This is a genomic window from Prevotella sp. Rep29 (assembly GCF_019551475.1).
Lineage (GTDB): Bacteria > Bacteroidota > Bacteroidia > Bacteroidales > Bacteroidaceae > Prevotella.
This window is the reverse complement of record NZ_CP047159.1, coordinates 57,672-173,014: the sequence shown is the minus strand read 5'-3', so window position 1 is coordinate 173,014 and position 115,343 is coordinate 57,672. Positions and strand designations below refer to the sequence as shown.

The following is a 115,343-nucleotide window of genomic DNA, read 5'->3' as shown; positions in this document are numbered from 1 at the left end:
GAATTGGATTTCTTTGCCAAGGAACATCCGTTGGCCAAAGAATTAATCAACCGTTCCTTCCTGTCAGACCCATTGAAACGCAGCTACTGGCTTTCGTACAACTATCGACGTGTGACGTTGGGATTTAAATGATGCAATTACACTTTTCCAAGGTGTTTTTGCCTCTTTTTATACATTTTTCCAAGATTTACATAAGAATGTCCGAATGACTACTTGTTATCAGTAATTCATTTGGGCATTTATGCTTTGTACTTATGGGAAAAGCTAATTTGTCAATAATCATTAGCGAAAAATAATCATTTTTTTGTAACTTTTTCTTGTTACGCAGAAAGGCTGCAGAGTGGCATTGTACCTTTGCACCCGAAATGACGGAACAGCGAGAACAGAGCGGAGTTTACTCATGCTATGTCGAGTCGTGACGGAATTGAACGGAGTTAAATCCAATGGAAGTATGGGTTAGCGGTCGAAACCAGCACACTGCTAACGTGCCGAGCCGCAAGGCTCCGAAGGTTTGAATCCTTCTGCTTCCGCATAAGTTGGAGGTTTGGCAGAGTTGGTCTATTGCACTGGTCTTGAAAACCAGAGGGCGGTAAAACGCTCCAAGGGTTCGAATCCCTTAGCCTCCTCTGATGGAACTTTGGCAGACTTGGTGTATGCGCAGGACTGAAAATCCTGAGAACGTGGTTCGACTCCACGAGGTTCCACAAATATATTGAGGTGTTCTCCAGCGGCAACGAGAGCAGACTGTAAATCTGCCGCCATTCGGCTTCGTGGGTTCGAGTCCCTCCACCTCAACGATGGGAGCATAGTTCAGTTGGTAGAATGTCGGTCTCCAAAACCGAAGGTCGGAGGTTCGAACCCTTCTGCTTCTGCAAAATCGCGGGATAGAGTAGTGGCCCAACTCACCAGTCTCATAAGCTGGGCCGGCCAAAAACCGGACGCAGGTTCGAATCCTGCTCCCGCAACTACATGGAGTTTGTAGCTCAGTAGGTAGAGCGCCAGGTTGTGGCTCTGGTGGTCGCAGGTTCGAAACCTGTCAAACTCCCTATTACGTGAGGATGCCCGAGCGGTTTAAGGGGGCGGTCTGCAAAACCGTCATTCATCGGTTCGAATCCGATTCCTCACTCAACAAATAAAGACTCCAGTTGCCGATAAAAGGAACTGGAGTCTTTCCATTATCCATAGTTAAGAATTGCCGTCAGCCTTTTCTTAACCCGTGTGAGTATTCTACCCATTTGCTGAAACTCTGGTTTGTCCCCTGTCGTTTCCAACATTTTCACAGCTTTAGTAATAAGATTGAAGTCCTCAGCTGTCAGGGGCAACTCTGTAATAGAGTAGTTCGGATCAGCGTACCTGTAGTACTTCTGATCATATACCTCAATGGGCGCATTGTATCCGAGCTTGTCAGAACGCATGATCTGTATATCGTTCTGAACAGTTCTTAAAGAGATGCCTTTGCGGATACCTTCCATGTCGTACAGCGCTTCAGAAACTTCATCAACCAGGTCCTCTATCGTCCATCTTCTGTATCTGTTGCGTAGGCATCTGTCTATTATCTTGTAACGCAATAATGCGTTTTTGTTTACTGGCATGAATGTATTTATAATTTAAAGAGTCCATAATTTGTTTATATTGCTATTAAATGGTTCATAATGAAAACTGTGCAGAAAACAATCTACATCTTTCTGCGTATACCAAAACTTATCGCCTTCTCTTGAAAAACCAAGATATCCATTATCTCTTAGTTTCTTGAGATATTTATCCTTCACTCCCAGCAATTCCATAACCTCTTTGTTTTTGTAAACCTTCATAGAGGGCTGGACAACTACAGGAGATGCTTTCAGATTTCTTAGAATCATAAGTATTTCTTCTAAGATTTCTCTGTCACTTTGTTTGTTATTTCTATTCATCTTTATTTGTTTTAATAATTCATTTACTCATCTGACATTTCACGAAAGCCACCGTAGTCAGCATCATATCGAACGCTTTTCTTCTTAAACGTGAACTTTCCACTAGGATACTTCATTTTAAGCTCATGCAGTTCTTTGTCTAAGCGTCTAACGAGATCATCTTCACCGTCATCACCAGACAACATCCAGTCTATTCTCTGTGCATATATGTATGCCATTCTAAGGATATAAACAGCTCGTTTCATGATGTCCATTGTCTTACGATTATATGAAGGATAGTATTGTTCCTCCAATGGCATCTCTCGTGAGTAACGATGTTGCTGTTCTTCCAATAATACATCAGGAATCTTTCTCCCTGCTTCCAAGATGGTTTGTTCGATATCATCAGCTATAAGTTCTATAGTCCGTTGTGAATAATCAAAAGTGCCTCCACTCATAATTGTATACTTTTTCTTTGTATGTTTGTCATTCATTAAATCTCTATCATTTTGCCGAAGTCAAATCCGTTTGTCAGATGCTCATTCGCAAACACATATCCCATCTGGTTACACACAATTTTAGTATGTCCTATCGTTGTGTCGATGTTCGTGTGTGAATGACCGTAAATCCAGACATCGATTGGGCTGTCTGCAATGAAGTCGCCAAGTTCAGTCGAGAAGCCCGGATTGAGGTCAGAACCCAAATGCCTGTCAGCCACCACCTTTAGTGTCGGGAGGTGATGGGTGACAACAACAATATGCTTAGCCACACTCTCTGCTATACTTTTTTTGATGAAGCTGAGACAATACTGATGTATCATGTTAAAGTCTTCGACCGTCAGGCGATGTCCATCATATTGAGTCTGATAGAAGTCATTCAGCCCATGGGACACCACATACTCATGCGTTGGTGGTATGTGAGACCAGAGAGTGCTGAGGATGAAATCCGTATCGTCAATACGAACCACCTGATTCTGGTAATAGCCCACATTGTCTTTCAGCATCCAAGTCCAATGCATACCACGAACCATCACATCATAATGTCCGTAGTAGTCATGGTTGCCAGGGACTATCAGGGCTTGCCTGTAGTTCTCGGATGCCCATTTCCAGAACCTGCCCAGTGGGGCCACATCGTTTCTCAGATAGAAGATGTCACCGGCCAGAACCAGCACATCACCCGTAACAGGAAACTCATTATGTTTCAGATACCTGCTGTTCTCTGCGAACTCCATATGCAGGTCACTCATGTATTGTATCTTCATTGTTACTTTTCTTTACTTTGTTCAACTTGCTTGTCAATGATTCTCTTTACTTGCCCAAATGATACTGGAGCAAAGCCATTGTTGTCCACTCCCACATCATACTGGGTCGGATAGAGAAACTGGAGCCTCTCCGCGTCATTTCCTGTGTTATTCTTTCGGGTATGGACATGACCGAATAGCTGCCATACGTCCTTGTATCCACCCTCAAAGCACAGAAAAGGAAAGTGACACAGATAGATTCGTTGCTTGCCGACTTCGATGTGCATTTGCATGGCTACATGCTCAAAGCGACTGATGAATCCTTGTCGAATATTCTTCAAATCGTGGTTACCCATGATTAGATAAATTTTGCCATTCAGACGGTCGAGTATCTTTGTCCATTCTGCTGCGCCGCCCAGGCAGAAATCGCCCAAGTGGAAAACTGTATCATCTTTACCTATCACGCTGTTCCAGTTTGCTATCATCACCTCGTTCATCTGCTCTACGTCCTTGAATGGACGATTGCAAAACTTGATAATGTTCGCATGATTGAAATGCGTATCTGATGTAAAGAACGTATGTTCTACATTAAACTTGAAATTCATTTTCTTCTTTGTTTTATTCTCTCCATGCCCCATTTGGAGCACGGAGAGAGTCTGTTAATTAATCGAGTATGTAAGCCTGGCCCATATAGACCTTCTTCACCATCTCAGTGGAAAGTTTGTTTAGTTCCTTGTTGAGCAACTTCTGTTCGCTCTTTTCAAGGCAACCATACTCACCGCCATGTTCCTTCAAGAAATCTTCGAGCACGTCCTTAGAGAACAGACCCATGATTTTTCCGAAGTCTTTAGGCACGTGTACCTCACCTATGTGGCTCACCACATTTGACAGGCGCTGTTCGGTAACGTATGCCTCTACCTCTGGAACGAGTGCCTTCAAGGCTTCGCTGTAAGGAACAGGTTCGGCAAAGAGCTTGTTGCGTTTCTTCACGCTCTTCTTTTCGGCAAAACGCTCGTTCTTGCTCTTGATGAGCACCCTGCTTCCATTCCTCAGGTACATGGGAACGACAGGTCTTATCACGATACCCTCGCAGATGTTGTCTTCAATGGCAGGGAAGCCAAGCCATTCGGCAATCTTGCTCTGGAAAGCGTTAGGGTATTTGAGACATTCACCGAGAGTGCCCTTGAACAGAGTCCTGGCATAGAAGAATCCGTGCTTGTCGAAAAACTCGTTTACTTCATCTACAGGCAGATACCTACTGCCATCCTCGTTGATGACATAGATGTCAAAGCCATAGAACTCATGCTCAGGAGTGTAGCATACACCCTTTTGGATGAGAGACAACTTGCGGTTTGGCTGAACATCCTTGTGGGGATAGGTCCCACCAAACATCTCACCGAAGACATTGACGCTCCTCACGTCCTCATATCTGCTGAGGACATCCTTGACAAGGGCCAAGACTTTGTCTTTGTACCTTTCAAGCAACTCGGGATAGTCGTAGAACATCTCCTCCGCTTCCAGCAAGGAGGTACGCTTTGCAAACCTTACTTTCTCTCCGTCGCAGAGGAAACTGGTATTGGCACCATGTACCTTTTCCTGTACCACATATTCCAAATCGGTAGGCATCTCTGCCATGATGCGCTCCATGAACTCTCTGTTGAAGGAATTCTCGATGGAGCTGTACTTTTTGAATTCTAACATTTCTTTGTTCCTTCTTGTTTTTGCGCATCGCTGCGCGGTTAATAATTGATTGACTACATATTGTGCCGTAGGCCAGGCCGATGAGGAGAAGTCTTGTCGGTGGTAAGTCGACAGTGTTCATGGTTGTGATAGGCACAAACGAAAAATGGTTGGAAAGCATTGCTGACTTTCCAACCACTTCGTTAATCTCGTGTTTGCACGTACAATTATGTCAGGAGTAATCCACTCCCTCCTCGTGCAATATGGAAAGCCTTCCTATCTGAATAGCGTGGTGCAGCAATGCTTGACGTATGCATATAGGAATCGCATTCAAGGCACCATGTGCTCTGAATGTTCAGTCCGCCTAATATGTTAAATTTCTGTCTCTGCATTACTGCTATTTTTATGGATTTTCGTAAAATTGACTGCAAAGGTACACTTTTTCGTATAACTGACCAAAATTTCGGAGAACTATTTTAAGAGGTCTTATTGCTTATACACTTGTGTATAAAAAAGTTTGCGTGCCCGAATGATTCCCACAACAAGAGATTTATTCGGGCGTAACTTTTTATCTTCCTACTCCTGCAGACTGTTTTTTCCCTCTTGGTTTAACCATTGCGGCAGCCGTAGCGATACAACGCACCCACCATTGAACATCATCTTCATCCTTCTTCTGTCCCCACCCAGACAAGTTAGACACACCACCGCCACCGCATGATTCTGCGTAATCCGTGGCTTGTTTGACATAGTTGATAGCCAGTAACATGGCACAGTTGGCTATATTTTGAACGTTTTCGGCAAGGTCATAATAACCCTTCTCTCGTAAGATGTCACGTTGCTTATCGTTTAGGGTTGGGATAATTTCCTGCATAGTCGTAGCCAACATCATATTGTAGGTACTGTTGATTCCCATACGGACGTGTGTCGCCTCCCTGTCAATATCATCTCCTTCTCTTTCCAAGGCTCTTTGGTGCTCTCGTTTCATATCAAATAGTTCTTCTCGAATATTCTTAAGGCTGGCACTCGTTTCTTCTAGCATTTTGGAGCGTTCAGCAATTTTGCTGTCAATGTCTTCCATCTCTTGGCGAAGGTTCTTAATACGGGCTGTCAGAAGAATGTTGTCCGTACCTTCCTCACCTAAGCTACGGGCAATTTCGTCTATCTCTCGCTGGATAGATGCACGACGCTCCCGAAGATTGGCTATCATTGTTGTCAGACTTTTCAGTTTGCGTTCTTCTTGTCGGATGTCGGCAGCCAAACCAACCTTCCGACTTTCAAGCTGGTTCACGTCATTAACAAGTTCCCGCTTGTATTCATAAGTGGATCGGTGACGGGCACCAGTTTCTCTGATGCTGTCGCCTCGTTCCAGTCCCCACTTCATACTAACCTCTTTTGAGAACTCATCGTGCAGTTGGGAAAACAGCTGCCCCATCTCATACCTGTTTTGACCAAATACAGAACGCCACGAAATACGGTTCTTCTTCTGATCAAGTGGAATAAGTGTACAATGTGCATGAACATTGGTCTCGTCAAGATGGACGTAGAAGCTGACGATGTTCTCCTCGCCGAAACGATGGGCAACAAAAGCATATACATCTTTAGCCCATTCCTCGATGTCATTGTTCCGTGTCAGGTGGGAGTTGTCAGCCCCTTTGCCAAGGTTCAATGTCTGGTTGCCAAAGGCGAGTTCGTTCATACGTTCTCGGCTTCCGCCAAAGATAAATTGGGCCAGCGTGTTCTGCCGACGACGGACATCCTCTCGGGCATTAGGGTCTTTGATTCCACGTGCTGCAAGATTGTCAGCCATCATCTTCATGATGGACTTCGACTTGTCGATAGGCTGGACTATGCTACCACGAACCACCTCAAAATTCAGGTGTGTTCGTGTCGGGTCATAGTTCGCCATCGGGTCATTGGATTTCTTCTGAAGGAAGTCTTTGCTCCAGTTTCGCTGTTGTTCGTTACTCTCTGCCTGGCTGATGCCATCAGAGTTTGGACGTATGTCCATTACCTGTTTCTTGTTCATAATGCTTTGTTTTTTGATTGATGTTGTTTGTAATTGATGTTCTTTTTCTGAGCTTGCTCCCCGAACGGGATAACAATAACAGCCTCACCCACTCGCGTTAATGGAAGTTAACGCATATTAGGCTATGCGATTCGTAGAATCACTCTCTTCCCTCTATTCGATTTTGGCTCCTTTGATGAACAAGTTCATCTGCCGCAATTGCCTTTTCCATATTCGACATATTGATGGAGTTCATCACAATATGTCCCATTGATTCCCTCATGGGAACGAGAGCATTTGTGGCATTCTAGATTCCTGCCGTGCCATCGTTTTTCCTGTACCATCAGGAATGATTTCATGGCGTCGTCATCCTCTATTTGTGGAGGTGGTTCTGTTTTTACCTCAGATTTGGATATTGGTTTCATCGCATCTTCGTCGATGGAAGAAACACCCACCACCTCCAGATTAAGTGCCTTGACGAGCAGTGCGATGTTGGGATTGGCATCCTCCATTCTCATCAAAGCAGCTTCTTCTTCGGTTGGGTGTAGGGGTTGCTGGCTGAGAACCATCTGGGCAATGTTGTGGCAATCGCCTTGTACTTTCTCCATCACATCTGAGAGATGAAACTGGAGATTGGGAACTGCTTGCAGCATTTCCTGCCATTTGCAGTACTCACCTTTGTCAGGAAACACAACCACAGATTTACCTACGAGTGGAAGCAAATCGGAGGGAGTCGCTTGTTCTTTTCCAGTTGCAAGCCAAACGTATGGCGTTGGAAAGCAACTCATAACGGCAGCAGTCAGTTCATCCGTCACCAGTGCAACCGTCTGGGTGGGGAATGCATTGAGCAAGTGCTCACCAAACAAGCAAGTCGGTCGCCCGTCTTGATAATACCAACTGTCGTCATAGACCTTACCTGTTTCGCTGTCCATTGTAAGGATATGACCATTGGTAATCTTACGTTCTGCATTAATGTGCCAGAATATTGGTTCGCCTTGCTCTGTCGCACCAATTGGATAGCGTTTCATCAGAGCCTCTAACTTATCTTGGTCAAACCAGATGAAACCACAAAGGTATTCAAAGAATGTGCTATTGAAACTTGTTATCTCCGTGTTCATAATCAGCCCTCCTTCCAGTTGATTCCATGCTGTGAACAGATATGGAAGAACGTACCGATCTTGATATTGCTGACATTGCGCAGAAGATTGTCGAACTTCTTGTCTGTCTCAGATGCTTTGTACTTCGCATTTTGCGAACTGACCATATGGAACAGACTACGTCCACATTCACCAAGTGATGCCAAGGCTGCACCCACATGGAACCATTCATCGTAGGTGGCGGTAATGTCGATGCTACGGTCTTCAATTATATGGCAGCACTTCTCGACCTGTTCAATGTCGTCACCACTATATGCACTGGAACTCTGGTATGCCGGTTTGGGTTCCACCCACACCTTAGTATATAATGTAGCATCTTCATTCACATACGGCTCTGGGTCGTAGGAGATGAAGCGCATCCTGTTCACGTTCTTGCATGCTTTGTCAATGATTAGTCCGCTGTTGGCGAAGTCACGTTTCAGGGCTTCGAACTGATCCTCGTGCTTATCAGGATAGGCAATGCGGAAGATGGCAAACCAGCCTTTGCCACGGATGCTGCGGCCCGCATAGAGTATCTGGGGGATGTTATGCCACTCATGCTTCAGGTCATCGAACCAGTCAACGTCCATGTTGTCTTTCTTGTCGATGTCAATACAGAGAAGGTTCGAGTGGGCCACGAGGTTTTCCGCCTTACATGTAGGGGCAAATGTGCCTGAGATGGTTGCCACGGGCAGTTGCAACTTCAAGCGCTTTTGTTTATCTTCATCCGATATGGAACGGATATACTCAATCTGTTCCTTGTGTTGGTCGTTGAAGAGGAAGTCACGCAGGGAAATTTCCGAGCCGACATTGTCTTCCACGTTTCTATAATAGCTAATCTTCGTATCAAATAAACTTTTCATCGTTATTCAAAATTTAAGTTAGTTGTTGTAGTTGTAGCTTGGCTTAAAGTCTTGTAAATACGGGGCTTAATGCTACAACAAGGGTACAACCATATAGATGAGATTCCATGATGGAGATAAGAGCACCTTGGTTGTAGGGTAGTTGTTGGCTTGCGCCCTTTATCCATAGGCTATTACTGACATCTACAACTACAACCATCATTGCTCCTTTAGTATTTTATTGACATACTGCTGTGACACACCGAGGACTTCGGCAAGAGAGTTCTGCGACTTGATTTTGAACTGCCGACTGACAGCCCGAAGCAGGTCGCCGTTGGTCATCGGACGCTGTGTGGCTGCCGAGCCTCGCAACAAAGGATAGATGCGTTCAACATGAATCTGGGTAAAGTAATCAGCAATGCGAATGGCATATTCCATGCCCTCACCTGTGATAACAGGCTCGTTCCAATGGTCAGACAGCAGATGTGCCATGATAGCCAGCCACAGCACATGGATGTTCATCTTCTGTCTCATACCACCGATGTAGTCATCCTCTTCAGCATCAGCCTTCATGTCATTGGCATCAGCGTAGTCAGCGTAGAGTCTTTCTGCCTCATGGGATAGCTGGAGTACCAATGTTTCCATGCCGAACAGTTTTCCGATGATGTCACCCCAACTGTCACGCATTTCCTGTGTCATCCGTCTACGGTCCTGTCTCTTGATAAACTCTGCCTTATCAGGATAGACGAAAAGAAAACGTTGGGTAAAGCCCGAATCCATCAAGGCATCGGTGCCAAAAGTCTTACCGAGTGGTCCTGGTTGAATGCCACCAATGATACTCATGGCTGGGTCATCGACAAGCTTGGTGTCTTCTGACTTTCGATTGATGGTGAAGCTGACATTCGACCAAGTTGACAGCAGTTGAGACACCTCGGCTCCCGAACCATTACCACCTTTAGAGTAACGACCGAAAGAATCAATGAAAGATTTCAGCTCGTCAGCGACAATGATAAGCATATCACCTTGTGCCAATAATGCGTTACGTGACTCTGGTGAACTGTCCCCAGCCACTCGTTGGTGAAATATCGGTTGTTCACCGCTATAGTTTCTGTCCTCCCGTTTGCTTTGGTCATAGACCGCTTTTGCTTTTGAATACTTGGCAAAGTTTGCTTTGTCGTGTTCCCGAAGAGGATTGGTGACTTCCTTCAATGGTCCTGTTTTGTTACGACTCGGCTTACCTACCATACAGATAAAGTCACAAGGATAATTGGCATATGGGTTGGTGACGAGCTGCACTTTCTTCCCTGCAGCGATGCCTGCTGTAGTCAAACAGATGGCAACAACAAAGTCCTGTGGGCATCCGTACGATTCTGCAACAGTTCGGATATAGTCTTGTACAGATTGTGATAGCCAATCAACAGGAAGAGTCGGCTCGGTGAAATCCGAGGCTTTCAAGTGCTGCCCCCCTTTCGGTTTGCCAGAAGGAGTAGGCAATGTCTCAGGAGGTACAAGGAATGGCAGTTGTTCTTCCGGAGAAGTAAGCGAAGCCTTGATAACAGGCTCCACCTTCTCCACCTCGGCATTAACCATAGAGAGGAAGTCGGGCTGTCCTCCCACAAATGGCATGACTTGCTCACTCATTTTTGGACACATCTTTTGTTTCACCATTAAGCAATGCCAGGACATCACTATATTTGTACATCACCCGACGGCCTCCAATCTTTCTGGAATGGAGGTGGCCCTGCTTGTCCCATCGCCATAGGGTGGTGAAGTTCACATGCAGTATTCGAGCGGCTTCTTCACGAGTGATGAATCGTTCTCCTTCCGGGACATTCATCCATGTCTCCAAGTCATTCTGTGCGTTCTTAGTTTGAGCTGCTACGATGTTTTGGGCCATCTCGTTTACCAAAGCGTCAAGGTCTTCCCTCGACATTACAACCAGTTGGTTACCTAAGATCCTATTTTCAGATTGCATAATCACGTTTTTTTTGAAGTGAAAGTTTTGTTTGTTATCTCTCATCCGCTTGGCACCTTATGCACGGATCCTTTTGCATTTCAGATTTAATGAAGTGTCGCGTCCGACAATCCTGTAATCTGAGGCACCGCCACGAAATCGAATGCAAAATTAGAGTGCTGCAAGCTCCAAGAAGAAAATCGCATCAAAAACCAGCCGTTTTTGCCCTTACTTTTCAAAATTGGTTCTAACGAGGAGGGCAATTAGAACCAACATTTTGAATCTGGGAGATTCGTGAGTCATAACAAGACAAGTAAGACACAATATGACTCTTTGTCGTTTACATCCGTATTATCTACGATTTTGTTGGAAAGAATTATAAGTATTCTCTTGTCCAAAGGGTTGACACCTTCATCTATCGTGAGGAAAAGAAGTTCATGACATCCAAGAGTTCAAAGTGGCAACGAGGTAGAAGAATCGTGTCATATCTGACAGAAGTGTTTAGGGCAACACCAAATACAATAAACACTCCCTAGTATAAGAATAGCCAGGGAAAATCATGGTTTTGTGATAAAAAAGGTGAAAATATTGCAAAAAATCAGGGTTTATTAATTCTGTTTTATAGAAAATGCTTAACTTTGTAAGCCAAACTTAACAAAATTGCCCAATTCTTATTAAATATAATTTATATGAGTATAAGTAAAGATGTCATCAAACAATGCTTGATTAGTAAGCAACGCGAGGTGGATGAGGCGGTGATTGTGAACCGTCCCGTAGAATTCGAGGAGAACGGGAACTATGTGATAGTTGGCGTGAGACATGCGGGTAAGTCGTACTTGCTGTATCAGCGTGTGCGTCAGTTGCAGGCTACCGGAAAGGGATGGGACGAGATATTGTTTGTGGACTTTGAGGATGAGCGTCTAGCTGAATTTCAGACGGATGACTTCAACAGTCTGCTGGAGGCACATATGGAACTGTATGGCAAGAAGCCTGTGGTGTTTCTGGATGAGGTGCAGAACATTCCACACTGGGATAAGTTTGTGCGGAGGTTGGCTGATGCGAAATACAGGGTGTATGTGACGGGTAGCAATGCGAAGATGCTGAGTAAAGAGGTGGCAACTACGTTGGGCGGCCGGTTCTTTATCTATGATGCGTACCCATATTCATTCAGAGAGTATCTAGCAGCGCAGCAGGTAGAACTGAAAGACCATTGGGAGTATGACACGATTCAGAGAAGCGAAGTAAAACGACATCTTAATGAGTACTTCTATTACGGCGGTCTGCCAGAGATCCTGTCGTTTAAGAACAAGCGGGCTATGCTGTCGAGCCTGTACCAGAAGATTTACCTTGGTGACATCTGTGCTCGAAACAACATTAAGAACGACAGGGTGTTGAACATCCTGATTAAGAAAATGGCAGAGAGCGTGAAGCAGCCTCTGTCATATAATAGGCTGAAGAATGTGATTATGTCGACGGGGTCGTCCATCAGTGTGCCTACTACGATAGACTATGCGGGGTATGCCGCTGACAGTTGGCTGATACTGCCCATGGAGAACGAGGTGGGTAAGCTGACTGAAAAGGAGATGCAAAAGAAGTATTATTTTATAGACAACGGATTGCTGAATCTGTTCTTGATGAACTCAGAGACGTCGCTACTGGAAAACATGGTGGCGGTGGAACTATTCAGACGATACGGCAAGGAGAATGTGTATTATCTGAATGCTGACAAAGAGATAGATTTTATAGTGCCTGATAAGAAGTTAGCCATCCAGGTGTCGTACAGCATCAAGGAGGAGACCACTTACAACAGGGAGGTGCCGCCACTAGTGAAATATACTAAGGCACATGAGGATTGGAAGTGTCTGCTGATTACGTATGATGAGGAGGGCACAGAAGGGGGGATACCCGTGGTGCCGGTGTGGAAGTGGTTGATGGAGGTGTGAGGGCATCTAAAGGATGCCGGGACTACGGAATATAGAAGAATATATGGATTTGATAAAGGATTTAGGTGTAGAAGTATATAAGGATGCAGCGAGACCTGCTGTATCTGAAGTAGGGGCTGTTGCTGGAAGGACTGTAAAAGCATTACTGGCGCCAATACGTGGTTTCCTTTGGTGTTGGGAAAAGATAGAGGACTACGTTGAGAAAGAGGTGCAAAAGCGATTGGAGAAAGTACCTGAGGAGCGGCTGAAGAGTCCTGACCCAGAAATAGCTGTGCCCTTGCTACAGTCATTGACTTATACAGCACAGAATGAGACACTGAGGGAAATGTACATCGCCTTGCTTGCTAATTCGATGGATATTAGTAAGGAGAATGTAGTGCATCCATCCTATGTCGACATTATCAAGAAAATGAACAGGTTAGATGCATTGCTCTTTGAGAAGTTATCAAAAACCCGTGGATATGTAATGGCGATTAATCCGAGAATTGCGATTAACGGTACCAACAAGATTTATACAAATGCATTGCCCGAGTGGTATTTGGGATGGACAATTGATGGCTATGACGAGTTTGCCGTATCTGCATCTCTTATTCGTATGAGCAAATTTGGCATTTTAGAATTAATGTATGATAGAACTATCACTGAGGCCAATTATTCAGCTTTGCGACAAACTACTTTTTTAGAGCAGGTGCTTGATGGATATAAAAATGCGTATCCTCAACAGCAACTCAAAATAGAGACCACAGATAGTGTGGTTTATGTGAATGAATATGGCAAGCAGTTTAGAGAAGCTTGTAGGTAGTCTCTAATTCCAATAATAAGACATCGGAGGAGAGGTTGGTAGATAACTGATTAAGTAGAAAAATGAAGCATTTAACTGGAGTATATTTGACAGACGGCATATCCAAATCGGGTGTAAGGTTCTCTATAGGGGCATTGGAAGATGCACTATGGCAAGGCTATGGTCGTTGTGTGCCATCAAATATTGAGCATGATATACATCGTCCTTTAGGAGTAACTCGTATTTCAGCATTATTTTTGTCTCATGAAAGCACCTATTTGTTGGGTAACACTTCATTGCCTGAAACGACAGAAGAGAATCGCTGGATGATGGCAGCCAGAACTGACTATCTTAATGAAAAAATGATAGAACGAGTCCTGCGGTATTCACAGGAATTCAACAAAGAGGTGAGTAACTTGGGATTAATGAAGGATGAATGTCGTATGATGTCAAATGGGATTGTGTTGTACGGCTATGATAGCATCGTACTTGATGCATTTCCATTCCTAAGAGGTGAGATTGACAGTGATGGACTTATATATTTAAGCAATCTGCTTCAGAATTTTGAATATAAGGGAGACGGTGTTTTTGCCTCGAAGAAGAACAATCTTTCGGTGTTAGTACATCCTTTTCTAAGACGTTCACTATCCCGTTATAATTGCTTTAATAAGGATTTTCTTAAAGAACTATTTGATTCAAACACCGAAGAGACCCCAGTGAGAATACGGGTTGATTTGGACTATGTGGGATATACGCCATCGTTTAAAGAAACTCAAGAGTTTGACTATTGGTATGGTCCAGAGTATACAGATGACATCAGTAAGATAAAGGAAGGCGTTGCGGCATACGATACAAATAAAACAGAATATCTCTTTAATCAAATAAAGAAAACTGAATTTGTATGGCAAGATAAAGATGGGAAACGTCAGTTTGAGATGGAGGAGGTTACGGACGTTGAGGCACCGACACTGTCAGAAGGGACGTATGCATGCCGATATCTGCATTCATTCTATGACACAACAACTGGCATGTTTGACCATTTTGATGGGGCTATACGAAGTTATGACCTTGAGGCAATATGCAGACGGTTAGAAAACCCGATAACAGCGATGGGGCATACTGCAGTATATACCAAGGTTTTCAGAATAGATGGGCCGCTGCCAATCAGGAAATGGAAAAGTCTAATAACTCATTATCTTAGGGGGAATCAGGATATATATAGATATTTTGGCGAAAATGTGCCCTTCGTGGCACAGAAACAGCAGCCTGTAAATCCCCTTTCAAAATATGTGCCGTTTGTACCTAAGAAAGGAGATGGCGTTAGATTGCTATATAGCTATCATACAAAAGGTGAAGAAGGAGTAAAACGACTCTATAGAGATTTTGATACATGTCAACTGATGGAGGGGATAGTAGAAACAACAGATTTGATGGCCGTTGATTTGGCGAAGTGTATACGACGTTGTGGAGGAGAAATGGACTATCCAAACTGCCGATTCATTAGCTATAGAGACAATTTCCATGATTTACCTGAGATATTTCACGGTGGCAATAATCCTGCAAGTGCGATTGAGAAGACGCTTGAAGGGATAAAGATGCTCTTGAAGGGGCTTGATAGTAATGGTATAGAGGATAGTATTTCTTTCTGCTTATCATGGAATTTAGATGATAGAAAGGTTAAAGTCAGCTTTATGGGAGCAGTCCCCGACATGCTGGCGTGGGTATCTTCACTAGGTGAAATTCAGACAGGTAGGGAGGAATTAAAGAAGTGGCTTGAAACGCAAGCACAATATTATAAGAAAAATGGTCAAGATACTCCCTCGCCGATTAATGCATCCTATATTCACGATAATGGTATTTTTTACCATCGAAGGCGTTTGGTGCAGAAGGATGCTGAATTGAAGGAACTTTATTACAATGATAGAAAGGAACTTTGCGCCAATATTGATTTTAATGATAGCCAGAAAGAGTTATTGGAATTGATGGATAAAGGCGTCATAAGTCCTTCTATGTTTGTGGTTGTAGATAAACTATTGTGTAATGGGAATGAGGACTATCTTACTCATGATGAGATAGCCTGCCTGAATGAAATAGAGTGTCAACCTACGATTCATTTCATGAGTTTAGTATGGACATCGAATAAGAATGGATTGAGAGAATTGTTAATAGCGTAAGAAATATATAACATGAGTAAAACTATATATTATCTAGGTGCTGGAGCCAGCTATGGCAGAAGGGATGATGGTAAAAAGATTTTAGAAGGTATCCCCGTCGTATCGGAGATACCGGAGCAGTTCGCTTTATTCAGAACTTATATAGAGACGGCTGTGATACCTTCTGATAGCGAGATGGTATTTCAAAACACTTACAGGCAGTCTGCATCCAATATAGAATCAGAGAGGCGTGACATGCTCTATGATATTGATCAACTCATTAAAGGAATTCAAGAGCACGCCACTATTGATACATACGCACGTAAGTTGTATCTGACAGGAAGAGAAAAGGAGTTCAATAAACTAAAAGCCGTTTTGTGCGCTTTCTTCGTATGGGCGCAACTGGTTTATAAACCTGATGGCAGATACGATACTTTTCTGGCAAATGTGCTGGAAGAGGGGAGCCTGATGCTACCCAAAGATATCAGTATTGTATCCTGGAACTATGACTCTCAGATAGAGAATGCATACAAGGCTTATAATCATGACGGCAAATTGCCACTATTTGAGAAGAACATCCAAGGAGAATGGCCGAAACTAACGAACAGTGGAAGGATTGTTAAGATTAACGGTTCAGCAACGTTCGAGGATAAGTCTACCATCCAATATATTAAGGAAGATGAGGAGAATATGCCGGCTGCTCTACAGGTAATAGAATTCTATCACGATTCACAAGTTGATACGTCAGGCATAGGCTTGTATTTCAAAACGCATCTGTCGTTTGCTTGGGAAGAATCGCCAAACAATGAGAAAATCAAGACAACCCTGACTCAAACTACAAATGATACGGAAATAGTAGTCGTAATTGGTTACTCTTTCCCCTTCTTTAACAGGGTGACAGATAGAGCTATCTTTAGCGGAATGCCAAATTTGAAGAAAGTGTATGTGCAGGATATCAATCCTGATGCAGTTATACAAGCTATTTACGCAGTGCTGCCGTCGGATAGAAAAGTGAATGTTGAACCTATTAGAAACTGTGGGCAGTTTTACTTGCCCGTTGAATTATAGAGTATAATGACTGGTTTAGATATATTTGTTAGTTTTGTTATTTCATATATAACAGGTAACATCCCTACCTTGAAGCAAATGCTTTCGGGTGGGGATGATTTGTCTTTACAGGAAAAGATAGACAAATGCTACCAGTTGGCCTTGGAGAAATGGTGCGCAAAAGATGCTTTGAGGCAAAAGATAGCGAAACAAAGGTATTCAAACCTACAAGAATTGACCAGAGTGGCGGAAAAGAATAACGAAGAGGATGCTGCTGCTATTAGGAGTCTTGTAAACCTGTTGGCGGAAGAGCTACGCAAGGAAGAGGAATGCGCACACTTCATACAAGAACTGGCCATCAAGGAGGTGGGAGAGAAAGTTGACCATCTGAGCGCACTGATTAAATCAAATATTGTTGCAAATGGAAATAGTCAGTGGCGGGGGCTGCAAGTACACAAGGCTGTAGAAGGATATATTAGGAGATATTGTTCGTTGGAGAATACACAAGACAGTTTTATCTATTATGCCCTAAAATTGAGAGAAAGGCATTGTCTGGCAGAATTCGTTACCGGCCTTGTAGAAGCACCGACCAATAAATACATTATATACAGCAGTGCTCAGACAGGAAAGACTACTGAATTGAAACAACTCTGCTGGGAATTGCAGGACAGCGGACTTTACCAGCCCATTATGTTGGAGGTGCGAAACAACACCAAACTGAAACGGGCAGAACTACCATCTGCTCGGTTCGAAGGAGGTAAAGAAATAGTCGTGGTTATTGATGCTCTGGATGAGGTGAACGGGCAGAAATATGATGACCTTATTGAAGAAATCAATGGTTATGCTTACGATCATCCTGAGACTAAGATGGTGCTCTCCTGTCGTAGCAATTACAGGAGGGAGAAGGAACTGGAACAGTTTACCGATTTGTTCTTGGAAGAGTTGAGCTATGGAGATGCCAACGATCATATCAACCGTGAACTAGGGGAAGGTAACGGCCTGGTCGCCTTGATCAATGAGAATGAGTTGACAGATTTTGTCAGAAACCCGTTCTTCCTGAATGTATTGATAGCAGCCTACAAAGAAAATAATAAGCAGCTGCCTAAGAACAAGGCTGAGATATATCGTCTTTTTATAGAAAAAAGTCATAGAGAGGAGAAAGAATACAAAAGGGTTAAACTTGCTGTAAGGCATAACTTTGATGATTCTGTAAAGTTGCTTGAAAAGGTTGCTTTAGGCCTGTCACTTCTGAATGTTCAAACATTAAGCAATGAAGAACTGCTGAAGTGCTTAGGTGATAATCAAGACAACGTTATAGAGTGTCTGAGATATGACTTGATACGCTGCGAAAATGGTAGATACTCCTTCAAACATAATGCTTTCCGTGAATGGCTTGTTGCGAATTACCTTAAAAGAGAAGGAATAGAGCGAGCCAAGCAGCTCGCTGCACAACCCACGGGCAGAATAAAGGCTGAGTGGTATAATATCATTATGCTGTGGGTCTCTATGTATGGTAAAGGAGAGGAGAATGATGTACAAGATATTATTAAATGGCTACGCACGGCCAGTTTGGAGCTTATAATCTACATAGACCGTGATATGTTGAGTCCAGCGGTCAGATGCGAAGTGTTTAAGGGGTTGATGCTCGAATACAAATCTTTGGGTATCCGAATGGCCAGTATTCTTACTCAGGATTACAAGAATTTAATAGAATTCGCTAAAAGTAAAGAATCGATAGGTTTTATCATTGATGAGCTGCAGGATGCACCCATAGAAACGGCCTATTTTGCAGACCTTACGTGTCTCTGCTATTTCCTGAACTGGACATGGTTGCAATACGAAAGCAAGGAACTAACCGAGACTCTGTTTGTAATGCTGGAAAATAAGACGAGAGATGCCCTTACGTATGAGAAAAAGCACAACCTCTCTTTCTTGTATATGGACAATGAGTTCTTTGCACAAAAGGAATATCTGGAGCGTTTTCTCGCTATAGTCAACGATTCTGATCATTATGAGGCTATTCGCTCGATGGTGAGACTGATAGACTTGTCAGACAACGTCGACGAATATGTGGATTATATATTGGATAAAGAAAAATATGTTCACAACCAGCAGGAAGGGATAACTACTCATATTGTATCGAGAACGGTTGTTTATAATGCTTTAAGTAAAGTAAAAACTGAAGATAGTGTAAAGAAGATAATAACACATCAATTCTACAACCCCCATAGTTTTTATCGTGACGAGTGGGAAGAGTATAATCAGATGATGAGTAATGTGCTATCATTATTGGCGACCTTTATTAAGAAAGGACAAGAAGATTGTATTCCCTTATTAGAAGAATTCTATGTTAGGCTGTTTAAAGAGTACCACTACCATTTTGACAGAGATGAACATGCCAAAGGACTTTTATCCCTTATAAGAAAGGCATATTGTGACGCAGGATTAAGGGATAGTGGCCGAGAACAATTTTATAAGAAATGTCAGCTGATATTTGAGCAACAAGATCCGAAAGAGACTGAGCATGACAATATACGCAAAACCTTCTTTATGGCAGCCTTGTGGATGACGGTTGATGATGTGAAAGAAGATTTCGGTCATTTTGATAAGACGAATGAATGCCATAGGGCGCAGGCCTCGTGGTATGGAGAAATGCCTTGTGAAGAAGTTGCAGAATATGCAAATGCTCTTTATAAAGAGTTGTTCCCAGCAAATCCCCGTTTTAATAAAAGGAAGGAGCGGCAGCGTGCTTGCTTTAAAGATTTTACAGATTATTCTGTCTTCAAGCAGGAAGTGTTGGAAATGGTGGGAGAGCTTGGCAAATTTGAAACACGCAAGGAGCATTGGAATTATTTGAGACAGCAAGAGGATGGTTATAACCAATATGCCTACAGGTTTATCATGCATTATACTAATGATAACAACCAATATGATTTGGAGGGAATCATAAAAGGCATCAAGAACAAAGAAGTGTATGAAGCCTTCTTTATGAAAGAGATAGAGGAGTTGATTTCAAGACCCAATGACGACTTGGCTGTTACCGATGAAATAATAAAACGCTGTTTGGATACGGCAAAAAGGACAGTAGAAAAAGTAAGCAGAGGGGAACAGCCCTATTATTTCTCGAAAGTGGCCATCTCACTGCTTTTACATGAATATTTTGAGGTGTCCCAAGAAACACTTATGGGGCTTTTGGATTATTCAGACTTTAGTATATCGAAGAAAGACAAAGACAATTATTTCAATACTGAATATTCGCTGTTCAAATACATTTCTGAGAGAGTTCCTGTCAATACTTTGGCACCAGAGGTTGTCAAAAAACTAAAGAACTTGCCATGCAATTTAAGAAGCAATAGACTTTATAATTTTGCTAATTATATTGTAGAAAATCATATAACCGAAGGCTACAAAGAAGCCCTTCGATTTGCATTATCCTCACAAAATCTCTCTGCCAATATTCTTGAGGCGCTTATCAAGGGAAGACTGATGATTGATGAGATAAAAGCAGCAAGTCGCAGTATGAGTATTTCGGATAAGTTGTTTTGCTATACATCCATCCACAGAAACATAGGAGATGATGGCTGGGTAAGACAAGAACTGGAGCCGGAGTTTAAAAACTATACTGGCTATGACTTGAGCAGGGCGGTAAGGTTGTTGATAAGTATGGGAAGTCTGGACGGACTTGACTATCTGGTACGGCATCCGGATATGATGAATCATGGTGAGGATTTCATCTTTAACTATGCGACACCGAACGCCATACCGTCGTTGTGCTATTTTGTAAAGTACTGTCAAGAACATAAGATTGACGGTATTCATACATCAAATAGCATTATGACATCCCTGGAGCGAATAGCTTTATTGAGCGAGGAAGCACTGAAGGAAGTCAAGCAATATCTGAAAGACCTTACAAAGAGAGGTGAAGAATTCAAGTATTTGAACCGCTATATCATCGCTTTTGAAGACAAGTTTTATGAGTCCTATCCGGGAGTCTGTGATATACAGTCTGTTATGGAGCTATTAGGGACAGATGTAAGTGACATTTATCGCGGGGGTGAAGAAAAACGAGATGCGGCTGATGGTAATGATGCCGTTGAGGATATACTTTATATTTCTTACAATTGGGAGAGTAGTTCTCAGCATACGGTAGATTACCTGTGCTATGTTCTAGATACGCATAACATTCCTTACAAGCGAGACAAGAAAGACTGCCCTTATAACGAGAATATCAAGGACTTCATGAATGCCATCAGAGCAGGGAAGCAGGTAATCGTCGTTTTAAGTAGGGCATACTTGTATTCCCAGAATTGCATGTATGAATTGACTGGCATTCTGGAAGATGAGCATTATAAGGAACGGATATTGCCCGTTGTGATGGACGATACTATTCGTAGTTCGTTGTTCTACGCTGATTTGGTAGGGTACTGGAAAGGAAAGAAAGATGAGCAGGAAGAAATGGTGAGGCGGCTGAATGAGATTGACCCTAACAAAACCAAGCCCCAAGCTGACAAACTGAAGGTGATAGAGACCATCTATGACAAGATAGATGCTATCAAAGAGTATATAGACTAGACGAATGCGGAGAATCTGGATTCGTTGTGCGCGACACAGTTCAGGTCGATTGTTGAGATAATAAAGGAGCGGGTATGACTCAGGAATAAAGATGGTTAAGAGGTATAATGAGGCGATGGTGTTTATGGAGCGCGAGCACCGTAAACTTTCAAAACACTCTCTGTTAGGGAATTGAACAAATCCTGCTTTTGACTGGAAAAAACGATACAAACCGCGCTATAAAGTGAACAAATTTCACTAAAATTACTCGTTTTAGTAACTTTTAAGAGCAATCAGACCTGTGGTCTGAGATAAAATGAGTAACTTTGTGGGCGAATAATAAACATATTGTAATGGCAAGTAACAAAGACCTAAATCGCCTGAAGGTGATACTGGCAGAGAAAAAGAAGTCCAACCTCTGGCTGTCAAAACAGTTGGGATGTGCGCCAACGACTGTTTCTAAGTGGTGTACCAACTCGTCACAACCGCCGTTGGAGTCGTTGATGAAGATAACAAGACTGCTTAATGTGGAACTTAATGACCTTGTCAGGTATGAAGAACTTGATAAAGATGAAGAGAAAGGAAGTAGTTAGGCTGAAGCAGAGTCGGACTGTAAACATCCTAAATGCTGACATTCGTATTTTAATACATTCTAATTTGTAGAAAATATGCTGATTCCCCAGTCGGACATATTGTCAACCAATGCCATGAATCGCGTGTTTGACACGACGACGGCAACATACAAATTTTATTGGCTCTTGGCTTTGCTCGACATGCACGTCAAGGAGCAGAAGGATGAAATTCTGGCTCTCGATGTAGCTGCACGGATGGTTGCCTATGCGTGGTACCCGACCCAGTATTTCCGATTGTCGTTTGGCAAAGGCGATTCCATGTCGAAGATTATTCCTGATGTGGCTCTGTTGACAGGAATTACGGTAGATGACAGACTCGAAGATAAGAGTGATGCCATCTCTAATGCCATCTCGGAGAATCGGGAGGTAAAGAAGAGGGTTAGGATTCTGTTGAATAATGTCCCTTTCCGCTTTCAGAAACCATGGATTGACACGACCGACGATTACGATATGCAACATCGCAGCCAATCGTTTGAGAATGATTGTCTGTATTCCCTGACGGGTAGTGGTGAAGGGCTTACAGTTACCATCAATCCCCATTGGAGCAACTATCTGATGACCAATTATGAGGTGCTTCGTGATTTTGCTTTGTGGAATCTCGCGTTGTTCTTGCAGTCGAAGAATCCCAACGTCCCGAACATATCCGGCAAACTGCTTCGTCCGGAAGAGCGGGAGCCGCTGACCAGACAGAAGAAGTTCTGGAACAAGGTCATCGAGATAGGCGGTCCTATCCGGTGTATATACAAGAACACGCCGCTTGGGAGGAATGAGTATGACCTCGACCACTTCATTCCGTGGAGCTTCGTGTCGCACAATCAGAACTGGAACTTGATTCCAGCCGACGGCTCTTTCAACTCCTCCAAGAGCAACCGCATTCCCGACCTTAACTACTATCTCCCTAAGATGGCGAAGGTACAGCACAGGGCTTTGCGTTTGTACATTCCACAAAGCGGGAAAAGGGATAATACTTTGGACGAGTACTATGCCTTGGGGTGTTCCCCGCAGGACTTGATACAAATGTCAGACGAGCAGTTTCTGAATGTCTGCCGCAAAACCTTCTCCCCTCTAAGCCAAATGGCTGTCAACATGGGATTCCGAACCCTAAGCTCCCAATAACTATGGAACCAGAGAAAATAAACCATCCCTACCTCACAGCGATCAAGCGCACGGATTTTTCTGTGCCGACGCGATACCTCATGCAGCACAAACTGCTGAAGGGCAAGATTCTCGATTTCGGATGCGGTTTCGGTTTCGATACAGACGAGCTTAGGAAGCAGGGCTTCGACATCATCGGCTACGATTACTACTACCGCCCGGACTTCCCCGAGGGCAAATTCGACACCATCTTCTGCAACTATGTGCTGAACGTCTTGGAACCCTACGCCCAAGCCGAGGTGCTGATGAATGTCACTAACTTGCTTTCACCTAAAGGAACGGCCTATTTTGCCGTACGCCGCGACCTTGAAGAAGAGGGCTTCCGGCTCCATGCCATCCACAAGCAATACACATACCAATGTAATGTGAAATTGCCGTACAAGAGCCTCGTTGCCAACAAGAGCTACGAACTCTACCAATATAACCATTTCAACAAGCTGCCGCGCGTGGAAGGCGAGAAATGCCCATTTTGCCGTCTTTCCCGTCGGGTGGAAATCATCTGCGAGACGGCCACTTGTGTTGCATTCTATGACGGCTATCCTGTCTCTCCTGGGCATGCTTTGATTATACCAAAACGCCACGTTGCATCTTATCGCGATTTAACAAACCACGAAAAAGAGGCAATGAATGTGGTACAAGAATATGTCATGAAGAAGATTGACGAGCGTTTCCATCCAGATGGATATAATGTTGGCATCAATATCAATGAAGCTGCTGGCCAGTCTGTTTTTCATTGCCACATGCACGTTATCCCCCGATACAAGGGCGATGTGCCCAATCCAAAAGGCGGGGTTAGGGGCGTTATACCAAGTAAACAGAAATATTAGAATAAGCGTGGTTTTGGGATTTGCGACGAAGATGGAGCATAACAATGGAGCTATACGTACGAAGATAAAAATAATAGAGTTATAAGTGTTTATGGAGATTCTTTCACATTTTAGAACCATAGAGGAGCTGACTAAGACACTCTCGCGAGAACAAGGATTACTGAGTGAGATGTTTGAGAAGCGGAAACTAATGAAGTTTCCACAAGGGTTGGCTTTGGAACTGGTGGGAGGAAATGAAGCACGACTAAAGAAACTGCTGGATTATGGCGTACTGGTGGAGGCGGGCAATACGGTAGAGATAGAAAGCGACTACCTCAATTTCTTTGAGGAAGTACTGAATGTGAACGAGGAAATAAGTGTGCTAAGTGTTCAGGAATGTATCAACACGCTGAAGGAACATATCGGATATTTCTTGCAGGAGACGAATGCCAACCGTAGGGCTGGCTATCAGGATAGTGTGCGACAACTGCTAAAAAAGACGGGATTCAGAACGCTGAAGAATGTGGTTGACTTGAAGCGCAATATGGATAATGCGTATAAGCAAGAACCCAACTATATTATCAAGAAAAAGAAGCTGCAAAACCTAGATGAGAAGAGCCATAGCATCCGCTCGATGATACGCGAATGCGAGAAACTAATGGATACGGAGCACGCATTCTTCCTGATGGCCAACGACCCACACATGGCAAAGACATGTAGCGACGTGAAACACGACTTTGTGGAGGCGTACCATGCTCTGATGGAAATAGACAGACAGATTATCGTCTATATCAACCAGATTGAACAACAAAACCAGCTTTATAAGAAGATACGCAAGCTGAAATATCTGCAAGACCAGTTACTCATCAAGACTGATACCAATCTGGTTCAGGTGTTGGAAGATAGCAATCCACTATGGATGGAATCCAGACAATACAGCAAAATAAGACTCTCTTTGGAAATGCTGAGGGAGAACGACCAGATAGTGAGCATCCTGAGACGGATAGCCGAGCGAAATGGTTTGAAAAAAAACGCAAGGACAGAGGCCGAACCGCTGACAGACGAAGACTTGCAGGAACACGTTCAGCGGTTGAAGGATGTCGATCCTAATGAAGTATGGAATGCTTTTTCTGCGTCAAGCTATAACCTGTTCGACTTTATTCTGAGATACGATTATAAGGCTAAACGTGAAATAGAAGACCACGCAGCCCTCTTTTGCCAACTGGTCATCCTGCATCCTGACGAATGTAAGATGACAGGGAAATATGCCACTTATCAAGACATCGAATATCCTATTATCTATGCGAAATAATACTCAACGAATTTACGAGAGACTGAGCCGTGGAGAATTCCTTTCGGTAGACAGCTCTGATACCTCTATCCGTCATCTGTATGAGGATATTGAGGAAAACTTCGACGATTATGCTGATTTCTTCAAGGAGATAGGTCTGCAATTGGAGGCAGGCAACGGCTACTTCTACTTCTCACGTATTGGTGAGGGAAAGCAGTCCATAGAACAGAAGTTGGAGAGTTTTTCCAAATGGCTAGACTATCTGGACTTCCTGAAGACCTACAACCAATCGTTTACGGCTGGCTATCAGTTTCGTAAGAGCCATCTGATAGAGCAAATCAGTTTGGACATTGAACTGAAGGAGAAGGCTGGTCACCTTTATAAGAAATATGGTGTGGGGTCTTATTTGGAAATAGTGAACAAACTGCTTCAAGAGATGCAGGGTATGGGATTTGCCGAATGCATTAGTGAACAGGATGAGACCTACAAGATTACATCGGCCTTCCACTATGCCGAGGAACTGGTAAACATGATTCAAATAGCCAACGAAGATGAAATACCTGAATAAAATCATATTTGTCAATAGCGCTAATATACCATACGCTGAGATTTCAGTTGATGGCAATGTGCATTTTACTGGTACTCAGGGTGTGGGCAAGAGTACGGTTTTACGAGCACTGTTGTTCTTCTACAACGCAGACAAGCATCGTCTGGGCATACAGCAGGCTCAGAAGTCATTTGACGAGTTCTATTTCCGTCAGTCAAACTCGTACATCCTTTATGAGGTGATGCGCGACAATGGGGCCTATACCATACTGGTGAGTCGTTATCAGGGACGAGCTTCATGGCGGTTTATCGATGCTCCTTATCAGCGCGATTGGATAGTTGACCAAGATAAGCAGGTATTGAGTGACTGGGTGAAGATACGTGAGCGTATTGATAAAAATGTGTCAGTATCTGCAAGGATAGACTCTGGCGTGGTGTTTAAGGATATTATCTTTGGCAATACCCACGATCACAAATACGTTCGCTATGCCTTAGTGCAGAGTGCCCACTATCAGAACATTCCGCGAAGCATTCAGAACGTCTTTCTGAATACCAAACTGGATGCTGACTTCGTGAAGAACACCATCATACAATCAATGGCAGACGAGGACTTACCCATCGACCTGCAGACCTACAGACGACTGGTGACCGACTTTGAACGGGAATATGACGAAATAGACTGTTGGTTCAGGCAGACGCGTGATGGTAACTACCCTGTACGTCAGCAAGCATTGAAGATTGCTGAACAAGGCAGACGAATTGTGGCACTCGACCAGCAATTATTAGATGTGTGGCGCATGCTGAATCATGCTGTAGCAGAGAGTGAACAGAAGATTCCGCTATTGGAGGCAGAGGCTACAGAGTTGAAAATGAATATCGAAAAGGAGCGAAATCGTGAGAAAGAACTGACGGCAGACTATGACGGAGAAAAAGACAAACTCAATCAAACGTTGGGCGGCAAGAAAGAAAAACTGAAGGAGATAGCGCAGGCACGGAAAGATTTCGAGACCTTGCATATCGAGGAAAAACTGGCTTTGGCCGCCCGTGAGGATGCCATTAAGAGCGAAGCTGCTGACAAGCAGATACTGCTGGATGACCTGTTGAAAACACATGCATCGATAGAAGAAAAGTATAATATCGCCAGGGGCAAACTTGAGAATGCCCGTATGGCATTTGAAAATGCTCAAAAGGAGGCATACTATCAAAAGCAGGATGCCCTGCAGAAAAAGCGGAAACGTTTGGAGGATGAGCGCACAAAGAACAGAAATGCCGTGATGGATGCGTTCAACAGTAGGCGTCATGAGTCGGACGAGCGCTTGCAGATGCTGCTGGCAGAGCAAAATAGGGCAGACAATGCCGTGAAAGAACTGCGACAGTGGCATCCTAAGGCTGAAAAAACGAAGCAGGTACTGGAGCAGCTACGGCAGTTGGAGGTAGCAGAAAAGGAGAACACCGCTCAACAGACAGCTATCAAGAGCCAGATTTCCCAACTGACTGCTGAGTTTGAGATGAAAGAGGCTGAGCTTAAACAAGCCTCTCAGCGTGAACAGGAACGGCTCGAAGCCAGCCGCGTTCAACACGAAGAACAGATAGCCAAGATTTATGAACTGTTATCCCATCTGGACGGCTCGTTGTATCAGTGGCTTACCGAGAATGCCGATGGATGGGAAGAGACAATCGGCAAGGTGGTGGACGAAGAACGGATTCTATATGCAGGGGGACTGGAGCCTCAACTCGGAGCGGCATCCGACAGTCTGTTTGGCATCAAGCTCAACTTGGATAATATTGATGCCGTACATCGTACGCCCGATGATTTTCGTGCTGAGAAAGAAACACTGGAAGAGAAGGTACAGCAGTTGAACAGACAACTCACACAATTGCCTATCACCTTGCAGGAAGATATATCAAAACTTGGTAAGAAATATGGTGATCTGCTTAAACCGCTTCGTCAGGAATACTCTCGCCTAAAAGTGGAAGAAGAGCAGATTCCCACAAAACGACAGAACCTGCAGAACCAGCAGCATCAGTTGGAGATGGAAGAGCAGGAAATGGTTGCAAAGGAAAAAGAGGTTCGCGAACGTGCCTTTAACGATGCCTTGTTGAAAGTACAGGCAGAGAAGGATGTCCGTGAAAAGAAAGAGGCCCAAAATAAAAAGGAACTCAACAGTTTGGATAATGCCTTTAACAAATCTTCAAAAATGCTCGATGAGGAATTGCGGGTGTTCAAGGAGTCTCAAAAGGCGGAGGCCTCTCTTCGCAATCAGGAGTTTGTCAGTCAGAAAGCTCAGCTTGACGAACAACAGAAAGCAGAACTGTCCGGAAAAGGCGTTGACGTTAACCTGTTGGAGCAATACCGCAAAGCATTGGAGATGCTTAAGAAACTGCTGGCGCAGATAGACGATGAGCGCCCCACGGTCATCAGATACCGCGATGCAGAGCAGAACCTGTTTGCGAAGGAACCTGAGATAAAAAAGTGCATCAACGACATTAATCAGCAACTCGCCATGATGCGTCAGCGATATGAGGACAAACGTACACGCATCGAAAAGAAACGGCAAGAACAGGAGGAGTGTCAGAAACAAGTCATCAAAGATTTGAATCATCGTCGCGAGGGATTGAACCTGTATCATCAGGTAGTAGAAAACGAACATTTGGTGCCCGATGCTTTCCTCTCTGATGACAAGCCGATGGAGTCCCAACAGGATTGTCAGCAGCTGATCAGTCAGCTTCGTGGAACGGTGAACCAGAAGCGGGAGACATTGGACCGATTAAAAGACATCGTCATCAACTTCAATCGCAACTTCAAGCCTCAGAATGCCTTCCACTTCAATACCATGCCTGTGACGGACAAAGACTATCTCGAGATAGCCGCCAACCTACAAGACTTCATGGATAATAATAAGATTGAAGAGTTCCGTCGTCGTACCAGCGAGCATTACAAGGATATCCTGGGGCGCATCTCTACGGAGATTGGCACACTGATGAAACGCAGGTCGGATGTGGACAGCGTGATACTGGATATCAACAGGGATTTTGTGGAAAAGAACTTCGCAGGAGTTATCAAGAGCATTGAACTTCGGGCGAATGAGTCGTCAGACCGACTCATGCAGTTGCTCATGTCCATTCATAACTATACCGTGGAAAATGCCCTGTCGATAGGCGAACTTAACCTTTTCTCCAGCGACAATCGCGACGAGGTGAATCGCAAGGTCGTAGATTATCTGAAGAGCCTCTCTCATCAATTGCAAGATGAGCAAAGCCGACCAACGGTATCACTTGGCGATGCCTTCCGATTGCAGTTCCGTGTGAAAGAAAACGACAACGACACCAATTGGGTGGAGCGTATCAATAATGTGGGGTCTGATGGTACGGATATCCTGGTAAAAGCAATGGTGAACATCATGCTCATCAATGTGTTTAAGAAGAAAGCGGAAAGGAAAAGTGGTAATTTCATCGTACATTGCATGATGGACGAGATAGGACGACTGCATCCCAACAATATCAAGGGTATCCTACAGTTTGCCAATTCTCGAAATATCTATCTCATCAACAGTTCACCCACATCTTATAATCCATACGATTACAAATACACCTATTTACTCAGTAAACATGGCGTGAAGACAAGAGTGGACAAACTTTTGAAACGGACAAAATAATTATGGCAATAAGTGCATCCATACAGGCATTGATTTCTGGCGAGCAGATTGCAAGTTCAAAGTTAAGCAGCAAGTTGCTTGATGAACTGATGGCAGAAGGGTTGCTGTTGGTGACGACTCGTGGCTCTCGGAAGTCATATCGTGCCCGTGATATTGAGGCACTTAAAAGATACCTCATTGACAAAGATGAGAATTATCGAATGCTTGATGTTACCGTTTCGGATTCTCGTTCTTCAATAGCTGCAGAAACAGGGAATTCTAAACTTTTGACGATTCGCTCTTGTCTAGGATTCCCTATCAATAGTTATAAGTCTATTGAGTGTTCGCTAAATGGCGAACCGTTTGTGGTTAATCCTCCTGAAGGAAGTTTTGTGTTTATCGACAATTGGAAACATTTTGTTATTCCAGAGGATATTGTCGTGGTGGGAATTGAGAATATGGAGAACTTCCGTATGATTCGTCAGCAAAGGAAGATGTTTGAGTCTTTGTTAGGAGATAAACAACTTCTTTTTGCATCCCGCTATCCCCAATCAACTGATTTGCGTAATTGGCTTCTAACTATTCCAAACAAATACGTTCACTTTGGTGACTTTGATTTGGCAGGAATCCACATCTTCTTAACGGAATTCCATAAACATCTTGATGATCGCTCCATATATCTTATCCCATCAGATATTGAACAACGGTTATCCAAAGGATCATTAACTCGGTACAACGAACAATATGACAAGTATCATACACTTCAGTGTGATATTCCCTATTTGCAGTCTCTCATAGATATGATCAACAAACACCACCGTGGATATGACCAAGAGGGATATATTAATAATGAAAAATAAAGAACAATTGGTGGCGGTTGATAACATCACCCAAAAGGCTATTTTGCAGAGTTAATCACGGGCCGTCTAAAGGGTCAATCAAGAATAGTTAGCCTTGTATTATGGTGTGGGAAGGTATATATCCGAGAACACCCGTAACCCAAAATGGGAAATCTGGCGCTTTGAAGAGTATTAGCTAACGGTTAAGGCAGGAGTTCTCTGGGTAAGGGGCTTCGGCGAGTCTAGCCCCAAAAACATGCGCTTGTTCTATGGGGCATGGAATGTCATAGAACCTAAATCGCCAATCGCAATTGGCGATTTGGCAAAGGTGCTGACTCCGAAGGAAGAACTACAACGTATATTTGAAGAAAGCAGCAATACAGGTGACTATATAGCGGACGAAGTTTGAGCAGATGGCAAATGTCGGAGGTGATGTCGGAGATTATGTCGGAGGTTGAAATGCAGCCCAACTCAATGAAAGGCAGAAGATTATTTTAATCGGCTGATAGAGACAGAACAAATGAATGTCCTAGATAGTGTCCTAGAAAATGTCCTAGAAACATCAGCTTCACTTGCATGGCATTTCAAAGTTGATGCAAGGACCATCTGCCGCGGCTAAGCGTTTTGCATACCAAAGGCTTTATCCGTCACGATGGGCCTGACAAGGGTAGACGCTGGGTTGCTGTAAAAGGATAATTGAGCGTTTCATCAGAAAGCTTACTCGTATTACTGATATTACTGAATAATATGCCGAAAATGGTTTGCGAACAAAAATAATGAGATTTGCGAACAAAATGAGAGAATCAATTATTGCAGAAAGATTATATTGGTGTTCGCGAAATGCAATTTTGTTCGCAAATTGTTCGCAAAACAAAGAAAAAGGGGCCACATTTTTGATGTAACTCCTTGATTTTCAGTGTGGACCAGCCAGGGCTTGAACCTGGGACCTCCAGATTATGAGTCTGAGAGAATACAATTTTATGAAATTTTCTTTGTTTGAAATTTGGCTGATACACAGATATTTACTAAATTTGCACCATCAAACGAAACGTTAAAAAACCCCTTAACTCAACCCGATTGTTTTCGCATCGTTTTCGCGAAAATTTTGCGAGAGGACATCAGATTCGAGTCTGGAGGTTTCAGAAAATTGCAAGAAAATGAACAAGATTTTGGCGATTTCACGGCGGCAGACTATGGTTCTGCAAGGCTGAATGTTTTCGCGAAAACAAAAACAAGAAGAACTATGGCAAAGAAACTCACGACCTCGCTGACGGGTTTCAAAGAACGTCAGTGTACAATGGCAATCGTTCTTGACATCCGTAGCAATCGCAAAGATGTAACAGAATACCCTGTGAAGGCTCGATTCACCATCGACCGCCGTTCGTACTACTATCCGATAGGTGGTAGTTATAGCAAACAGGAGTTCTCGGAAATCTGCAACGTACAGAAGAGCAAGTCGCCCAAGTACGAGGAGAAGAAGCGGTTATTGGACATTGTGGACAAGTATAAGACAATGCTAATTAACCTCAATCCTGGTCATGAGCTGACACTTGATGCCGTGCGTATGGTGGTCGAGGGCAAGGTCACAAGGGAAACGAAGGAGTCGTTCATCGGTATCTGGGAAGAAATAATCCACAATCTACGTACAGAAAACAATGGTGCCAGATATACTACTGCCGAGCCATACGAAACAGCCTTGAATTCCTTTAAGAGATTTCTTTGGAAGGAAGATATCAAGGGATTTGAGGTCAGTATAGAGCACATAAAGAAATGGGAGGATGGAATGATAAATGGTGCTATTGGCCCTGATGGTAAGAAGTTGAAGCCCGTCAAAAGCACTACTCGCGGAATCAACATGCGCCAATGTCGTGCAGTATGGAATGAGTGTCGCCGCCGTGGCTACCTGCTGCAGACGGAATATCCATTCTCCAATGCGAAGAAAGGGAAGGTGTCAATACCAGCTCCAGCATCGCGCAAGGACGAATATCTTGATATTGCCCGAATGACAGAACTTTATCAAGTGTTTGTTAATAAGAACTACCCCGATACTTGGAAAAAAGGGTATGCAGAGCGTGCTCATTACGCTTTGGGACTTTTCCTTGTTCAATATCTGGGCAACGGCTTCAATCTGGTAGATGTGGCCCAGCTGACCTACTCTCAATACTACTTCGACACCGAACGCAGGGCTTTCAAGTTCTACCGTAAGAAAACTCGTGGACGCAGTAAAAACGGTGGCGAGGTCATTATTCCCATCACGGAACCCTTGCAGCACATTCTCGATGATATTGCGGCACCTCCCAAATTAAATGCCCTCGTCTTTCCCCATATTTTGGAAGGGGCCACCCATGAACGAGACATTCGCAAGCGTGTGTCAGGTGAAAACTCCAATGTTCAAGACCGTCTCATCAAAATCTGTAAAGATGTGCTTCATTGGGAAGTTCGTCCCTCTGGAACTTGGGCACGTCACTCCTTTGCCACCAACCTTACCCATGCTGGTGTGGAGCGGTCATACATTGATGAAGGTATGGCCCACTCTCAGGGCCAGTCTGTCACTGACCTTTACATTGCCAAATATCCTTTGGAAAAGCAGATTGAATACAACTCCAAGCTGTTGAACCTGAATCCCACTCCTGCTATTACAAAAGATGACATCAAGAATATGAGCAAGGAGGAAATGGCAAACCTGCTAATGGAACTAATAGAAAAATGAGAATGAAGCTGGGGTGGCAATTCACCACCCCGGCTTACACCATTTTAGTGTTCAGTATAATAATTGGAGCCACAAAATACACCATCTTCTCTTTTACCGCCTCCAAAAAGAGGCAAAAACCAGCAAGAGCGATGGTGCTTTCTCAAACAAACAGCAGTAAAACGCATATATTTTTGTTAAATTATAGAGATTTTATATTAGAAATGATGTAATATCAAAATAAAGTTGTAATTTTGCATTCGAAACAATATAATTCGACATGGCAAGAACAAAATTATCAGCAGTAGTAAAGACCCTACGCAAGGAATATGGTCTTACTCAGGAAGACCTCGCACTGAAGTCGGGCGTGGGGCTTTGTTTCGTCAGAAATCTGGAACAGGGAAAACCGACGCTGAGAATGGATAAGGTGAACCAACTACTTGATTTGTTTAACTACGAACTAACGGCAACACCCAAGCAATGAGACAAGCAGAAATATATCGCAAAGACATTCTTGCAGGCATCCTGACGGAAGAAGGTGGCGAATACCGCTTCTGCTATGATGAAGCGTATCTCGCTCGTGAGGATGCGCAGCCTGTAAGTCTGACGCTTCCTTTGCAGACGGAGGCATTCGTAAGCCCTGTGCTGTTTCCGTTCTTCGACGGCCTGATACCCGAAGGATGGTTGCTTGATGTGGCACTCCGCAACACCGACATCAGCGTCCTCGATCGTATGTCTCTGCTGCTGCTGTGTTGCAAGGAGTGCATCGGCTCTGTCAGTGTTGTACCCATAAACAAGGAAGGAGGCGAATGATGTGTAAGTGTAAGTGTCTGTATTGTTATCAACCTCTGGAGGAAGGACAAAAAGATTTCCATCCAGGTTGTTCCCGAAAGTTCTTCGGGACAAAAGATGTCCCGTCAATGGAATACCGGCATGAAGACCTTGATAGTTTGGCTGAGCAAGTTATTCGTGCCCAGACATCTTTAACAGGTGTCCAGCCTAAGCTATCCCTGAACCTCAGCAAGCATGAGGGCTGTAGCCGGCTAACCATCGTGGGACTTTGGGGCGACTACATCTTCAAGCCCCAGACAGATAGTTATCCGCAGTTGCCAGAAAACGAAGACCTGACGATGCACCTTGCTGAAGCAGCGAAGATAAATGTCGTCCCTCATAGCCTTATTCGTTTGGCTGATGGGGAACTCGGTTACATTACCAAACGCATTGACCGCACCAAGAACGGTGAGAAGATAGACATGGAGGATATGTGTCAACTGACACTGCATCCCACAGAGTATAAGTACAAAGGCTCGCATGAGCAGATAGCGAAGACCATAGCGCAGTATAGCAGCACACCTAAGCTCGACCTGACGAACTATATGCAGCTCTTGCTTTTCTGTTTTGTGACAGGCAACAACGACATGCATCTGAAGAACTTCTCACTCTATCGCCCTTCTGAGAAATACCAGTTGACACCAGCATACGACCTCCTCAACGTTGCTATTGCCAACCCTAAGGACAAGGAGGAACTGGCGCTGCCTCTTTCCGGAAGAAAGACAAAACTACGTCTGGACGATTTCCTAAAAGCTGCCAAAACGATGGGGTTGGAGGAGAATGTAGTGCTACGTCTTATAGCAGGTCTTCACAAGGCTCTACCAAAGTGGCAGGCTTTAATCCAGGCTTCCTTCCTCTGTGAAGATATGAAGTCTGCGTATTTGGAGCTTGTTACGTCCAGATTGGCCCGATTGCAAAGGTGAGATTTCCATAATTTCCAGGATTCTCAATCTGAGGGTTATTCTTGCAGAGAGTGCTTATGGCGCTGAACAAAAAAGCGAGGGCAACCTCGCTTTTTCTAAACAATTATCTCATCAGTGTATCTTAGGAGATCTATACGCCGATGTGTTGTACCAGTTGGTGTCATGTTTATATCTTGAAATAGCTATAGACGGGCTGACACCACGATTAGATGCTTCTTGGGCAATGGTCTTCACAATCTTGTGTGGAGAGAGGCTACTGCTGCCAACTCGTAAAATACCAGTCCATATGTCATCTGGTATAAGCTGTTGTCGGGCAAAATCATTCGCTTCTTTCTCTCTTGGGTCGGTGGAGTACAAGGTACCCTCCATAGATATAAAGGCTTTTTGTTCTTCTGAAAGATGGTTTTCGATGTGGCATAATTCATGTAATACATCAAAAGCCAGCTTGTCCATATCATTATAACGATATGTCACAGTCACAGCTGGATGACCATCCACAATAGTGCTATAAGCATCAACAGGCACCTTATCCAGTTTCTCAACTTCTACATATAAAATACCGAATTGGTTTAGACAATCCTTCATTGACTGAACAGAAAGAGTACGAGCATTTGCCATTCTTGCAATAGACTCAGCGGCTTTTAAACCATTTCCTTTCTTGTAGTTTGCTTGAACTTTCGTTTCTGTAGTTGCCAACCAATTCAATAGTAGCCATGTTTGCATGTTTTTCTCATCTATCTGCACCTTCTCGCTATGTTTGTATAAACCTGCGACTTGTAATCTAAGCTCTGTAGAAGACAATAGGTCGAAAGAAAACATTTCCTTTATTTTAGCTACTCGTTCAAGGCAGGGGAGGATAGACATTCTAAGCCTTTTGTATAACAAATTCAGATTAAAAAATTCCGAACACGCTTTTTCAAAAGCAATAGCTTTTTGCTCTTCGGTCTGTCTTTCTTCCAATGCCTTGCAGTCGTACACATAGCCATTGTGCAGATTCATCCATGTTTTAAACGGGATGCCCAAATGTTTTTCCAGCTTCATAGCCAAATCTTCATTCAGATTGCGCTTCCCCTTAATAAATTCATTCAGATGAGTTGACTGCACGCCAATCATTTGGGCAAAATCCTTTTGCTTGATACCACGTTCCTGCAACTCATCACGCAAGATTTCTCCTGGGTGTATTGCCCTGGCAGGAACTAATCTGTTACTTCTTGTTGCCATAATGCGTACTATCAATTTCTATTAATTCTACTTCAATGCCGTCATCTGTTTCTACAAATAACAGGCGTTCAACCATTCCATTTACAAGTCTTACTGAACTTTTAGGCTCGCCTCGTTGGTATTTCAGCTTCTCGTAATGAAGAAAACTGAAGGGCTTCAATTCTTCCGTGGATTCTACGTTGTACATAATACCTACGGCTTTAATATAGCCATTGACCAGTTTTTTGTTCTTACATATTTGCTTGTATTTCCTGTCCTTGGTTTTGCCTGTCTCGTACAATTCAGATAACGCAATGTCTCTAAAGATTACTTTCATTCTGTGAAAAGATTTGTACTTTGACGCTGCAAAGGTAAGATAAAATTCCCAAATATGGTAATTTTTCAAGAGAAAAAATTGTTTGCACTGTGTTTTTTAACGATTGACTTGGGCAAATGAGTACGTGTGATGTCATTACCCGCTTTGTATTAGCCACTACCTTGTCAGAAACAAACGATTGATAGGACTGCTATACTCCGTTTTTACACTCCATTCCTTGTCCGAGCCTGCTCCCAAAAGCACAATTTTGAAAGGACAAATTTTGAGTTAAGGAAAGTTAACTCTAATTAGGCTAAGAGTTTTTTCAAAACTCGTTTCAAACAAGCTTCAAAATGAGGCCTAAGCCGAGTACTGAAAAGCAAGCTTTCTACTCTCCGGTTTTACACATCACTTGCCACATTTTCGAGATGTTATCATTCGTTTTTAGATGATGTCATAACAATACTAAAGCTTGCTCTTGAAGTGGCGTGCCTCCCAACGACTTTGGCCGTCTGGGGAATTAGGCTTCCCACTACTTAAAAAATGTGGCATCGGCAAGCCGATTAGACAGGCTTGATATTATCCTTTAGTATCGGCATCTGATTTAATGTCCTGCCATGTGTGAGCATGCCCTCATGCCAGATTCCGTGACCTCTGCTTGCAGAATTATCTGGTCAATTCACCGTCCGATGAAAATCGGAACGGGTAGTGAGCTTCCCGATACCTGAAAAATGTGGCACGGGCAAGCCCGTCGCCTTTCATTCCTGCTTGTGATGCGTTTCCAACCATGCCAGATACTGTTCGTGCGTCATTGCATTCTTCTTCCACTCCTCACGTTCCCTTTCTCTTTCCCTTTGTTCCCTTTCTTCGTAAGCCCGATTCCTGTCACGCAGGAAATCTCGAAGGCTGAGAATAATGATAGAAGGGTCATAGGTGTTATAGAAGTGACGGTAGCGGGCTGAGCAGAAATAGAAGAAGAACAGTTGCACCTCATCGACCTTCAAGTAACCATATTGCTGTGCTATTATCTTGACCAGTTTTGCTGCCTGATAGTTGTCAGGCATTTCCTTAACGCCCATAAACAGACACGCATCCTGTACTTCAGGCAACAGCCAAGCCTCGGCAGCCCCATGCCCATAGACGACATTCAGGGAGGTCAAAGTTGGAGACTGCCCGAAGTAGCACTCTTCGGGATGCTCGCTAATCTGCAACTGCCTGTCGGGGTTAAGGGCAACCATAAAACTTTCAATGGTCGGGAACCTATCCTTCACCTTCGCCAAAGCTGACGGCAGGTTCATTGATGCTGGCAAGGAGTTGGGTAACGAGTTGCTTTGTGTTTTGCATGGCAACTTCCCGTCTTGTTCCATTTGATGGAGTACTGTACTGATTGTTGCTTCCATTGTATAAAGTGTTTGACGTTAACGGTTCCGTGTCCCAAGTGCGGTATGTAAGGAAGTTGGCGAAGTCCTTGCGGTACTTACTCTCTGGCCGAGCCATGACGTACTTGGGCACGTATTCAAAGATCTTTTTCTTTTCGTCGAGAGATAGTTGCCGCCATCGTTGCCGCAACTGCTCAATATCGCCGATAGGTTTTCCGTACATTTCCCAAATTGTATCAAATGGGAATTCCTCATCCACAACCACCTCCACGTCATTGATGATGTGTGTGTCAGCACCATCATCAATGTCTGGATTAGACTTAGGATTTGGGTTGGGAGTAGGATTAGGATGGACAACGGTCGTTGTCGGTGGACATCGGTCGTTATCGGACGATAATGACGGATTGCGGTCGTTGTCCATCGATGTTACCGCAGAGTTACCCTGCATGACCTTTCGTTTCATCGAGTTTGAGCGGTTCTTCTCGCATTTTGCCTTGTACGCTTCGTGGCTGCGGTCTATCTGGGTACGGATTACCGTGAAGAGAGACATCATCGGCCCATTGAAATCGGGCAACTTGCCTTCATCTACGTATGCAAAGAGAGCCTTGATGAGTTTGCCGGCATCTTCGTCCGACAAATAATCGATGGCTGCTCGATGCTCCGTGAAAAGCAAAATGGTGTTAGCATCTTTCTGCATCGTCTTCTCCTTTCTGTTCCACTTTTTGTTCTTTGTTCTGTTGTCCTTCACCATTGAGTTTCTTCAGCACATCGCTGTACTTGTACATGACGCGCCTTGGCCCGACCTTGTTGGGACGAAGAAGTCCCAACTTGTTCCATCGCCACAACGTGGAGTAATCCACATGGAGTAGTTTGGCCGTTTCTTCACGGGTGATGAAACGCTCATCGTCATGCACTACAGGGCACACGTCACTTTTGTGAGTACTCTTGTCCTCGACTCTCATGGCAATCATGTTGCTTGCCATCTTCTCGACCAGGGCATCAAGGTCGGCCCTGCTCATCACAACCAGTTGGTTGCCTAAAATGGAATTCTCGTTCACCATACTTCTATTTATGTTATAATTCTTGTTTTCTTATTGCGCCGACTACCCCAAAGGAGAGCTTAGCGAGTTTTGTTAATTCTCACAAGGTGGTGGAAGGTTCCGCCTCGTTTGGTACTGCAAAGTTATACGCTCTTATAGGGTTGCAGCAAAAAATCAGCTTTCCAACTGCCGTTTTTTCAATTAGTTTAAGAGGATAGTATGATAATTCGGCGAAAAACATACTATTAAATTGTGTAGAGGCCGTTTTTTGCCTCTCATCCCGAAACGCCCTGCAAAGTTAATCCAACACAGGGCATCAGCCGAAAAACGGCTCTAAAACCAACCTCTTTCGCCGCCTCTTTTCAAAGTTGGTTCTAACGAAGGCATGATGTAGTACCAACAATTTGATTTTAGCACAATTCGTTACCATCTAAAAGGGCAATTCCCACAAAAAATCATAAAAAAGAGCCATAATACGGCAAATAGTTTGCATAACCGAAGGTTATTCGTGAGAAATTGTGTAATTTTGTAGCCAAGAAAAGACATCATGTTGACAACGTGCAAAAGATGATGTAGATGGCGAAACAGGTCAAGTAATAGATATAACGGGAATATGGCTATAACGTTATTCAAATATCTCGACTTCAACGGTGGGTTGGCGATGCTGGAGCATCACAATCTACAGTTCACCAATGCCACTAAGTTTAACGATCCTTTTGACTGCCACCCTGCCCTCTTTGACTATTCGCATGTTCCCGAACGCCCACACAATTGGCCTCCTGCTGATTTCCTTTCCTCAAAAGGAGAGAACGATATGAAGAACTTGAGAAACAGTATATGGATGTGTTGTCTATCGAAAGTGTTTGACTCTTTGTTAATGTGGGCATATTATAACAATCACAAAGGTATATGTATCGGCCTTAACAAAGATGCTGTTTTGAAATGTTGCCAACATATGTTTTTGGGGATGATGTACCCTTTTGCTGGAGAAGTTAAGTATAAGGATATTTTGCAAAAGCCGGATTATTTCAAAGACCATCCATCATGGGACGATTTGCTACTTACAAAGGCACAAGCCTGGGAACATGAGCAAGAAGTTCGCATAATAACAAAAGACCCTGTCTGGATTCATGCAGGACGAGATATACCTGATGAATTCAAAAAAGATGAGGTCGTTGACTGGAAAGAAATAAGACATTATGTGCCTTTATCCAGCGATTGTTTCGAATCGGTATTCTTAGGCGTAAACATGTTGCCTAGTAATAAGACGAAGATAATCGACATTGCAAAGAAATTGAATCCTAACATAGATATTTATCAAATGACATTAGATCCTGAAGCCTTAAGGTTGAAGGGGGAACCTGTAAAAGTATAACGAATGATCAATATACGAAAACTTGAAGCCGAGTTATGGGAATCGGCAGACCTTCTGAGACAAGGCAGTAAACTGACCAGCAGCCAGTATTGCATGCCTGTGTTGGCATTGCTGTTCCTGCGCTATGCCTACAGCCGCTATAAAATGGTGGAAGCCGAAATTCTGGAGAATCGCCCCAGTCGTGGCGGACGTGTGATGCCCGTGGAGCCCAGCGATTTCGCTGCCAAAAGTGCATTATATCTTCCCCGTGAGGCACAGTTCGACTATCTTGTGAATCTGCCTGATAACATCGTGGCTGCTGGCTTGAAGACTAAAGACGGACAGGAAATCAACTCATTGGGCGAGGCTGTGAACAATGCTATGCAGTTGGTGGAAGATCAGAGCGAACAATTGACGGGCGTATTGCCCAAGACCTATACGATGTTTGCCGATGAACTTCTGCGCGAACTGCTCCGTATCTTCAACAACAAGACCATCGACGAGGTCGGTGGCGACATCATCGGACGCATCTACGAATACTTCCTCTCAAAGTTTGCCAAGGCAGTAGCTTCCGACGATGGCGTATTCTTCACGCCGAAATCATTGGTAAAAATGCTGGTCAATGTACTGGAGCCCACGCAAGGCGTCATGCTTGACCCGGCTTGTGGCAGCGGTGGAATGTTTGTTCAGACAGGTGACTTCGTAAATCAGGCAGGATTGAATGCCAACACCCAAATGACTTTCTATGGACAGGAGAAGGTGGAGTACAATGCGCAGCTCTGTCTGATGAATATGGCTGTTCATGGTTTGAACGGGCGAATCATCTCTGGCGACGAGGCCAACTCTTTCTACCACGATGCCCATAACCTCGCCGGAAAGTGCGACTATGTGATGGCTAATCCGCCCTTCAATGTCGATAAAGTGAAAGCAGAATCGGCTTCAGCCGCTGGCCGACTGCCCTTCGGTCTTCCGGGAGTGAATCAGAAGACTAAGGAGATAGGCAACGCCAACTATCTTTGGATTAGTTATTTCTACGCCTACCTGAACGATCACGGACGTGCAGGCTTCGTGATGGCCAGTTCAGCGACTGACAGCGCCAATAAAGACCGTGATATTCGTGAGAAGCTGGTGCGCACGGGTGATGTGGATGTAATGGTCAGCGTAGGCAACAACTTCTTCTATACGCTCTCCCTGCCCTGCTCGCTGTGGTTCTTCGACCGCAACAAGCATGCCGATATTCGCGACAAGGTACTGTTCATCGATGCCCGCAACTACTATACGGTTGTTGACCGCACCTTGAATGAATGGACAGAATGGCAGTTGCGCAACCTGCAAGCCATCGTACATCTCTATCGTGGTGAGAAAGAGAAATACCTATCGTTAATCAGAGATTATGTCGAGATACTTGATAATGTATCAGCTCCATTGACGCAAGAAAGACTTGAAGAAGTTATTAAGAATGGCGAAAAGGAGTACTCTACAAGGTTTGCCGCCTGTTTGGAATATGAAAAGAAACAGGCAAAAGAGGCCATTGCTTCTGCCACCCGAAAAGAGAAGAAACAGGTTGAGGCTGAACGGAAAGAGACTATAGAGCATTGGGAAGATCTTCTTGAAACGGCTCGCCAGTTTGAATGGCTCACAGAAAAATTTGGCGATGGTGAATACAAGGATGTTCTTGGCCTCTGCAAGATAGCCACCATTCAAGAGATAGAGGAAAAGAACTACTCGCTCACTCCTGGTGCCTATGTCGGCGTAGCCGAGCAGGAAGACGACGGCGTGGACTTCCATGAGCGCATGAACGAGATTCATGCCGAGCTGGCACAGCTGAACAGCGAGGCTAACATCTTGATGGCCGAGATACAAAAAGCATGGGAGGAACTGAAATGAGTAATCTAATACATATTAACAAAGACTATGCTGCGTGGATTTGCGAACTAAAGATACGCATACGCCAGAGTCAGATAAAAGCAGCCGTCAAAGTCAATACCGAACTGTTGCAGCTCTACTGGCAGTTGGGGAGTGACATCGTAGAGAAACAGAAGAATGCCAAATGGGGTGACGGTTTCTTGAAGCAACTCAGTCAGGATCTGTCGGCAGAGTTTCCAGAAATGAAGGGGTTCTCTTTGCGTAACATAGAGAGAATTCGCAAATGGTATATCACATATAAAGACGTATTTCCATTTGCGGCACAACTTGTGCCGCAAATGGAAGATTCATCAAAAACGGCACAACCTGTGCCGCAATCTTTCTTCTCTATTCCTTGGGGGCATCACATCCTTATTATGCAGCGATGCAAGGATATGAACATGGCTTTGTTCTACATCCAACAGACCATTGAAAACAATTGGAGCCGCACAGTACTTGACTGGCAGATAGACAGCAACCTCTACGAACGACAGGGAAAGGCTATTAGCAATTTCAAACGAACACTACCTACACCGCAGAGCGACCTTGCACAGCAAATAACGAAAGATCCCTACGTTATAGACATCATGGGCGTTCGTCAGGATATGCAGGAACGAGAATTGGAGGAGCATCTCGATTCTCACATCTCCAAGTATTTATTGGAACTGGGCAAGGGCTTCACCTACTATGGTCACCAAGTACACCTCCGTGTTGGAGATGAAGATTTCTACATTGACCAACTATTCTATCATGTGCGCCTACACTGCTATGTCGTGATAGAACTAAAAGCAACAGCCTTCAAGCCTGAGCACATTGGACAACTGAATTTCTACGTCACAGCAGTCAACAAACTGATGTGCACCGAGCACGACAATCCAACTATCGGTCTACTCATCTGTAAAGACAAAAACGATGTTGTGGCAGAATATACTCTACAAGGGGTAGAATCTCCCATCGGGGTGTCTTCCGTTGAAATCTTCGACAAACTGACCGAGGACTTCAAGAGCGCCTTGCCATCTATTGAGGATATTGAAAACGAACTCAGAGACAAAAAACAGAAGGAGGATGAGGTATGAGTGAGTGGAAGAAAGTGAAGTTGGGAGACTATATAGAAGTCCTTTCGGGTTTTGCATATAAATCTAAGGATTTCTCTGATTCGGGAATTCCTGTGATAAAGATAAAGAATGTTTGTCCACCGTATATATCGTTGGAAGATCTTTCATATGTTCCTAATTCAATCGCTTTTCAGAATCCAAGATATATTTTAAAAAAAGGCGATGTCTTGATAGCAATGACAGGCTCACATATTAATCAAATTGCATCGGTTGTTGGACGAGTTGGGAGAGTAAGATATGATGATGTAACTGTTCTAAATCAGCGCGTCGGCAAGATTGTAAACAAAGATGACAGTTTGTCATGTCTTGATTTTATATATTATTATCTTAGTCAATATGAAGTAAAAGTAGAATTGGCACAAAAAGCAGGTGGTGCTGCAAACCAAGCTAATATAAGCCCTTCAGACATTAAGAATCTATTGATTCCATGTCCTCCTTTAGAGGTTCAAAACCGCATTGCTACTATCCTCTCTCGTTATGACTCTTTGATAGAGAACTATCAGAATCAGATAAAGTTATTGGAGGAAGCAGCGCAGCGACTCTATAAGGAATGGTTCGTTGACCTCCACTTCCCCGGCCACGAAAACACCAAGATTATCGATGGTGTGCCTGAGGGGTGGGAGAAGAAGCCAATTTCTCATTTAGGTAAATACCTAAATGGTTTTGCTTTCAAGCCATCTGATTGGCAAGAATCAGGAAAGCCCATAATCAAAATAAAGGAAATGGGTAATGGTGTAAGTAATGATACTCCAAGAAATGATGGAGAAAGAGTCCCTGCAAAATATTTAGTGAAAGCAGGAGACCTGCTCTTCTCATGGTCTGCTACTCTTATGGTGATTGTTTGGGCTGGAGAAGATGGTTGGCTTAATCAACATTTATTCAAGGTAACTCCAGCAAAGGGAATTGGAAGAGAGTTCTTGTTGCAGTCAGTATCGAACACAATAGAAGAGTTTCAAAATCTCACAACAGGTTCAACAATGAAGCACATTCAGCGAAATAAACTTGATCAAGTCTTTGTTAACGTACCTGATGATGAGATTATGACATCATATAGTGATTTAGCAGAATGTATGAGGAACCAAATTCTTCATCTTTCTTCTCAAATCCGCCTTCTCACTGAAGCCCGCGACCGCTTGCTTCCCAAGCTGATGGGTGGAGTAATACAAGTTTAAAAGGAATGATAAACAATAAATAATAGTACAATGTCTCAGTTAGAAGTAAGATTCACCCTGAAAGGTGGAACAAATGAAACCACTTTCAAATTGTCCAAAGATGACAATAATGATTTTTGGTTAAAAGGATTCAAAGACAAAGAGAATGAAATACGCATTCCTGTAAAACAGAATCCTGATACACAAATTTTTACTGTCAAAAATAGCATCTTTGAAGAAGATGATGATGAGATTTATACTCGCCTTTTGGGGCTATTGGAAGAATGGATAGAAACGCAAGAAGAAGGTCTGGATGTCAATGATGATATTCCTGAGGAACATGAATCCTATAGATACAGTCCTGACGATATTTATGTAGAAAGAAAGGATTTCTCCATACAGATGCTAATGGAATTAATTAAAGAAGGTGATCTTGAAATCAATCCTAATTTCCAACGTAATTTTGTATGGGATAAGACTCGACAAAGTAAATTAATTGAATCTATTTTGCTCGGTCTGCCTTTGCCTTCTGTATATTTAAGCCAATATTCTGATGGCCGTTTGACTATTGTAGATGGATTGCAAAGAATCACAACCATAAAGCAGTTTATGGAGGATAAACTTGCGTTGTGCAACATGGAATATTTCACGGAATGCAATGGCTTTAAGTACTCAGAATTAAAAGGGAAAATCCCTTTACTACAGTTCCGAAAATTTAGACAGACACAAATCATGTGTTTTGTTATTGATTACCGTTCGCCTGTAATGCTAAAATATGATTTGTTTCGTAGATTAAATACTGGTGGAAAGGCTCTCAATGAGCAGGAAATTAGGAATTGCATGTCAAGGCCAAAGGTCCAGAAATTGTTATTGGATATGATTAGGTCATTAGAATTTAAAAAAGCAACTAACTCAGGAGTCAAGGATACTCGTTTAGCTGCTCAAGAGTGCGCTTTGCGCTATATCTATTTTTACGACCAGTATTCATTAGACAATCCTATTGGTGAATACAATGGTTTTATGCGAGATTCTCTTAATGGGTATATAGATGTGTTGAATGGCAAAGAAGAATCAGAATTAAGAGCCTATTACGAATCGTTTGTGAAAAGTATGGAATCTGCATACAGGATATTTGGTTCTTCAGCTTTTAGAAAAATTAGTCCAAATACAGGAAAAAAAAGTTCTGTGAACAAATCTCTAATGTTAGCCATTTCTGTTCTTTTGGCACATCATAGCTCTGAATATGAGAATGGCATCAAACAAGGTGTTAATTTGGTTGAAGAACTTAATCAACTTCTTCGCAAAGACAGCCAATTGAATGCGGCAATAACTTCGAGTACCGCTCGAAAAGCAAATATTGCATATACTATACAGAGTATTAAAAACGAATTGTTTGATAAATATCTTCGATAAAAATGGACAAACTGAAACTGACAATAGATGGGTATAAATGCTTTGATAAGAAGCGTGAGTTTATTTTTAATGATATAACTTTACTTACTGGCGCGAACTCTGCTGGTAAAAGTTCTGTTATACAGTCATTATTATTAGCAAAAACATTATCAGAAACAATAGTGGATGATCCCGAATTGGAAAAAATACCAATACCGTTGAAGAATGATAAATATGCAATAGATTTGGGGCATTTCTACGACATTTCAAATGATAACAGAGATGCCTATGATATATTATTTTCATTGCAAGACATATCATTTGATGCTAAAGAAGAAGATAATGAAGAAGATGGTAATGATGTATATTTCACAATTAATGCCTCCGATAAGCTATCTTTAAAGAAGATGTTTCTTAAAGGTTTCACGTACCTGTGTGCAGACCGTATGGCACCTCATTATGAGTATGAATATATAAAAGATTCCACCACATGTGATTGCCATGGGAAAAACACCGGCGACATCATTAATAATAATGATTTTCTCTTTAAAACAGATTCTTATCGGTCTATAAATTTTACAGATGACATTAAACTAAGAAGGCAGCTTAATGAATGGATAGACTATATTTTTCCTGGTGTAGAAATTGAATTGGAGAAAGGCGACAAGACCTATAAAATCAAAGATCATGATAATGCAGCTACGAACATTGGCTTCGGTATTACATACGCTCTGCCTATCCTTGTAAGCGGTTTGACTGTTCCCAAAGGTGGAATATTGATTGTCGAGAACCCAGAGGCTCATCTTCATGCCAAGGCACAGTCGAATATGGGTTACTTCCTCGCTCGTATGGCATCCGCAGGTGTACGCGTAATAATAGAGACACATAGCGAACACATTGTCAATGGTATCCGCAGAATGATTGTAGAGGGCAGGACAGATATGTTGCATGACGATATGACGATCTATTTCTTCCAGAATAAGAATGGCGATAAGAATATCATGGAGTTTGGAATGGACGAATGGGGAAACCTTAATGAATTCCCTGTTGATTTCTTTGATCAAGTAAGACAGGATATGTCTAAACTGATGGAGTTTGGACGCAAGCGTGTTGAGAATCATGAAGGTTAGCGGAAGTATTCTTTTAGATAAAAGAGGGTCATTCCCTCATGTTCATAAGCATAATATAAGTTATGCTGTCGATGATTTCGTCTCCATGGTAAAAGAAGCAGACGCATGTAAAGACACGCTATATTATGATAGTGAAGAATGGGAATTGTTCTATGCATATGGTTATGATCCAACTAATGACTGTTGGAAAGAATTCGGAAGTATTGCTTACGAACAGCTTTTTATCTCTTCTAATCCTTTATTTAAGCCAATTCAAATTGGGGAAAAGGATAAATTCGAAAATAAGCCAATGCCTAGGACATTAGGTGGATTTATGTGTGTTGGATGCCCAAAATCAGATTACATTTATGACAAATCTACTATAGATAAATGGCATAATCAGTGGTTTAAGGATAATCCAGACGAAATTGATTGGATAAATACTAATGGGATTATGCCACGTCGTGACATAATTATAGAGATCTTACGCCAAGAACTTATTGACTGTCAGAATCGTATTGCCCCTGATGGAAGTAACAATCTTGGATTGCCTCATCCAAAATTTCTTAGGTTAAGGGATACGAATTGGAAAGAAACAAATGATGATGCAATCGTATCGGAACACAATGAAATTATCATTAGGCATCAAGGTGAAAAGATCAAGGCTTACTCTGAGAAAACTGGGGCTCTGATTTGTTCTGAAAATTATTACAATTGCGAAACAGAGTTGAGTGACTTGGAGAAAGATCATGGCAATAAAAAAGTTTCCATAATATATAGCATAAAAAAAGATGGGAAATACCAATTCATATCAATAGATACTGCACACGGAAAATTTGAATTATGTAATGATAATGGAACTCATCAAGGCGAGATTAGATTTGACGGAAGTTTAAATGGCGTTGAAACTCAAGACGACAGCCACAGTCTTCAGTGTGTGACAGAGTGGAAACAAAAGTATAAAATAAAGTAATGTCATTATGGCAAAGGACTATAGCGAAGACCAACTGATACAGCGGAGTGCAGCCGATTTGATGGAGAAGGAACTGGGCTGGACGAGTGTGTATGCTTTTGATAAGGAGGTGCTCGGCACGAACGGTACGCTGGGGCGCACGTCTTACCATGAAGTACTGCTGACGGGCCGTTTCCGCAAGGCGCTGAAGACGCTGAACCCTTGGCTGACGGACAAGCAGTTGCAGGAGGCTACGGAGCGCATGACGGAACACATGAGTTCGCAGACGCTGATGCAGGTGAACGAGCAGAAGTATCAGTACATCAAGGACGGTGTGCCCGTGACCCGCATAAAACCGAACGGCGAGACGGAGGAGGTGCGTGCCAAAGTGATAGACTTCGCTTCGCCAGAGAAGAACGACTTCTTGTGTGTCCGCGAGATGTGGGTGTATGGTGCGCTCTATCATCGCCGTGCCGACATCGTGGGCTTCGTGAATGGGCTGCCTTTGCTGTTTATGGAACTGAAGAACCACGATGTAGAAGTAGTGGATGCCTTCAACAAGAACTATCGCGACTATTTGGATACGATTCCGCAACTGTTCTATCACAACGCCTTTATCATGTTCAGCAACGGACTGGAGGCACGTGTGGGAACCATCGACTCGAAATGGGAGTTCTTCCACGAATGGAAACGACTGAAGGAGGAAGATGCCGGCAACATCGAACTGCCGACGATGTTGAGGGGTATCTGTAAGAAGGAGAACTTTTTGGACTTGCTGGAAAACTTTATCCTCTACGACCACAGCGGCGGACGAACGGCTAAGATTCTGGCCCGAAACCACCAATACCTTGGTGTGAACCAAGCCGTAGAAATGTATCGCAACCGTCAGTATCTGAACGGAAAGTTAGGTGTGTTCTGGCATACGCAAGGCTCGGGTAAGAGTTATTCCATGCTGTTCCTCTCGCAGAAGATTCGTCGCAAGTTTGAGGGCTCGCCCACCTTCCTTGTACTGACCGACCGCGACGAACTGAACAAACAAATCAGCGACACGTTTGAGAACTGCGGACTGTTGGGCAACGTGAAGGCGAAGAAGTTCATCGCCAGCAGTGGCGAGGACCTGAAATCGAAGTTGAAAGGCAATCCGTCGTTCATCTTCTCGCTCATTCAGAAGTTCAACGACCCGAAGGCTGAACCGATCTATCCCGACCACGACATCATCGTGATGAGCGACGAGGCGCACCGCACGCAGAATGGCATCTTTGCCGACAACCTGATGCACTTGCTGCCAACCGCCCATCGCATCGGTTTCACAGGTACACCGTTGCTGTCAAACGACAACATCACGGCACGTACCTTTGGTGGCTACGTAAGTATCTATGACTTCAAACGGGCCGTAGAGGATAAAGCAACGGTGCCACTCTATTATGAGAATCGTGGTGAGAAACTGCAAGACCTGAAGAATCCAGAAATCAACGACGAGATTGCAGCCGCCCTGGAACAAGCGGGCGAACTGGATGCCTCACAACTGGCCAAGCTGGAACGGGAGTTTGCCAAGGAGGTGCATCTGCTGACAGCAGCCAAACGTCTGCGCCTGATTGCCAAGGACTTTGTGCATCATTACAGCGACCTGTGGACTTCGGGCAAGGCGATGTTCGTGTGCTATAACAAGGTGACCTGTGTACGAATGTTCAACTATGTGCAGGAATACTGGCAGCGCGAAATCAAGGCATTGGAAGATGCCATCGTGAAATGCACCTCGCAACAAGAGGCGCAGGAGATGCAGCGCAAACTGGAATGGATGCGTGAGACGGACATGACGGTAGTCGTTTCGCAAGAGCAGAACGAGATACAGACGTTCCAAAAATGGGGCCTCGACATCAAGCCGCACCGCGAGCGGATGGAAAAGGAAGAACTGGACAAGGCTTTCAAGGCCGATGACTCACGGTTGCGCGTGGTCTTTGTCTGCGCCATGTGGCTGACAGGCTTCGACGTGAAAACGCTCTCGTGCCTCTACATCGACAAACCGATGAAGGCTCATACGCTGATGCAGACCATCGCGCGTGCCAATCGCGTAGCAGAAGGAAAGACCAACGGACTGATCGTCGACTATATCGGCATCGTGAAAGCCCTGCGCCAGGCATTGGCCGACTATACCGCCAACCCGGAAGGTGGCGCAGGAGGCAACGACCCAACGATTGATAAGAAAGAACTCATCAAGCATGTCATAGAGACGATAGCCGCTGCGGCGGCTTTCCTGAAAGAGCACGACTTTGAGTTGGATGACCTCATCAAAGCAGAGAGTTTCGAAAAACTGTCGTTGCTGAAGAAGGCAGCCAATGCAATGTGCGAGACAGCGGAAATCAGGAAGTCCTACTGCACGTTTGCCTCCACGCTGTTGAAACTTTGGAAATACCTCGACCGCGAAGACATCACACCCGAGATGAAACAGCAGAAAGATGCCATCGAAGCCATCTACAAGGAACTGCAACAGAAACGCAAACATGCTGACATCACTGACTTGAGCGTAGCCATCAACGAAATCGTGAATGAGCATTTAGAAGTAGATTCGAATTCCACAATGGTAGCAGAGTCACGTCGCTTTGATATTAGCGGCATTGACTTTGAACTACTCCGTCGTGAGTTTGCCAAGAGCAAAGAAAAGAATCTTGTTCTGAAAGATATACAGGAACTGCTTCAAGAGCGTATCGCTCAGATGTTAGCTCAGAATCCCTCACGTATCAACTTTTACGAGAAGTATCAGGAAATCATTCACGACTATAACCAGGAGCAGAACCGCGCAACTATAGAGAAAACCTTCGAGGAACTGATGAAACTCTCCCACGAACTGACCGAAGAGGAGAAACGCTACATTCGTGAAGGTTTTGAGAATGACGAACAGCTCTCCATGTACGATGTGCTGATGAAAGATGACCTCTCAAAGGAAGACATAAAGAAGCTAAAGGTCGTCGCAAAAAAATTGTTGGAGAAGATAAAGGCCCAACTGGCCACGATGGATCATCCGTTCGACAAGCAAGAGACCAGAGCATCCATCATCATCACCATTCGTGACATCCTCTGGAAAGAACTCCCAGAGAGCTATACCGATGAAAGCATCAACTACTACCGCGATGCTGTGTATAACTACGTCAGCCAGCATTATGGAAGTGTGGCATAAATCATTTTAATAAAAGATAATATGGACAACGAGAAATATTCCAACTATCCACTTTCTATTAGCGCTATATTGGGACTGATAGAAGCCAACGACATTGCTATTCCTGAAATACAGCGACCTTTTGTATGGAAGAAAACACAAGTGAGAGACCTGATTGATTCGCTATACAAAGGTTACCCTACTGGTTATCTCATTTTGTGGAAGAATCCAAACGTCAAGTTGAAGGACGGAACTATTTCTTCTGGCAAAAAGGTGCTGATAGATGGCCAACAGCGTATCACAGCTTTGATGACCGCTGTTGCTGGCAGAACAGTATTTAATAGTGAGTACCAAGAGGAACGTATCAAGATCGCATTCGATCCAATCGCTGCACTAAGTGGGGAACCAGATGCAGAGATCTTTGCTGTGGCTACTCCCGCTATCAGGAAAAGCAAGAGGTGGATTCCGGATATTGCCGAATTGTTCAAAACTTCATATTCCCCTTTTGATTTTATTCCTCAATATTGTGAAGACAATCCTGGAATAGACCAAAGGACTTTAGATAGAATAATCACAAAACTTAAGGGCATAGCCAATAGGATGATAGGTGTCATCGAACTTTCCGAAAATCTTGACATCGACATTGTGACAGACATCTTCATCCGTATCAATTCAAAGGGAACAGCTCTAAGTCAAGGCGATTTCGTCATGTCGAAGATTGCTGCCGACGAGAAACACGGAGGTAATACGCTTCGGAAAGTTATTGACTATTTCAGTCATCTTGCTGTTGTTCCATCGTTCTATGATTATCTAGCTTCACATGATACAGCTTTTGCTGCTACTCCTTACCTGCAAAAATTGAAATGGCTGAAAGATGATACGGAGACCGTCTATGATCCAGAGTGTGACGATGTGATTCGGGTAGCCTTTATGCACAAACTGAAACGAGCAAAGTTGTCAGATCTCGTGAGCCTGCTTTCTGGACGTAACTTTGAAACACGTGAGTTCAACGAGGAAATAGTGGAACACACGTATGAAGAATTCACAGAGGGTGTGATGAACGTAATCAACGAGTATAACTTCAAGCGGTTTATGATTGCAATTAAGTCGGCAGGATTCATTTCTTCACGACTTGTCAATTCAAACATGGCTCTTGATTTCGCTTATACCATCTATCTGCTATTGAGGGAGTCGAACGAAGTTCCAGTGGAGGACATCAAACGTTATGTGCAGAAATGGTATGTACTCTCCGTGTTGACGGGACGCTATAGCAGTTCTCCTGAATCTGCTTTCGCAAGAGATATTCGTCGTATAAGGGAATCAGGCGTGGTTGCCATCCTTAAGGAAATTGAGGATGCACAGTTGTCTGAGAACTTTTGGAATGTAGCTTTGGTACAGAATCTGTCATATACCTCAACCAATAATCCGACTTATTTGGTATTCTTGGCTGCACAGATATTCTTCAATGATGTGTCATTTTTGTCTAACAATGTACCTGTGAGGGAACTAATTGCTTTAGGTGGAGACGTTCACCATATTTTCCCCAAGCAATACCTCATAGATCACCATTTTGATAAGTCGCTTTATAATCAAGAAGCCAACTACGTATTCTTGGACCGCCCTGTCAATATATCTATTGGCAAGAAGGGCCCCAATGTTTATCTGAAAGAGGCTAAGGAACGTTGCTTGAAAGGAGATTCTGAGCAGACCGGCTTGGTAAACAGCATTGATAAGCTTTATGCAAACCTTGAAACTAACTGCGTTCCACTAGAAGCAATGGAAATGGACTTTAACTCCTACGAAACCTTCCTTGACAAGCGCAGAAAAATGATGGCTGCTAAAATTAAGAAATACTATTATAGTTTGTAAGTTCGAAAATAGCATGAAGGATCGTGTTTGTTATTTTTCAAAAGATGATTTATCTGTAGGACATTATCTAGAGATGGCAGAAAAGCGTATTCAAGAAGTGGCCGAAGGGGATGTCCTGACTTCGTCAATGCGCCACCCAAATTAAGATTTGTTGCCAGATATGTCGAAAAGTGGTTTCACTGCGAGGTGCTTCTCCGTCAAGAAGAGTGTCTTAGTGAAGTAAGTCCCGTTTTTAGGCATCCTTACCCTGATTGTCGTGATAGTTTTGGCTGCCTCAAGCACCTTATCGACACTCATCCCAATCTTGTTAATGGCAATGAGTCGCTCCAGTTCCTTATATACCTTATAGGCGATGAAGCAAATGCAGACATGTGCCTCTATCCTACGTTCTGTAAAATGAAACATCGGACGCATTTCCAGAGTTCCTTTTGAAATACGGAATGCACGTTCCACCACCCAGAGTCCATGATACTCGGCAATGACACGCTCGGCGTCAAGGTCTGTATTGGTGATGTAGCCCTTGAGTCCGTCCCACTGGCAGTCCTCTGCAATCTTCTCTTCGCTGATGACGACTTCTATGTCCTTGCTGATTTCAAGAAACTTGTTGTAGCCACGCTTGTTCACCTGACTCTTCGTGATGCGTCCGGTCTTATAGGCTTTTCTCAATCGGACAATTCCGCGGTCACGGTTGTAGGCATCCTTCTTTGCACGCTTGTCGGAATAACTGACGATAAGTCTTTCCCCATTCTCACGTTTGTAGTCGTAACAGGCTTTATCAACCTTCTCTAAAGAGAGAATCCATTGCTTCACGCTTGCGCTCTCGCTCTTGATGCGGGCTCCAAGTATGTAGTTGTAGCCAGCCTCCTGCAGCAAAGTGACATTGTTCTTGTTCATCAAGCCTGAGTCTGCCACCACAACAAAATCTTTCCCCAGATTGAAACGCTGCTTGAAGTCATCTATCATTGGTATCATGGTGAAGCCCTCATACTGGCTGCCGTTGAACAGAGAGTATGAAAGCGGGTAGCCTCCTTCTGATACAAGCAGACCGAGTATAACCTGTGACTCTGCCGTCTTTCCATCCTTTGAAAACCCCGGTTCACGCAATACGTCCGTCTGTGCTGTCTCAAAGTAGAGCGTCGTCACGTCGTAGAACATCAATCCAATCTTGCCTCCGAACAGTTTCCGGGTGTGCTCTACGCTAATCTGCTGCGCAAGCTCCATCTGGGTATTGTAGAGCTTGTCCATGTAGCGATAGATGTGGTTGAGGTCAACATCTTCATCATAATATGACTTCAGGTAATCTACTGTGGCAAGTTTGCTTCTGGGCTGCGACACCCTTGCGATTACCAAATGACGCAGAATCTCATCGGGAATCCGGTTGAAGCCGATGCTGTCATAGACTTGATCAAGCAGAAGCCGAGTACCGTTTATCAACACGTTGTCAATATTGCTAAGGAAACGCTCTGTCTCCTCGACTTCCTTTCCCTTGCGGTCATCAAAGTCAAGTTCTTGCTGACCGCCAAATGAACGTATCCATGCAGCAGCCTTATCGCATAATGAATGTATTTCCTCTTCGGATGTAGAGGAGCCAAACGATTTTATTTCTTTATACTTTCCACTCGCTTTACTGACCACTACCACACTTGTAGAGCCGGAACGATTGTGTTTCTTGCGTACATACATGGTGCAAAGGTACACGTTTTTCGCTTGCGCCACCCAAACCACCCAATAATTTTACGTAACTCGCTGATTATCATTGTGCGCTATATGATGGCGCAAAAAAGTGATGAAGTCAGGAATATATCTATTGGCAAGAAGGGCCCCAATGTTTATCTGAAAGAGGCTAAGGAACGTTGCTTGAAAGGAGATTCTGAGCAGACCGGCTTGGTAAACAGCATTGATAAGCTTTATGCAAACCTTGAAACTAACTGCGTTCCACTAGAAGCAATGGAAATGGACTTTAACTCCTACGAAACCTTCCTTGACAAGCGCAGAAAAATGATGGCTGCTAAAATTAAGAAATACTATTATAGTTTGTAAGTTCGAAAATAGCATGAAGGATCGTGTTTGTTATTTTTCAAAAGATGATTTATCTGTAGGACATTATCTAGAGATGGCAGAAAAGCGTATTCAAGAAGTGGCCGAAGGGGATGTGCCTACAGATTTGGAGGGTGTTATTGAACTTTGGCACATCAAACGTATGATAGATGACGAATGTAGATTCTTGGAATGGACAGATGAAAAATTTAACACACTGAAGCAATTAACAAGTGGATATGGTAAAATTATCTCTGGATTCTTCTGTCATCTTGATCCTACTCTACTCAAAAGTGAATTTGAACGATTAGAATGGACATACAAAAATACTTTTTGGAAAATAATAGACGCATACAAGTTATACAAATTAATAAAGCCTGAGATCTTGCGTGATATATTAGCAGGAAACAACAATTATGTGCGTGAGGTTTTAGAATGTAAAGGGATTGTTGAGAAGTTTAAGAGTATTATTCGTGAAATACTTTTGAGTAATGTAAATAGTGCTCACATTATTCTTGACAAGTATGTCACAAAACGAGATTTGCGTAGAGACGCAGAAATGCATCTTCCATCAAATCTTACGTTGGCAGATAAAGAACAGATACTTGTTAATTATTTGCAAAGTGATGATCCAAATCTAAACTATGTAAGATTGATTACCCAAATAAAAGATGATAAGAATAATATAAAGCTTTCACCAAAGACAAGACTTCTTGCCGAAAGATTGGATAAGAAACTTAATGATGAGATGTTAAACGATCCTAGTACAGTTACAACACGCTGGTCTTTAGGAGTTCAATTTGTTGATGAAGAAGGGAGACCACCAATAGAACTCCATATCGACGAAAGGGGGAATCCCACTTACATATATAGTATTCCATATATTATGAATCAAGATAATGTGCATAGGGTTGGCAATTGTATTTCTTTGTTTGGATGGATGAACCAACACTTTTTGCTAAATCTGATTAATAAGCAGACAGAGGTAGACACCATGGAGTCCTTATTAATGGATATTGGAAGAGATTCGTATCCGACTCATATTAGGTTTAATAATAAGAATAATTTGGCATTATTTCAAACATTCGCCTATAACAAAGTTCTAACGCAGACACTGAATAGCTCTTTTGAAATCGAGCTAAAAACATTTTATGAAAAGCATTTACGAACCCAATATGGATACTGTGGATTGCCTATCAGTCTTCCCTCAAATGATGATTCTACACTAAACAAATGTCGTGTGTTGTGTCCAGAATTAGATGCAGTTGTTAAGCAATACAATACATTTGTGGAAGAAGATGAAATTGATAAGGATTTAATCAGGTTGTCTAAGCCGTTAAAAGTTGAAGAAGGCAAAAGTTTGCTTATAAATAAGTATTATGAAATTGCAGATGGAAATAATGAGATAAGAAGTGTGTTGTGGGGCCTTTTAGGCTCTGGCAATTCTTTGTTGTCACATGTTGAGCCATTCAAGTACAAGCATTATCATTCTCTAGCGGAATTGCTGGAGAAAGAAAATGATGTCCAATATTCTAATTATGCTAACTATCAAAAACCACATTTAGATTTTCTCATAGAACAAAACATAATCGGGGTTAACAGTGATGGGAATCTATATATAGTTAGCCAATTACAATTAAATGTGTTGAGATCGCTATGGGAATATGGAGTTTGTTCCTATTGGCATTACAATGATGAAGGACAGAAAATAATAGACAAAATGTTTGATAAGGGATGGCTTGTGAAAGATGACCACCTGTTAAGTAAACCTGAACGCGACTACTTTAGTTATTATCTTGATAACGGTAGATTCACTAATGGCATGGCATATCGGAATCATTATATGCATGGTAGTACACCACCTGTAGATGATGAAAATGCGCATATTGCTGCATATCATACAATCCTTAGATTATTTGCTATTTTAATCTTAAAAATAGAAGATGATTTATGGTTAGCGAGTAAGACAATGGAAAGAAGTGTTGTAATTGGAGAAACGCAAGTATAGATTTCCGTATAGAAAAACTAGGTAATACCTTTTAATATGCACTGGTATGTACGGGACAAGTGCAATTGAGTGTAGAATCATGAGGCTAAAAGTACAAAAATGGGATATAGTTTACCCACAATGTGCAAATATAACACTTCGGAAAAGTGGCCTGTCTTATTGTTGAAGATTAAAATTATAAAAAATGAAAGATAAAAGAATTTATGGGATGTTTGGCCCAAAGATAAAGGCCATGAGACTGGAGCAAGGATTGAAGCAACGGCAGTTGGCAGAATTGCTGGGGACGGACATGCCCATGTACAGTAAGATGGAGCTGGGAGCACGGCGTGTAAGGCGTGACCAGGTTCCCAAGTTGGCGGAGCTGTATAAGGTTGACGAGAAGGAACTGATGACGCTCTGGCTGGCCGATGGCGTGTATGCCGCATTGAAGGAGGAAGATGAAAACCTCCGCTTAGATGCCATTGACTTGGCAAAGGAGTACTTTAAGGGGTGAATGAATTGTTCATCCTTCGTAGATAGCAACCGTAGTTGTAATGATACCATATTCGCAAATTACGAATGTGGTTTTGTTGCGGTATGGTGAAGGAAAAACCAGATTGGCAAATCGCCAATGTGGTTTCATTTACGCAAATTAAGCGACAATTATCAAAATGCGACTTTGTGTTGGCCCAAGTTTTCGCGAAAACAAATATGGCAGAAAATTGCAAAAAGTGGCAGAAAATGGTGTCGAACTCAAACCGGTTGTTTTCGCATTGTTTTCGCAAAACGAAAAATCAGCAACTTGAATTTCTTCTAAGTTGCTGATTTTCAATGTGGACCAGCCAGGGCTTGAACCTGGGACCTCCAGATTATGAGTCTGTTGCTCTAACCAACTGAGCTACAAGTCCGATATCAAAGCAAGGGCTTGGATATGCATTGTCGCTGTTGCGATAAATGCGGTGCAAAGGTAAAGTGTTTTGCGCAATTCTCCAAATATTTTTTGTGAAAAGAAGCAAAATGAGCAACTTCTTTACTATTTATCTGGCTGGCTTATGTGGCGCCGTTTTTATGTGATGCTTTAAAGAAAAATGAATTTTCTTCATGGGACTGGCTTATAATTCCCGATTTTTATCCAACTTTGTGAAAAGAATTCACGAAGTTACTACGTCTCAGCAAAAAAACAAACACGTTTGTTTTGTTTTGCATTCGACTTTTCGTAACTTTGCAGCAAATAAATTCTACGCATCATATTGAATCTTTAGCTTTGCAATAAATTGCGAGTTGGTTATGCAAGACGATTTTGACATCAGACAGGAGACGGTTTCTTCATCGGAGAAGGAGTTTGAGAACGCCCTTCGTCCGTTGCGGTTCGATGACTTCAGCGGTCAGCAGAAGGTGGTGGAAAACCTGGAAGTGTTTGTTGAAGCAGCGAAATATCGTGGCGAACCGCTTGACCACACGCTCCTTCACGGTCCTCCAGGACTCGGAAAGACCACTTTGTCGAACATCATTGCCAACGAATTGGGCGTAGGGTTCAAAATCAGCAGCGGTCCGGTGCTTGACAAGCCGGGCGACCTTGCCGGCATCCTTACTTCGTTAGAGCCCAACGATGTGCTTTTCATTGATGAGATTCACCGCCTCTCGCCCGTCGTAGAAGAATATCTCTATTCGGCGATGGAGGACTATCGCATTGATATCATGATAGATAAAGGTCCGTCTGCCCGTTCGATTCAGATTGACCTCAACCCCTTCACGCTTGTCGGAGCCACCACGCGCAGCGGTCTGCTCACCGCTCCGTTGCGTGCCCGCTTTGGCATCAATCTCCATTTGGAATATTACGAGCCGGAGACGCTGACCCGCATCTTGAAGCGCTCGGCGGGCATCCTTCAGGTGCCCATCACCGACGATGCGGCGGTAGAGATTGCCCGCCGTTCGCGCGGTACGCCTCGTATTGCCAATGCCCTGTTGCGCCGTGTGCGCGATTTTGCGCAGGTAAAGGGAAACGGGAGCATCGATACCGACATCGCCCGCATCTCGCTGACGGCGCTGAACATCGACCAGTACGGCCTCGACGAGATAGACAACAAGATTCTCCTGACCATCATCGACAAGTTCCGTGGCGGTCCGGTAGGCATCTCCACGATTGCCACCGCCATCGGCGAGGAAGCCGGCACGCTCGAAGAGGTTTATGAGCCCTATCTCATCATGGAGGGATTCATCAAGCGGACCCCTCGCGGACGAATGGTGACCGAGCTTGCCTACCAGCATCTCGGACGCAATCCATACCGAAATTCCTCGATGGAACCGGGCTTTTTTGACTAAACACCTTCATTTGAATTGATGAAAAAACGATATGAAGACAGCACTTTTCACAGGAACTTTTGACCCGTTCACGATTGGACATGCCGACATCGTTCGTCGAGCCCTTGCACTTTTCGACCATATTATTATAGGTGTGGCGGTCAGCGAACTGAAACACACGAAGCAGGAAGCCGACCAACGCCTGCAAACCATCAAGCGGCTGTACGACGACAACCCCGCGGTGGAGGTTGTGTCATACAGCGACCTGACTGTTGACCTGGCGAAGCGCACGAATGCCAGCTGTATCATTCGTGGCGTCCGCTCGGTAAAAGATTTCGAGTATGAGCGCGACCAGGCGGAAGTCAACCGCCAGCTCGGTGGCATTGAGACCCTCCTGCTGTTTGCCGACCCGCAGACGGCGCACATCTCCTCGACACTCGTTCGCGAACTGCAGTTTTTCGGTCAAGACGTGAGCAAATATCTCCCATAATCCCCACCCCGCCATGATTACCTACAACTGCGACGGCATCCGAATGCCAGCCTTCCACAAACGAGCCATCACCGCATGGATTCGGCGCGTGGCTGCCACCTACGGCAAGCGCGTGGGCGACATCGGCTACATGTTTGTCTCCGACGAGCGGATTCTGGAAGTCAACCGCACCTACCTCCACCACGACTACTACACCGACATCATCACCTTCGACTATACCGAGGGCGACACCATCCACGGCGACATCGTCATCTCCATAGACACGGTGCGCAGCAATGCCGAGAAGTTCGGCAAGCCCTACGACGAGGAGCTCCGTCGCGTCATCATCCACGGCATCCTCCACCTCTGCGGAATCAACGACAAGGCGCCGGGCGAACGCGAGCAGATGGAACTCGCCGAAGACAAGGCACTTTATTTAATTAAGAATTGACAATTAATAATTGATAAATATGGTTAGAGGGGACTGCTTTGAAGTTCTATTTCTATCCAGCCTTCTCTATCGCTATCAATATCCGCTCTTTTTTTGTCTCTTCCACTTTCCCTCCCTTTCGGGGTATGGTCGAGGGGCAGAAGCCTGCCAAGGCTAAGCTCCCCCGATTCCCACTGCGGCACCGCCTATCACTCCGAGCAGGGCGGTGATGATTGCCAGGACGGCTTTCAGTATCAGCCGCCATTTAGATTGATTGATGTTTTTCATAGTGCTTTTTAGTTTTTGAGTAAGGACTTTAGAGACTTTAAGGACCCTAAGGACTTTAGGGACCTTATAGCCCCTAAAGGTTTTTGTTATGCCTCAACAGCGTTTTTTGGTGCTTCCTGCACGGTGCATCCGGTGAGGAAGGTGCGGGTGCGCGTCTTGTCGGCACTGATTTTCGTCTCGGGCTGGAAGATGACGCGCAGTCCTTTCACGTGCTTGACGGCATTGAAGTCCTTCACGGAGTCGGCACCGACGCTTTGGATACCGATTTTGAATGCGCCGAAGCCGTCGAGTTTCACGCGGTGCGATGCCTGCAGCTCGTCCTGCATTACCTCCACCAGCTCGGTGAGCACAGCCCACACGTCGCTCTTCTTTGCTGTACAGTTGCGTTGTATGCGATCCGCCAGCTTTTTCATATCCACGGTTTCGGTCATCGTGGCACGTGCGTACCATTTGCCTTTGTTCACGAAGTTTTCATTGTTGTTCTGATACAATCGATAAAATACTGCCATTTTTCTTTTCCTTTCTTTTTTAGTGATGAATAATTTAGATGTTGATAAACTGAAGTTGAGAGTTTCCCTTTCGGGAGCGGTCACGACAGACACGGACGACCTGCAGCCGTCATTGCGTCTGGCATCATATAAATATATAATAAGGTGGAGGGGAGAATTCTCTGTCGTTTTTCCGTTTGCAAAGGTACAACATTTTTGAGCCGATTGCAAGTTTTTCCCACTCGGGAAGTTGACCAAAGTGAGAAAGCCCCCTCTGACTCCCCCCACTGGGGGAGAACTGGGAATACTGGGAGCACTGGGAACACTGGGAGGAACTTTACCGCAGAATGATGGGTTGCCGCTCCCCGCCCCTCGCGGAGGGGAGGGGTGCCGACAAGCGGGGTGGGGAGGACCTTAAGGACCTTAAAGTCCTTATCACCAAGAAAAGTCGTTAAAGCAATATAAATCAATAAGTTAAATGTTAAAAACTTTAAAAAACGGGGGGATAAAGGATTATTTTTTCTTTTATTAATAATGTGTGTATCTTTGCTGCGTTTTCCTAAAAGGAGTATTAAGATAAAAAGCAAAAAGCCGAAAGTAATATCAACTGATCGAAAGAGTTATCGAAAGAGTTATAAAAAAATCATCAACAGAAAATCAACATTAAAAAGATAAAGCAATGAAACGACAATTACTTTTACTGCTGGCAGTGCTCTCAGTTGCCGTGCAGTCAGCGAGTGGGCAGTCATCTGCCCCCATCAAGAACCGCGCCTACTACGTCAGCCAGAACGAATTTATCCATACCGATTTCACACCCGGCAGCTACCGCATTCATAAATCGGCAGTAAGTCCTGGATCACAAAATGGTTTGAACCTCGGCGCCTTTATACCCAATCCCGGTTTTGGAGTCATTTGTTCCATTCTGGCGTTGTTTAATACCCCCAAGCAAGAGGATGGAATTGACTATCATGGCTATGTGGCATTGGGAACTGAAGGAGTGCGATTATCTTCTTTGGATGGCCCCACCTTCTGTACCAAAGGATCGTTTACTACTCAAACCCAATGGACAACCAACGCATTGAACAACCTAGAGACAGATGGATTATCAATAATCATTCCCAAATACATAGATTTGAACAATAATACCTGGCACTTCTTAGGCATGAAAACAGGGTCATTTAATGATGAGGGAATTCCTGATTGGTTGGTCGGCAAGCGTCTGAAGGTCGTAGGTCTCGACAGCTATGCTCTCTTTGGTGCTACGGTGAGAATCTGTCTGCCTTCATCGGTAACGTATGTGGGATATAAGGGTTTGTATGACACAGGAAGACAGGATCTGATGACAGGCAAACCGTCTGTTGCCCTGGGCTTTCATCCCGGTAGCGGCACATGGCCCTACTATCCCAAAATTAGCAGCTATCCCTACTATGACAGCAATCAGCTGACAGACGATCCCACGAGTGCGGACTGGAAAGAGTGGAACAACATTGAGAGTCTGGGTGCTGAGGCTGTATCCCACGCATCCTATCGACACGTCACCGACGTAGTCAATCCCAACAAGCTGCGCGAATGGGGGAATCAATGTTTTGCATTCTCACGAGAAATGGAGTCGGTTGACCTGTCGGTCTTCACACATTCCGACATGGCACAGCTTGTGATTCCCGACAGTTGCTTTTATCGTCCCGAGAAGTTGACCACCGTCAATATCGGCGACCGCGTCACCAAAATCGGTAACGGCGCGTTCAGTGGTTTATTAGAAGCCACTGCTACAACTTACACCCCCATCAAGACTGTGATTTTTGGCAGCGGTTTGCAAGAATTGGGCGAACGGTGCTTTGCCGCCGGCAGTATAGACAGCGTGAAGGTAGATCCCTCCTGCCCCCTCACCTCCATTGGTAAAGAGGCGTTCCGGGCTAATCCCAACCTGTCGTACTTCAACTTTCCTTCGCAGGTCAGCCGAATAGAGCAGGCTGCCTTCAAAGAGTGTGGCTTCCAGCGCCGCTTCGACGTGCCCGTCTCGCTGACATATATAGGCGATGAAGCATTCGCCGACAACAAAATCATGCAGATCCACTTCAGCAACGGCACAACCGGCACCCTCACCTATATGGGTGATAAGGCATTCCAGCCGAAAGTGACAGCAGTAACAGGGCCGAGTATACTTAACGATATCCTCGCCAACGAACCGTCGTGGCACCTGCACTACCTCGTGGAGTTTGAAGATGCCGTGCCACCCGCCATCACCAGCGACGGCAACCCCTTCTTTGTGCCAGAGAGCCATCTATATGGCTATGTGCGCCGGCACGTGATAGTGCCGACAGGTTGCGCAGAAGACTATCAACACTCGACGGAGAGCGCGGTGAGTATGTTCAATCACCATGAATACTGCGCCAAGTTTGACCTCACGAAGAATTACGCCCTGCCTCCCTACGGACAGTCGAAAGCAACTCCTGAGGCAGGCGACATCGAGGTCAACGGGAAATACTATTCACCGGCACCATGGCGCATCGCCAGCTCGGCATGGAAACCACAATCCAGGCATGGCTCACACGGCGACATCTACACCTTCAAGCCCGACCACGACGGCACGCTGGTGCGCCTCACCTCAACGCCAGGCGCCACCAACCAGATGGGAGAAGAGAAAGACGTGTACGACGTGGAGATAGTGTATGGCTACAACTACCCCAAGTATATTCTCAGCAGTATTACACGCACGTTGCTGACGAGCGACGACGTGAACGCACGCACGGCACACGCCTACTTCAAAAACGACCGCGCCGACGACATCCCGAAAATCTCCACCGCCAAGGTGGAAGACGGCATCGTGCCACCGGGCGAGGGCATCCTCATCAGCTACGCCACACCGGGCACCTACCTCGTGCCGCTCTATGGCGATGTCAGCTTCCTTGAGAACGTCACCGTTCCTGTCGTACGTCGATCAACACTCACACTCGGAAGTTTCCCCACCACCCTCAGCGACTATTGCGAAGCAGGCAGCGGGCGCTACCAGCGGAACACGATAGAGAGCCTCAGCGCCGAAGCGTCAGCAGATCAACTCGAAGCCATGAAAGGACAGGTGTGGGTGGACTTCAACGAAGTGACGGCAGCTCCCGTGCGCAGCCTCTACGTGTTCAATACCTCGACAGGCGACTACAACGCCACACAGACCAAAATCTCTTTGGACACCATCAACATCAACGAAACGGTGGAATACAACGGAACGTCGTATCCCAAATATAAGGTCATCAACAATAACAATGGCGCTCGTGCCACCTACTACTACAAGACCTACACCATCAGCAGCGACATCGACTGGAAACGGGCTACAGACTATGTAAAGACGCAGCTCACGCCTGCAGGAGAGTTTGCCGTTACCTGGGCATACAACAGGACAAATTACAATAGCGCCTTCACCTACTATGAGGGAGCGGACAACAGCACATCCTACTGGATAGACATTTTCAACCTCGGCACGCAAGCAAGCTCGGGGTCAAGTATCTTCGAGAAGAACTTCTATGCGAACCACGAAGATGCGCAGAACGTGCTCGTGCCGTGCTGGGAGCCGCGCAAGGTATGGCCCGCATGGCAGGTGGTGGACGAAGCCACATACAACACCCTCGCCGAAGATGCGCGTCATATCGAAAAACACCTCTACCACGTGAATGACTATCTCTACTACCTGAAAGGCATGACGCTTGCTGAACTCAACGCCCTGGGCAGCGCCAGCGACGTGGATGGCTTCCTGAGCTTCGGACTGTCCAACGGCTATTTCGTTCCTGCGAAGGTGGCGAACTACACACAAGCCAACCGCTCCTACTTCCGCGTCCATACGAGCCACCTGCACGCCAAGCACACAGAGGTGGCAGCCGGCGGAAAGGCAGTCATCATGGATGAGGGCGACATCAACAGCGAGACGACAGGCATCAGCGACATCAACCGCACACCAGCCGACAGCGACACTTGGTACACCCTGCAAGGCACACGCCTGACAGGAAAGCCTGCACAGAGCGGCATCTACATCAACAACGGAAAGAAAGTGATTATCAAGTAAAGACACGACAACTATGAAGAAGAAACAATATATCACACCCGAAGCAACCATCGTCGCCTTTCCAGAAACGGGCGGTGCCCTCATGGCGAGCGAAGGTGGAGACATCCACTTCCAGGAGGACTGCGACGACAGTGATCCCGACAACCCTTGCGACCCGACCAACTAGGACGGCAAAGGCACCATCTGGAGCGACGAGGACACCTATCCCGTCGGCAACAGTTGGGGAGACTTCGACTAAAACCCACCCCCGCCCCTCCCGAAAGGAGGGATAAAGAAAGGGGAAGAGACCCTAAAGACCCTAAAGTCCTTAGCGCTTGTAAGGACTTTAGGGTCTTTTTTAATTAAGGTTAGGAGGAGGGGCTTCCTCAGCCCAGCTCCCTGAGAATCCGCCTCATGCGCGAGGGCTGCACATAGTGAATCCATCGGCAGTGGTTGCATACACGCCGGCGAGTGCCGGTCTTCATCATCTCGAACTTTTCATCGGGCAATTCGCAGCCACACTTGGTGCAAAACATGATTAATAAAAAGAGAAGCCCCACCCTAACCCTCCCCCAAATGGGGAGGGAATGCCTGGCAGGGGGAAATCTGTAAATGATAATTGATAAATATGGTTAGAGGGGTCTTAATGAAAAACTAGATAGGCTATCCGAAAAACTCTCACCCCGCGAGGCGCTCCCTCCCCATTTGGGGGAGGGCTGGGGAGGGGCTCCGTTGGATAATCGCCTGGTGGCGGTTGTTGCCGGCGGTGCGGCAGGAGACGTGGAGCCAGATGCCGCCCGTGCGCGGTGAGTGCTCGAAGAGCAACTGGTCGTAGTCGCAACACTCGCGGATGAAGTTGAACATCTGCATGCCTACCACCATGTCCACCACGCGGATGTCGGCAGCCTCGCCCCGCATGTGCTGCGAGTTGGACACCCCGCCGACGGCCCGGTTGAGTCGTGGGCAGCGATAGCCGGAGGTGATGACGATGCGCCCGAAGCGGTGACGCAGGGGCTCCAGCACCCGCTGGCAGAGGTGGCACAGGCGGGCGACGTGCTCCCACCCGGGCGTATTGTCGATATGGAGGCGCTCAGCCGTTGCCGAGCGAACGAACTCGCGGAGCGTGAAGTGCTCCGATAATTTTTGGCTTAAATTGTTTTTCATAGTGTTGATAAAGATTTAAAAAGAGTGGTTACGTTTTCCGGGGGGAGGCTGGATAGCGCAGAAAGCCTGAACGAACGGGACTGGGCTGGACAGGATAGCCGGGACAGAAAGCCCCGACGAGCCATGCTGCCTACCCTTCCCTCGCGCGCAGGTGTATATATAATAATGTGTAGGTGGCTCCCGGGCACCACCATCCCATCATCATACACACGCCGGCATACCGATTGCCTGGGCGTGACTTGCCCAGCGTGTCTCGTTTTCTGTCATCCGCCTTGATGAGCGTACTCCAGACCCGATAAGTTTTAGTGTTTCAGGGGCTTTAGTTTCGGCTAAAGCCACCCCCGTTATTTCTGTGTTGCAAAGGTACAAAATTTTAATGCCGAATGCAAGAAAACCGGCATCTTTTTTCGACCCATTTTCAAAAAAGTTTTTCCGCCGGAAATGTATAATTATACAGGGCACGGCGACTTTCTGACACTTTCATAAACTATTGATTTACAGGCAGTTAGAGAGCACTTTCCAAAAGTGGCACTTTTGGCTCCTAAAAGTGGCACTTTTGGACGCTGAAAGGGGAACTTTTGCAAGCCAAAAGTTCCCCTTTTGGAAAGCGAAAGTTCAAGTAGTATATTTATACGCTTTCCGTGTATAAATATACATATTGGAAGGGCAGCATATTTTTCTGCACCCAAGAGTCGTGTAAATGAAAAAAAATAGCTACATTTGCATGGCACAAAAAGGCAGAACACATCATATCAATCAATAAAAACATGACAACTATGAAGAAAATGGTATTCAGGATGGTCGTGCTGGCAGCACTGCTGCTCGCAGGCAAAAGCACTGTCGCAGCACAACCGAAAGAGAAAATCGTGGTGGCATACGTATGCTCGTGGACGAACGAGCGACTGCCCGACCCCACACTGATGACACACGTCAACTACGCCTTCGGGCACGTGAAAAAGACCTTCGACGGCGTGAACATTCAGAACGAGCCGTTCCTGCGCAAGGTGGTCGCACTGAGAAAGCAGAATCCGAAACTGAAAATCATGCTGTCGGTAGGCGGATGGACAAGCGGCAACTTCTCCGAGATGGCTGCCACGGCTAAGACGCGCACCGCGTTTGCGAAAGACTGCAAGCGCATCGTGGACGAATATGGGCTGGACGGCATCGACATCGACTGGGAATATCCGACGAGCAACGAGGCAGGCATCTCCAGTTCGCCCGACGACACGAAGAATTTCACCCTCCTCATGCGCGACCTGCGCAAGGCGCTGGGCAAGAAGAAACTGCTCACCGCTGCCACCATCGCCGACGGACTCTATATCGACTTCCCGGCATGTATCAAGTACATGGACTTTGTCAACATCATGGCATACGACGTGGCGAACCCGCCGAAGCACCACACCACGCTCTTCCGCTCGCCACTCTCAGGACGCATCACCGTCGAGGAAGCCATCAACGCACACATCCGCAACGGTGTGCCGGCAGAGAAGCTGACACTCGGCATGCCGCTCTACGGACGCGGCGACCACTCGAACAAGGTGCTCGACCAATATGTCAAGACCCGATATTCCGACGGACTCTATCAGGAACAATGGGACGATGTGGGCAAAGTTCCTTACCTCACCGACCAGAGCGGACAACTTGTCTGGGGATTTGACGACACTCGGTCGCTCGCTGCCAAATGCCAGCTCATCATCGACCGGGGACTGCTCGGCGGCATGTATTGGGAGTGTACGGAAGACAATGCACAGTTAGACCAGATGCGCACTATCCATCTCTCGCTGATGGTGAACAATAAGGCTACTGAGGCAGGCAAGCGTATGCTTGTCTGGACCGACGGAACAGAAAGCAGCGACACAAAGCACGGCATGGCTTGGCTCAAGAAAGTAGGAGAGCAGATGGGCTTTGAAGTAGACGAGATGCCTCTTGGCGCGACTTATCAGAAAGGACTGTTCGACCGCTATCACCTCATCTTCCAACTCAATGGCAATCCATACGCTCTCAGCGATGATGCTCGCGCAGAATTTCAGCAGTATATTGACGAGGCTCGTGGCAGTTTCTATGCTATGCCTGGTGGCGAGAAGGTGAAGGAATGGAAATGGTATGATGACTTTACCGACAGTCTGCGCATTGCGCCTATTGAGGGAAGCAACGTGAACGCAGGCGGGAAGTGGTGCCCGCAGTTGTGGACTAACACAAAGAAACATGCCCGCACACTGTTCTATCAGTGGGATGAAAACCTGAAAGAGGTTACCGACATGAAGCCCTATCTCGAAATGACAGAGCGTGCCTTGGCATGGTTGCTGCATAAAGATAACTGATAATAAAATCGGGATTCGGTCTGTAATAGGCATATAAACAAAAAAACTCGGAATTTGGATTCCGAGTTTTTTTATTTAGTCAGTTGCTGATTAGGCAGAAATTTCCGCCTCCAATAACCTTAAAACCTTACAGCCTAATAGCCTTGTAGCCTCAAAAGAATCTACAATTTCTCGCCAAAACACAGGTCACCGGCATCACCGAAGCCCGGGACGATGTATTTATGGTCGTTCATTCCCTCGTCGATGGCAGCACACCAGACGGTGCTGTTCTCCGGAAGAATCTCCCTGATAGCATCAAGACCTTCGGGCACGGCAAGCACACAAGCGATGTGCAGATGTTTCGGCGTACCAATCTCCAACAGCGCCTGGATGGCAGCAGCCATCGAACCGCCCGTGGCAAGCATCGGATCGACAATGATGAGCGTCTTCCCCTCGACATCGGGCGACACGAGGTATTCCGTATGCACACCCACCTCCGTATGCTCGGCGTTGGTGTACATGCGATAGGCTGACACAAAGGCGTTGCCGGCATGGTCGAACACATGGAGGAATCCCTCGTGGAAAGGCAGTCCGGCACGCAAGACCGTTGCAAGCACCACCTTGTCTTCCGGCAGTTGCATCTCAGCATCGGCAAGCGGCGTGTGGACCGTCTTCAACTCATAGTCGAACGTCTTTGATATCTCGAAAGCCATTATCTCGCCGATACGCTTCAGATTGTTACGGAAAAGCAAACGGTTCTGCTGATAGTCTTTATCGCGGAGTTCCGCCAGATAAAGGTTCATGACAGAGTTTTGTTCAGAAAGGTTAATCGTCTTCATACCACTTTGTTTTTCAGTTTTCGACCACAAAGGTAATTAAAAAAACTTGGAAAACACGATATCGTCCCATTTATTTTCACTACCTTTGCAACGCCACAAAAAGAATTGACATTTTTCATGCAGTACTTCGGAGAGTTGATTTCACTCGGCGTCGCTTTCTCATGGACGATTACGGCACTGGCAAGCGAGGTGGGCAGCAAGCGGTTGGGCGTTCTGTCGCTGAACGTCTGGCGGCTAGGGCTTGCCATGGTCTGCTCTGCCGCGCTGATGTGGGTTGTCACGGGCAATCCGCTCCCTGCACATGCCAGTGGGACGGCGTGGTTCTGGCTGATGCTCTCGGGCGTGGTGGGCTACTTCTTCGGCGACTGGTGCCTGTTCAATTCCTACCTGTGTTTCGGCTCCCGCTACGGACAGCTCTTCATGACCCTCGCCCCGATGTTTGCCGCCCTGTCGGCATGGACCTTCTTAGGGCAGACGCTGGGCTGGAACTCGCTGATAGCCATGGCAGTCACGCTGACGGGTATCGCCGTCTCAGTATTAGGACGGGGAGAGCACCACACGCTGTCGCTGCAGCTGCCCACGAAGGGAATCCTCTACGGAATCGGGGCGGCGATGGGACAGGGAGTGGGACTGATTCTCAGCAAGATAGGACTGGACCAATACACGGCTGACGTGCCGGCGACGCTCCTGCCAGAGATAGAACACTATCTGCCGTTCGGTGCCAACATGATACGCTGCCTGGCAGGAACAGCCTGTTTCATGTTGTGGATACTGATGTCCGGCAATCTGCCACAGTTCAAGAAGAGCGTCCACGACCACAAAGGCATGAAAGCGATGCTCATCACCGTCCTTTTCGGTCCGTTCCTCGGAGTGGGCTTCTCACTGATGGCAGTACAATACACGGCAGCCGGCATCGCCTCGACCATCATGGCGCTGAGCCCGATTCTCATCATCGTGCCTTCCTACTACCTCTTCCAGCAGAAAATCACGACCAAAGGAGTGGTGGGCGCCATCATCTCAATCATCGGCGTTTCGCTATTCTTCCTCTTGTAAAACATTCACCCTCAAAAAAAATACACACATCATGAAAAGACTGTTCTTACTATTAACCTTGGTATTGGCAATCCACACTTCATGGGCACAAGACACACCGCGCGCCAAGAAGTGCGTCGCCGAAGTACGGAAACAATATGCTGCTGCGAAAGAGCGCAGCGAAAGAGAAGAAAAAGAGGAGTACGCACCGAAAGAAAACATGACCGTCAACCTGAACTACATCATCCCCGGTTGCGGTCCGACGGCAGAAACACTGCATTACCTCTTCACGGCAAAAGACGGTGAAGAGCCGGGCATGAGAACCTATCAACCGCTTCTCATCACCCGAAAATACAACGTCGCCGCGCGACAGATGTATGAAGAGTACCTGTTTGACGGACAGACGGGCGAAATCATCTTCACGCTTTTCCAACACGACAACTACAATGGCGGGAAAGACGAGACACGCTACTATTTCGACCACGACGGAAAAGCATGGGAAATCTTCAAGGGAGAACGCGTCATGGACGATGTCTTTGCCAGACGGCAGGCAGCTGACCTGAAGGCAGCAGCCGACCAACTCATCAACCGGGACTATTAAAATCCGAACCAGCCGCCACGCCAAGAAAAAGAATTTTCTTGTCAAATAGCCCCCAGAATCAAACAATTTGAAAGGAAAAATAAAAAAAGACGAACAAAATGATGTTCCGTTCAGTATATTTTCGTAACTTTGCAGTCTGAAAATAGAAAATATCATAATAACTAATAATCATAATAAACAAAACATGGCAAAGTTAGATTTGACACAGTATGGCATTACCGGTTCTACCGTGATTGCCCACAATCCATCGTATGAATTCCTCTATGAGGAAGAGACAAAAGCCGGTCTGACCGGTTTCGACAAAGGTCAGAACACCGAACTCAACGCTGTCAACGTGATGACAGGTATCTACACCGGTCGCTCACCAAAAGACAAGTACATCGTTTGCGACGAGCAGTCGAAAGACAAAGTGTGGTGGACCACCGAGGAGTACAAGAACGACAACCACCCCATGAGCGAAGAAGTATGGGCTACGGTGAAAGACATCGCCATCAAAGAACTCTGCAACAAGAACCTGTACGTGGTTGACGCATTCTGCGGCGCCAACGAAGGCACCCGTCTGGCTGTGCGCTTCATCGTGGAAGTGGCATGGCAGGCTCACTTCGTGACGAACATGTTCATCCAGCCGACCAAGGAAGAACTGGAGAACTTCGAGCCCAACTTCGTCATTTACAACGCATCGAAGGCAAAGGTTGAAAACTACAAGGAACTGGGTCTGAACTCTGAAACCTGCGTGGCTTTCAATACAACAAGCCGCGAGCAGGTGATTATCAATACTTGGTATGGCGGCGAGATGAAAAAAGGTATGTTCTCCATGATGAACTACTTCCTCCCGCTGCAAGGCATCGCTTCTATGCACTGCTCTGCCAACACCGACATGGAAGGCAAGAACACCGCCATCTTCTTCGGACTGTCAGGCACGGGTAAGACCACCCTCTCTACCGACCCGAAGCGTCTGCTCATCGGTGACGACGAGCACGGATGGGACGACAACGGCGTGTTCAACTTCGAAGGCGGATGCTATGCGAAAGTCATCAACCTCGACAAAGAGAGCGAGCCCGATATCTACAACGCCATCAAGCGCAACGCACTGCTCGAGAACGTGACGGTTGACGAGAATGGCAAGATTGATTTCGCCGACAAGAGCGTGACCGAGAACACCCGTGTCAGCTATCCTATCGACCACATCGAGAAAATCGTTGCCAAAGTGAACGGCAAGAGCGCCGGTCCTGAAGCGCAGAACGTTATCTTCCTCTCTGCCGACGCATTCGGCGTACTGCCTCCTGTCAGCATCCTGACTCCGGAGCAGACGAAGTATTATTTCCTCTCTGGCTTCACCGCAAAGCTCGCAGGAACAGAGCGCGGCATCACCGAACCGACACCGACCTTCTCAGCATGTTTCGGACAGGCATTCCTCGAACTGCACCCGACGAAATATGCAGAAGAACTGGTGAAACGCATGGAGAAGAGCGGCGCCAAGGCATACCTCGTGAACACAGGTTGGAACGGCAGCGGCAAACGTATCTCTATCAAAGACACCCGCGGCATCATCGACGCCATCCTGGGCGGCGCTATCCTGAAGGCTCCGACGAAGAAGATTCCTTACTTCAACTTCGAAGTGCCGACAGAACTCGAAGGGGTTGACACCAACATCCTCGACCCGCGCGACACATACGCAAACCCCGCAGAATGGGAAGAGAAAGCAAAAGACCTTGCAGGACGCTTCATCAAGAACTTCGCAAAATACGAAGGAAACGAAGCCGGAAAAGCACTCGTTGCAGCAGGTCCGAAACTCTAGTATTATCTTAATGCATTGATATCGGAAGGGGCGTGTCTTCGGACATGCCCTTTCTATTTGATAATCAGTTCATGCGGGTTGATACACCAATCACCACCTCGATGATTGTCACCCTGCGAGGGGTATCGGCATACCCGACTGATTTAGGGCATCCCCTCTCTTCTCCAACTAATGCTGATTTGTATTTACCGAACCTACGTTAATGTTAATATTCCTCGTTTTATCCGAAATATTGGCGCCTAAAACCTAAACATAACTTAAAAAATCCTCATTTAATCAATATTTCACACAATATTAACCGAAAAACTCGTTTTTTTTGCGGAATTCTGATTAAATTTGCATCCAAATCGGCAAGTCTTGCTCCACACCATGAAGCAAGACGGGCGACATCGGCATATCATCCTGACCGTTGCCCGACATTCCGATGACTGATTATAAAAAAGAAAAAGACATGAAAAAAAGACATTCGCTTTTCCTGACATTGCTATCTGTCGCACTCGTTTTCACATCCTGTTTAGGTGACGACGAGGAAAACTACACATACTCCAGCGATATGGCAATCACCGCCTTCTCGCTGGGAACCCTGAACAGATACCTGCACACCACCTCTTCAACAGGAGCTGACAGTATCTACAAGAAAACATATTCGGGTAGCCTGTACAGTTTCCACGTGGACCAGGAGAACCTGCTGATATACAACACGGATTCACTGCCGTACGGAACAGACGTGAAACACGTAATCTGCAACATCACCAGCAGGGGAAGTGTGGTCATCAAGAGCATGAACAGCGACTCGCTGAACACCTATTCGACCACCGACTCCATCGATTTCTCACAGCCGAGAGAGATGCGCGTCTATGCCCCGGACGGCTCCGGCTACCGCGCCTATACGGTGAAAATCAACGTCCATCAGGAAGACGGCGACGTGTTCAAATGGAAAAACATTAGCACGAACAACCTCTTCTCTACCCTGGACGGAATGAAAGCTGTGGCTTGCAAGAACTACATCTACGTGGCAGGAAACAGTGGTGCACAGACCAAACTTTACTATACCGCCATCAGCGACGGCTCCAACTGGACCGAATACGGGATGACATTCCCCGCAGATGCTTATAAAAATCTGCTCAGCCACAACGGAAACATCTTCCTCCGGGCAAAGACAGGCGACACCTATATCGTCACCACACAGGAAGACGGCAAGCCCAATACCACGGTTGAAACCGGACAGGACGCCCTCACAGCGCTCTTGGCTTCCGACGGAGAGCACCTTTATGCGCTCAACAACAATGGCGAACTTGTGCGGTCGGACACTCAGGAAGGCTACAACTGCTCATGGAGCACGGAAACGCTCGACAACGGCAACACGTTCCTTCCTTCACAAGACATCAGCTACACACTTTCCGCCCTGCGGACCAACAATAATGCAGCCCGACTGGTACTTATCGGAAACCGCAGCGTAGAGGAATACGCATCGGACGCTGCTGCGCAGATCTGGGGAAAAATCATCGAATATGACAACAACACCAACAGCACTTGGATGTATTATGATGGAACAAGTGCAGCTCAGCAACTGCCACGCTTGAGCGGTCTGACCGCCTTCGCGTATGGAGATGCCATCGTGGCGCTCGGCGGAAAAGGCATCGGAGCCTGCACCACCACCCCATTCTATATGTTCTACGCAAGCTACGACGGCGGCATCAGCTGGGCTGGCGACACACGCATCCCGCTGCCGACAGGACTGAGTGGCGTTGACACAACGTTCGCACTGACCGTTGACCACGATAACTTCATCTGGCTCATTCGCGGCGACAACGGACAAGTGTGGCGCGGACGACTTAACAAATTGGGTTGGGAAACTGAAAAATAATCAGCATTAAAAATCCTGAACATGACCAAAAAGAGCATCCTTCTCATCATCCTGCTTGCCTGCACCATACGCATGAGTGCACAGCAAGAACCCGAATACCTGATGGAAATCGGTGCCGGCGTGGGGGGAATGAACTACCTGGGCGACTTCAACGGCTCGCTCACGAAAAACATTCAGCCCTCGGCATCCATCGTCGTGAGAAGACTCTTCAACCCCTACATGGGACTGCGTGCCAACATCAGCTACGGAAAGATGAAAGGCTCTTCCAAAGATGCGGAAACCTACTATCCCGAACTGGAACAGACACCTTACACCTTCGACAACACACTGGTCAATGCAGACATCACATACGAATACAACTTCTGGCCATACGGAACAGGACGTGAATACTGGGGAGCAAAGAAACTCACACCGTTCGTCTTCGGAGGCATCGGAGCAACCTATGTGAAAGCCGACAAGAAAGATATTTTCACCGCCAACATCCCGATAGGACTGGGCGTGAAATACAAAGTGGCTGACCGCATCAACCTCGGCGTGGAATGGCGCATACACTTCTCTCTGAGCGACGAACTCGACGGCATGAAAGACCCGTATTTCATCAAAAGCAAGGGTGCGTTCAAAAACACCGACTGCTATTCCGCCCTGCAGGTGACCATCACCTACAGCTTCATGGCAAAGTGCAAGACCTGTCACAACGATAACGACTAAGAAACAACGGACATGAATATAACGCTTGACAAAAACCGGATACCGCAACACATTGCCATCATCATGGACGGCAATGGCCGTTGGGCTATGCAGCAGAACAAACCACGCAACTATGGGCATCAAGCCGGCGTGGAAACCGTGAGACGAATCACGGCTGAGTGTGTCCGACTGGGTGTCAAATTCCTGACATTATATACTTTCTCGACAGAAAACTGGAACCGCCCGACGGACGAAATCAATGCGTTGATGGGACTCGTTCTCACATCGTTGGAGGACGAAATCTTCATGAAAAACAATGTGCGCTTCCGAGTTATCGGCGACCTGAAACGCCTGCCCGACGAAGTGCAGGAGAAGTTGCAACAAACGATGAAACGGACAGAAAAGAACGACTCCATGACCCTAGTCGCAGCATTGAGCTACTCCAGCAGGTGGGAAATCACGGAGGCTGTCCGCCAGATCGTCGGTGAGGTCAACGACATGCGCGAATTGCCGGAAAACATCCTCAAGAATCTGCGCACGGGAGGCATCAGACAGGAAGACATCACCGAAGAATTTGTCAGCCGTCACATGCAGACCAACTTCATGCCCGACCCCGATCTGCTCATCCGCACAGGCGGGGAAGTCCGCATATCCAACTACCTGCTCTGGCAGATAGCATACAGCGAACTCTATTTCTGCGACACCTACTGGCCGGATTTCAGCGAAACCGACTTGCAACAAGCCATCGCCAGCTTCCAGAGTCGCCAGAGACGTTTCGGAAAGACCGAAGCACAAGTGGAAGAACAAAACCAAGAATAATCACATGGAAATGAATACAATAAAGAAGACACTTATTTTGCTGGCTGCCATTTTCTGCACCATCAGCATAGAAGCCCAGGAGAAAATCATCAAACCCGACATTCTCTATGCCGGCACACCGCGTTCCGTCATCATCGGGAAAATAGCCATCTCTGGCGTAGAAGGTGTTTATGAAGACTTCATGCTGACCGGCATCTCAGGACTTTCGGTCGGACAGAGAATCACGGTGCCAGGCAGCGAAGTGACCGACGCCGTCAAACGCTATTGGAGACACGGGCTTTTCTCGAAAGTATCCATCACGGCGGACTCCATCGTTGGCGACAGCATCTACCTGTGCATACACCTCGCCACCCGTCCCCGCGTATCAACCATCAACTACAGCGGCGTAAAGAAGTCGGAACGGGAAGACCTGGAACAGAAGCTCGGATTGTTGAGAGGCGGACAGGTTACTCCCAACATCATCGACAGGGCGCGCTTTCTGGCGAAGAAATACTTCGACGACAAAGGATATAAGAATGCGGACATCAAGATCCTGCAACGCGATGACGTCGCACACAAGAATCAGGTCATTCTCGATATCGACGTCGATAAAAAGGAGAAGATGAAAGTGCGCAACATCACCATCGAAGGCAACGAACAGCTGACTGACGCAAAAGTGAAGGGCGGACTGTTCAGAAAAGGTGCGTTCAAGAACATTCACGAAGCAGGAAAACTGTCTTCTTTCCTGAAGAAAAAGAAGTACACGCCCGAACGCTGGAAGGAAGATAAGCAAAACCTCATCGCGAAATACAACGAGTTGGGCTATCGGGATGCCACCATCTTGGAAGACAGCGTATGGAATAACGACGACAAGCACGTCAATATCTTCATCAAAGTGGATGAAGGAAAGAAATACTACATCCGCAACATCACATGGGTCGGCAACACCGTGTTCTCGACTGACTATCTCAGTGCCGTGCTCGGCATACAGAAGGGCGACGTGTATAACCAAAAACTGTTGGACAAACGACTCACGGAGGACGAAGATGCCGTGGGTAACAACTATTGGAACACGGGTTATGTGTTCTATAATCTTCAACCGACGGAAATCAATATCGTAGGCGACTCCATTGACCTCGAGATGCGTATCCAGGAAGGACCGCAGGCGCGTATCAACAAAGTGCGAATCAATGGTAACGACCGCCTCTACGAGAACGTCGTGCGTCGCGAACTCCGCGTGAAACCCGGCGACCTGTTCTCCAAAGATGCGCTGATGCGTTCCGCCCGCGAGTTGTCGTCCATGGGACACTTCGACCCCGAAAAGGTGAGTCCCGATGTTAAACCGAATGCGGAAAACGGAACCGTTGACATCAACTGGAACCTCGAACAGAAATCAAACGACCAGATTGAACTTTCACTGGGATGGGGACAGCCAGGTATTATCGGACGTGTCGGTCTGAAACTGAACAACTTCTCCATGGCAAACCTCTTCCGCAAGAACAAGGAACACCGCGGCATTCTGCCTATCGGCGACGGCGAGGTGCTCTCCATCGGTGCACAGACCAACGGAACTTACTACCAGTCGTACAACACCAGTTATTCTACCGGATGGTTCGGTGGCAAACGCCCCATTCAGTTCAGCGTCGGCTTATTCTACTCAAAACAGACCGACGTGTCAAGCAACTACTACAACAATGCGTTGCTGAACAACTATAATAGTTATATGTATGGCATCGGAAACTATAACGGCTATTATAGTAACTATGAGGATTACTACGACCCCGATAGATATATCCGTATTTTCGGAGCGAATGTCGGATGGGGTAAACGCCTGCGCTGGCCAGACGACTATTTCACCCTTTCGCTGAACTTGTCATACACCCGCTATATGATGAGGAACTGGCAGTATTTGATGATTACGAACGGTGCTTCCAACAACCTGAGTTTCACCATCGCCCTCAACCGAACATCTACCGACAACCAACTCTATCCACGACGCGGTTCGGAATTTTCTGCTTCGGTCACCTTCACGCCACCATGGTCGAAATGGGACAAGAAAGACTATAAAAACATGGGAACCAACCCACAATCGCCCACCTACCAGGATGAACTGAAGGAAAAATACCGCTGGGTGGAATTCCACAAGTGGAAATTCAAGGCACGTACGTTCACGGCACTCAACAACGCCCAGAAGTGTTTCGTGCTCATGACCCGTGTTGAGTTCGGTCTGCTCGGTTCCTACAACAAATATAAGAAATCGCCGTTCGAGACATTCTATGTCGGTGGCGACGGTATGTCGGGCTATTCTTCAGGCTTTTCCGAGGAGACCGTCGGACTGCGCGGATACGACAATGGCGTCATCTCTATCAACGCCAGCAACGGTGCCAGCTACTATGCCTACGCATACAACCGCTTCACGTTGGAATTGCGCTACCCCTTCATGCTCGGCAATACGACCATCTACGGACTGACCTTCCTCGAAGCAGGTAACGCATGGTACGACGTCAAGAAATTCAATCCTTTCGACATGAAACGTTCTGCGGGCGTCGGTGTAAGAATCTTCCTCCCGATGGTCGGCATGATGGGTATCGACTGGGCATACGGATTCGACAAGGTGTTCGACGGACAGACGCGTAAGAAAGGTGGCAGTCAGTTCCACTTCATCCTTGGTCAAGAATTCTAATAGCCGGGGCTGACGGGAAAATAAACCAAAGCGACAGAGTCACGTCAAAAAAGAGAATGATATAAAAAACAAATAGGAGAAGAAGTTTATGAAAAAAGTAATGATGATATGCCTTTTTGCTGTAGCAGCAATAACGGCAAGTGCACAGAAGTTCGCATTGCTCGACATGGAATACATCCTTGCCAAAATACCAGCATACGAACGTGCCAACGAACAGTTGAACCAAGTTTCAAAGAAGTGGCAAGCAGAAGTAGAGGCGCTCAACACGGAGGCTGCCACCATGTACAAGAACTACCAGAACGAAGTGGTCTTCCTCTCACAGGAACAGAAGACCGCACGGCAAGAAGCAATCATGCAGAAAGAAAAGGAAGCCGGCGAACTGAAACGTAAGTATTTCGGACCCGAAGGCGAACTCTTCAAAAAGCGTGAGAGCCTGATGAGCCCCATCCAAGAGGAAATCTACAACGTCGTGAAAGAAATTTCCGAACGCCACGGATACTCGCTCGTCATCGACCGTGCAAGCGATACAGGCATCATTTTCGGCTCCCCGAAAATCGATATTTCAAACGAAGTGCTTGAAAAGTTAGGCTATTCCAATTAAAAATTGTATATTTGCAAGCCAATTAAAGAGAGTAATAACAAGAATTTAATCAATCATTTAATAGAACAAAGAAATGAAAAAGACACTTATTATGTTAATGATGTTGGCTCCGATGACACTGTTTGCACAGAAATTCGGACACATCGATTCGCAGTCGTTCATCCAGTCACTTCCTGAAGCCATCAAGGTTCAGAGCGAACTCGAGGCACAGGGAAAAATCTATGAGAACGAACTCAAAGGACTGCAAGAAGAACTGCAGCGCAAAGCGGAGGATTATGAAAAGACGAAAAGCACCATGAATCCTACCAAACAAGCTGAAACAGAAAAGTCCCTGCAAGACATGTACACAAAAATACAACAAGCTGCACAGGACAACCAGACGGCTTACAACAAGATGCAACAGGAAAAACTCGGACCGATTATCGAGAAAGTACGCACAGCTATCCAAAATGTTGCAAAGACCGGAGGATACGTTTACATCATGGAGAAAGAAGCTGGACAGCCGCTCTACGTAAACGATGCCATTAGCAAGGATGTGACTGCCGAAGTGAAAGCCGAGTACAACAAGCTGAAATAATACCGAAACAGGCATAAGACAGGGCAGGCAAGAAAGCTTGCCCTTCTTTGCCTAAAGACTATACACTAAAAAAACAAACACCCCATGACCAAAAAGCTATTCCTCATCGCCACACTCATCGCACTGCCCATGATGGTCGCTGCACAGCGGTTCGGCTATTTCAGCTACGACGAAGTCCTCAAATCGATGCCCGACTACATCGAAGCGCAAAACAACATCAACACGCTACGGCAGCAGTACGATAATGAAATGAAACGTGCTGAGAACGAATTCAACAATAAATACGAAGAATTTCTTGAAGGTCAGCGCAGCTTCGCACCCAGCATCCTACAGAAACGCCAGGCAGAATTGCAGGAACTGATGGAGAAAAACATCACCTTCAGACAAGAGACTGAGCGACTGCTGAAACAGGCTGAACAAGAAGCCTACGAGCCGGTAAGGAAGAGACTTAACGCCATCGTTCAGGAGATTGGCAGACAGAGAGGCTATGCCTTTATCCTCAACACGGATAACAATGCCTGTCCATACGTCGATTCCAGCATGGCGGAAAACATCACGACACTCATCAAAGACGCACTCAAATAATCCCCTACCCTCATGCCGTTCTCAGATTCACCAGGACCCATTGGAATATTCGACTCCGGCTACGGAGGACTGACCATCCTGCACGCCATTCGCAGCATGCTGCCGCAATACGACTACCTCTATCTCGGCGACAATGCACGTGCACCCTACGGTTCACGCTCCTACGATGTCGTGTATGAATTTACCCGTCAGGCGGTCAGCAAACTGTTCGACATGGGATGCCACCTCGTCATCCTGGCTTGTAACACCGCTTCGGCAAAAGCTCTGAGAACCATTCAACAGAACGACCTCCCCAACTGGGACAAGCAACGGAGGGTGCTCGGCATCATACGCCCCACCACCGAAGTGATAGGCTCACTGACAAACAGCCGACACATCGGAGTTCTTGCCACAGAAGGGACGATACGCAGCGAAAGCTACACACTGGAAGTGCGCAAACTCTTCCCCGACATACACGTCACGGGGGTGGCATGTCCCTTCTGGGTACCGCTCGTCGAATACAACGAGTTTGAAAGTCCCGGTGCCGATTACTTCGTAGAAAAGCGCATCCGGCAACTTCTCCAAAAAGACCCGCAGATAGATACCATCATCCTCGGATGCACGCATTATCCGCTGCTGATGAATAAAATCCGGCAATTCACACCGCAGGGCATACAAATCGTACCGCAGGGCGAATACGTGGCACGAAGCCTGAAGGATTACCTACAGCGCCACGACGACATACAACGGAAATGCACCGAAGGCGGACGCATCCACTACCTGACAACCGAACATCCGCAGAAGTTCAAGGAAAACGCACAGATTTTCCTCAACGAGGACATACTCGTGGAACACCTTGACCTGCGCTAACCCACACCTTATTATATATATTATGCAGGATACCAGAAAAAATCGCGTAGCACGACTGATACAAAAGGAACTCGCACAGATATTCCAGAGCCAAACGAGAATGACGCACGGCGTCATCGTCAGCGTCACACGCACCAAAATATCGCCAGACCTCAGCATCTGCACCTCCTATCTGAGCATCTTCCCGTCTGAGAAAGGTAAAGAAATCCTGGAAAACATCGGAAAGAACGAGAAAGCTATCCGATACCAGCTCGGCACACGACTGCGCTACCAACTGCGCATCATTCCCGAACTGCGCTTCTTCCTTGACGACTCACTCGACTACATCGAACACATCGATAGCCTTCTCAGCAGCCAGCAGCCGAAAGAGCCCGAGAGCGACAAGAACGAATAAACCACCTATCACCACCCCGAGCACATGTCTTTCCCGTTCTACATCGCACGACGACATCTCTTCTCAAAAAAGAGCACACACGCCATCAACATTATCAGCGCCATTTCGGCAACGGGTGTCGCTGTGGCAACGATGGCACTCGTGGTCACACTCAGCGTGTTCAACGGATTTCACGACCTTGTCGAATCGTTCTTCACCCAGTTCGACCCACAAATCAAGATTATCCCGACGGAAGGAAAGACGGTGCCTGCCGACGATCCTATCCTCACCCAGATACGCCAACTCCCACAAATAGAGATTGCCACGGAGACCGTCGAAGACCAGGCGCTTGCCGTCTTCAACGACAAACAGGCGATGATACATCTCAAAGGGGTGGACGACAATTTCGAACAGCTCACACACATTGATGAGATTCTGCTCGGCGACGGCGAGTTCGAACTGCATGCTGCCAACCTCCAATACGGCATCCTCGGCATACGACTGGCGCAGACGCTCGGCACGGGTGCCCGCTTCCGTGGATTTCTGCGCATCTATGCTCCCAAGCGCGAAGGACAGATTGACATGACCAATCCCAACGATGCGTTTGTGGAAGACTCTCTCATGTCACCAGGAGTCATTTTCCACGTCAAGCAGTCAAAATATGACGGTGACTACATCATCGCCCCCATTGCCTTTGCGCGTAACCTCTTCGACCAGCAGGGCATGCTCTCGTCACTGGAACTCCGGGTGACGGACGACGCGAACATCAGCCAGGTGAAAAAGCAGATTAAGCAAATTGCCGGAACAAAATACCAGGTGCTCGACCGCTACGAGCAACAGGCAGAAACATTCAACATCATGAACATCGAAAAGATGATTGCCTATATCTTCCTCACGTTCATCCTTACCGTAGCGGCATTCAACATCATCGGCTCGCTCACGATGCTCATCATCGACAAGAAAGAGGACGTCAACACGCTTCGGAATCTCGGTGCGACGGAGAAACAGGTGGCTCACATCTTCACACTCGAGGGAATGATTATCTCCATTGCCGGGGCATTGATTGGAACCGTGCTCGCACTGCTGCTGTGCTATTTGCAGCAACGCTATTCCCTCGTCACACTCGGACAGTCGGAAGGCTCGTTCGTCGTCAATGCCTATCCCGTCAGCGTGCACGCCTCCGACATTCTGCTGACGCTCATCACCGTCACCATCATCAGCTATCTTTCCGTCAGATATCCCGTTCGCTATCTGTCTAAACGATTCCTCTAAAGACTTTAAGGACCTTAAAAACTCTAAAGCCCCTTCAAAACTTCCACCGCAGTTGCAGTTCCAAGTCGCTCATCGACGAGCGGTTGATTTGCTGCAGACCGCTTGAGATATGGTCACGGTCGAAATAGTCGGTCACTGCCAGTCGAGCCATCACCATCCACTCCTTCGAAATATCAGCCCGCACCCGCAACGCATATCTGATGCCTTCGCCGTAAAAAGCAGGGAAATTGAACGTATAGAGCATCCCTCGCTCATAAGTATAGAGGCGCGAATCGTAGTCATCGGTGTGGAAATAGCCCAGACTTGCATTCACGTCTATCCACGCCAGGGGCTTACAGGAAAGATTCTGCGTCACCATCCATCCGAAACTGTTCTTCTTATATGTGGAATAGGCGATGTCGCCTTGCGTCTTCGCCGTCCATATCCCACCGTCATAGTCTGCCGACAGCCGTCCGCGGTGTGTCGTCTGGTCAATCAGTCCCGTCTTCGCCTCATTGTTCTTCTCCCGCATTTTGTACCGATACCGTCCGAAGAACGCCCAATTCCCTTTTTCATAAGACATTTGTATCAGGTTTTCCCAGCTGCGCGAGGCTTCGTCTGCCTGATAGCGGGGCCATGCGAAGTAGGCAAAATCCGAGTAGGCAAACAGCCGGAAATTCCTGTTCGGGCGCCATGTGACGCCGAGATACACTCCATTCTCATTCTGCACACTGCCACCCTCGCTGAAACTTTCTGCATGCAAGGCATAGTATTTGTAGCTGTAGAAGCGGTGGATTGCCATCAGTTCAATATCGCCTGAGAGCCGGAACGACAACGTGTTCAGACTGGCAATGGCACCGCAGCCGCCTGTTGCCGTCTCGCCCCTGAAAGCGAATTGGTGGTGGCGGTAGCCGTAATCGATGCCGATGTTGTAGAAATGCTTCCCTGCCGGGTAGTGGTAGCGATAGATTTGCGAGGTGTTCGGTTTCAGTTCGCGGTCGTAACTGTTATATACCGCTGTCGCTCCCACGCGAAAGCCGCTCCGCGAAAAGTTCACGTTGGCACCTGCCACGAACTCTGCGGCATTGTTCTTCCGCAGCAACTCGCTCTCCGTGCGGTGGTAGCCCGTCTTCAGCAGTGTGGCTATCGTCTCTCCGTCGCTGTTCAGCGTGGCGTCAATGTTCCGATACGACACGAAGGCGCTCACGTCCAGCCCCGTCGCCACAGTCACCGTTGCCGCCGCACCCTGCAGATAGTTGCTCTCCATGCGCGACGAATGTCCCCGTATGCTGTTCGTGCGCTGCCCGAGCGTGGAGAGCGTTGCCAGTTTTCCCAGATTGAAATCGTTGTTGATGACGAGCCCCATGCCGAAGTTCACGCGGTATCTGCCCACCGCCAATGTCTTCAGCCGACCCAACTTCTGCACGAGCACATAGAACGAATAGTGGTCATAGCCCCACTTGTTATGGGTGCCGAAGAACGGCTCGCCGGCATCCTGAGCACCAACAAGACCTGCCTTCACATACTCTTTATAACTGTAGGTATAACGGAAAGAATGCTTATACTTATAACCCAGATAGCCCTCTTCGTCGCCACGCCTTTCGTAGAAAGGAATCTTTCCCGTGAGCATCAGCTCGTGCTTGCCATACTTCGCCAAGTCTTTCAGCGACGGAAACGTGCGCTTCTCCACAGGTTCTGCACACACAAACAGCGAGAGCAGCTGCCGCGTGTCGTAGTCAAGCGACTCAATCATTGCCAGTTCGCCCAGCGTCTGCATGCTGCCATACTGATACAGATAGGCGCAGATGTCCTCCACCTGCTGAGCCGTCAGAAAAGGGAAACGCTCAAGGTCCTCGCGCGTCGCCGCATTGATGTTCAACGGATGCTCCTCCAGCTCCGACAACAATTCATACACCGACTCCCACGAGGCAGACTCCATATCCTCCATCACACCCAATTCGTTGAAATAGCGCTCCCACGGGCGCTCCGTCTGAGCCAGACAGCTGACGGAAACAACCATCGCAAGCAAGAGACCAAAGGCTTTCTTCTTCATTTCTTCACAGACATAGATTAAGTCATACAAAGGTAATTAATATCTCTTACATGAACAAGTGCAAAATAAAATTTATCCTAAATATCTACACAAATCAACACACAAATGAGAAATTATCAGTACATTTGCCGCAGAATGAACACACGCACACTCCTCATCACAGCCCTGCTCGCCGCATCAGTGCACGCCGCCGGGCAGACCGTGCTTCCCGAAGAGCGGGAGGTAAAGATGGATGAGCCCACGTTCGTCCCCACACTGAAAGTGGGAAAGGTGTTGCTCGACGGCGACTCCGTACAGTTCATGGAACTGAACAACATCTACGTCTATCCACCCGTGGAACTCAAGACAAAACGGGAAAGGCGCAAATACAACCAACTGGTCAACAACGTGAAGAAGGTGCTGCCCATCGCCAAAGAGGCAAACACCATCATCATCGAGACTTACGAATACCTCCAGACGCTGCCCAACAAAAAGGCAAAGGACGAGCACATGAAACTGGTGGAGAAAGACATCAAGAAGAAATACACGCCACGCATGAAGAAGCTCACCTACTCGCAGGGCAAACTGCTCATCAAACTCATCTATCGCGAGTGCAACTCCTCGTCCTACAACCTCATACAGGCATTTCTCGGACCCGTGAAAGCGGGATTCTACCAGGCTTTTGCGTGGGCGTTCGGCGCATCACTGAAGAAAGGATACGACGCTGAAGGCGTTGACCGGCTCACCGAACGCGTCGTGCTCATGGTAGAGTCCGGACAACTCTGACAAGCATTCAAAAAAAGTCCCCGCAGAAACTTTTTTTGTTTTTTTTCTATGTTATACCAATATTTATTGTATATTTGCAGCGAATTACTAACTTAAAATATCAGGAATATGAAAAAATTAGTTATCATGGCAGCCCTCGCGCTGTCTTCAGTAGGTGCTTTCGCACAACAAGCAGTAGGAACATGGTCGGTAACTCCGAAAGTGGGTATGAATATTGCTAACATCACTGACGGTAATGGTGACCCACGCATTGGATTGGCGGCTGGTGCAGAAGTTGAATATCAGGCAACTGATATGGTTAGCATAACCGCAGGAGCTCTCTATTCTATGCAGGGAGCAAAGGACAAGACGGATGGCATAACAAGCACCATGAAATTGGACTATATTAATATCCCTATCTTAGCCAACGTCTATGTTGCAAAAGGATTTGCAGTAAAACTTGGTATTCAACCTGCCTTTAACGTAAATGCAAAATCTACAATAAAGGGAATGGGTCAAGAGATTACCGCAGATTTCAAGGACGGAATCAAAACTATTGACTTTTCCATCCCTGTAGGTATATCTTACGAATACATGAACTTTGTCATAGATGCACGCTACAACTGGGGGCTCACAAAGGTTGCAAAAAACAAGACTCTCCAGATTATGGGTGAAGAAATTGAATTTGGCGGCAAAGGAAAGAACAGCGTATTCCAAATCACACTCGGTTACAAGATTCCGCTCTAAACCGTTTTTAAAACTTGCCTAAATATGCGGGCACTTTCCCTTCGGGGAGAGTGCCCGTTTTTTAGTAAAAAAAACCGCGAGACAAACAAATTTACTTATCCTACCAGTGGCTTATTTGATTCCATCTTGACTTCAAAGAAAATTCTTTGCAGGAATATGACGTATCACATTGTCATCACCACAGATAATAACATTTTCATTGTTCTTGGCTTTTTTTTCCAACATTTCCCGTTCGGCTATTTCCAAACCGCGTTCAATTTTATCTATCATTTGCTTGTGCTCATTACTTGACATACGCCTCAACCTTTTTAAATGTTACACTATTTCTTATCTCTGTTGCCTGTCCCAGTCCACCCGTAGCAATAATATTTCTCGGTGTCACACTATTATTTACCAAAATCCAGGAATCAACTATCGGCATATAGATTTTAAAGAGATTCTTAATACTTTCATGATACCTTACTAATGATAATATCCTTCGGAATGTTATGCCCTCCTTTACTAACCCTTTCAGCCACACGCTCAATAGCCTGTTCTGGCGATTTCAGCCAAAAATATAGTAAAGTTACCTCATATCCTTGTTGATGGGCTTTCTCTATCAAACGAAAATAAGAACGTGTTGCAAGAGTAGTTTCAATAGAAAAACTCTCGTCCTTGGATAATAAATCTCTTATCCGGCTTAGCATTAACCTGCCCGCCTCTATAGCTACACTTTCTGGATTGAATGGCGAAAGTCCTCGCGCAATCTCGTCTGCATTTACAAACTCTTTGCATTGCAGAATTTTAGGCAAGACACTATATGATGCCGTAGTCTTGCCAGCGCCATTAGGCCCACAGATTATATAGAGATGTTTATGTACCATCACAGTTGTAAAGTTACAAATAATTTTGAAATCAAGTAGATTTATACCAAAATAGTTTTTGACAGGTAACGTGAACCTAATATTTTTTACCACCAGAACCACCATTTTCGCCCACCGCCGACATTGCATATTTATGCATGTGGTGTGGTTTTGTTTGTCGTTTCGCATCCCATTGATAATCAGCGGTTTAAGAAGTGCTTTCCAAAAGTTGAACTTTTGCGCTCTAAAAGTTCAACTTTCACCTCCTAAAAGTTCAACTTTTGCAAGCTAAAAGTTGAACTTTTGGAAAGCGAAAGTTCCACCGTATATTTATACGCCCTTTTCCGTATGTTTATGCAAGGACACCCCACCCCTGCCCCTCCCCTAAGAAGGGAGGGGAATAAAGTCAGTTGCATACTCCCGTCAGGCGCTCCCCTTCTTTCTTAGGGGAGGGAATGAAGTCAGTTGCACACTCCCGTCAGGCGCTCCCCTCCCTTCTTAGGGGAGGGGCAGGGGTGGGGTCTCTTCATCCAGGCGGATACACCGATCCGCCCGCAGAAAATAATCTGTGTAATCAGCGGAATCTGCGGTGAATAAAGTTCGTGTGGGGCTCCCACAAAAAAAATCGGATGCACCGTCTGTGGAGTGCATCCGACTTTTCAATTATACGTTTGTCTGTGTGCAGACATCCGTGAGTTTATGGGTTCTGCTCACTCTCGTCGATGCGGTCGTTCTCCTGAATCTCAGAGCGTGGAATCTGGAAGGTCCAGCGCACGTCGTGTGCAGGAACGACGAATCTGTAGTTGTGGTTGTTGCCTTGGTAGCTGCGGTCGATACCCTTGTTCAGACGCTTCAGGTCGAAGTAGGTGAAGCCTTCGCCCCAGAGTTCGATACGGCGCTGCAGGTAAACGTCTTCTACGTCAACGCTGCTCTCGTTCCACTCTGGATCGCGCTTTGACATGAGCTCCTTCAGCACGGTAGCTGCTTTGCTGCCGTTGCCGAGGTGTGCGTATGCCTCTGCCTCGATGAGCACCATTTCTGCTGCACGCATGTAGATGTAGTCGCCCAGGAAGCTGTCCTTCATCTTGAACTTGCGGGCAGCCCATGGTCTCTTAGCACCGGCATAGGTTGCCGACGGGTCGCCGTTGGGACCGTTGAACAGGTCCTTGCGGTAGTCGGTTTCAGAGATTTCGTCGTACAGTTTGGCGTCGATGAGGAACGGATAGTTACGTCCGTAGCCTACGTTGTCGCAGTCCATGTGTGAGAGGAACGAAGCGTAGCTGGTCGTGGTCTCTGTGGTGTGGTTGAAGCCCCACATCCACTCACCATTGGAAACATCGTTGAAACCTGACATCAGCGCTGTCTGATCCATGATGGTGTATCCCTGACGGGCTGCATTGGCTGCGTCGGCAGCTTTCTGCCACTGCTGTGTGAGCAGGTAGAAGCGTGCGAGCAGACCGTTAGCCACGCTTACGTCGATAGAGTTCTTGTTCTTGCGCACGAATCCGTCGCTCAGCAGTTCAACACCCTTCTCGAGGTTCATCTGTGTGAACTCGAGAACGTCAGCAACCGTGTTACGTCCTTTCGCTGCAGCCATTTCCTCTTCGGTCTTGCCGTCACAAATGTTGTACATGATAGGCACGCCGGGAGCGTCCATGTTGAAGCTGGTGCCGTTGGCTGCGAGATAGTCCTGATAAATCTGAATCAGGTAGTAGTAAGACATACCGCGAATGGCGTATGCCTGTCCGATCAAGCCTTTCTCGCCGGCTGTCTCTCCACCCTTAGGATAGAGTGCGATAACCTCGTTTGCCTTGGTAATCAGCGTGTAGAAGTGGGTCCAGATGGTGCTGGTGCGTACCCACGCCTCCAGACGGTAGTCGAGCTGGTAGTCATAGTTGAACCAGGAAGATGTCTGGAAAGCGATGTCTTCGCCCATCACTTCGAGGTATTTGCATACGCTCATGAAGCCGAAGCTGTCATGACGTCCCTGATAGGCAACGTTCCACGACCACATACCGTTGGTGAACACGTCGGGGTTTCTTCCGGCAGCCGTCTGTGCTTCTTCCTCACCCAAGTAGGTGGTGTATTCAGTGTCGAAGAAACTCTCACCGCAAGAGTTGAAAGTCAGAAGCGCGGTAAGACCAATCACAAAATATTTTAATGTTTTCATATTGCTAAATCTTTATAATGGTTTTAACAAATTTACGTTTAGAATGAGAGGTTCACACCGATAGAGTAGCTGCTCAGTGCAGAATATCCGAAGTATCCGTAGTCACCGTCGATGCTCTGACGCGGGTCGAAGCCCTTACGCTTTGAAGCGAGCCAGATGTTGTCACCTACGAGGTAGATACGCAGTGAGTTGATTCCCCAAGAGTTGGTCACCTTCTTAGGCAGTGTGTAGCCCAGAGTGATGTTGCGGAGGCTGAAGTAAGAAGCCTTCGTCAGATAGTAGTCAGAGTTGCCGCTGATACCTGCGTTGTTGTACTGGTAGCGGAGCATCGGGATGTTGGTGTTCGTGTTCTCCGGTGTCCAGCGCTTCAGCACGTCCTTGTGGAAGCCATGGCCGGCGTTGCCTGCGTTCAGCAGTGAGCTGTAAGAAGAGTCGAATGCCCAACCTCCGAGCTGGAATGCTGTCTGGATAGACAGGTCGAATCCGTAAGCCTCAACGGTTGTTGAGAAACCACCGGTCAGGTCAGGAATAGCCGACTTGTTGAGCTGGCGCTGTGTAGCGTCGGTGATGTTGTCAACGAGTTCGATTTCGCCCGTCTCGTTGCCTTCTTCATCAACCAGGTACTTGTTGTACTGTGGCAGACCGGTCTCAGCATCTACACCTACATACTCGTACATGTACCAGTCGTAGAGCGAACCGCCAATCTTGCGCCAGTAGTTGCCGGCAGGATATCCGTCAGGATAGAGTTCTGCGGGCTTAGACACCGGCAGACGGGTCAGCTTGTTCTTGTAGTGAGTCAGGTTCAGCGCTGCGTTCCATCTCACGTGCTTGTTCTTGATGATGTCACCGTTGATTTCGAGCTCGAAACCAGTGTTCTTCATGTCCATCTCGTTGCGATAGATACCGCTCGGGCTACCCTCACTGCGAGGAATCGGGCTGTAGTAGAGCATGTCCTTGGTCTCCTTGATGAAGAACTCGAAGTTCACGTTCAGGCGGTTCCAGAAGCCAGCTTCCACACCGATGTTGAAGTTGTGGCTCTTCTCCCATGTGAGGTCTTTGTTTCCACGACGATATTTCGTGAAGGCAGCGTCGCCGTCCATACGGTCAACCTGGAACAGGTCGGTGTAAGCGTGAGCAATACCGATGCGGTCGTTACCCTGCGTACCGTAGCTGGCTTTCAGCTTGAGCGAGTTCAGCCAGTTCACTTCCTTGAGCCACGGCTCTTCCTTCAGGCGCCAAGAAGCACCTACTGCCCAGAACGTACCCCAGCGGTTGTCCTTGTGGAAGCGTGAGCTACCGTCGCGACGGATACTTGCTGTGAAGTAGTAGCGGTCGAGGTAGTTGTACTCACCCTTTGCGAAGAAACCTTCGAGAGAGTATTCTGAAGTGTAGCTCGTGAGGTCCTGATACTGTGTTGCGTTAGCAAATTCGCCAATCTCAGGATGAGCGAAGTTGGTCATGTGTCCATAGAGATACTTAGACTTATCGTTCTTGGTCTCGTGACCGAGCAACACGTGTACGTTGTGGTTGCCGAAGTCGTGAGTCCAGTCGAGCAGCTGGTTGAGGTTGATAGCTGCATAACGCTGAGAATCTTTGTAAGCACGTCCGTTCACGTTCTTGGCGTCGCCGCCGATAGGAGTATAGAACTCAGAACCGGTGGTGTTGAACAGGTCGTATGCACCGTTGAGGGTGAACTTGAAGTCGTTCAGGAACGTCCACTCGAAATATCCGCGTGCAGAAAGGTTGTCGCGGAGGGTAGAACGCTGGTTCCACATAGCCACGGCATACGGGTTCTGGTTAGAACCATAAGGACGATAGTCACCGAAGTCGTATGAGCGGTTGCCGTCGTCGTCGTAAACGGGATTGCCCTCGTCATCGTAGAGATAGATCGGATAGATCGGAGCGATGTTCTGTGAGAACATGAAGATGTTCGAGAAGTTGTTCTCGGTGTTACCGAAAGTCTTCTGGTCCGTGTTCGAGTAAGCCAGGTTGGCACCCACGCGGATGTTGTTACCGATGTTCTGGTCGATCTTCAGACGTGTAGAATAGCGCTTGAAGTCAGAACCTGCGATGTAACCCTTGTCACCCAGATAGCCGAGTGAGAAGTAAGCGTGTGTGTTCTCGTTACCACCAGATACGTTGGCATTGTACTCCTGACGGAAACCATTCTCGAACGGGTCTTTCGTCCAGTCGTCGTTCCACTTGCGGGTGGTTGCCAGCGGATTGAGCTTACCTGTAACGGGATCGATGATTTCAGTGTCAGCCACACCGCGGAAGATGTTGTACTTCAACTCTTCAATCAGCTTGTTAGATGCCTCAAGACCTGGATTAGGCACGTCGCCTAATGCCTGATAGTTGTTGCGCATAGACTCCCAGAACAACTCGTAGTATGTTCCCGGGTCTCTCACTGTCTCATAGTTGGGCACACCGCGTGCGTTGAAACCCCAACGAGCATCGAAGTTCACACGAGCCTTACCACCCTTGGCGGTCTTCGTGGTAATCATGATGACACCATTGGCACCGCGCGCACCGTACATAGAGTTGGCAGCAGCGTCCTTCAGAATGGTGAACGACTCGATGTCCTGAGAAGAAATAGAGTTCAGCGAACCTTCATAAGGCACACCATCGACTACGATGAGCGGAGTCTGGGTGCTGGAAATAGAACCGATACCGCGGATAAGGATGGTTGCACCCGAACCCGGAGTACCAGAACTGGAGAACGACTGCACACCGGCAACCGCTCCTTCCAGAGCCTTCGAAAGGTTAGACACCTGCAACTTCTCAATCTTTTCTGCCTTAATCGTAGAGGCAGAACCGGTGAACGAAGCCTTCTTCTGCGTGCCATAGGCAACCACAATCACTTCGTCCAGACCTTGTGAGTCGCTTTGCATGTTTACCACCATGCCGTCGCGAGCAGTCACCTCCTGCGTCAACATACCTACGTATGAGATGCGCAGCTTGTTGTGACCTGCCGGCAAAGCCAAAGTAAACTTACCGTCAATGTCAGTAGCAACACCGACATTAGTACCAACCACAAGCACCGATGCTCCGATAATGGGCTCGCCATCTTCTTCGGAAACCACGGTACCGCTGATTTGCGTCTGTGCCGTTGCTATTCCTATACTGAGGAACAGACCGGCGAGAATCATTGTTAGTTTCTTTACCATAAACTCTCCTTTTTAAAGTTAATAAATGAATAAAAATAATTATATCTCTCGTTGTATTAGTAATCCGGCATCCTCCCACTTGAACAGCAACTACCTTCCGGGGAAAAGTGATACTCTCAATGGAAAGAAAACCATCTTTATTTTTTGCAAATATATGATATTCATTTCAAATAAACAAATAATTTTATAAAAAATTTCAATAACGTCACAAAAGTGTAATATTTTCTTCGTGTTTTGTTTCAATAAAATAAAAAAACATTTTGCATTCATACCTTTTGGCGGAAGGTGGTGAAAAATCAAAAAAGCAGACAATCTTCAAGCAAAAGGTAATTGCACTTTGTAAAACCTTTTCCTTAAAAAAAGAAAAACTCAAATAGAATTATACTATATTTGCCCAAATCAAATTCAAGTATCATGATTAAAATTAAAATCGAATTGAACATCTGCATTTATCGTTCAAAAAGCCCTTTAGCAAAGGAGAAAAAGCAAATTGCAAGAGTGGAAAACAAATCAGACTTTACAGAATTGGCTGTAGCTGAGATTGGGCGAGCCAATAACAACAAATGTTTCAGTACGGCTCGCAATTATGGCACTGCATTCCGCTCGTTGCAACAGTTTATGCAATGCAAAGCCATCTCCGTCAGGCAGATTTCTGCCGAACGAATGGAGGATTATCAGAAATGGCTGCGACAAAAAGGGGTGTGCCTGAACACGATTTCCTGTTACATGAGTTCGCTGCGCACACTATACAACCGCGCGGTAGAGAAAGGTCTGACAGCCGACGAAAAACCTTTCCGCAAAGTGTTTCTGAGCACCACTCCGACGGAGAAACGCTCCATTTCAACGCAGGAAATACAAAAACTGCAACAGTTGCAACTGCGCAAAGGGAGCTTCGCTGAAAAAGCGCGCGACATTTTCCTCTTCAGTTTCTATGCCTTAGGGATGCCGTTCGTAGATGCCACCCATCTGCGCAAAGAGCAGATTCGCAACGGCATCATCACATACAGTCGGCATAAGACGGGACAGGTTGTCAGGGTGAAGTTGGAGCCGTGTATGCAACACATTATTAATAAATACGCGCGCGAAGGAAGTGAATACGTGTTCCCTTTTCTTACCGCCGACACCGTGCAACAACGCCATAAGCAATACATACAGACACTTATACGCTACAACAAAGAGTTGAAAGAACTTGCCCGACAGGCGGGCATCAAGAGCAACCTCTCGTCGTATGTCGTACGCCACACCTGGGCAAGCATGGCACACAGGAGCAACGTGGAACTGCCCATCATCTCCAAAGCACTGGGGCATACCAACACCACGACCACACTCGTCTATATCCGCGAACTCAACGACAGCTATCTCGTGAAAGCCAACAAAAAGATTCTGCAGCAAGTCAACAAAACGAAAGACAACCGCTGAAAGCAAGAGTCCTACCCGTTTCCTAATGTAAGGCGGAAATAAAAAAGAGTAATATGTCCGACAGGAAATGGATACGATTGATAGGTTTGTTTACCTTTTTTATCTACAAAAAAGAAGTTTTTGCACATTTTTTATAAAATATTTGTTTTTTTCAAAAAAAAAGTCTATATTTGCCAAATGAAAGTAAAATTAACGAAAGGAAGAGAAGTATAAAATCCAATATGAGTTAATGAGTCTTGAGGATTATATCACCTTCCGCCAAAAGGTAATACACAACGAGTTAAGAAAGAAACAGTGAATATTTTTATTTATTATTAACCTAAAAAAAGAGTTTATGGTAAAGAAACTAACAATGATTCTCGCCGGTCTGTTCCTCAGTGTAGGAATGGCAACGGCACAGACGCAAATCAGCGGTACCGTAGTTTCCGAAGAAGATGGCGAACCCATCATCGGTGCTTCGGTCATCGTGGTTGGCGCGACGAATGTCGGTGTTGCTACAGACATTGACGGTCGGTTCACATTGACGCTTCCTGCCGGACGTAACATGCTTCGCGTAAGTTACGTCGGTATGGCAACGAAAGAAGTGGCAGCCCGCAATGGCATGGTAGTGAATCTTGTAAGCGATGCCAATTCACTCGACGAAATCGTCGTTGTGGCTTACGGTACGCAGAAGAAGACCTCACTGACAGGTAGTATCCAGTCTGTCAAGTCGGAGCAGATTGAGCTCCGCCCGACTTCGAGCGTGGCATCTGCCCTCGAAGGTACGGTAACTGGTGTGCAGGTGAACAGCACCTACGGTTCTCCGGGTTCTGACCCGAGCATCCGCATCCGCGGTATTGGTACCGTCAACGGTTCATCCAGCCCACTCTATGTGATTGACGGTGTACCTTTTGGTGGTAATGTCTCTGACTTGAACCCCGCCGACATCGAGTCGATGTCTGTATTGAAGGACGCTGCTTCGGCTGCGCTTTATGGTAACCGCGCATCTAACGGTGTCATCCTGATTACCACGAAGAAGGCTAAGCAGGGACGTCTGAACGTAAGCCTTGACATCAAGCAGGGTACTTACAGCCGTGGTATTCCCGAGTATGACCGTCTGGGTGTGAAAGACTTCATGGAGACTGAGTGGATGAATGTATACAACACCCGGCGTATTGCTACCACAATGGGAGCCATTGATGTCATCAACAACCCACGTAGCACTGCACAGGACATAGCAGACGCACAGGCACGTTTGGCTGGAGCTGATGCAACCGCAAGGGAATATGCCATGAACAACCTGATCAGCGACCGCCTCTATCTGAACATCTTCAACAAGCCGTCGAACGCACTCTTCACGAGTGACGGTAAGATGGTTGCCGGTGCAGAGATTCTGAGCGGCTATCGTGACGACCTCGACTGGTACGACCAAGCACTTCGCAAGGGTTATCGTCAGGAATACAACGTGACAGCCAACGGTGCGAACGACAAGGCTGACTACCTCTTCTCTCTCGGCTATCTCGATGAGCAGGGTTATATGTACAAGTCAAGCTTCAACCGTCTCTCTGCACGCGTTGCTGCCAACATCCAGCCGAAGAAATGGATCAAGATGGGTGTCAACCTCGCAGCTACACACCAGAACTTCAACCAGAACTGGGGTGACGGCAATAATGGTTTTACCAATGTGTTCATGTATGCACGTAATATATCACCTATCTATCCAGTGCACTTGCATGACGTAAACACAGGTGAGTACATCCTCGATGCTGAAGGTAACAAGCAGTACGACGGCGGTTCTTATACCGATGAGAATGGTCAGATTATTCTGACACGTAACCAAATGCCTGACCGTCATCTCATTTGGGAAAATGAAGTGGGTGAGGACAAGGTTGTCCGCAATACCATCAACGGTACTGCATACGCAGACATCTATCTGCCCTACAACTTCACTTTCACGCTGAAAGGAAACTTGAACGTTCGCCACAGCGAAGAGAACCAGTACAACTCAGCCGTTATCGGTGACGGTAAGGGTAACAACGGTCGTGGCAAGCGCGAGGACTACCGCTACAAGAACTACACCTTCCAGCAGCAACTGACTTGGAACAACACGTTTGGAGTTCATTCTGTGGACGCGCTCATTGGTCACGAGAACTACTATTTGAGCTACAACTACCTGTACGGCTACAAGACCAACCAGGTGTTCGAGGGCAAGAACTATCTGCGTAACTTCACTGAAATCGCCAGTCTCTATGACTACAACACACACTATACGACAGAGTCTTACCTCGCCCGTGCACGCTATCACTATGATGACCGTTACAACGCTGAAGTAAGCTTCCGTCGCGACGGTTCTTCTCGCTTCGCAAAGGGTGCCCGCTGGGGTAACTTCTGGTCAGTCGGTGCCAACTGGGTCATTAGCAACGAGCAGTTCATGAAGAAGTATGACTGGGTGAACTACTTGAAACTCCGCGCCGACTATGGTGAAGTAGGTAACGATGCCGGTGCCGGCTACTTTGGGTACATGGCTCTTTACTCTGCTACTCAGAATGCAAACCAAGGTGCATACTGGATTTCACAGCTCGCTAACTACGACTTGAAGTGGGAGACCGGACAATCTTGGGGCATCGCTCTCGAAGGTCGTCTGTGGAACCGCTTGAACTTCACCATCGAGTACTTCGACAAGCGCAACAAAGACTTGTTGTTCGACGTTTACAACCCGCTGTCAGCCGGTGCAACAAGCACAACTGCTGCTGAATCAGTCGTAACCAAGAACATCGGTACCATCGCCAACCGCGGTTGGGAATTTGCTGCCGACGTGGACGTGTTCAAGAACAAGGACTGGCGCATCAACGTGGGTGCGAACATCACACTGCTGAAGAACAAAGTGCTGAAACTGCCTGAGCAGAACAAGGACGGAATCATCTCCGGAACGAAGAAAATCGTTGAAGGCAAAGACCGCTATCAGTACTTCGTTTGGACTTACGAAGGAATCAACACCGCTAACGGTTATTCACTCTACAAGTTTAACGACGAAGACTACTTCTTCAAAGTTGACAACCCGGACGATCCGGACAATCCGTTCGTTTATGGTAAAGAGAAGAAAGAAGACGGAACTGCCAACACGCAGATTACCGGTAACAACCTCAACGGTGTGGTTGTGATTGACGGTGTGCCTTACAGCTACCTGACCAACTATGCAAAGAGAGAGTATCACGGCTCGGCACTGCCGAAAGCTTACGGAAGCTTCAACTTCAACGTGACATGGAAGGGTCTGACGCTGGCTACGCTATTCACCTATCAGCTCGGCGGTAAGGTGATTGAATACAACTACCAGAACTTGCTGACAGTATCAGGATCTTCGCCAAGTTCACTGCATAAGGATATCTTGAATTCTTGGACCTTTGCTAATCAGACAGACTATGATGCCATCGACCGCAACATGCTACCGGTGATCACATCTAACGCATTGTTGCCGGCTGAAGTTGCTGCCAACCTCAACTCAACGTCTTCACGCTGGTTGAAGAGCGCAAGCTATCTGGTTCTGAAGAATATCAACCTGACCTATCAGTTCCCGAAATCACTCGTGCGTAAGATTGACCTGGAAGGTATCGCACTCACCGTAGCTTGCGAGAACCTCTTCAGTCTGACTTCTCTGAAAGGTATGAACCCGCAGCAGTCGTTCGACGGTACACAGTACAACTACCTCGTAACGCCACGCGTATTCTCTGTAGGTTTGAACGTTCGCTTCTAATGAATAACAGATTTAAAAAGAAGATATGATTATGAAAAAGTATATATTTATATTGAGCATTGTCGCTTTAGGTCTCACATCATGTGGCAGCGACTATCTGGAGAGGGCTCCGCAATCAGCGGAAGCTACTGCAACCATCCTTGGAAGCACCGAGACTGCGAAACTGGCTGTCAATGGTATATGCAAGGCGATGAGCAACCAATATCTGGGAACACAGGGCTTGAATGGTGAGGGATCCATCAAGAACTGGTATGGAAGCTATCCGGGCAACGACACGCAAAAGAGCGGTCTGACAGGATGGTCGGGTATTATCAACGGTACATACCACATGAACACGACTTCTGTCTATCTGTACTATCCTTGGTTCTATTACTACAAGCTCATTGGTAATGCCAATGGTGTCATCTGCAACATCGACAACGCTGAGGGACCAGAGGCTGAGAAGGCATTCTTGAAAGCACAGGCACTCGTGTTCCGTGCTTACTCGTTCTTCCGTCTGGCAGAGCTCTATGCCCACCGCTGGTCTGACGAACAGGGTAACACACCGGGTATCGTGCTTCGTATAGACGAGTCAACGGGCGACCACCCACGCGCTACACTGGCACAAACCTACCAGCAAATCTATGCCGACCTCGACGAGGCTATCAGCCTCTTCGAGTCAAGTGGTATGGATCGTAGCAGCAAGGAGTTCTATAAGCCGAACATCAATGTAGCATACGCAGTATATGCAAAGGCAGCCCTCACCCGCGAAGACTGGGCAAATGCTGCCAAGTATGCGAAGATGGCACGTGATGGTTATGCACTCATGAGCGTGAACGATTACAAAGCAGGTTTTAACACGCCGAACAGCGAGTGGATCTGGGGCGTTTACGAAGCAGAAGACCAGACGCTATACTACTACGGTTTCTTTGCTTACATCGGTTCGAACTCAAGTGCAAGCGTCTGTCGCGGATATCCTTTCTCTATCAGTAAGGAACTCATTGATCAGATTCCGGAGACTGACGTCCGTCGCGACCTCTATCTTGTGCCGACAGATGCTGAGTTTGCTGAGTGCATCGAATCAGGACAGACGACAGGAGCACTTTATACCCGCGCGAAGAGAGACTATGCAAGCTATATGTACAGTACCTCACTCGTATTCGCATACATGCAGTACAAAATGCGTGCAGCCTTCATGGTTGGTGGTGGTAGTTTCCCACTGTTCCGTACAGAGGAGATGTACTACATCGAGGCTGAGGCTGACTGCCACCTGAATCAGGCAGCTCAGGCACAGCAACTGCTCTACGACGTAACATCTAAGTACGACCCATCATACCAGAAGTCAACGAAGACGGGTACTGCCCTTCTTGATGAAGTGAAACTCTATCGTCGCTTCGGTCTCTGGGGCGAAGGTTACGACTGGTTCGACCACAAGCGTTGGGGAGCTACCCTCAAGCGTACTGCTAAAGGCGCTGGCGGTAACTGGCACACCACTTTCGCTATCACCGTTGCACCAGACGGCGCTAACCACTGGACATGGGAACTCCCGAACAGAGAGACCGACTACAACAAAGGTCTGACATTACCAGAGCCTACTGATTAAGGATTTTAGATAAAGATTAACCTCTCGAGAGCAGGGAAGCGAGCAATTCGCTTCCCTGCTTTTTTTTGTACAAAACTTTCCATTATTCTCTCCCTTTTCCATTATTCTCTCCCTGTATCACCTTTCCCCGGAAGGTAATACTTGAATAGGAGAGGATAGCGGACGACAAAGTTTAATATACGAGAGAAACATTATTTTATTTTATATTATTAATTATTAACCTAAAAAGGAGAGTTTATGGTAAAGAAACTAACAATGATTCTCGCCGGTCTGTTCCTCAGTATAGGAATAGCAACGGCACAGACGCAAATCAGCGGTACCGTGGTTTCCGAAGAAGACGGCGAACCCATCATCGGTGCATCGGTGCTTGTGATTGGTACCAATGATGGTGCAGTAACCGACATTGACGGTAAGTTCTCGTTGACATTGCCGCATGGTAAGAATGCACTTCGTGTTTCATACATCGGTATGGAGACACAGGAAGTGATTGCTCGCAATGGTATGACTATTCGCTTGGCGAGCGATTCAAAGACACTGGAAGACGTCGTGGTTGTCGGCTACGGTTCTGGACGTAAAGTCGGAACGGTTGTCGGTAGTGTGGTAACGGTAAGTTCGGAAAAACTGAACACAGCGCCGTCATCTTCAGCACTTGACGCTTTGCAGGGACAGGTCGCAGGTATGTCAGTCTTGACATCTTCCGGTGAAGCAGGCGACAATGCTGTAAGTATGGCTATTCATGGTGTCGGTTCGCTCGGTGCAAGCTCTACTCCGCTGTATGTGATTGACGGTATTCCGTCTTCTTCACGTACCATTATGGCGATGAACCCAAACGACATTAAGAGCATCAGCGTTTTGAAAGATGCTTCGGCAACGTCAATTTACGGTTCACGTGCAGCCAATGGTGTCGTCTATGTAACTACCAAATCAGGTAGTTTCGGATCTGATGCAAGAATTACCTATCGTACACAAATTGGTTGGAATACTTTGGCAAATGAAGGATTTTACAAAAACCAATTCATGAACGCTGCAGAGTTGAAGCAATTCTGGATTGACTGCTATGGTCCTGTAGGTCTTGATGAAGCTTGGATTGACCGTAATTACACTCAGAGAGGTTTTGACGCCGACACAAAATGGTATGATGTGTTCCAGCAGTGGTGGACACCTCAGACTCAGAACGATATTGCCATCGAAGGTGGTGGTGACAAAGTAAGTTACATGATAGGTGCTTCCCAGTTCCATCAGAAGGGTACAACTATCGGTAACTACTACGACCGCTACACTGGTCGCGTGAATGTGGATGCTCGCCCAAACAAATGGCTGAAAGCTGGTATCAATGTTAACCTTTCTTATGACAAACGTCAGCGTAATAATAACTGGGGTAACAGTTCTTCAGGTAATGCTAACTATCTGGCAGGTGGTTTGTCAATGATTCTGAACCCATTGCATCCTCAATACAAAGAAGATGGTACAGAGTACGACCGTTATCCTAACAACCAGTGGAATCCTCGTTATTATATGGAGACCCATCCAAACGAGTATCTCCGTTATGGCTTGATTGGTAACGCATATATTGAGATTTCCCCGATTCAGGGATTGAAGATTACTTCACGCATTGGATCCGACATGTACTTCGTTCGTAACAACAGGAAAACCCTTCCTTCTTTTGCGGGATCTGGTGGCAGTGGAACAAGAAGAAAATCATTAGACTTTGACTACAGCAACACTATTACGAATACAATTGAGTATAAGTTCAATCTCGGTGAAAATCATGCATTCACGGTATTGGCAGGTCACGAAGGTGTAGAGAATGATTATGACTATTTCTATGCTCAGAGTACAGGTCAGACTGATGATCGAATGATGCGTTTGCAAGACGGAAAGCAGAGCGCTTATGAAATGTCTGAAGATCCGACAAGAAGCAAGTTCCTCTCGTTCTTTGGTCGCATTGATTACGCCTTGATGGACAAATACTTCTTCGATGCTTCTATCCGTAACGATGCTTGCTCGCGATTTGGTATCAACAACCGTAACGCTACTTTCTGGTCTGTAGGCGCTATGTGGAAAATCAGCAGAGAGGTGTTCATGAAACCGGTAAAGTGGGTGAACGATTTGAACTTTAAAATAAGCTATGGAACACAGGGTAATGCCGCTATTGGTGACTACGCAGCTATCGGTCGCATCGGAACATTGTCAGATTACAATGAAAACGCTTCTTGGGCTTACACCACACCAGGTAATCCGAACCTGACTTGGGAGACTCAGAAATTGTTGACCATCGGTTTGAGCGGACGTTTATTCAACCGCTTGGACTTTGACATATCTTATTACAATCGCAAAACTTCCGACATGTTGATGGGTGTTCCTTATCCCTATACCAGCGGTTTCGAAGAAATCACCAGCAATGTGGGAACACTGCAGAATGCTGGTATTGACATCGAACTCGGTGTGAACATCCTGCGCGGAAAAGACTATTATTTGAACTTCCGCACAACTTTCAACTACAACAATCAGAAGGTAACAGAACTCTTCCAGGGTCGTCAGCGTTGGGAAATCGCAAATACAGGTTTGGCATATGTTGTGGGTAGTCCTGTTATGTTCTACTATCCTATCTATGCAGGCATTGACCCTGCTGACGGACAGATGATGTGGTATCTGCCAGGAGACGATGTGGACAAGACTACGAAAGGTGAAACAACGAAGGAATTCAGTGAGGCGTTGCAGCAGAACACAGGCAAGAAGCGTTACGCACCAGTTAATGGTGGTTTCGGCATCAGCGGTGGATGGAAAGGAATCTCTATTCAGGCAGACTTCACCTATGTGCTGGGTAAATATCTTATCAACAACGATAGGTTCTTCTATGAGAATCCTGATTACTTCTTCGGATATAACTCCAGCAAGAAAGTACGTGATTTCTGGACACCGGAAAATCCAAATGCACAATATCCTAACTGGGCAGATGGCGACTACATGCGCTTCGATACTCACTTATTGGAGAATGCTTCGTTCATGCGTTTGAAGAACCTGCAGATTGGATATGATTTCCCGAAGACTCTTCTTGGCTTCCAGAATGTTGTGAAAGGTCTTAAACTGACTCTGACAGGTCGAAACCTGTTTACAATTACAGACTATAATGGTATTGATCCAGAGGTTAACAGTAACCTGACACTCGGTAAGATTGGTAACTCTAAGCAATTCCTTATCGGTGCGGAGATTACTTTCTAACGAAGTAAATGTGTTCATCTAACAACTTAAGTATTTTAAAGAAAGAAGAATATGAAAAAATATAGTAAATTTTTAATGATTCTTGGATTTGGCGTTTTTGCGTTAACTTCATGTAATTTGGATGAATTCCCCGCAGGCTCTATTTCCTATCAAGAAGGTGAAGACATGATTACCAGTATCGGAGATTTGACAAAACTCCAAAATGGTATGTATCAGTCTTATCGTCTTACGCATTATGGACAGCTTTCTGAAGCAGGAGAGTTCATGTGTGACGGATTCAATGCAACAAGAGCATACGGTAACAACTATGGAGCAATCCATCGTACAGACCAATCATTCACCTCTGGTGACTATGACACCCGTGACTTCTGGGCAATCAACTATTTCGCAATCAAGAATTACAACCTCTTCATTCAGCATATTGTTAACTTCGAACCGGAAAATGACAGTGAAGCAAAAGTTGCGAAAGTAGCAGAGGGTGAAGCACACTTCTTCCGTGCAGTAGCCTATCTTCAATTAGTACGTCACTACGGAAAATTGTGGGAACCGGGTTCTCCTGGGGATTTAGCAGTGCCTCTGATTCTGAAATACGATCAAGAAGAGAAACCTGCACGTGCTACCGTTCATGATGTCTATAATCAAATCAAAGCTGATTTAGATATAGCAGCTGAGAAACTTGCTGGTGTTGCTGGAAAAGTTGGTTCACCTACCCCAACTATCGATGCTGTGAATGCAGTCTATGCACGTTATTATCTTGATACAAGAGACTGGCAAAAAGCAGCAGAATACGCAGAGAAGGTTATCAATTCTACTGCAGGCTATGCATTATCTGACGATGCTGAAGCTATGGAGAAAGAATACATTAATGACAAAGGAAAAGAACCTATCATGCAGCTGCCAGCAACATTGGCAGAAAGCGGAGCATCTACACCGTTTGACAATGTTACCAATGAAATAAGAAACATTTCTTATACATACGCAACAAAAACAGATGAAGACGGTCTCTATTTTGCGCCATACTACATTCCTTCTCAAAAGTTGATAAATCTCTATGAAGCCAATGACTTGAGATTGAAACAGTGGTTCGACAAAACCGTAAAAGTTAAAATCGATGGTGCCATTTTCCAGAATCAGTTCTACATTTTCACCAAGTATCTTGGTAATCCTGAACTGCGCAGCAATGACATTCCGAATGCACGTCAGAAAGTTAAGCCATTCCTTATCGGCGAGATGTATTTGATTGCCGCAGAAGCTTACTGGAATCATGGAGACAATAACAAATCCAAAGAAATGCTGAATGCACTGCAAACAACACGTGGAGCGACAGCATCAGAAGCTACTCCAGTCAACATCAAGAACGAATGGTTCAAAGAAACCGTCGGTGAAGGTCTTCGTGTGAGCTGTCTGAAACGTTGGAAAGATGGTTTCGAAGGACGTCAAAGCCAGCCAGGAGCAGCAGATGCAGTGATGAGCGGTTCGGAATATGCACAGAAAGTATTGCCTAGTACTTCTAACTTCTGGGTATGGCCGATTCCGAATTATGAAATTCAAATCAATCATAACCTCGAACAGAACCCAGGTTATTAATACCTATCAGCAATAGATGCAAATAAATAATCTCCATTGAAAAGCATCAATTGTTAGATTACTGAAAGAGGTGGACCCGAAAAGTCCACCTCTTTCTTTGTTCTGCCGGATTCGTTTGTGCTCCTTTCTGCTGGAATTACTTGTGCGCAACGTATTTGAATTAAGAATTATGGTTAGGGGTGTCTGCCCCACGTAGGGGCGGATCGGTGTATCCGCCCGAATGAAGAGACCCCACCCCTCCCCTAAGAAGGGAGGGGAGCGCCTGACGGGAGTATGTAACTGACCCCGTTCTGTCGGATTTGCAATCCGACAGCAAATAAGATATCAGGATTTACAATCCGCTTAATATGATTCCCGCTTTATCGGATTACAAATCCTTATAATAGTTGCGTCTGGATTGTAAATCCAGACGAACTGAGCAATCTGCCCGTACTCCCCGTTCTGTCGGATTTGCAATCCGACAGCAAATAAGATATCAGGATTTACAATCCGCTTAATATGATTCCCGCTTTATCGGATTACAAATCCTTATAATAGTTGCGTCTGGATTGCAAATCCAGACGAACTGGGAGCGCCTGACGGGAGTGTGCAACTGACTTCATTCCCCTCCCTTCTTAGGGGAGTGCCTGACGGGAGTGTGCAACTGACTTCATTCCCCTCCCCACCTTAAGGGAGCGCCTAACGGGAGTGTGCAACTGACTTCATTCCCCTCCCTTCTTAGGGGAGGGGCAGGGGTGGGGTTTCCTTGCATAAACATACGGAAAAGGGCGTATAAATATGCGGTTGAACTTTCGCATTCCAAAAGTTCAACTTTTAGCTTGCAAAAGTTCCCCTTTCACCTCCTGAAAGTTCCCCTTTTGGAGTGCGAAAGTGGCACTTTTGGAAAGCACTCCTTAAACCTTTGATTATCAATGGGATGCAAAACGGCGAACAAAACCCCACCACATGAATAAATATGCAATGTCGGCGGTGGGCGAAAATGCGTTTTCCCCTCAGTCGGAGTAAAATTTTTCCAAACTGAGTAGCCCATTTTCCCGGACGCACGGGAAGGCTGAAAACGCACGCCAAATAAGAAAAAAGGCGAAAAACTTGTGGGAATGCAGGTTTTTTCGTACTTTTGCACCGTTCAGAGGAATGAGGGGCTCCGCGAGAGTTCCTCATTCCGTTTTAAATAAGCAATTATGATAGACAAGAACATCGTAAAAGGATTGGTAGAAGAATGGCTCAAAAATGAGGACTATTTCCTCGTTGACGTGGAGGTGGACAGCAGCAATCGCATTGTTGTGGAAATCGACCATGCCGACGGTGTGTGGATTGAAGACTGCGTGGCTCTGAGCCGCTTCATCGAGGAACATCTGAACCGCGACGAAGAGGACTTCGAACTGGAAGTGGGCTCGGCAGGACTGGGACAACCGTTCAAGGTGGCTCAGCAATATGTGAACCACATCGGCAAGGAGGTGGAGGTGCTGACAAAGGACGGCAAGAAGCTGCACGGGACACTGACGGCAGCCGACGACGCCTCATTTACGGTGACCGTGCAAGAGAAACAGAAGCAGGAAGGCAAGAAGCGCCCCGTCATGGTGGACGTGGAACAGACGTTCGGGATGGGCGACGTGAAATACTGCAAGTATCTCATCAGCTTCAAATAGGCTGAAGCGGCATCTTGCACACTGAAAAGAGAAAGTAAAAATAAAAACATAATAAACATGGCAACAAGAACATCGACCACGAAGACAATCAACATGATTGATGTCTTCAAGGATTTCAAAGAGACTAAAAACATCGACCGCCCCACCCTGCAAAGCGTACTGGAAGAGAGCTTCCGCAACGTGATTGCCAAGATTTTCGGCAGCGACGAGAACTTCACCGTCATCGTCAATCCCGACAAGGGCGACTTGGAAATCTATCGCAACCGCGTGGTTGTAGCCGACGGAGCAGTGAAAGACGAGAACAAGGAAATCTCTCTGACAGAGGCACAAAAGATTGAGCCCGACTATGAAGAGGGCGAAGACGTGTCGGAACCTGTAGAGTTTGCCAAGTTCGGACGCCGCGCCATCCTCAACCTGCGCCAGACACTGGCTTCGAAAATCCTCGAACTGGAGCACGACAACCTGTATAATAAGTACAAGGACCGTGTGGGACAAATCATCTCAGGCGAGGTTTACCAGACCTGGAAGCGCGAAGTGCTGCTCATCGACGATGAGGGCAACGAACTCATCCTGCCCAAAGCAGAGCAGATTCCGTCAGACAACTACCGCAAGGGAGAAACCATCCGCGCCATCATCCTGCGCGTGGACAACGAGAACAACAACCCGAAGATTATCCTCTCACGCACAAGTCCCACCTTCCTGCACCGCATGCTGGAAGCTGAAGTGCCCGAAATCAATGACGGACTCATCTCCGTGAAGCGCATTGCCCGCATGCCAGGAGAGCGCGCCAAGGTGGCTGTGGAGAGCTATGACGACCGCATCGACCCCGTGGGAGCCTGCGTCGGTGTGAAAGGTAGCCGCGTGCACGGCATCGTGCGCGAACTCGGCAACGAGAATATCGACGTCATCAACTATACATCGAACACCAAACTGTTCATACAGCGTGCACTCAGCCCTGCCAAAATCTCGAACATCATCATCGATGAGACCACCAAGAAGGCAGAAGTCTATCTCAAACCCGAAGAGGTGAGCCTGGCTATCGGACGCAACGGTCTGAACATCAAACTGGCTTCGATGCTGACTGAATACACCATCGACGTGTTCCGTGAAATCAATGCCGACGAGGCTGAGGAGGACATCTATCTCGATGAGTTCACCGATGAGATTGATGAGTGGATCATCGCTGCCATCAAGAACATCGGACTCGACACCGCCAAGGCTGTGCTGAAAGCCCCGCGCGAGATACTGATAGAGAAAGCCGACCTTGAGGAAGAAACCGTTGACCACCTGCTGGAGGTTCTGCAGGCTGAGTTTGAATAGGCTTCAAGTCTCGGGATGACATGATTTCGTGATAACGTAATAACGTGATAACGCCATAGTGCGGCATTATATTTCGGCAAATTGAAAAATCGTAAAATCGTAAAAATAAATAAATGAGCATCAGATTAAGCAAAGCAATAGGTGAACTGAACATCGGACTCCAGACGGCAGTGGAGTTCCTCGAGAAGAACAGCAGCTTGGGCGAAGTGAAACCCATCCCCTCTTTCAAGCTGAACGATAAGCAATATGCTGCACTCGTTGAAGAGTTCAAAGGCGACAAAGAAACCAAGAAAGAGGCAGCCAGCATCTTCCCTAAGCACCAGAAAGAAAAGAAACGCCCCGAACCTGCTGTGATAGAGACCGTGACTGAAAAGCCACAGGTGAAAACCGTAGGAAAAATCGACCTTGACAACCTGAACAAAAAACCGGCTGCCAAGAAATCTGCCGCTACGGAGAAAAAAGAGGAACCGAAGCAACAGGCACCTGCCGAAAATCTGCCGAAAAAGGAGGAAACAAAGCCTGTACAAAAAGAGGAGCCCAAGAAAGAAACGGCACCCGTTGCCAAGAAAGAAGAGCCGGTAACGGCGCAAACGGCAACGGAAAAACCAGCTCCCGAAACACCGAAACAGGAAACGCACGAGCAGAAAGTGTTCACACTGAAGAGCGAGCAGAAAGCGGCTCCGCAGGTGAACGTGCTGGGCAAAATCGACCTCGACTCGCTCAACCAGAGCACACGTCCGAAGAAAAAGAGTAAAGAGGAACGCCGTAAAGAGCGCGAGGAGAAGGCACTGCAACGGGGCGAAAAGAAAAAGCGCGTGCGCATCAACAAAGAGCGTGTGGACATCAACGCTGCTGCCAACCAGGCAGAAAAACAATCGCAGAACCCGAAAAACAAAGAGAAGAAACCCAAAAATAAAAAGCGCAACCAGCGCATGCTGGAGGTGAACGAGGAAGACGTGGCACGCCAGGTAAAAGAAACACTGGCACGGCTCACCTCGAAAGGGCAAAACAAGAAAGGCGCAAAATACCGCAAAGAGAAGCGCGAAGCCGTACAGGAGCGCATACACGAGGAAATGGCAGCACAGTCGGCAGAAAGCAAGGTGCTGAAACTGACCGAGTTTGTGACCGTCAGCGAACTGGCAACGATGATGAACGTCGGTGTCAACCAAGTCATCGGAACATGTATGAGCATCGGCATCATGGTATCTATCAACCAGCGCCTTGATGCAGAAACCATCAACATTGTGGCGGACGAGTTCGGCTATTCCACCGAGTATGTCAGCGCAGAGGTGCAGAATGCCATCACCGAAGAGGAAGACCAAGAGGAAGACCTCATCCCGCGCGCCCCAATCGTCACCGTCATGGGACACGTGGACCATGGTAAGACCTCGCTGCTCGACTATATCCGCAAGACCAACGTCATCGCCGGAGAGGCAGGAGGAATCACTCAGCACATCGGTGCCTACAACGTGGAACTGCCCGACGGCAGACAGATTACCTTCCTCGACACACCGGGACACGAAGCATTTACCGCCATGCGTGCCCGTGGTGCACAGGTTACCGACATCGCCATCATCATCGTGGCTGCCGACGACAGCGTCATGCCTACCACCAAGGAGGCTATCGCACATGCACAGGCTGCCAACGTGCCGATGGTGTTCGCCATCAACAAGATAGACAAACAGGGAGCCAACCCTGAAAAGATACGCGAAGACCTCGCCAACATGAACCTTCTCGTCGAGGACTGGGGTGGTAAATATCAGTGCCAGGAAATCTCTGCCAAGAAGGGAATCGGCGTAGAAGAACTGCTTGAGAAAGTGCTTCTCGAAGCAGAAATGCTTGAACTCAAGGCGAATCCGAACCGCAAGGCTACGGGAAGCATCATCGAGTCGTCGCTCGACAAGGGACGCGGATATGTTTCTACCGTACTCGTTGCCAACGGAACGCTGAAAGTGGGCGATGTGGTCGTTGCCGGAACCAGCTACGGACGCATCAAGGCGATGTTCAACGAGCGCAACCAGCGCATTGACAGCGCAGGACCGGCTGAGCCCTGTATCATCCTCGGACTGAACGGAGCACCGACTGCCGGCGACTCTTTCCATGTGATGGAAACCGAGCAAGAGGCACGGGAAATCACCAACAAACGCGTGCAGCTGCAACGCGAACAGTCGCTCCGCACGACCAAGACCATCGGTCTGGACGACATCTCGCACCGCATCGCACTCGGTGAATTCCACGAACTGAACATCATCGTCAAGGGCGATACCGACGGAAGTATCGAGGCACTCTCTGACTCGTTCATCAAACTTTCTACGGAAAAGGTGCAAGTCAATGTCATCAACAAGGCTGTCGGACAGATTTCCGAGAACGACGTGATGCTCGCCAGTGCATCTGACGCCATCATCGTGGGCTTCCAAGTGCGCCCATCGGCAGAGGCACGCAAACTGGCAGAGCGAGAGGGCGTATCCATCAACACCTATTCTATCATATACGATGCCATCGACGACATCAAGTCAACGATGGAAGGCATGTTGGACAAGGTGAAGAAGGAAATCGTGACGGGCGAAATCGAGGTGAAGCAAGTCTTCAAAATCTCGAAGGTGGGCACCGTTGCCGGCGGACTGGTCATCGACGGAAAGGTCCACAACAAGGACAAGGCACGCGTTGTGCGTGACGGAATTGTGGTGCATACCGCACCTATCGACGCCCTGAAACGCTATAAGGACGACGCCAAAGAGGTGGCAACGGGTCTGGAATGCGGTATCTCACTGGTAAACTTCAACGACATCCAGGTGGGCGACATCATCGAAACGTTCACCGAAGTGGAGGTCGAACAGAAACTCTAATGACGATTTAGAGCTGATATACAGCATAGAAAAAGGAGAGGCTCACTTCAACACGGAAGCGAGCCTCTCCTTTTGTCGTATTGCTTGTCTATCAAACAAACATATCCATCTTTACGCCAACAGCCTCCTGACTTCGTCAATGCGCCACCCAAATTAAGATTTGTTGCCAGATATGTCGAAAAGTGGTTTCACTGCGAGGTGCTTCTCCGTCAAGAAGAGTGTCTTAGTGAAGTAAGTCCCGTTTTTAGGCATCCTTACCCTGATTGTCGTGATAGTTTTGGCTGCCTCAAGCACCTTATCGACACTCATCCCAATCTTGTTAATGGCAATGAGTCGCTCCAGTTCCTTATATACCTTATAGGCGATGAAGCAAATGCAGACATGTGCCTCTATCCTACGTTCTGTAAAATGAAACATCGGACGCATTTCCAGAGTTCCTTTTGAAATACGGAATGCACGTTCCACCACCCAGAGTCCATGATACTCGGCAATGACACGCTCGGCGTCAAGGTCTGTATTGGTGATGTAGCCCTTGAGTCCGTCCCACTGGCAGTCCTCTGCAATCTTCTCTTCGCTGATGACGACTTCTATGTCCTTGCTGATTTCAAGAAACTTGTTGTAGCCACGCTTGTTCACCTGACTCTTCGTGATGCGTCCGGTCTTATAGGCTTTTCTCAATCGGACAATTCCGCGGTCACGGTTGTAGGCATCCTTCTTTGCACGCTTGTCGGAATAACTGACGATAAGTCTTTCCCCATTCTCACGTTTGTAGTCGTAACAGGCTTTATCAACCTTCTCTAAAGAGAGAATCCATTGCTTCACGCTTGCGCTCTCGCTCTTGATGCGGGCTCCAAGTATGTAGTTGTAGCCAGCCTCCTGCAGCAAAGTGACATTGTTCTTGTTCATCAAGCCTGAGTCTGCCACCACAACAAAATCTTTCCCCAGATTGAAACGCTGCTTGAAGTCATCTATCATTGGTATCATGGTGAAGCCCTCATACTGGCTGCCGTTGAACAGAGAGTATGAAAGCGGGTAGCCTCCTTCTGATACAAGCAGACCGAGTATAACCTGTGACTCTGCCGTCTTTCCATCCTTTGAAAACCCCGGTTCACGCAATACGTCCGTCTGTGCTGTCTCAAAGTAGAGCGTCGTCACGTCGTAGAACATCAATCCAATCTTGCCTCCGAACAGTTTCCGGGTGTGCTCTACGCTAATCTGCTGCGCAAGCTCCATCTGGGTATTGTAGAGCTTGTCCATGTAGCGATAGATGTGGTTGAGGTCAACATCTTCATCATAATATGACTTCAGGTAATCTACTGTGGCAAGTTTGCTTCTGGGCTGCGACACCCTTGCGATTACCAAATGACGCAGAATCTCATCGGGAATCCGGTTGAAGCCGATGCTGTCATAGACTTGATCAAGCAGAAGCCGAGTACCGTTTATCAACACGTTGTCAATATTGCTAAGGAAACGCTCTGTCTCCTCGACTTCCTTTCCCTTGCGGTCATCAAAGTCAAGTTCTTGCTGACCGCCAAATGAACGTATCCATGCAGCAGCCTTATCGCATAATGAATGTATTTCCTCTTCGGATGTAGAGGAGCCAAACGATTTTATTTCTTTATACTTTCCACTCGCTTTACTGACCACTACCACACTTGTAGAGCCGGAACGATTGTGTTTCTTGCGTACATACATGGTGCAAAGGTACACGTTTTTCGCTTGCGCCACCCAAACCACCCAATAATTTTACGTAACTCGCTGATTATCATTGTGCGCTATATGATGGCGCAAAAAAGTGATGAAGTCAGGAAACATATCCATCTTTACGCCAACAGCCTCTTCACGATTTCCGATATGAGCCGCCCGTCGGCACGACCAGCCATTTGTTTGCTTGCCGCCCCCATCACACGCCCCATGTCTTTCATCGAACTGGCACCCGTCTCGGCAATAATCTTGCGCACTTCCGCCTCAATTTCAGCCTCGCTCAGCGCCTTCGGGAGATATTCTTCGAGCACGGCAACCTGTGCCAACTCACCGTCGGCAAGGTCTTGCCGGTTGTTTGCAACGTATGTCTGCGCCGTCTCACGCCCTTGCTTAGCCAATTTCTGAATGATTTTCAGGGCATCGGCGTCCTCAAGCGTATCATTGGCTCCAGGAGCCGTCTTTGCCTCGAGAAACACCTTCTTGATGTTGCGCAACGTGTCAAGGCGCACTTTGTCGCGGGCTTTCATCGCCGCCTTGATGTCTTCACTGATTTGATCGAATATATTCATCGTTTCTTATCTGCTTATGAGTGACAATACACATGTTTACTCGAAATTGATTACACCGGCAACGGGCTGGGAGGGCGTTTCGTTCTTGTCGGCAACGACATCTCCATTGGCTTGTTTCCGTATGTCTTCCATCATCTGACGGGTGCGGCGGAACGTCGGTGTGTTCTCGACAGCAAGAATAATATCCTCGTTGTCAAGGTCTTCCGGACGGAAAAGGAAGATGTGCGGACGACGCTTATACTGTGTCGTACTGCCGTCAGAACCATAGAAACGGTTGCGGCGGTCGAGTCTTTCGGCTGCCTTTTCCTCCTCTTCGGCTATACGGCTTGCCTCCTCTTCTGTGTGTCGGCGGAGGTGATTGTTCATTCCATCCACATTCTCGATGCCGAAGCCTGTAGCAAGAATCGTGACTTTCACTTTCGGACCGAGTTCCGGGTCGATGGCAAGACCCCATTTGATTTCAAAGTCATTGCCAAACTTCGCCATGAAGTCGTTCACATCGTTCATCTCGTCCATCATCAGGCTGGCATGCTGGCCGTCTTCGTTGGCGAAGGTGATGTTGAGAAGTATCTTCTTGGAATTGAACACGTCATTATCGTTGAGCAGCGGTGAGTTAAGCGCATTGTCAATCGCTTTCTTCACACGTCCGTCACCCTCGCCGTAGCCTGTTGACATGATGGCTACTCCACCGTCCTTGAGAACGGTCTTCACATCGTTGAAGTCGAGGTTCATCAATCCATGTATGGTAATGATTTCTGCAATGGATTTTGCTGCAACGCTCAACGTGTCGTCTGCCTTGGCAAACGCATCGAGCACGGTAAAGTCAGGATATAACTCGCGCAGACGCTCGTTGTTGATAACGAGCAGGGCATCTACATGTTTCGCCATCTCCTCCACGCCATCAAGCGCCTGGTCGATTTTCTTCGGACCTTCAAAACGGAAAGGAATGGTAACTATACCAACGGTCAGGATGCCCAGTTTTTTCGATTCCCGGGCGATGACGGGTGCTGCTCCCGTACCTGTTCCGCCACCCATTCCGGCAGTGATGAACGCCATCTTCGTTCCATCATTGAGCATCTTGCGCACATCCTCGATACTCTCTTCTGCAGCCAGACGCGCCTTTTCGGGTTTGTTTCCTGCTCCCAATCCTTCCTTTCCTAACTGCAGATGGACGGGAACGGGGCTGTCGTTGAGTGCCTGGTTATCGGTGTTGCAAAGCACGAACGACACATCGTGAATGCCTTCTTTAAACATGTGGTTCACGGCATTGCCACCACCACCGCCTACACCGATGACTTTGATAATACTATCTCCCCGCTCGGGCATCCCGAAATCGAGGATATCGAACTTTTCCTGCCTCTCACTGGACTGTTCGTTGGGCTGTATGTCAAATATATCTTCCATATCAAAACTTTTTGGGGATTTTCTGATTTGCTTCATCGTAGTTAATCACTCTCTTCTGCGGTCATCTTATTGATGAAATCCTTTACCCCGCGCACCATGCGGTTCCAAAGGTTGTTCTTGCGCCGCTCTTCTTCCTCTTCTCTCTTTCTCTGCTCTTCCTCTTCCTGCAGACGTGCCTCTTGCTCTGCTTTCCGCTGAGCTTCCTCCTCAGCTATCCGTTGTGCCTCTTCTTTCTCGGCTGCGGTTTGTATCACACCCGGCTCCAGTTCAGATGCCGAACGAGGATGTCTTTCGGCTGTATTGCCACCGGTGGTCGGCTTACTGCCTCCAAAGAGGTTTCCGTTGGGGTCGAGTTCTTCGCCAGCACAGTTCAAATCGCCTTTGGCAAGCAATCCGAGCAAGGTGTTCATCGTACCATCATGCGGCAACATATCCGGGCTGCTGGCATTGATGGTTTGGGTCACAAACTTTGCCGTGCGAATCTTATCCACATGGGTATGGTTACGGAATGCCTTCTCGATGTTCACCATATTCGAGCCTCCGCCAGTGAGGATGATTCCGCCAAGCAATTTATCGTAATATTCGGAAGGCACTTGATACCAGGCATTCTCGATGATTTCCTGCATTCGTGCCTCAACAATCTCTATGAACCGACGGCTCTCAATAGAGCGGCTTATATCTATCGGATAGCTCAGCGTATCGTCGATTTCAGCGTTGTCTGTGTATGCAGAGGCGTACTTCAGCTTCATCCGCTCAGCATCTGCCTCTTCAATCTGCAGGGAAGCAATGTCTTTCGTGATATTATTGCCACCAATCGGGATGACGGCAAGGTGCCGGAGAATATTCTTATAGTAAACTGACACGGTCGTGGTGTCTGCTCCAAGGTCCACCAACACACAGCCACCGCGCTTCTCAGCTTCGGTCAAGATGCTGTCTGCGAGTGCCAAAGGTGCCAAATACAGTTCGCCAATGGCTATTCCAGCATTGTCAAAGCACTGATTCAGTTTGCGGTAGAACGCCTGACGCCACAGGATGTTAAGGAAGTTTCCTTCCAAATGGGTACTCTGAATACCCACGGGGTCGAGTTGAAACACCGTTCCGACCTTATATTCCTGAGTTGCCGCATCGAGAATTTCCTGCTCAGGATATTTCATGTTGCGGTTGGTATCCATCAGCTCATTCACCATCTTCTGTGTAATGGTGGTTTCTTCCGGCAAGTCCTTCAGGATGACGTTCTTGACACTTCTAATCGACTGTCCGCCGACACCCACATAAACATGCGCAATCTCCATCTTCAGAGCTGCTTTCAGTTTGTTGACAATGTTCGTCAGACATGCGCCGGTCTTGTCGATGTTATAAATCACACCTTTCCGAATACATGCGGTGGAGTCTTCCTTGGCAACTGCGAGCACCGATATACTTCCGTCCAGGTTTTTTCTTCCGGCGACACCTGTAATTTTGGATGAGCCTAACTCAATGGCTACGATAAATTCCTTTGCTGGCATACGCTATATTCTATTTTTATGTTCATTTATTTCGTTTACAAATAATCTGATTGTCAAATTCAAAATTGATATAGGAATATTTGTTCCACCCTGCTTGTGAAAGCCCATACTGATAGAACAATTCGATGCGCGAGAGTTTCTTCTTCATAAACTCGTTCACACCTTTTTCCCGCTTCGACGGCTCGATATATTCAGGCAATCTGCCGATACAGAGAATATGGTTCCCCACACGTGGCACTAATTCTATGCTCCGGTCGGAAAGTACATGAATCTGTTCCACCTGATTCTTCCACAACTCATCTGCGGACAGATACATCGCTATCAGCGAGATGTAGTTTCTCGCATAGTTCTTACTGATGGAACCTGTTGCGATAATCAGGTCCGAAGTGTATTTCGAGTTCGGCATCTCACGCCCCATATCGTCCAAATAATAGTCATCACCACTATTGCTCTTGACGCGAATAACCGGCGTTCGTTGCGTCACGTTGATATAGACATCCCCATTCTGCGTCTTATAACACTCTGCCGTATTGACAAACGGACT

91 protein-coding genes, 9 tRNA genes and 1 pseudogene (2 of these 101 cut by a window edge) are annotated in these 115,343 nt (G+C 46.4%); 68 read left to right on the top strand and 33 right to left on the bottom strand.

All coding sequences use genetic code 11. From position 1 onward, the window contains the following. The 9 genes from GRF55_RS00765 to GRF55_RS00725 form a co-directional block, all read left to right on the top strand. Positions 1-132 carry the end of a type II toxin-antitoxin system HipA family toxin gene (locus tag GRF55_RS00765; protein WP_220369570.1) on the top strand. 891 nt of this gene lie to the left of the window's left edge, so only the last 132 of its 1,023 coding nucleotides appear in the window; its start codon lies beyond the left edge, outside the window; the stop codon is at positions 130-132. Positions 133-445: 313 nt separating this feature from the next. Next, a tRNA-Ser gene (locus GRF55_RS00760) sits at positions 446-530 on the top strand. Positions 531-538: 8 nt separating this feature from the next. Further along, positions 539-626 (top strand) — tRNA-Ser (locus tag GRF55_RS00755). Positions 627-631: 5 nt separating this feature from the next. Continuing rightward, positions 632-704: transfer RNA gene (locus GRF55_RS00750), tRNA-Phe, on the top strand. A gap of 9 nt (positions 705-713) precedes the next feature. Then, positions 714-795 (top strand) — tRNA-Tyr (locus GRF55_RS00745). 4 nt (positions 796-799) lie between these two features. Continuing rightward, positions 800-872 (top strand) — tRNA-Trp (locus GRF55_RS00740). Positions 873-878: 6 nt separating this feature from the next. After that, positions 879-965, top strand: a tRNA-Met gene (locus GRF55_RS00735). A 7-nt stretch (positions 966-972) separates the two neighbouring features. Continuing rightward, positions 973-1,045 (top strand) — tRNA-His (locus GRF55_RS00730). A gap of 7 nt (positions 1,046-1,052) precedes the next feature. Further along, positions 1,053-1,126 (top strand) — tRNA-Cys (locus GRF55_RS00725). Between the two features lie 49 nt (positions 1,127-1,175). On the opposite strand, the gene GRF55_RS00720 is transcribed toward GRF55_RS00725, so the two are convergent. From GRF55_RS00720 to GRF55_RS00670, 11 genes are all read right to left on the bottom strand, one after another. After that, on the bottom strand, positions 1,176-1,592 hold the full coding sequence (locus tag GRF55_RS00720; RefSeq protein ID WP_220368682.1) for a hypothetical protein: 417 nt from the start codon (positions 1,590-1,592) through the stop codon (positions 1,176-1,178). A gap of 15 nt (positions 1,593-1,607) precedes the next feature. Beyond that, a complete protein-coding gene (locus tag GRF55_RS00715) occupies positions 1,608-1,910 on the bottom strand; it encodes a helix-turn-helix domain-containing protein (protein ID WP_220368681.1) in 303 nt (100 codons plus the stop codon). Between the two features lie 23 nt (positions 1,911-1,933). After that, positions 1,934-2,383: a hypothetical protein gene (locus tag GRF55_RS00710; RefSeq protein WP_220368680.1), complete on the bottom strand. Its 450-nt coding sequence runs from the start codon at positions 2,381-2,383 to the stop codon at positions 1,934-1,936. Beyond that, entirely contained in the window at positions 2,383-3,150 is a 768-nt protein-coding gene (locus GRF55_RS00705) for a metallophosphoesterase (RefSeq protein ID WP_220368679.1), read from the bottom strand. The genes GRF55_RS00710 and GRF55_RS00705 overlap by 1 nt, the downstream gene beginning before the upstream one ends. A gap of 2 nt (positions 3,151-3,152) precedes the next feature. Further along, the gene (locus GRF55_RS00700) at positions 3,153-3,734 is read right to left on the bottom strand and encodes a metallophosphoesterase (RefSeq protein ID WP_220368678.1); all 582 of its coding nucleotides are present in this window, start codon (positions 3,732-3,734) and stop codon (positions 3,153-3,155) included. A 58-nt stretch (positions 3,735-3,792) separates the two neighbouring features. After that, positions 3,793-4,830: an RNA ligase, Rnl2 family gene (locus GRF55_RS00695; RefSeq protein WP_220368677.1), complete on the bottom strand. Its 1,038-nt coding sequence runs from the start codon at positions 4,828-4,830 to the stop codon at positions 3,793-3,795. Between the two features lie 547 nt (positions 4,831-5,377). Continuing rightward, a complete protein-coding gene (gene mobV, locus GRF55_RS00690; RefSeq protein ID WP_220368676.1) occupies positions 5,378-6,835 on the bottom strand; it encodes a MobV family relaxase in 1,458 nt (485 codons plus the stop codon). A gap of 185 nt (positions 6,836-7,020) precedes the next feature. Continuing rightward, the gene (locus GRF55_RS00685; protein WP_220368675.1) at positions 7,021-7,932 is read right to left on the bottom strand and encodes a DUF6371 domain-containing protein; all 912 of its coding nucleotides are present in this window, start codon (positions 7,930-7,932) and stop codon (positions 7,021-7,023) included. A gap of 2 nt (positions 7,933-7,934) precedes the next feature. After that, positions 7,935-8,813, bottom strand: coding sequence for a PriCT-2 domain-containing protein (locus GRF55_RS00680; RefSeq protein WP_220368674.1), 879 nt, complete (start codon positions 8,811-8,813; stop codon positions 7,935-7,937). A gap of 198 nt (positions 8,814-9,011) precedes the next feature. Then, the gene (locus tag GRF55_RS00675) at positions 9,012-10,433 is read right to left on the bottom strand and encodes a DUF3987 domain-containing protein (RefSeq protein ID WP_220368673.1); all 1,422 of its coding nucleotides are present in this window, start codon (positions 10,431-10,433) and stop codon (positions 9,012-9,014) included. Further along, positions 10,426-10,725: an AlpA family transcriptional regulator gene (locus GRF55_RS00670; protein WP_220368672.1), complete on the bottom strand. Its 300-nt coding sequence runs from the start codon at positions 10,723-10,725 to the stop codon at positions 10,426-10,428. Before GRF55_RS00670 ends, GRF55_RS00675 begins: the two co-directional genes overlap by 8 nt. A 710-nt stretch (positions 10,726-11,435) precedes the next feature. Between GRF55_RS00670 and GRF55_RS00665 the strand changes: the two genes are divergently transcribed. The 18 genes from GRF55_RS00665 (at position 11,436) to GRF55_RS00580 (ending at position 34,568) form a co-directional block, all read left to right on the top strand. After that, positions 11,436-12,689 carry an ATP-binding protein gene (locus GRF55_RS00665; protein ID WP_220368671.1) on the top strand — a complete coding sequence of 418 codons (1,254 nt, stop codon included), beginning with the start codon at positions 11,436-11,438 and terminating at the stop codon, positions 12,687-12,689. A gap of 43 nt (positions 12,690-12,732) precedes the next feature. After that, on the top strand, positions 12,733-13,491 hold the full coding sequence (locus GRF55_RS00660) for a DUF4393 domain-containing protein (protein WP_220368670.1): 759 nt from the start codon (positions 12,733-12,735) through the stop codon (positions 13,489-13,491). Positions 13,492-13,553: 62 nt separating this feature from the next. Then, on the top strand, positions 13,554-15,644 hold the full coding sequence (locus GRF55_RS00655; protein ID WP_220368669.1) for a hypothetical protein: 2,091 nt from the start codon (positions 13,554-13,556) through the stop codon (positions 15,642-15,644). A gap of 12 nt (positions 15,645-15,656) precedes the next feature. Continuing rightward, a complete protein-coding gene (locus GRF55_RS00650) occupies positions 15,657-16,691 on the top strand; it encodes an SIR2 family protein (RefSeq protein WP_220368668.1) in 1,035 nt (344 codons plus the stop codon). 6 nt (positions 16,692-16,697) lie between these two features. Beyond that, entirely contained in the window at positions 16,698-21,242 is a 4,545-nt protein-coding gene (locus GRF55_RS00645) for a TIR domain-containing protein (protein WP_220368667.1), read from the top strand. A gap of 332 nt (positions 21,243-21,574) precedes the next feature. Further along, positions 21,575-21,814 (top strand): helix-turn-helix transcriptional regulator, encoded by a 240-nt coding sequence (locus tag GRF55_RS00640; RefSeq protein WP_022310086.1) that lies wholly within the window; start codon positions 21,575-21,577, stop codon positions 21,812-21,814. Between the two features lie 75 nt (positions 21,815-21,889). Further along, positions 21,890-22,969 (top strand): HNH endonuclease domain-containing protein, encoded by a 1,080-nt coding sequence (locus GRF55_RS00635; RefSeq protein ID WP_220368666.1) that lies wholly within the window; start codon positions 21,890-21,892, stop codon positions 22,967-22,969. A 2-nt stretch (positions 22,970-22,971) separates the two neighbouring features. After that, positions 22,972-23,835 carry an HIT family protein gene (locus GRF55_RS00630; protein WP_220368665.1) on the top strand — a complete coding sequence of 288 codons (864 nt, stop codon included), beginning with the start codon at positions 22,972-22,974 and terminating at the stop codon, positions 23,833-23,835. 91 nt (positions 23,836-23,926) lie between these two features. Further along, the gene (locus tag GRF55_RS00625) at positions 23,927-25,126 is read left to right on the top strand and encodes a hypothetical protein (RefSeq protein ID WP_220368664.1); all 1,200 of its coding nucleotides are present in this window, start codon (positions 23,927-23,929) and stop codon (positions 25,124-25,126) included. Continuing rightward, on the top strand, positions 25,116-25,673 hold the full coding sequence (locus GRF55_RS00620; protein ID WP_220368663.1) for a hypothetical protein: 558 nt from the start codon (positions 25,116-25,118) through the stop codon (positions 25,671-25,673). The genes GRF55_RS00625 and GRF55_RS00620 overlap by 11 nt, the downstream gene beginning before the upstream one ends. Continuing rightward, positions 25,657-29,307, top strand: a complete 3,651-nt coding sequence (locus tag GRF55_RS00615; RefSeq protein ID WP_220368662.1) for an ATP-binding protein — start codon at positions 25,657-25,659, stop codon at positions 29,305-29,307. The genes GRF55_RS00620 and GRF55_RS00615 overlap by 17 nt, the downstream gene beginning before the upstream one ends. Before the next feature lie 2 nt (positions 29,308-29,309). Further along, a complete protein-coding gene (locus tag GRF55_RS00610) occupies positions 29,310-30,146 on the top strand; it encodes a hypothetical protein (RefSeq protein WP_220368661.1) in 837 nt (278 codons plus the stop codon). Between the two features lie 235 nt (positions 30,147-30,381). Beyond that, positions 30,382-30,534, top strand: coding sequence for a hypothetical protein (locus GRF55_RS00605; protein WP_220368660.1), 153 nt, complete (start codon positions 30,382-30,384; stop codon positions 30,532-30,534). An 834-nt stretch (positions 30,535-31,368) separates the two neighbouring features. After that, positions 31,369-32,835, top strand: a complete 1,467-nt coding sequence (locus GRF55_RS00600) for a phage integrase SAM-like domain-containing protein (protein ID WP_220368659.1) — start codon at positions 31,369-31,371, stop codon at positions 32,833-32,835. Beyond that, positions 32,832-33,047: a hypothetical protein gene (locus tag GRF55_RS00595; RefSeq protein ID WP_220368658.1), complete on the top strand. Its 216-nt coding sequence runs from the start codon at positions 32,832-32,834 to the stop codon at positions 33,045-33,047. The genes GRF55_RS00600 and GRF55_RS00595 overlap by 4 nt, the downstream gene beginning before the upstream one ends. A 47-nt stretch (positions 33,048-33,094) precedes the next feature. Then, positions 33,095-33,298 (top strand): helix-turn-helix transcriptional regulator, encoded by a 204-nt coding sequence (locus GRF55_RS00590; protein WP_220368657.1) that lies wholly within the window; start codon positions 33,095-33,097, stop codon positions 33,296-33,298. Then, the gene (locus tag GRF55_RS00585; RefSeq protein ID WP_220368656.1) at positions 33,295-33,627 is read left to right on the top strand and encodes a HipA N-terminal domain-containing protein; all 333 of its coding nucleotides are present in this window, start codon (positions 33,295-33,297) and stop codon (positions 33,625-33,627) included. Before GRF55_RS00590 ends, GRF55_RS00585 begins: the two co-directional genes overlap by 4 nt. Then, positions 33,627-34,568 (top strand): HipA domain-containing protein, encoded by a 942-nt coding sequence (locus GRF55_RS00580; protein ID WP_220369568.1) that lies wholly within the window; start codon positions 33,627-33,629, stop codon positions 34,566-34,568. Before GRF55_RS00585 ends, GRF55_RS00580 begins: the two co-directional genes overlap by 1 nt. Before the next feature lie 111 nt (positions 34,569-34,679). Here GRF55_RS00580 and GRF55_RS00575 read toward each other — a convergent pair whose 3' ends face one another. From GRF55_RS00575 to GRF55_RS00555, 5 genes are all read right to left on the bottom strand, one after another. Next, the gene (locus tag GRF55_RS00575; RefSeq protein WP_220368655.1) at positions 34,680-35,789 is read right to left on the bottom strand and encodes a HigA family addiction module antitoxin; all 1,110 of its coding nucleotides are present in this window, start codon (positions 35,787-35,789) and stop codon (positions 34,680-34,682) included. Further along, positions 35,773-36,105, bottom strand: coding sequence for a hypothetical protein (locus GRF55_RS00570; protein ID WP_220368654.1), 333 nt, complete (start codon positions 36,103-36,105; stop codon positions 35,773-35,775). The genes GRF55_RS00575 and GRF55_RS00570 overlap by 17 nt, the downstream gene beginning before the upstream one ends. Positions 36,106-36,842: 737 nt before the next feature. Further along, positions 36,843-37,355: a DUF6633 family protein gene (locus tag GRF55_RS00565; protein ID WP_220368653.1), complete on the bottom strand. Its 513-nt coding sequence runs from the start codon at positions 37,353-37,355 to the stop codon at positions 36,843-36,845. Further along, a complete protein-coding gene (locus GRF55_RS00560) occupies positions 37,345-38,160 on the bottom strand; it encodes a DUF6291 domain-containing protein (protein ID WP_220368652.1) in 816 nt (271 codons plus the stop codon). The genes GRF55_RS00565 and GRF55_RS00560 overlap by 11 nt, the downstream gene beginning before the upstream one ends. After that, positions 38,144-38,524: an AlpA family transcriptional regulator gene (locus GRF55_RS00555; protein ID WP_220368651.1), complete on the bottom strand. Its 381-nt coding sequence runs from the start codon at positions 38,522-38,524 to the stop codon at positions 38,144-38,146. The genes GRF55_RS00560 and GRF55_RS00555 overlap by 17 nt, the downstream gene beginning before the upstream one ends. A 592-nt stretch (positions 38,525-39,116) precedes the next feature. Between GRF55_RS00555 and GRF55_RS00550 the strand changes: the two genes are divergently transcribed. From GRF55_RS00550 to GRF55_RS00510, 9 genes are read left to right on the top strand one after another with little or no spacing between them, the layout of a single operon-like run. Continuing rightward, on the top strand, positions 39,117-39,878 hold the full coding sequence (locus GRF55_RS00550; protein ID WP_220368650.1) for a DUF2971 domain-containing protein: 762 nt from the start codon (positions 39,117-39,119) through the stop codon (positions 39,876-39,878). Between the two features lie 3 nt (positions 39,879-39,881). Beyond that, entirely contained in the window at positions 39,882-41,744 is a 1,863-nt protein-coding gene (locus GRF55_RS00545; protein ID WP_220368649.1) for a class I SAM-dependent DNA methyltransferase, read from the top strand. Further along, positions 41,741-42,838: a YhcG family protein gene (locus GRF55_RS00540; RefSeq protein ID WP_220368648.1), complete on the top strand. Its 1,098-nt coding sequence runs from the start codon at positions 41,741-41,743 to the stop codon at positions 42,836-42,838. The genes GRF55_RS00545 and GRF55_RS00540 overlap by 4 nt, the downstream gene beginning before the upstream one ends. Beyond that, on the top strand, positions 42,835-44,049 hold the full coding sequence (locus GRF55_RS00535; protein ID WP_220368647.1) for a restriction endonuclease subunit S: 1,215 nt from the start codon (positions 42,835-42,837) through the stop codon (positions 44,047-44,049). Before GRF55_RS00540 ends, GRF55_RS00535 begins: the two co-directional genes overlap by 4 nt. Before the next feature lie 30 nt (positions 44,050-44,079). Then, positions 44,080-45,441: a DUF262 domain-containing protein gene (locus GRF55_RS00530; RefSeq protein ID WP_220368646.1), complete on the top strand. Its 1,362-nt coding sequence runs from the start codon at positions 44,080-44,082 to the stop codon at positions 45,439-45,441. Between the two features lie 2 nt (positions 45,442-45,443). Next, positions 45,444-46,550, top strand: coding sequence for a DUF3696 domain-containing protein (locus GRF55_RS00525; RefSeq protein ID WP_220368645.1), 1,107 nt, complete (start codon positions 45,444-45,446; stop codon positions 46,548-46,550). Then, positions 46,540-47,502 (top strand): hypothetical protein, encoded by a 963-nt coding sequence (locus tag GRF55_RS00520; RefSeq protein ID WP_220368644.1) that lies wholly within the window; start codon positions 46,540-46,542, stop codon positions 47,500-47,502. Before GRF55_RS00525 ends, GRF55_RS00520 begins: the two co-directional genes overlap by 11 nt. A 7-nt stretch (positions 47,503-47,509) precedes the next feature. After that, a complete protein-coding gene (locus GRF55_RS00515; protein WP_220368643.1) occupies positions 47,510-50,656 on the top strand; it encodes a type I restriction endonuclease subunit R in 3,147 nt (1,048 codons plus the stop codon). 21 nt (positions 50,657-50,677) lie between these two features. Beyond that, a complete protein-coding gene (locus GRF55_RS00510; RefSeq protein WP_220368642.1) occupies positions 50,678-52,504 on the top strand; it encodes a DUF262 domain-containing protein in 1,827 nt (608 codons plus the stop codon). 141 nt (positions 52,505-52,645) lie between these two features. Here the strand turns inward: GRF55_RS00510 and GRF55_RS00505 are convergent, their stop codons facing one another. Further along, positions 52,646-54,187 (bottom strand): IS1634 family transposase, encoded by a 1,542-nt coding sequence (locus GRF55_RS00505; RefSeq protein WP_172774742.1) that lies wholly within the window; start codon positions 54,185-54,187, stop codon positions 52,646-52,648. Positions 54,188-54,271: 84 nt separating this feature from the next. Here GRF55_RS00505 and GRF55_RS00500 point away from each other — a divergent pair, with 84 nt between their 5' ends. The 3 genes from GRF55_RS00500 (at position 54,272) to GRF55_RS00490 (ending at position 57,042) form a co-directional block, all read left to right on the top strand. Beyond that, positions 54,272-54,544, top strand: coding sequence for a hypothetical protein (locus tag GRF55_RS00500; RefSeq protein WP_220368641.1), 273 nt, complete (start codon positions 54,272-54,274; stop codon positions 54,542-54,544). Between the two features lie 13 nt (positions 54,545-54,557). Beyond that, positions 54,558-56,549 carry a hypothetical protein gene (locus GRF55_RS00495; protein WP_220368640.1) on the top strand — a complete coding sequence of 664 codons (1,992 nt, stop codon included), beginning with the start codon at positions 54,558-54,560 and terminating at the stop codon, positions 56,547-56,549. A gap of 184 nt (positions 56,550-56,733) precedes the next feature. Further along, positions 56,734-57,042, top strand: a complete 309-nt coding sequence (locus GRF55_RS00490) for a helix-turn-helix domain-containing protein (protein WP_370626729.1) — start codon at positions 56,734-56,736, stop codon at positions 57,040-57,042. A gap of 320 nt (positions 57,043-57,362) precedes the next feature. Here GRF55_RS00490 and GRF55_RS00485 read toward each other — a convergent pair. Continuing rightward, positions 57,363-57,436: transfer RNA gene (locus GRF55_RS00485), tRNA-Ile, on the bottom strand. Between the two features lie 379 nt (positions 57,437-57,815). Here GRF55_RS00485 and ruvB point away from each other — a divergent pair. From ruvB to ybeY, 3 genes are read left to right on the top strand one after another with little or no spacing between them, the layout of a single operon-like run. After that, on the top strand, positions 57,816-58,850 hold the full coding sequence (gene ruvB / locus GRF55_RS00480; RefSeq protein ID WP_220368639.1) for a Holliday junction branch migration DNA helicase RuvB: 1,035 nt from the start codon (positions 57,816-57,818) through the stop codon (positions 58,848-58,850). A gap of 31 nt (positions 58,851-58,881) precedes the next feature. Beyond that, a complete protein-coding gene (coaD, locus tag GRF55_RS00475; RefSeq protein WP_220368638.1) occupies positions 58,882-59,319 on the top strand; it encodes a pantetheine-phosphate adenylyltransferase in 438 nt (145 codons plus the stop codon). Between the two features lie 13 nt (positions 59,320-59,332). Then, positions 59,333-59,749: an rRNA maturation RNase YbeY gene (ybeY, locus tag GRF55_RS00470; protein ID WP_220368637.1), complete on the top strand. Its 417-nt coding sequence runs from the start codon at positions 59,333-59,335 to the stop codon at positions 59,747-59,749. Positions 59,750-59,902: 153 nt separating this feature from the next. Here the strand turns inward: ybeY and GRF55_RS00465 are convergent, their stop codons facing one another. Then, positions 59,903-60,016, bottom strand: coding sequence for a smalltalk protein (locus GRF55_RS00465; RefSeq protein WP_220368636.1), 114 nt, complete (start codon positions 60,014-60,016; stop codon positions 59,903-59,905). An 86-nt stretch (positions 60,017-60,102) separates the two neighbouring features. Further along, the gene (locus GRF55_RS00460) at positions 60,103-60,525 is read right to left on the bottom strand and encodes an HU family DNA-binding protein (RefSeq protein ID WP_220368635.1); all 423 of its coding nucleotides are present in this window, start codon (positions 60,523-60,525) and stop codon (positions 60,103-60,105) included. A gap of 658 nt (positions 60,526-61,183) precedes the next feature. On the opposite strand from GRF55_RS00460, the gene GRF55_RS00455 reads away from it, so the two are divergent. Both GRF55_RS00455 and GRF55_RS00450 read left to right on the top strand, forming a co-directional pair. Further along, positions 61,184-64,555 carry a leucine-rich repeat domain-containing protein gene (locus GRF55_RS00455; protein ID WP_220368634.1) on the top strand — a complete coding sequence of 1,124 codons (3,372 nt, stop codon included), beginning with the start codon at positions 61,184-61,186 and terminating at the stop codon, positions 64,553-64,555. Between the two features lie 13 nt (positions 64,556-64,568). Further along, on the top strand, positions 64,569-64,721 hold the full coding sequence (locus GRF55_RS00450; RefSeq protein WP_220368633.1) for a hypothetical protein: 153 nt from the start codon (positions 64,569-64,571) through the stop codon (positions 64,719-64,721). A 199-nt stretch (positions 64,722-64,920) separates the two neighbouring features. On the opposite strand, the gene GRF55_RS00445 is transcribed toward GRF55_RS00450, so the two are convergent. Together GRF55_RS00445 and GRF55_RS00440 are read right to left on the bottom strand one after the other, a co-directional pair. Next, entirely contained in the window at positions 64,921-65,070 is a 150-nt protein-coding gene (locus GRF55_RS00445) for a hypothetical protein (RefSeq protein ID WP_220368632.1), read from the bottom strand. Between the two features lie 142 nt (positions 65,071-65,212). After that, positions 65,213-65,698, bottom strand: coding sequence for a D-Ala-D-Ala carboxypeptidase family metallohydrolase (locus GRF55_RS00440; protein ID WP_220368631.1), 486 nt, complete (start codon positions 65,696-65,698; stop codon positions 65,213-65,215). A gap of 776 nt (positions 65,699-66,474) precedes the next feature. Here GRF55_RS00440 and GRF55_RS00435 point away from each other — a divergent pair. Continuing rightward, a complete protein-coding gene (locus GRF55_RS00435; protein ID WP_220368630.1) occupies positions 66,475-68,019 on the top strand; it encodes a glycoside hydrolase family 18 protein in 1,545 nt (514 codons plus the stop codon). A gap of 161 nt (positions 68,020-68,180) precedes the next feature. Here GRF55_RS00435 and upp read toward each other — a convergent pair whose 3' ends face one another. After that, positions 68,181-68,837 carry a uracil phosphoribosyltransferase gene (gene upp, locus GRF55_RS00430; RefSeq protein ID WP_220368629.1) on the bottom strand — a complete coding sequence of 219 codons (657 nt, stop codon included), beginning with the start codon at positions 68,835-68,837 and terminating at the stop codon, positions 68,181-68,183. Positions 68,838-68,954: 117 nt separating this feature from the next. On the opposite strand from upp, the gene GRF55_RS00425 reads away from it, so the two are divergent. From GRF55_RS00425 to GRF55_RS00365, 13 genes are all read left to right on the top strand, one after another. Next, positions 68,955-69,890 (top strand): DMT family transporter, encoded by a 936-nt coding sequence (locus GRF55_RS00425; protein WP_220368628.1) that lies wholly within the window; start codon positions 68,955-68,957, stop codon positions 69,888-69,890. 31 nt (positions 69,891-69,921) lie between these two features. Beyond that, on the top strand, positions 69,922-70,470 hold the full coding sequence (locus GRF55_RS00420; protein WP_220368627.1) for a hypothetical protein: 549 nt from the start codon (positions 69,922-69,924) through the stop codon (positions 70,468-70,470). A gap of 184 nt (positions 70,471-70,654) precedes the next feature. After that, complete coding sequence (pckA, locus tag GRF55_RS00415; RefSeq protein ID WP_220368626.1) at positions 70,655-72,268, top strand: phosphoenolpyruvate carboxykinase (ATP); 1,614 nt, start codon at positions 70,655-70,657, stop codon at positions 72,266-72,268. A 451-nt stretch (positions 72,269-72,719) separates the two neighbouring features. Further along, on the top strand, positions 72,720-74,135 hold the full coding sequence (locus tag GRF55_RS00410; protein ID WP_220368625.1) for a DUF6242 domain-containing protein: 1,416 nt from the start codon (positions 72,720-72,722) through the stop codon (positions 74,133-74,135). Positions 74,136-74,156: 21 nt separating this feature from the next. Continuing rightward, on the top strand, positions 74,157-74,843 hold the full coding sequence (locus GRF55_RS00405; RefSeq protein WP_220368624.1) for a DUF6089 family protein: 687 nt from the start codon (positions 74,157-74,159) through the stop codon (positions 74,841-74,843). Between the two features lie 12 nt (positions 74,844-74,855). After that, a complete protein-coding gene (locus GRF55_RS00400) occupies positions 74,856-75,641 on the top strand; it encodes an isoprenyl transferase (RefSeq protein ID WP_220368623.1) in 786 nt (261 codons plus the stop codon). Positions 75,642-75,651: 10 nt separating this feature from the next. After that, positions 75,652-78,303, top strand: a complete 2,652-nt coding sequence (locus tag GRF55_RS00395; protein WP_220368622.1) for an outer membrane protein assembly factor — start codon at positions 75,652-75,654, stop codon at positions 78,301-78,303. 88 nt (positions 78,304-78,391) lie between these two features. Next, on the top strand, positions 78,392-78,904 hold the full coding sequence (locus GRF55_RS00390) for an OmpH family outer membrane protein (RefSeq protein ID WP_220368621.1): 513 nt from the start codon (positions 78,392-78,394) through the stop codon (positions 78,902-78,904). 73 nt (positions 78,905-78,977) lie between these two features. Further along, the gene (locus tag GRF55_RS00385; RefSeq protein ID WP_220368620.1) at positions 78,978-79,481 is read left to right on the top strand and encodes an OmpH family outer membrane protein; all 504 of its coding nucleotides are present in this window, start codon (positions 78,978-78,980) and stop codon (positions 79,479-79,481) included. Between the two features lie 84 nt (positions 79,482-79,565). Further along, on the top strand, positions 79,566-80,066 hold the full coding sequence (locus GRF55_RS00380; RefSeq protein WP_220368619.1) for an OmpH family outer membrane protein: 501 nt from the start codon (positions 79,566-79,568) through the stop codon (positions 80,064-80,066). Positions 80,067-80,078: 12 nt separating this feature from the next. Then, on the top strand, positions 80,079-80,915 hold the full coding sequence (murI, locus tag GRF55_RS00375; protein ID WP_220368618.1) for a glutamate racemase: 837 nt from the start codon (positions 80,079-80,081) through the stop codon (positions 80,913-80,915). 22 nt (positions 80,916-80,937) lie between these two features. After that, a complete protein-coding gene (rbfA, locus tag GRF55_RS00370) occupies positions 80,938-81,309 on the top strand; it encodes a 30S ribosome-binding factor RbfA (RefSeq protein ID WP_220368617.1) in 372 nt (123 codons plus the stop codon). 24 nt (positions 81,310-81,333) lie between these two features. Continuing rightward, complete coding sequence (locus GRF55_RS00365; protein WP_220368616.1) at positions 81,334-82,560, top strand: FtsX-like permease family protein; 1,227 nt, start codon at positions 81,334-81,336, stop codon at positions 82,558-82,560. A gap of 34 nt (positions 82,561-82,594) precedes the next feature. Here the strand turns inward: GRF55_RS00365 and GRF55_RS00360 are convergent, their stop codons facing one another. Beyond that, on the bottom strand, positions 82,595-84,592 hold the full coding sequence (locus GRF55_RS00360; RefSeq protein WP_220368615.1) for a helix-hairpin-helix domain-containing protein: 1,998 nt from the start codon (positions 84,590-84,592) through the stop codon (positions 82,595-82,597). Between the two features lie 105 nt (positions 84,593-84,697). On the opposite strand from GRF55_RS00360, the gene GRF55_RS00355 reads away from it, so the two are divergent. Together GRF55_RS00355 and GRF55_RS00350 are read left to right on the top strand one after the other, a co-directional pair. After that, positions 84,698-85,357, top strand: coding sequence for a DUF4294 domain-containing protein (locus GRF55_RS00355; RefSeq protein ID WP_255563805.1), 660 nt, complete (start codon positions 84,698-84,700; stop codon positions 85,355-85,357). A 108-nt stretch (positions 85,358-85,465) separates the two neighbouring features. Beyond that, positions 85,466-86,083 carry a porin family protein gene (locus GRF55_RS00350; RefSeq protein WP_220368614.1) on the top strand — a complete coding sequence of 206 codons (618 nt, stop codon included), beginning with the start codon at positions 85,466-85,468 and terminating at the stop codon, positions 86,081-86,083. A 132-nt stretch (positions 86,084-86,215) separates the two neighbouring features. On the opposite strand, the gene GRF55_RS00345 is transcribed toward GRF55_RS00350, so the two are convergent. The 4 genes and pseudogenes from GRF55_RS00345 to GRF55_RS00330 all read right to left on the bottom strand — a co-directional run bounded on the left by GRF55_RS00345 (position 86,216) and on the right by GRF55_RS00330 (position 92,262). Then, a complete protein-coding gene (locus GRF55_RS00345) occupies positions 86,216-86,353 on the bottom strand; it encodes a hypothetical protein (RefSeq protein WP_220368613.1) in 138 nt (45 codons plus the stop codon). Between the two features lie 13 nt (positions 86,354-86,366). Beyond that, positions 86,367-86,946 (bottom strand): annotated as a pseudogene (locus tag GRF55_RS00340) (zeta toxin family protein). Positions 86,947-87,622: 676 nt separating this feature from the next. Further along, positions 87,623-89,095 carry a RagB/SusD family nutrient uptake outer membrane protein gene (locus GRF55_RS00335; protein ID WP_220368612.1) on the bottom strand — a complete coding sequence of 491 codons (1,473 nt, stop codon included), beginning with the start codon at positions 89,093-89,095 and terminating at the stop codon, positions 87,623-87,625. Positions 89,096-89,133: 38 nt separating this feature from the next. Continuing rightward, positions 89,134-92,262: a TonB-dependent receptor gene (locus tag GRF55_RS00330; protein ID WP_220368611.1), complete on the bottom strand. Its 3,129-nt coding sequence runs from the start codon at positions 92,260-92,262 to the stop codon at positions 89,134-89,136. A 498-nt stretch (positions 92,263-92,760) separates the two neighbouring features. On the opposite strand from GRF55_RS00330, the gene GRF55_RS00325 reads away from it, so the two are divergent. The 8 genes from GRF55_RS00325 (at position 92,761) to infB (ending at position 109,617) form a co-directional block, all read left to right on the top strand. Continuing rightward, positions 92,761-93,681 carry a site-specific integrase gene (locus tag GRF55_RS00325; protein WP_220368610.1) on the top strand — a complete coding sequence of 307 codons (921 nt, stop codon included), beginning with the start codon at positions 92,761-92,763 and terminating at the stop codon, positions 93,679-93,681. A gap of 334 nt (positions 93,682-94,015) precedes the next feature. Beyond that, on the top strand, positions 94,016-97,411 hold the full coding sequence (locus tag GRF55_RS00320) for a SusC/RagA family TonB-linked outer membrane protein (RefSeq protein WP_220368609.1): 3,396 nt from the start codon (positions 94,016-94,018) through the stop codon (positions 97,409-97,411). Between the two features lie 31 nt (positions 97,412-97,442). Continuing rightward, a complete protein-coding gene (locus tag GRF55_RS00315) occupies positions 97,443-98,993 on the top strand; it encodes a RagB/SusD family nutrient uptake outer membrane protein (protein ID WP_220368608.1) in 1,551 nt (516 codons plus the stop codon). A gap of 237 nt (positions 98,994-99,230) precedes the next feature. Further along, positions 99,231-102,215 carry a SusC/RagA family TonB-linked outer membrane protein gene (locus GRF55_RS00310; RefSeq protein ID WP_220368607.1) on the top strand — a complete coding sequence of 995 codons (2,985 nt, stop codon included), beginning with the start codon at positions 99,231-99,233 and terminating at the stop codon, positions 102,213-102,215. A 51-nt stretch (positions 102,216-102,266) separates the two neighbouring features. Then, positions 102,267-103,802 (top strand): RagB/SusD family nutrient uptake outer membrane protein, encoded by a 1,536-nt coding sequence (locus tag GRF55_RS00305; RefSeq protein WP_220368606.1) that lies wholly within the window; start codon positions 102,267-102,269, stop codon positions 103,800-103,802. A gap of 1,181 nt (positions 103,803-104,983) precedes the next feature. Further along, complete coding sequence (gene rimP, locus GRF55_RS00300) at positions 104,984-105,451, top strand: ribosome assembly cofactor RimP (protein WP_220368605.1); 468 nt, start codon at positions 104,984-104,986, stop codon at positions 105,449-105,451. 57 nt (positions 105,452-105,508) lie between these two features. Further along, positions 105,509-106,771, top strand: coding sequence for a transcription termination factor NusA (nusA, locus tag GRF55_RS00295; protein WP_220368604.1), 1,263 nt, complete (start codon positions 105,509-105,511; stop codon positions 106,769-106,771). A 113-nt stretch (positions 106,772-106,884) separates the two neighbouring features. After that, positions 106,885-109,617 (top strand): translation initiation factor IF-2, encoded by a 2,733-nt coding sequence (infB, locus tag GRF55_RS00290; RefSeq protein ID WP_220368603.1) that lies wholly within the window; start codon positions 106,885-106,887, stop codon positions 109,615-109,617. A 153-nt stretch (positions 109,618-109,770) separates the two neighbouring features. Here infB and GRF55_RS00285 read toward each other — a convergent pair whose 3' ends face one another. From GRF55_RS00285 to GRF55_RS00265, 5 genes are all read right to left on the bottom strand, one after another. Next, on the bottom strand, positions 109,771-111,312 hold the full coding sequence (locus GRF55_RS00285; protein WP_172774742.1) for an IS1634 family transposase: 1,542 nt from the start codon (positions 111,310-111,312) through the stop codon (positions 109,771-109,773). Between the two features lie 128 nt (positions 111,313-111,440). Beyond that, entirely contained in the window at positions 111,441-111,890 is a 450-nt protein-coding gene (locus GRF55_RS00280; protein ID WP_220368602.1) for a GatB/YqeY domain-containing protein, read from the bottom strand. Positions 111,891-111,926: 36 nt separating this feature from the next. Continuing rightward, the gene (gene ftsZ / locus GRF55_RS00275) at positions 111,927-113,294 is read right to left on the bottom strand and encodes a cell division protein FtsZ (RefSeq protein WP_220368601.1); all 1,368 of its coding nucleotides are present in this window, start codon (positions 113,292-113,294) and stop codon (positions 111,927-111,929) included. Positions 113,295-113,335: 41 nt separating this feature from the next. Continuing rightward, the gene (ftsA, locus tag GRF55_RS00270) at positions 113,336-114,799 is read right to left on the bottom strand and encodes a cell division protein FtsA (protein ID WP_220368600.1); all 1,464 of its coding nucleotides are present in this window, start codon (positions 114,797-114,799) and stop codon (positions 113,336-113,338) included. Positions 114,800-114,821: 22 nt separating this feature from the next. Then, positions 114,822-115,343: the 3' portion of a cell division protein FtsQ/DivIB gene (locus GRF55_RS00265; protein WP_220368599.1), read on the bottom strand. The gene runs 264 nt beyond the window's last position; the window shows 522 of its 786 coding nt (coding positions 265-786); its start codon lies off the right edge, out of view; its stop codon occupies positions 114,822-114,824.

Bases quoted from the DNA above. Each gene is read 5' to 3' on its own strand.
- GRF55_RS00720 (WP_220368682.1), bottom strand. From the start codon at position 1,592: ATGCCAGTAAACAAAAACGCATTATTGCGTTACAAGATAATAGACAGA.
- GRF55_RS00715 (WP_220368681.1), bottom strand. From the start codon at position 1,910: ATGAATAGAAATAACAAACAAAGTGACAGAGAAATCTTAGAAGAAATA.
- GRF55_RS00710 (WP_220368680.1), bottom strand. From the start codon at position 2,383: ATGAATGACAAACATACAAAGAAAAAGTATACAATTATGAGTGGAGGC.
- GRF55_RS00705 (WP_220368679.1), bottom strand. From the start codon at position 3,150: ATGAAGATACAATACATGAGTGACCTGCATATGGAGTTCGCAGAGAAC.
- GRF55_RS00700 (WP_220368678.1), bottom strand. From the start codon at position 3,734: ATGAATTTCAAGTTTAATGTAGAACATACGTTCTTTACATCAGATACG.
- GRF55_RS00695 (WP_220368677.1), bottom strand. From the start codon at position 4,830: ATGTTAGAATTCAAAAAGTACAGCTCCATCGAGAATTCCTTCAACAGA.
- mobV (WP_220368676.1), bottom strand. From the start codon at position 6,835: ATGAACAAGAAACAGGTAATGGACATACGTCCAAACTCTGATGGCATC.
- GRF55_RS00685 (WP_220368675.1), bottom strand. From the start codon at position 7,932: ATGAACACGGAGATAACAAGTTTCAATAGCACATTCTTTGAATACCTT.
- GRF55_RS00680 (WP_220368674.1), bottom strand. From the start codon at position 8,813: ATGAAAAGTTTATTTGATACGAAGATTAGCTATTATAGAAACGTGGAA.
- GRF55_RS00675 (WP_220368673.1), bottom strand. From the start codon at position 10,433: ATGAGTGAGCAAGTCATGCCATTTGTGGGAGGACAGCCCGACTTCCTC.
- GRF55_RS00670 (WP_220368672.1), bottom strand. From the start codon at position 10,725: ATGTCGAGGGAAGACCTTGACGCTTTGGTAAACGAGATGGCCCAAAAC.
- GRF55_RS00665 (WP_220368671.1), top strand. From the start codon at position 11,436: ATGAGTATAAGTAAAGATGTCATCAAACAATGCTTGATTAGTAAGCAA.
- GRF55_RS00660 (WP_220368670.1), top strand. From the start codon at position 12,733: ATGGATTTGATAAAGGATTTAGGTGTAGAAGTATATAAGGATGCAGCG.
- GRF55_RS00655 (WP_220368669.1), top strand. From the start codon at position 13,554: ATGAAGCATTTAACTGGAGTATATTTGACAGACGGCATATCCAAATCG.
- GRF55_RS00650 (WP_220368668.1), top strand. From the start codon at position 15,657: ATGAGTAAAACTATATATTATCTAGGTGCTGGAGCCAGCTATGGCAGA.
- GRF55_RS00645 (WP_220368667.1), top strand. From the start codon at position 16,698: ATGACTGGTTTAGATATATTTGTTAGTTTTGTTATTTCATATATAACA.
- GRF55_RS00640 (WP_022310086.1), top strand. From the start codon at position 21,575: ATGGCAAGTAACAAAGACCTAAATCGCCTGAAGGTGATACTGGCAGAG.
- GRF55_RS00635 (WP_220368666.1), top strand. From the start codon at position 21,890: ATGCTGATTCCCCAGTCGGACATATTGTCAACCAATGCCATGAATCGC.
- GRF55_RS00630 (WP_220368665.1), top strand. From the start codon at position 22,972: ATGGAACCAGAGAAAATAAACCATCCCTACCTCACAGCGATCAAGCGC.
- GRF55_RS00625 (WP_220368664.1), top strand. From the start codon at position 23,927: ATGGAGATTCTTTCACATTTTAGAACCATAGAGGAGCTGACTAAGACA.
- GRF55_RS00620 (WP_220368663.1), top strand. From the start codon at position 25,116: ATGCGAAATAATACTCAACGAATTTACGAGAGACTGAGCCGTGGAGAA.
- GRF55_RS00615 (WP_220368662.1), top strand. From the start codon at position 25,657: ATGAAATACCTGAATAAAATCATATTTGTCAATAGCGCTAATATACCA.
- GRF55_RS00610 (WP_220368661.1), top strand. From the start codon at position 29,310: ATGGCAATAAGTGCATCCATACAGGCATTGATTTCTGGCGAGCAGATT.
- GRF55_RS00605 (WP_220368660.1), top strand. From the start codon at position 30,382: ATGCGCTTGTTCTATGGGGCATGGAATGTCATAGAACCTAAATCGCCA.
- GRF55_RS00600 (WP_220368659.1), top strand. From the start codon at position 31,369: ATGGCAAAGAAACTCACGACCTCGCTGACGGGTTTCAAAGAACGTCAG.
- GRF55_RS00595 (WP_220368658.1), top strand. From the start codon at position 32,832: ATGAGAATGAAGCTGGGGTGGCAATTCACCACCCCGGCTTACACCATT.
- GRF55_RS00590 (WP_220368657.1), top strand. From the start codon at position 33,095: ATGGCAAGAACAAAATTATCAGCAGTAGTAAAGACCCTACGCAAGGAA.
- GRF55_RS00585 (WP_220368656.1), top strand. From the start codon at position 33,295: ATGAGACAAGCAGAAATATATCGCAAAGACATTCTTGCAGGCATCCTG.
- GRF55_RS00580 (WP_220369568.1), top strand. From the start codon at position 33,627: ATGTGTAAGTGTAAGTGTCTGTATTGTTATCAACCTCTGGAGGAAGGA.
- GRF55_RS00575 (WP_220368655.1), bottom strand. From the start codon at position 35,789: ATGGCAACAAGAAGTAACAGATTAGTTCCTGCCAGGGCAATACACCCA.
- GRF55_RS00570 (WP_220368654.1), bottom strand. From the start codon at position 36,105: ATGAAAGTAATCTTTAGAGACATTGCGTTATCTGAATTGTACGAGACA.
- GRF55_RS00560 (WP_220368652.1), bottom strand. From the start codon at position 38,160: ATGCAGAAAGATGCTAACACCATTTTGCTTTTCACGGAGCATCGAGCA.
- GRF55_RS00555 (WP_220368651.1), bottom strand. From the start codon at position 38,524: ATGGTGAACGAGAATTCCATTTTAGGCAACCAACTGGTTGTGATGAGC.
- GRF55_RS00550 (WP_220368650.1), top strand. From the start codon at position 39,117: ATGGCTATAACGTTATTCAAATATCTCGACTTCAACGGTGGGTTGGCG.
- GRF55_RS00545 (WP_220368649.1), top strand. From the start codon at position 39,882: ATGATCAATATACGAAAACTTGAAGCCGAGTTATGGGAATCGGCAGAC.
- GRF55_RS00540 (WP_220368648.1), top strand. From the start codon at position 41,741: ATGAGTAATCTAATACATATTAACAAAGACTATGCTGCGTGGATTTGC.
- GRF55_RS00535 (WP_220368647.1), top strand. From the start codon at position 42,835: ATGAGTGAGTGGAAGAAAGTGAAGTTGGGAGACTATATAGAAGTCCTT.
- GRF55_RS00530 (WP_220368646.1), top strand. From the start codon at position 44,080: ATGTCTCAGTTAGAAGTAAGATTCACCCTGAAAGGTGGAACAAATGAA.
- GRF55_RS00525 (WP_220368645.1), top strand. From the start codon at position 45,444: ATGGACAAACTGAAACTGACAATAGATGGGTATAAATGCTTTGATAAG.
- GRF55_RS00520 (WP_220368644.1), top strand. From the start codon at position 46,540: ATGAAGGTTAGCGGAAGTATTCTTTTAGATAAAAGAGGGTCATTCCCT.
- GRF55_RS00515 (WP_220368643.1), top strand. From the start codon at position 47,510: ATGGCAAAGGACTATAGCGAAGACCAACTGATACAGCGGAGTGCAGCC.
- GRF55_RS00510 (WP_220368642.1), top strand. From the start codon at position 50,678: ATGGACAACGAGAAATATTCCAACTATCCACTTTCTATTAGCGCTATA.
- GRF55_RS00505 (WP_172774742.1), bottom strand. From the start codon at position 54,187: ATGTATGTACGCAAGAAACACAATCGTTCCGGCTCTACAAGTGTGGTA.
- GRF55_RS00500 (WP_220368641.1), top strand. From the start codon at position 54,272: ATGATGGCGCAAAAAAGTGATGAAGTCAGGAATATATCTATTGGCAAG.
- GRF55_RS00495 (WP_220368640.1), top strand. From the start codon at position 54,558: ATGAAGGATCGTGTTTGTTATTTTTCAAAAGATGATTTATCTGTAGGA.
- GRF55_RS00490 (WP_370626729.1), top strand. From the start codon at position 56,734: ATGAAAGATAAAAGAATTTATGGGATGTTTGGCCCAAAGATAAAGGCC.
- ruvB (WP_220368639.1), top strand. From the start codon at position 57,816: ATGCAAGACGATTTTGACATCAGACAGGAGACGGTTTCTTCATCGGAG.
- coaD (WP_220368638.1), top strand. From the start codon at position 58,882: ATGAAGACAGCACTTTTCACAGGAACTTTTGACCCGTTCACGATTGGA.
- ybeY (WP_220368637.1), top strand. From the start codon at position 59,333: ATGATTACCTACAACTGCGACGGCATCCGAATGCCAGCCTTCCACAAA.
- GRF55_RS00465 (WP_220368636.1), bottom strand. From the start codon at position 60,016: ATGAAAAACATCAATCAATCTAAATGGCGGCTGATACTGAAAGCCGTC.
- GRF55_RS00460 (WP_220368635.1), bottom strand. From the start codon at position 60,525: ATGGCAGTATTTTATCGATTGTATCAGAACAACAATGAAAACTTCGTG.
- GRF55_RS00455 (WP_220368634.1), top strand. From the start codon at position 61,184: ATGAAACGACAATTACTTTTACTGCTGGCAGTGCTCTCAGTTGCCGTG.
- GRF55_RS00450 (WP_220368633.1), top strand. From the start codon at position 64,569: ATGAAGAAGAAACAATATATCACACCCGAAGCAACCATCGTCGCCTTT.
- GRF55_RS00445 (WP_220368632.1), bottom strand. From the start codon at position 65,070: ATGTTTTGCACCAAGTGTGGCTGCGAATTGCCCGATGAAAAGTTCGAG.
- GRF55_RS00440 (WP_220368631.1), bottom strand. From the start codon at position 65,698: ATGAAAAACAATTTAAGCCAAAAATTATCGGAGCACTTCACGCTCCGC.
- GRF55_RS00435 (WP_220368630.1), top strand. From the start codon at position 66,475: ATGAAGAAAATGGTATTCAGGATGGTCGTGCTGGCAGCACTGCTGCTC.
- upp (WP_220368629.1), bottom strand. From the start codon at position 68,837: ATGAAGACGATTAACCTTTCTGAACAAAACTCTGTCATGAACCTTTAT.
- GRF55_RS00425 (WP_220368628.1), top strand. From the start codon at position 68,955: ATGCAGTACTTCGGAGAGTTGATTTCACTCGGCGTCGCTTTCTCATGG.
- GRF55_RS00420 (WP_220368627.1), top strand. From the start codon at position 69,922: ATGAAAAGACTGTTCTTACTATTAACCTTGGTATTGGCAATCCACACT.
- pckA (WP_220368626.1), top strand. From the start codon at position 70,655: ATGGCAAAGTTAGATTTGACACAGTATGGCATTACCGGTTCTACCGTG.
- GRF55_RS00410 (WP_220368625.1), top strand. From the start codon at position 72,720: ATGAAAAAAAGACATTCGCTTTTCCTGACATTGCTATCTGTCGCACTC.
- GRF55_RS00405 (WP_220368624.1), top strand. From the start codon at position 74,157: ATGACCAAAAAGAGCATCCTTCTCATCATCCTGCTTGCCTGCACCATA.
- GRF55_RS00400 (WP_220368623.1), top strand. From the start codon at position 74,856: ATGAATATAACGCTTGACAAAAACCGGATACCGCAACACATTGCCATC.
- GRF55_RS00395 (WP_220368622.1), top strand. From the start codon at position 75,652: ATGAATACAATAAAGAAGACACTTATTTTGCTGGCTGCCATTTTCTGC.
- GRF55_RS00390 (WP_220368621.1), top strand. From the start codon at position 78,392: ATGAAAAAAGTAATGATGATATGCCTTTTTGCTGTAGCAGCAATAACG.
- GRF55_RS00385 (WP_220368620.1), top strand. From the start codon at position 78,978: ATGAAAAAGACACTTATTATGTTAATGATGTTGGCTCCGATGACACTG.
- GRF55_RS00380 (WP_220368619.1), top strand. From the start codon at position 79,566: ATGACCAAAAAGCTATTCCTCATCGCCACACTCATCGCACTGCCCATG.
- murI (WP_220368618.1), top strand. From the start codon at position 80,079: ATGCCGTTCTCAGATTCACCAGGACCCATTGGAATATTCGACTCCGGC.
- rbfA (WP_220368617.1), top strand. From the start codon at position 80,938: ATGCAGGATACCAGAAAAAATCGCGTAGCACGACTGATACAAAAGGAA.
- GRF55_RS00365 (WP_220368616.1), top strand. From the start codon at position 81,334: ATGTCTTTCCCGTTCTACATCGCACGACGACATCTCTTCTCAAAAAAG.
- GRF55_RS00360 (WP_220368615.1), bottom strand. From the start codon at position 84,592: ATGAAGAAGAAAGCCTTTGGTCTCTTGCTTGCGATGGTTGTTTCCGTC.
- GRF55_RS00355 (WP_255563805.1), top strand. From the start codon at position 84,698: ATGAGAAATTATCAGTACATTTGCCGCAGAATGAACACACGCACACTC.
- GRF55_RS00350 (WP_220368614.1), top strand. From the start codon at position 85,466: ATGAAAAAATTAGTTATCATGGCAGCCCTCGCGCTGTCTTCAGTAGGT.
- GRF55_RS00345 (WP_220368613.1), bottom strand. From the start codon at position 86,353: ATGATAGATAAAATTGAACGCGGTTTGGAAATAGCCGAACGGGAAATG.
- GRF55_RS00335 (WP_220368612.1), bottom strand. From the start codon at position 89,095: ATGAAAACATTAAAATATTTTGTGATTGGTCTTACCGCGCTTCTGACT.
- GRF55_RS00330 (WP_220368611.1), bottom strand. From the start codon at position 92,262: ATGGTAAAGAAACTAACAATGATTCTCGCCGGTCTGTTCCTCAGTATA.
- GRF55_RS00320 (WP_220368609.1), top strand. From the start codon at position 94,016: ATGGTAAAGAAACTAACAATGATTCTCGCCGGTCTGTTCCTCAGTGTA.
- GRF55_RS00315 (WP_220368608.1), top strand. From the start codon at position 97,443: ATGAAAAAGTATATATTTATATTGAGCATTGTCGCTTTAGGTCTCACA.
- GRF55_RS00310 (WP_220368607.1), top strand. From the start codon at position 99,231: ATGGTAAAGAAACTAACAATGATTCTCGCCGGTCTGTTCCTCAGTATA.
- GRF55_RS00305 (WP_220368606.1), top strand. From the start codon at position 102,267: ATGAAAAAATATAGTAAATTTTTAATGATTCTTGGATTTGGCGTTTTT.
- rimP (WP_220368605.1), top strand. From the start codon at position 104,984: ATGATAGACAAGAACATCGTAAAAGGATTGGTAGAAGAATGGCTCAAA.
- nusA (WP_220368604.1), top strand. From the start codon at position 105,509: ATGGCAACAAGAACATCGACCACGAAGACAATCAACATGATTGATGTC.
- infB (WP_220368603.1), top strand. From the start codon at position 106,885: ATGAGCATCAGATTAAGCAAAGCAATAGGTGAACTGAACATCGGACTC.
- GRF55_RS00285 (WP_172774742.1), bottom strand. From the start codon at position 111,312: ATGTATGTACGCAAGAAACACAATCGTTCCGGCTCTACAAGTGTGGTA.
- GRF55_RS00280 (WP_220368602.1), bottom strand. From the start codon at position 111,890: ATGAATATATTCGATCAAATCAGTGAAGACATCAAGGCGGCGATGAAA.
- ftsZ (WP_220368601.1), bottom strand. From the start codon at position 113,294: ATGGAAGATATATTTGACATACAGCCCAACGAACAGTCCAGTGAGAGG.
- ftsA (WP_220368600.1), bottom strand. From the start codon at position 114,799: ATGCCAGCAAAGGAATTTATCGTAGCCATTGAGTTAGGCTCATCCAAA.